The organism is Anabaena azotica FACHB-119 (assembly GCF_014697625.1).
Classification (GTDB): Bacteria; Cyanobacteriota; Cyanobacteriia; order Cyanobacteriales; family Nostocaceae; genus Trichormus; species Trichormus azoticus_A.
Genome location: NZ_JACJSG010000013.1, coordinates 1 through 115,343, shown reverse-complemented (window position 1 = coordinate 115,343; position 115,343 = coordinate 1). Strand labels below are relative to the sequence as shown.

The following is a 115,343-nucleotide window of genomic DNA, read 5'->3' as shown; positions in this document are numbered from 1 at the left end:
CGGGGATGGAAGTTAATCCCTGAAATAGTTGTTGGCGTGCAGATGGTAGCCATTGCCAAGTTTGGGCTTGAAATTCTTCATCTTGGAGGGCTGCTATCGCCGCAGCTGCTGCTAAGGTGTTGACAGGCCAGGGATCACGCCACAACTGCCATTTGTGTAATCGGTCAGGATGTGCGATCGCATATCCTAATCTCAGTCCGGGGAGACTGTAAAATTTTGTTAGCGATCGCAACACTACTAAGTTGGGATATTCTTGCACCACCGGAATCAGGCTTTGTTCTTCATCTGGCGGCACAAAATCCATAAATGCTTCATCCACCACCACTAAAGCAAACTGAGATAACAAGGGCAAAATTGCCTCACGTGTAAATAGCTTTCCTGTTGGGTTGTGGGGATTGTTCAATAATAAAGCGTAATCAGTGCTGGGTGCTGTTAGCGGTAGCGGCGCGTTTAGCGCGTGCTGAGGAGCCACTGCGTTGGGCGGCTTTGCCGACTGAAAGCAAGTGGCGTTGCTGAGTAAATTTTGTATCCCACTCAGCACTCCTGACTCAGCACTAAGAAGGGGAAACTCCAGTACTCTTGCGTTGTACGCCGTCAAAGTTCGGTAGTAATCGCCAAATGCTGGAGTGATTAAAATTGTTGCGGCTTGAGCTAATTCCCTACCTGCCAGGGTAAGTAATTCTGCTGAACCATTGCCCGGCAGAATCCACTCTATGGGCAATTGATGGAAATTACCTAGAGCCAATCTCAGTTCACTGTAATCTGGGTCTGGATAGTGCCTAAGATTACTAATCTGTGAACTAATAGCAGCGATCGCACTTTGAGGCGGCCCCAACGGGCTGATGCTAGCAGAAAAATCCACAATCGCATCCGCAGAACAGCCAGCCACTGCTGCTGCCCAAGCTAAATTACCCCCGTGAGATGGTTGCCGCATCAAATTCCGCTTCCTAACAGTAGAACCTATGCTTTTGGGGGTGCTACTCTTTCGCGGAACAACTTACCTGCGGAGAAAGCTGGAACCTTTGTCGCTGGAATTTCCATCTTTTCGTTTGTTTTGGGGTTACGACCTTCACGGGCTTTGCGTTCCCGTGATTCAAATGAGCCAAATCCTACTAGCGTTACTTTATCGCCAGAGGAAACAGCTTCAATAATCGTTTCCAACGCTGCTGTTAAAACAGCATCAGCTTGTTTTTTAGTCACACTAGCTTTTTCAGCTACGGCATCAACTAATTCACCTTTGTTCATTTGGAACTCCTTTCATGTTGACTGGATATTCAGTACAAATGCACTTGTCGCATCTTTACTGAAATCTTTGTTTGCACGGATACAAAAGTCAGCCTTTGGGAGTATTTATACTCAAAATGGCTGTACATCCCATCGGCTCTACTTTTCAATGAATCATTCTAAGGTGTTCAAGCCAGAAGTGAACAGATGAAACCATTAATTTATATGGATTTCGGGTTTTTTTTTATTTTTGAGGTCATTGTCGCACTCAAAACCAGGGCAAAAGTAGGAAAAAATACCTAGTAATTACCCTTATAGCTAGGGTAACTTGATCAATTCAAAATTCAAAATTCAAAATTCAAAATTAACTGATATAAATCCTTAAAACCTTTACTGGTTATAGGTTTCAGTTTTAAATTAATTGCCTCATTTTCCCGCCTCAGAGTCACATTTTAGGGTACTCAATTAGTGAATATTAAGTTATGTGAAGAAAGTTAACTTTGGTGTACAGAGCAAGAGCTAGAAGGCGATCGCTTTGCCGAGTTGTAACGGAATGTTAAGTAGGGACGGTTGACAGTTGACAGTTGACAGTTGTTCTCCTCTGCTCCCCTGCTCCTCTGCTCCTCTGCTCCTCATCTCCCCCATCTCCCCCTCACAACACTGCACTGCTGAATAAACCGCCGGGGAATTTCTAGACTCGCTCCCCAGTGAAGATGAATGTAGGAGGCGTGGATATTTTTAGGTAAACCCCATCCTTCACAACCCATATTTTCAGGACAATCGTAGCGGTAAGTGTCAAATAAGGGCTGAGTGGGCGCTGCAATCAATCGTGAGCGGTGAAACTCATGACCGTAAATGTTTGTACCTGCATCTACTAACAGACTATCTTGCAAAGCCACAGCGCGACGATAGCCCAAAGTTAAACGTCCACCCATAGCCGCAGATGAGGGTAACAAGCCTACCATCTGCCAAGACTTACCCTCAAAATCAACGATTTGCTCACATAGATACATCAATCCCCCACACTCAGCAATTGTGGGCATTCCTGCTAGGATAGCTTGTTTGACAGCATGACGAGCGCTGCTGTTTTGGGCGAGTTGCTGGGCAAAAACTTCGGGGAAACCGCCACCAAAATACATTCCCTGTACACCTGATGGTAGTTTTTCCTCCGTTAATGGACTCCAAAACACCAGTTCTGCACCTAAGTTTTGCAGCAAATCAAGATTGTCTTGGTAGTAAAAATTAAAAGCGCGATCGCGGGCTACAGCAATTTTGGGGGAAGAGTTGACAATTGACAGTTGTTCTCCCCTGCTCCCCTGCTCCTTTCCCCTCCTGGGAGGGGTTAGGGGTGGGTTGCTCCCCTGCTCCCCTGCTCCTTTCCCCTCCTGGGAGGGGTTAGGGGTGGGTTGCTCCCCTGCTCCTCTTCTAGCCTCTAAAAGAGGTAATAAACTGTGCCAATCGAAACAAGTATCCCCTAAATCAGCGAGGCGATTAATTACGGCATCTAATTGTGGTAACTCGGCGGTGGGGATTAAACCTAGATGGCGGTCGGGAATTGTGATGTCATCTTGACGACGTAGGACACCGAGTATAGGTAATTGTAAGGGCTTAAGGGAATCTTTGAGGAGCGAGAGATGGCGATCGCTTCCCACACGATTTAAGACTACCCCAGCCATTTTAATCCGGGGATCTAAAGAACGATAACCGTGAGCGATCGCAGCCACAGAACCAGACAAGCGGCTACAATCAATTACCAAAACCACAGGCAAATCTAACAACCGCGCCACATGAGCCGTACTAGCAAAGTCAGTGCTGAGTAATGAGTCTGTCTCCTCTCCTCTGCTTTCCCAGTCCCCAGTCCCAACTCCATCAAACAACCCCATCACCCCCTCAACCAAAGCATATTCACTTTCTTGGCTATGACGAGTGAAGCATTGTTGAACATAAGCTTCTGAAGTTAGCACTGGGTCTAAATTGCGGCAAGCACGACCAGTTACATAACTATGAAACATGGGGTCTATATAGTCTGGGCCGACTTTGAAGGACTGGACGCTGGTGCTGCGCCGACATAAAGATGCTAAAAGAGTGAGCGTAACTGTTGTTTTGCCCACTCCGCTACGTTCCCCAGCAATAACTAAAGCCATACAAGGATAGGAGGTGTTGATTAATTGAACAGAAAATGTTGTAGTATTGATACACGGTGGACAGATATCGCCACATCCATGTGTATTCTGCCTTGTTCATCGTAATTTAAATCAACACTTTTTTGATAGCATCTAGACGTTTTGAGTCACCTACTTTGATGGCTTTAAATTCACAACTTGCTGTAAACAAATCTTTTAAATTCTGTTATGCCACGCATGAGAGATGATTTATAAAGTAAACCTTAAATTGTAGTGGCGTGGCAAGACTAAAATGTGGTGATAGATTTGGAAAGATTGAACGCAGATAAACGCAGATAAACGCAGATAAACTCTTACGAGGGAGTTTTCAACCCAAATTTTCGATAAACTGCATTGCTCACTTGGGTTTGTCTATGCTGAGGGTGATGACTATTTTTTCCTTGGTATTGTCACAAAACCATCTGGTGAAATTATTAGAGAATGTGAGGTCTTTGTATCTACAGGTGCATTAATGAAAAAATTTCCTTCATCATCAATTCCGATATCAAAGAAAGATGGCCCATTAAAAGGTGCAACATTACGTGAATTAGCTCCAGTTATCCTTATTAATCTTCCCCAAGTATTTTCTTGAGATGTAGCTGTGCCAGAGACAATTAATGGCTGAGTTGAACCTACAATATCTTTTCCAGTAACTATAGTTGAGTTGGGGTTAGTGGTATTAATTGTCGCTAATGCAGAAGGGCAAAAGATACCAACTGATACAATTGTCAATAAGGCTAATACAATTCCAATCAGTTTTGTTGTTTGCTTGGCTAAAAACTTATTCATAGTCAACCTCTTGAAAATTCTCTAGATTAGGTCTGTGTGCAAATTTCAAGTAGGCGTAGACATAACGTAGCTGATATCTACGCCATTTCATGGTCAAATTTTAGCTTAAACAAAAAGAAGCCTCTCACCTACCCGAAGGGAGGTGATGAGATGAATTTTTGGCTGACGACGAATTGACCCACAACCAATTTAATCCGCAGGATTAACAGGGCAGGGGGTCGATGAGGAGTCAGCATTTTTTATGTTTGGTAACGTGTCAATAAGCTCATCTATCACCTGAGTCATAGTTTTGTCTGTAAGTTCTGCATATTGTTTAAGCTTATTGAATCGTCTTTCTGACATTCTTAATCTTAATTGCTTGTTTTTCATTTTGGTTACACAATGGTTACACTATATGTTATAGTGCTATCAGGTCGAAAAACAAGGATAAGTTATGAAAACCTCATGCCAATACAAAATCAAGCCAACTAAAGAGCAAGCAGAAAAAATAGACAAGACATTAGAAATGCTGCGTTGTCAATACAATTATTTACTTGCTCAAAGGTTTGACTGGTATGAGCAAAATCGCTGTCCTATTGATAGATGCCCGTTAATTTGTCACTTACCTGAGTTAAAAGAACAACCCAATTACTACAACCAAAAAGCCTCTCTAGTTCAACTGAAAGTTGACAGACCTTGGTACAAAGAAATTCATTCGCAAGTATTACAGGAAGTTCCTAAAAAAGTTGAATTAGCTTTTGATAGATGGTTAAAAGGAGATAACAATGGCAAGAAATCTGGTAAACCTAGATTTAAAGGTAAAGGGCAGTACAAAACTTTCACTTATACTCAATTCAAGCAACATCACTTTGTTAACAACAAAATTACACTATCAAAGATTGGAGATGTTAAAGTAATTGTCCATCGCCCAATACCAGATGGATTTGATATTAAAACTGTATCTGTTACCAAGAAAGCAGATGGTTACTATATAACATTGAGTCTGGATGACAAAACAGTACCAACTGTTAAGCGTGATTTTAATCCTGATAATATTGTTGGTATTGATGTCGGTTTAATTGATTTTTACGTAGCTTCTGATGGCTCTCGAATTGCCGCACCTAAGCATCTACGCAAAGCTGAACGTAAATTAAAATCAGCACAGCGTAGAGTTTCAAGACGCAAGAAAGGTTCTAATCGCCGTAAAAAAGCTATTCAGAAACTAGGTAAACAGCACAAAAAAGTCGCTGATACTCGCAAAGATTTTCATTTTAAAACAGCTAAATCACTACTTGATAAGTATGATGTTGTTGCTGTTGAAAAATTAAATATCAAAGGGCTAGTTAAAACAAAACTGGCTAAAAGTATTCATGATGCTGGATGGGGGCAGTTCATAACAATACTTTCGCTCCAAAGCCGAAAATGCTGGTTTGATGGTAATAGCTGTTAAGCCAAATGGTACTAGCCAAGAATGCTCTAGCTGTAGTCACATAGTTAAAAAGCCGCTATCCCAGAGAATACACAATTGCCCTGTTTGTCATACAAGTATTTGCAGGGACTTGAACGCGGCTATAAACATAAAGAACCGTGGGACGCACGGTCTTAAAGCTCAATTAATGTCCGGATTAGGAGTCGTTGAGAAGCCCACACTCACCCTGAAAGGGGAGTGTGTGGAGTACGTCACGAACTAACATCAGTAAAAACATTGCTAGTCCATTTTGAGAAATAAGTTAACTGATACGTTGGTAGAGATGATACAGTTCTCGGCTAAATAGCTTTATCAAGTCATTTGATATATTTGTGCTTGACTTGGCTATATCGAGAGAATAATATAGTTACAAATATGTGAATGTAAGTGATTATAATCACAGCATTGATGTGATTATAATTACCAAATTTTAAAGATTTTTTCAATCTAGCTCTGTATTTTTGCTGGCCTCATCCTTCAGAGGCAGTGGGAGGCGCAGAAGGTGAGGCAGTAGTAGTTCAAAATAATTTTCCTGGCTGACTAGTAGTATACCGTCCGAGTATGGTGAGTTGGCACTACTTAGCTATGAGTTACGTCAAGTTGGTATTGAGGACTAAAGTCCTTACTACAAGCACCTTAAAGCAAATGTTCTCCGTTAAGGATTAATTTTGAGTCAGTAATGTCAATTGAATTTCCGCACCAAATTCGAGTTAACGCTTGGTTAACTAGGTTATTATCTATACCCAAATTGCTTTTTGTACGGTTGGTTAGGCGATCGCCTACGGCGGGGCGCAGGCGATCGCTTCCAGTTCTGTTTGCCCTATCATTTGCTACAGTACTGCTATTACAAAACCTCACTCCAGTAACTGCACAAATACCCCAACCACGTCAAGAAATTCGCGGGGTTTGGCTAACAAATAATGATTTTGATATCCTCAGAGATCCCGCTAAAGTTCAGGACGCTCTGACTCAATTGCGGCGCTTGAATTTCAACACTGTTTATCCTGTGGTTTGGAATGATGGTTATACCAAATATCCCAGCACCGTCACCCAACGTATGGGTATTCCTTATTTCTTCAAAGGTACGGAAGGACAAGACGTAATTGCAGACATCATTAGTCAAGCTCGTAGTCAAGGTTTACTGGCTATACCCTGGTTTGAGTTTGGGTTTATGGCTCCCTTAACTTCCGAACTAGCATCACAAAATCCTCATTGGCTGACGCAAAAGCAGGATGGAACCCAAACTTCAATTAGTGCTGCGGGTGAGGTAGCATGGCTAAATCCCTTCCACCCAGAAGTGCAGAAGTTTATCACCGACCTTGTGGTAGAAATCATCACCAAATACAACGCTGATGGGATTCAATTTGATGACCATATGAGTTTACCTGTTGATTTTGGCTATGACAAATACACCATCAACTTGTACACTCAAGAAACTGGAAACCCGCCACCGTCTAATCCTCAAGCTCAAGCTTGGGTAAGATGGCGTGCTGATAAAATCACAGCTTTTATGGTGCAACTCAACCAAGCTGTGAAACTCAGAAAACCTAATGCGATTTTTGCGCTTTCACCCAATTACTATGACTTTGCCTATAAACTTCAATTACAAGATTGGATAAATTGGGTGCGTTTGGGTGTTGTAGACGAGCTTGCAGTTCAGGTTTACCGCAATGATTTACAAAGTTTCGTTAATACAATTAGTACCCCAGAAATTATAGAAGCACAGCAAGTAATACCTACTGGCATAGGTATTATGACAGGTTTGCGAAATCGCCCCACTTCGATGCAGCTAATTCAAGCTAAAGTACAGGCGGCGAGAGAACGGGGTTTAGGTGCGGTTTTCTTCTATTACGAAAGTCTTTGGGAGTTTGGCCCAGAACCCACACCACAGCGCCAAGCTGGGTTTCAAGCATTGTTTCCTAATTCTGTTACCCGTGATACTTCCCAATTTCGACCGAGAACGCCTAGTTTTAATACTGTGTCGTTTCCCTTATATACTAGAGGTGCTTCTGCTCAAACAAATCGCGGTTATTTTCTCGATGTAATAGTAGCCAACGGTCGCTCAAGACCTGTACTTTTAGATACAGGCTCGGCAGGGTTGCGAGTTCCTAGAGAGTTTTTAGGTAATGCACCTGTGAAGAGAACAGGTCAAGTAGTTAGGCAAGTATTACGTGATGGCACTATTTTAGAAGGAGAAATAGTTTACACTAATGTCCGGTTTGGTTTGATTTCCACTGAAGAACCTGTGCCGGTGCAAGTTGTTACTAGTCGCCGATGTGTTGCTAACAAACCTAATTGTTCTGCCAAAAGTGGCAGACCGTTTTCTGGTATCATGGGTGTCAATTATTCGGAAAGGTCGCTGCCTTATAACCCGTTAAGAAAACTACCTGGAAATTTAAGTAGTGGATTTATCATTACAGGTAAGCGTGGGAATAGTAACGGGAATATAATTTTCGGTTTAACACCACAGAATAGAAGCGGTTTCAACCTAACTTCTATGACTGCACAGCCTGCAATGACTGGTGTTCCTGGTAACAGATGGGACTCTAGAGTGAATGGAGTTTGTGTGGCGATCGCTCAAACTACCATGAACAATAATTGTAATGGTAGAATGGCGGTAGATACAGGGATAAATACCAGTTTTATTGAGTTTAAATCTGCTTCCCAAATGGGTAAACTCAAACCCGGAAGACTCAGCCCACAAAATACTGTTAAGTTAGCAATTCCGCATATTTTTGAATACAGCATAGTCCCCGGAAATCGCAACGGGTTTAATTTGTGGAATGCCAATGTTTCGCCACAACTAGACCAGTCTATGGTGGTGCATAGTGGGATTGCATTTATTGATGAGTACGATGTACTTTATGACTCAGTAAATGGGCAAATTGGTTTGCGCGATCGCAATTAAATAAACGTGAGTTCGATGAACCTCTCCCTCCCAACCTCCCTCTCCTAAAAAGCGTGGGATGAGAAACGAAAAAATAACCCTCTTACTCCCCTCTCCTCGTAGGAGAGGGGTTGGGGGTGAGGTCAAAACCGCACTGGTCGAACTCACGTTAAATAAGATAATAGGTAAGTGCATGAGGTTAATGCCATAATGCACCTACCTATCTACTATAGGACTTACGCAACTGGCAGATTTTTTCTGTAGGGTGTGTGACTGGCGAAAATATTTGAACGTAGTCATGAGACTTGTAGCGTCACGCACCAACCACCAATTGTGACACTTGCGTAAGTCCTGAATTAAAGCCTCTCTCCTTGTAGGGGAGAGGTTTGGAGAGGGGTTTTTAATATCCTTTGCTCTTTTCCAAAATCCTCTAAAAACTGCGTATTTCCATCCAGAGTATTAATAATTATCGAAAGAATAATACAGCGATAATATAAATTTTCTTATAGTTTTTTATCAAATTATACCAATTGGAAAAAAAGGATAAAACCTATACCAATGTAGGGACGCACATCTGTACGCCCCTACGATAATGGATGTTTTGCAAAGATTTTTTGAGTTGGTATTACAAATAGAACACTAGTAATTTAAGAGTAAATTTTGACATTGTTATGCTCAGAGTTCAAAGCATAACAATGACACTAAATAACGATGAATGCCTTACCCTGCTTGAACAAATTCGCTGGGGTGGAAAGCCAAAGTGTCCGTATTGTGAATCAACTAAAGCAACAGCATACAAGAAAGAACGCAGATATCATTGTAACGAATGTTTTACATCGTACAGTGTAACGGTAGGTACTCTTTTTCATAAAACTCATGTAGACTTACATAAGTGGTTTGTAGCGATTCGACTTGTACTGGATTCACCAGGAGGTGTCAGTGTGCGTCAGCTTGCCAGAGAGATTGGGGTTAATAAAAATACTGCCTGTTATATGCTTGAGCGTATTCGTGAAGCGGCTACAAAAGAAGAGCTATTTTTACAATCACTACTGTTTAATCTGGACTCTAAGGAGAGATGATAATGGGATGGGATGGGCCAGTTAGTGCAATAGCTACTGTAGGAAGTACATTGCTCACTTTTATCCAGTGGAGAGAAGCAAAAAATGCAAAAGATAAAAATAAAGAACTAGAAACAGAATTAAAAGACATTAAGCTAGCATTGGAGAACAATAAGACACGTCTGCAAGAGCAAGACCTCAAGTCAGAAAGCTTTTCTAATAAAGTAAAAGAAATATTGAAATCATTAAAGAAAGAGGTTAAAGTCCTGAAAGAATCTTCTGTAGATTCACCAATTTTGAAAGAATTAGCTGAACAGCTTGAAAAAAATATAGTTTCTTTTGATAGAGATATAAAAGAGCTTAAGAATCAAGTTAACCATTGTAAGGAGGCAGGAATTTGGTTGGAAGAGCATAAGAAATTTTTATCACAAGAGGCAGGGGCTAAAGCATTAGAAGGGTTTCCTCAAGTGCGTGAGCCTGGAGGGAAAGCTGATACACAAGAAGAATTAAATAGATTTTACAGAACCATAGAAGTTTACTTGCATTGGACTGCGAACAATCTTAAAGAAGGTCAATATCTTCCTTTAGATAAATCTATTCCTTTGTTTTTGCATCGTCATGTATATATAGCAGCCTTCAGATATATAAGAGACCATATTCAAGAACTTAAACTTAATGTTCCTGACTACATTTCTAATGAAGCATTAGTAGAGTTGAGGAAGAGTCTTGATGACTTAATTAAAGAAATCTCATAATTAAGCATTGCTACAACAGTTTTATAATTATAATTTATTAGTTTCCATTAGTAAAAATGTCTTTATATTCATTTAGCAAATTTTGATTAAAAAGCTGAGATTTCTGTTCCTTATTTTTAATTAATAGTTGGTTTGCATAGGATAAATAAGTGATAGCATTGTCTAAATCACGGACTTGTTCTGTGTCTTTGGCTTCTTTTTTTATGGCATTTAAAATGTAGATTATTTGCTTCAAATTATAAGCTATACGGTCTATAGGGTACATATATATTTGATTATTTCTATTTAATAGAATAGTATTGATTTAATTTTATGAAGTCACTACCTTTAAATAGGACACTAAAATTTATCTACTTTATTCATCTTTATAAAGGTTAAAGTAAGTACGATCTAAACTAATAAGGTTTCTGCACGATCGCACTTTCCCCCCCCAACCCACATCTCAAGCTGACAAAACCCCGGCTTATCTGCATAAACCGGGGTTTGCTGAATTAGCACAACTTGCAATTAAAGATATGCAGGACTTAACTCTTCGCGCCTAACCGCAACACTTGGGCGACAACTGCCAGGCTTGCTTCAAAAAGTGACTCACGTCCCCAGCGTAGCACCTGTTGACTGAGCAAGGCTTCCGCTTTTTGTTCCGACAAGGAACTCACTTGTTGGAATAAACCCGCAGCTTGAGCGCCACCGTGGGTTTCCATCCGCATACAACCGCCGGTTTCTGAGCAGATAACTGTGCCACAGTTGGCTTTGGGGTTGGTGGAACTGAGACGCAAGGCTGTTAAATCACCAACAATATCACCGGCTTTCGCTACAGGAACCCCGGCTAACTCGGCTTCTACTTGCTTTTGGTCTTGGTTGACAAATTGAATGCGGGTGATGTCATAGTCGCCACTTTCCTTTTTATAGGACACTGGTTGCCATTGTAAGCGACTCGCCAGCCAACCCAAAAATAGTAATGCTTGGGCGGAATTGCCTTTTTCGTAATCGATGGTTACGCGGTCAATTTCACCCAAGGCGGCGCGACGGTGTGGGGGATCGTAGGCTTCGGCTGTCAACTCTTGCCATGCAGCCAGTCTCCGCCAGTTTAAGTCAGCTAAAGGTACGCCATTTTCTACCAACTCTTGCAGACTACGTAAATCGCTTTCCGACTCGTTGAAGTCGCAAGAATCGACAATGACGTTATTACAAACGGCTGCCAATCTCTTAAATAAGCTGTTGTTGGGGTCTGGTGTCGCCTTCCACCACAGGAACTTAGGTAAACCACCTATCAACAAAGCCGGGATCATGCCGCCAATTCTTTCCAAAGCCGCAGGTGTACCACTGAGGGTAATATACTCGCAGCAAATCAGGGTGCTGGATGATTGTTTTTGGATGGGGCAGTAAGCGGAAACTTGCGCTTTTACCCCTTCATCTTCACCCACAATGGGAAATAGGGCAATAATTCGGCAAGGGTTGCGGAGGGCGATTTCGTCAGCAATCCGGGGACTAGTACTATAACTATAGGAAGTATTGCCATTAGGGCTGTTGCCTGTACCGTTAGCGCCTTGACGCTTGCTGTATTCTTCCCGCAGTTTAGCTATGGTTTCGGGTGTGGCTGTACCAGTTTCGGGTAGTGCGTATTTGATTTGTACTTGTCGTAGTGCAGCGTCTGTTTGCGGCCCTAAGATGCCATCAATTGGGCCATGATAAAATCCGAGAGTAGCTAGCAGATATTGGGTTTCTTCTGGTTCGTACACTACCAAAGTAAATGTAGTTGCACGAGTAGCAGGCGGTAATGCACCATCTTCACCAGTGAGGCCGTAGCTTTGCCAAATTTTATTCAGTTCCGCTTCAATTTCGTTTAGCGAAATATCCTTTGGGGCTTGAAGTGAGTATATAGTGGGAGCTTGGGAAATCATAGCCAATATTGTTAGTTGTTAGTTGACAGTTGACAGTTGACAGTTATCAGTTATCAGTTATCAGTTATCAGTTATCAGTTATCAGTTATCAGTTATCAGTTATCAGTTATCAGTTGCTGTTGACTATGAACTAATTACCAATTACCAATTACCAATTACCAATTACCAATTACCAATTAGAGCCTGCGCCAGCGACGACCGTCTTCGTTAATCAAATCTTCTGCTTTTTGTGGTTCCCAAGTACCTGCTTCATACTTGGGAATGGTGTTGGGGTCGGCTGGTATGTCCCAAACTGAAAGCGCGGGGGTGACTACCTGCCAAGCTGCTTCTACTTCGTCGGCTCTGGTGAATAATGTTTGGTCGCCCATCATACAATCAAGGAATAGGCGATCGTAAGCGTCGGAAGTAGCTTCAATCCCAAAGGAACCATAGCTAAAATCCATATCTACGGAACGAGTGCGAAATTCTGCCCCTGGCATTTTCACGTCAAACCGCAAGGAAATACCTTCATTCGGCTGTATCCGCATTGCCAAAATGTTGGCGTTTCTTTGCTGCGCGGCGGATGGAAACATCCGTGAAGGTACATCGCGGAAGTGGATGGAAATTTCACTGACTTTTTTCGGCATCCGTTTACCTGTACGTAGGTAAAAGGGGACACCTTGCCAACGCCAGTTATCTACCAAAAACTTCATGGCTACGTAGGTAGGAGTGGAGGAATTAGGGTCAACTCCTGGTTCTTCGTGATACCCCGGTACTTGTTGACCTTTCATCCAACCAGCGCTGTATTGTCCGCGTACTGCTGAACGTGACAAGTTATGCACATCGGCTAGGCGGGTGGCTTGTAATACTTTAACTTTTTCTGTACGGATACTATCGGCATCCATTGAGTTGGGGGCTTCCATTGCTGTGAGGCAATAAAGCTGCATGAGGTGGTTCTGTAACATATCCCGCAGTGCGCCGGCTTTTTCGTAGTAACCTGCCCGGTCTTCTACGCCTACGGTTTCTGCTACGGTAATTTGTACGTGGTCAACAAAGTGACGGTTCCACAGTGGTTCAAAAATGGCATTGGCAAAGCGGAATACCAGTAAGTTTTGAACTGTTTCTTTACCCAAGTAATGGTCAATGCGGTAGACTTGGTTTTCTTTACAATATTTCTGCACGACTTTGTTGAGGCTTTGGGCTGATGCCAAGTCTCTACCAAAGGGTTTTTCAATTACTAGACGATGTTTATACTCATCATCTAGCATTCCTCCTCCCCCTAGTTGCCTGATAGCTTCAGGGAAGAAGTTAGGGGCGACGGAGAGGTAAAACATCCGGTTTCCCCTTGTACCTCTTTTCTCGTCTAATTCGCTTAATAAATGTTTCAGTTTTTGGTAGCTTTCAGGGTTGTCTATGTCCCCAGGACAGTAGAACAGACCTTGAGAGAAATCTTGCCACAGTTCTCCAAGTTCGACGTTGCTATGAGCCTCTTCCATGCCTTTTTGCATTTGTTCACGGAAGTATTCATGACTCCATTCGCGACGCGCTACGCCAACAATGGTAGTTTCTGGGGGAATGCGTCGTTCCCGCCGCAATTTGAAAAGTGCGGGGACGAGTTTGCGCCAGGTAAGATCACCAGAAGCGCCAAAGATGACTATAATTTGGGGTTCGGGCATCCCTTGCTGTTGCAGACCAACGCGCAAAGGATTTTCTAGGAGACTAACCATAACAGTTTGTGGATTTTGAGATGGAGGTTTGGGGTATTGGGTGCTGGGGATTGGGTATTGGGTATTGGGGATTGGGTATTGGGTATCGAGGATTGGGTATCGGGGATTGGGTATCGGGGATTGGGTATTGGGAAAATTCTTTCCTAATTCCCAGTCCCCAGTCCCTAGTCCCCAGTCCCCAGTCCCTAGTTCCCAGTCCCTAGTCCCTAGTCCCCAGTCCCCAGCCCCCAGTCCCTATACTGGTGACAATAGCTTGACTTTGCCCTCTAAAGAGTTCATGAGGGACTGGAATGGCTGAACGAATTTGTTAAGGCCATCAGTTAATAATTCATCCATGACGACATCAATATTTATGCTGATGTCTGGGTCTTTGAGGCTTTCAATCAATTGGTAAGCTTCTGCAACTCCTGTGTCTACTCGGTTAGCGACTTCGCAATGGTCAGCACAAGCGGTAATTGTCGCTGGCGGTAAGGTGTTAACGGTGTCGGGGCCAATTAACTCATCGACGTACATGACATCGCTGTAGTGGGGGTCTTTGGTGCTGGTGCTGGCCCATAATAATCTTTGCACTTTTGCACCTTTGGCTGCTAGGGCTTGCCAATTCTCGCTCTCAATAATTTTTTTGTACTCTTGATAAGCAATCTTGGCATTAGCGATCGCTACTTTACCTTTAACAGCCCGCAATTTTGCTTCCAAATTAATATCATCAACGCCACGCGCTAATTTGGCATCAATTTTACCGTCAATGTTGATATCAATCCGACTGAGGAAGAAGCTAGCAACGGAAGCAATTTGGCTGATATCCTCACCTTGGGCTGACCGTTTTTCTAAGCCCCGAATATATGCCCAAGCTGTGTTGATATAGCTTTGCACAGAAAATAGCAGGGTGACGTTAACGTTAATCCCATCGGCTATTACCTGTTCTACAGCTGGCAACCCGGCTTCAGTACCGGGAATTTTAATCATCACATTTTCCCGCCCAATTTCTTGATAGTAGCGGTGGGCTTCGTTAATTGTTGCTTGTGTATCATGGGCGATGGTCGGTGGGACTTCGATACTCACATAACCATCCAATTTATTCGAGGCATCATATACAGGACGCAAGATATCGCAAGCACTACGGATATCTGCAAACACTAGGGATTCATAAATTTCCTGCGTGGGTTTACCTGCACGCACACCAGCTTCAATATCAGCATCATAAATGACATTGTTGGCGATCGCTTTTTCAAAAATCGCCGGATTAGAAGTAATGCCACATATACCCTGATTTTCCACCAGATTTTTGAGTTCCCCCGATTGGATAATGTCACGGCTCAAGTTATCCATCCAGATACTTTGGCCGTACTCTTTAATTTCCAATAAATGATTAGTAGCCATAACTAAAGTTCGTTCCACTCCGTAAAAGATGTTCTAAGTGAATTTGACAAAACACATCAAAGTATTGACGGTGACTTTTGCATTTTTGCTTTGTCCATCACTTATTACATCGGCCGGCTGAGATAATCTCTAGTACATTTAGCCCAGAAGATGCTGAGTTGTCAGTTGTCAGTTGTCAGTTGTCAGTTAACAGTTAACAGTTATCAGTTATCAGTTGTCAAAAGTTACTCTCCTCTGCTCTCCTGCCTTCTGCCTCCTGCCTTCTGCCTCCTACCCCTAATGACCATTCTGAATAAAAGACTCCACCTTTGCTACATCCTCTTTGCTACCAATAATTAAAGGTGTGCGTTGGTGTAGCTTCTTCGGTACAACTTCTAAGATATCGACTAAGCCTGTAGTTGCTCGACCACCGGCTTGTTCAATTACAAAGGCGAGGGGAGCAGATTCATATAACAAGCGCAATTTGCCTTCGGGTTTCTGAATTGTCCCAGGGTAGAGAAATACACCGCCTTGTACCAAAATTCTGTGGATATCGCTCACCATTGCGCCACTGTAACGTGCGGTGTAACCTTCTGTACGGTGAACGTAGCGGATATATTCCCGCATAGATTCTTCCCATTGCCAAAAGTTACCTTCATTGACGCTATAAACAGAGCCGTGGTTGGGAATGCGGATATTCTCTTCGCTGAGGATAAATTCTCCTAAGCTGGGGTCAAGGGTAAATGAATGAACGCCTTTACCTATAGTATAAACTAGCATCGTGCTGGGGCCATAGAGGATATAACCTGCGGCAATTTGCTTACGTCCGTTACTGAGGAGGTCTTTAGCTTGGCGATCGTTATCGTCTCCTTGCTGTTGACGGATCGAAAAAATAGAACCCAAGCTGAGATTTGTATCTGTGTTTGAGGAACCATCTATGGGGTCATACAGTAAGGTATAACGACCTATGGGGCAGTTTTCGGGAATATAGTATGGTTCATCCATTTCTTCCGAAGCAAGGCGACAGACTAAGCCGCTTTGCTTAAATACCGAGATAAATACATCATTGGCGTAGACATCCATCTTTTTGACGGACTCACCTTGTACGTTCACCTCTCCAGTAAATCCGAGAACCCCTTCCATTAAACCGGCACGGCTGAGGCGACGAGCAATTAGTTTGCCAGCTAAGGCAATACGATTCATCAATGCACTCAAATCTTGTGCATCCGCCGAAAAACTCTGGAGTTGCTGGAGGACGTGACGAGATAAGGTTGTACAATCGCGATCGAGAGCTTTGTCTGTAGCGTTATTGACAGAAAAATCCAAAGATTCTGAAGCTTGAGCCATTTATATGTACTCCCTAGTGACTGGCTGGTTGTTGGGTCAGGTTGTGCATTGTGAGGCACAGTTACTGCCTCTATCTTAGAAAGCTAATTTGATAACCTGGATGTGATTTTAGATAAACTAAAGAAAGTGAAAGAAATTAGGGATTGGGGACTGGGAACTGGGAACTGGAATATCAAACCTTCTGCCCTTTAGCTTCGTACTTGTTTCGATACATGAATACTTGGCTTGTTAAAACATAGGGTTACGTCCACCAAGGGGTATATTTTATAACTTACGCCTGAAAACAAAAAATCAAGGGTTTTGGTAAGAGTGTAGCTTTTATAAACCCTTACACCCTTACACCCTTACACCCCTACACCCTTAAACAAAGTAAAGTAATGAAAATCCGACTAGTTAGGATAATTTCTTGACAAATAATAACTAGCCGGATTTACTATTTAATTTCTATTAAATTGTTGAAATATTTCTAGCAAATATCAGCCATTAGTGTATTGATAAGTAGAATACAATTTGCTAGAATTGAGAACCATTATTAATTAGTATTCTTGTTTTTTCCCCCAGCTACCTCGTCGGTCATCTTCTCGCGGTTTCGCTTTGTTGACTCTCAATTGACGACCCATCCATTCTGCGCCATCTAATTCGGTGATAGCTGCATCTTCTTGGGCATCTTCATTCATTTCAACAAAGGCAAAACCACGCATCCGACCAGTTTCACGGTCAGTAGGTAAAACAACTCTTTTAACTTCGCCGTAGTCTGCAAATACGGCTCTTAAGTCTGCTTCGGTGGCACGGTAGGAGAGATTTCCAACGTAGATAGTCATGTGGGATCACGTAATTCTTAACAAAGAGCGGCTAGTCCAGTTGTCAAGGAGTTCTAGGCGATATTCGCCTAGTCTGTTCTGGTCACAGATGGTCTATGTTGTAGAACAGCAAGGATGGTTGCTAGCATTCATTCCAACTAAACCTACTATGCGACTGAACTGAGGCATACGCTCATATGATAACTGATCATGATAATTTTCAAAGTGAGAGATTTTACAATATTTTTCAATATGAAATCAGCAAGTCTTATAGATTTGATTGATGGAAAAGAAATGTAAAAGTTACCAATTAGTACAAATGCTTTACCTGTGGTGATTAATAATTAATCCGCTACCTAGCGTCTTAATCAAAGTAATTTATCGTGAATCAACGTGAGTTAGACAAATCATTTTTTACCTCACCGCTAACGCTGCTGATAATTTAGGACAGGGAAGTGCAAACTCAATTTTTGCTAATTTTTTTAAAGCTAGTGCATCCCCTACCTGTTTTAAATACTCATACCAAGTTGCAGTCAAAGATAGTGACTTATGCAGGGAGTAGGGATATGTCTGATGATGATTTTTCCTCTCCCTCCATATTCTTGTTGAAAGCAACTTAGTATCAGTACTAGTACTTAGTGTCTATTCAATCGATATTGATTGGGGGCCACTGGATCTGCCATTACTTAAGTCAGTTACGGGAGAGGGATAACTGTTAGCGCCTAATTGCTTATCCAGCCAGCTTTTTACAGGATCATCAGCCAAGTTGAGTCTCAGCACACCAGAAACAAATCCACCTAAGAAGGATGTTGGATGTTGAACAAACTGTTTGAATATTGGTGACAATTCACTAATGAACATTTAAAAAACTCCTGAGACTGTTGCAAAAAATATTACTTCTTAATTAATTTTAACTTGCAAACTTAATGTCAATAGTCAATAGTCAATAGTCAATAGTCCATAGTCAATAGTCCATAGTCAATAGTCCATAGTCCATAGTCCACAGTCCACAGTCCATACATTCCCCTCCAGGGAGGGGCTAGGGGTGGGTTACTCCCTCATCTCCCCCCACTCCCTCATCTCCCTCATCTCCCTCATCTCCCTCATCTCCCTCATCTCCCCCAGTCCCCAGCTAATGCGATCGCCATTTCTAAAGAAAACCTAAAACTAGCCTCATAGGTTTGTTTCCTAGCCAGATAATGCAGTGATGTGATTTACAATTCAAAAATAACCAGTAATCATGGCAAATACACCCAAAATACTGGCCTTTGCTGGAAGCACACGCATAGATTCCTATAACAAAAGGTTAGTGAAAATTGCCGCAGCAGGTGCAAAAGCAGCAGGCGCAGAGGTGACTTACATTGATCTACGGAATTTACCTTTACCTTTGTATGATGAGGATTTGGAAGCGCGAGATGGTTTACCAGCTAATGCTAGAACGCTAAAAGACCTGATGATTTCTCATCAAGGATTGTTGATTGCTTCTCCAGAATACAACAGTTCGTTGACGGCAGTGTTAAAAAATGCGATTGATTGGGCTTCTCGTCCAGCGCCAAATGAGCCACCCTTGGCTGCATTTGCGGGAAAAGTGGCGGCTATCATGAGTACTTCTCCAGGTGGGCTGGGGGGATTGCGAGGTTTGGTACATTTACGGTCTATTCTGGGAAATATTAAAGTATTGGTACTTCCTGATCAGGTGGCTGTTCCTAACGCTGATCAGGTATTTAATGCTGATGGTTCGTTGAAAGACCCCAGACAGCAAGAATCTGTGGGAAACTTGGGGAGAACTGTAGCGGATATTCTATTTAAGCTCAATTGAGGTCAAGCGTAGGCGTAGCCCGCCGCAGGTATCGCCTGATTTATGTGCTGTGCTGGTGGTGCTGGGGGTGCTTGGGGTGCGATCGCTTCTCATCCGCAGTAAAATCTAGCTGTTATCCTATTGACCTGATTTTGACACTCCTCGATCTAAAGATACGAGGATTCTTGCTTCATCCGTCCTCTCTAGAAACTTGAATACGAGTATTCAAGTTTCCCCGTTTGGATACGTCCACAAACATACACGGACTGCCCGACCGCGTTTGAAAAGGTTTTTAATTTCTGACTTTACTCCCACATTTGTACAAGATTTAGGATTTATACTACCAGGGTTCCGGAGCAGGAGTCGTCCGCTTGACCTACTTCGTCTTTTTTATGTGCGCTTTACCGCTATCCGCTATACTATCACAAAAGCCGCCCTTCTAGGGCAGGGCTTTAAACCCAGTTTTTTGGTAAATTAATCCCCAAAGCTACAATTTGCTGATTCATCCAAGCTGTTGCTGTAGTTTCGTCAGTTTCTATTGCTTTTTCTACTCCTGTTTTAGCAATTTCTAGCAATTGCTGAGACTGTTCCTGAGCTTGTCGAGATGTTCTCACTTTTTGTGTAATTTCCTGACGAATACTCTCATTGGGTAATGTTACTGGAATATTCAATAAATCTTCTGTTGAAATTGTCGGATACATACTCGCTGTTGTATGTAGGTCAAGAATCTCACACACAACGGGTAATCGTAGATAAACTAGCAATACTTCAGGTTCTACCTCGATAGGTTTTAAAACAGCGAAACCAGAAGAACAGACATAATTATTTTGTGCTTTTTCAATTAATGCTGAAAGTCTTCTAATAGGTCGGACTGTTGAAGTAATCACATCATTAATTTTAACAATCCATTGAGCGCGGCTTGGTGCATCTGTCATCTCAACAACATCACTACTCGCAAATCCCTCTCCATTTAAATTTCTAATTTCAATATAGTTAAATGTCCCCTGTTTACTAGGTTGAAACTTTCTTTTAGCAAGGCTAGCAATATCTCGAATACGCAGCCCTGAGCTACGCATTATAGACATTATTTGTTGCTGTTTAGGTTGATAATATTCGGCATCTAAGCGACCAGAGGCTAGAAATGAAGCTGAAAAACTTTTCTCAGCAATGTTATCTTCAGTCAGTTGCCAATCTTGTAAGTTAAGTTTTGAAAGTAGTAAATCTTCGGCTTGTTGATAAATAATTACTGATTGATCACGAAAATTTTTAGCAATATTTATTAATGAGTTAATAAATTGTTGAAATTGCTGATTAGCTAAAAAAACCACCGTTGTCTTCAGGTCATCTAAATTTAGACCTGTTTGGATAGCACCTCTGCTCTTTCTTAGCAGTAGCTTCTTTCCATAATCACTGTTTAGGTATGCTAATAAATATTTAGAAAATATCTCATCACCATAGCGAATCACAGTATTCTTACAGCTAAAGATTGCTGGTAAAATCTCATCAGTGACAATTGAGCTATTTCCTAAAGTACCAACTACCGAAATCAGAATATCATTTTTGCATAGCTGATATTTTATTAATCTTTTGTAGTCTGGTTCCGGTATGTAAACATTGTCATCATTCTTCATAAAGAATGGCTTAACATCTCTTCCTCTGACATATCTATAAGGTGATTCCTTTTCATAGTTTTCTACGATAAATTGAGAACCAAAAGGGCCAATTAAAAAGCTAACTTTATCACCAAGTAAACAGTGTTCCTTGCTAAAAATCTTTGCCTCAAGTCGCAGAAAATCAGGACGATAGTGTTCTGAGTCAATTCTTCCAGAAAACTCTAAATTACTGAACTTAACCTCTGCTGCTTCTAGCCCATCCATTAACCGCCGATACTTCTCCTCATCAAACGGTGTAACAGATGGGCTTGGTTCAAAAAAACTTAACTTCTCCTTTTTTGCAAACTCAATAAACGCCTCAGCAATACCATCCTCCGTCACTCCCTCATGATTAAACAAATCATGGTCAACAAGCAAATGACCATGTTCATCTTGCAAAAATATCTTCTCCTTATCTTGTGACGATAACTCCTCTTCTGACTTCGACAAAACCCGTCGCCAAATTTTCTCACCAGAATTATCTTTTCCCGACTTCCGCATCGTCGCAAAAAAGATATTATAATCTTCAACTCTAGGACACAAAGCCCCCACCTTGGGGTCATCATTCCATTTCTGGACAAATAATACTGATGTCTTCGTTCCTGTATGGGGTTTAAAAGTATTTCCATGCAGCCCCACAACAGCTAAAATGCGACAGCGTTCAGCAATAAAATCTCGAATATCTTTATCTGATGAATTGTTAAACCGTCCTTGGGGTAAAACAATAGCCATTCTTCCCCCAGGCTTCAAAAAATCCAAGTTACGCTCAATAAATAAGATATCTCTGCCTACCTTCGATTGCCAAGCACCATTGGGCTTTTTTGCTAAATCATATCTATGAATAATCTGTGGTTCTTTAATATCTCCAGCAAACGGCGGGTTGGCCATCAAGATATCAAACTGAAACTCTTTATAACTATCCTTATTGCTGCGTAACTTCTTTAACCTTTTAAAACCTTCAAAATAGATATTTTGCCAATCTTCATTGCGCGTTACTTCATCCCAACTAGCGAAATCTAAAGTGTTGAGATGTAACACATTAGTTTGTCCATCACCAGCAATTAAATTTAAGGTTCTGGCTACACGTACCGCCTTTTCATCAAAATCAATAGCAAATACCCTTTCTTGAACATATTTTTCACAGCGATAAGGCTTCTCTTCCAAAGAAAATAAATTGCTGACTTTTATCCCTTCATCTTCTATTATTTGTTGCCAAACATGAAAAATAGTATGTACTGGAAAACCAGAAGAACCCGCCGCCGTATCAATCATATACTCATCCTCTTGGGGATTGAGCATTTTCACACACATATCAATTACATACCGGGGTGTAAAATATTGTCCCTTTTCACCTTTGCTACTCTGATTAATCAAATACTCGAATGCTTCATCGACTATATCTAAATTCGAGTTAAATAATTTCACATTTTCCAAGGACGATACACAAATCGAGAGGTGAGAAACAGTCAAAGCAATTTTACTATCTTCACTAAATACCCCTTCCCATTGCTTTTTAGCCCTATCAAATAAATTTTGAATCTTATTTTTAAGGGCGGTGTCGGTTTGTCCTGTATTTCTAAACTCTAATAATCGAGTATGGCGGTTATTTCCCCTTCCCGATAACCATTCATCATATAATTTGGTAAAAATGAGTTTAAATACTTCCTCAAACACATCAACTCCTGCATTAGCCAAGACTTCATCTTCCATTTCCTCAATCAAGGCTTTCAGAGATTTATTTTCGTTGACGAGTTTATCTTTTTTAATTAAGTCTGCTAAAGTAAATCTAACATTAAGAATATCTGCTAAGGTTTGGTTAGCATTGGGAATATCTGTAATATCTTCAAAGTAATTGGGATTTTTACGCTGATAGAAAGAAATTTGATCACCATTTGTCCAAATGCCAATTGGTGCGCCTGTGGCATTACAATAAGAGCGTAATTGTTCCTTACCATCTTTTAATTTGGGCTTTTTTAGTTCTACAATAATGTAGGGAAAATTCGGTCTATCTTTATCAGCAATAGCAATATCAGCTTTTTTCTTTTCTCGCCCAAATGTGACCACATACTCAACTGTAATTCTGTTGATGGGATAAAGATATCGCTGCATCAATACTTGTAAATAAAGCTGTCTCACTGCTTCTTCTGGTGTGAGTTTTATTTCTTTATTTCGCACCAAACATCTCACATAAGGTACATCCCCAGTTTTCGTTTGCTTGATAATGATAGAATTTTCTAAGTTATCAATTTCTGGGGTTGTGAATTGAGACAGTTTATAGTTAGAGTCTTTAAAAATAGCAGCAAGATTCATTAGGCTTGTGATTTTACTTTGACTAACTACCAGGAGCATTTCAGTGTCACTATTTCCTCCTGAACTGGGTCAAGAATATCAATTGAAATTGATATTCTTGAATACTTAATCTGGGGAGTCTGCGACTAAAGAAATCATTATATTTTCTTGTAGGGTGGGCATTGCCCACCAAAATCATGATACGGTGGGCAGTGCATCGGCCTACTCAATACAATACTCATATGTAAGATTAAGCTTAACTAAACACTTCAACTTCCTCAACTGCATTGATTTGGTCAAGTATTCCCCAAACTTGTTGTAATAATGGCTCTAACCCGGTACGAGTTACCGCAGAAATTAAGAAAACTGGAGCGTGAGACAGGTGATTTAATTGGGTAGCTAGTGCTTCTAAATCTACATTTTCTCTGTCAACTGCATCAATTTTATTTAAGGCTAAAATTTGCATTCGCTCTGTTAAACCGCGTCCGTAAGCTTGCAATTCCTGCTGAATTGTATTGTAGTCTCTGATGATATCATCACTAGTAGCATCAATTAGGTGTAGCAATACCCGCGTGCGTTCGATGTGGCGTAAGAAATCATGTCCTAAACCTGCACCTTCGGCTGCACCCTCAATTAGTCCGGGGATGTCGGCAAATACTGTACCATCACCTGTAGGCTTTCTCACTACACCTAAGTTTGGTATCAGGGTTGTAAATGGGTAGTCAGCAATTTTGGGACGCGCTGCGGATAAAGATGAAATTAATGTTGATTTACCTGCATTTGGTAAACCAATAATTCCTACTTCTGCTAACAGTTTCAACTCTAAACGTAGCAGTTTTCTTTCACCTGGTAATCCTGGGAGGGCGTATTCTGGGGCGCGGTTACGGTTACTTAAAAAGTGTTGATTTCCTAATCCTCCTTTACCACCTTGTGCAATGACTAGCCTTTGGTTAGGTTGAGTTAAATCACCTAATAAATCGTCTGTTTCCGCATCATAAATTACTGTGCCACAAGGAACTTCGATAATTAAATCTTTCCCGGAAGCACCAGTGCAGTTGTTGGGGCCGCCACGACCGCCATTTTCGGCTTTAAATATATGGTTATAGCGAAAGTCCAACAGGGTTTGTAGACTTTCTACAGCTACGAAAATCACGGAACCACCCCTTCCGCCATTACCACCGGAAGGGCCGCCGGCTGGTACATACTTTTCTCGCCGGAAGGCGACAATACCATCGCCACCTTTACCAGCTTCTACTTCGATTTTTGCTTGGTCGATAAATTGCATAGTTAGTCATTAGTCATTGGTCATCTGACTTTTCACGGGATCTGGAAGACCTCACTTCCATTCCTCTCTCCTACAAGGAGAGAGGCTTTGATTTCTCCCCCTTCCCTACAAGGGAAGGGGGTTGGGGGGTTAGGTCTGACGTTAGCTTTTCCACATAACGTGAAAAGTCAGATTGGTCATCAGTCATTGGTCAATGGTCAATGGTTCTTCATCACTCATGCTTGGGAGTTTGACCCATTGATAATAACGGTGCGTTACGTTATGACGATCAGCTAGGCTGGGCGCTTGCGCCATCGCACTCGCAAAAACAGATGCTTTTTTAATTGCTCTACATAACAGGTTACGTCTATATAGTCTTCTTTACCAGTGTTGAGTACCGTCTTGTGAGTAGGTAGCAGGGCAAAAAACTGATGACTATGGACTAATGACTCATGACCAATGACTAATAACTAAATATAAGCGGAAATATCCTCCTTACATTCATCCGCCAAGTAGGAGAGGGCGCGGAAGCGTAAACTTACAAGTTGTTCATATAGTGGATTGAGTTTACACAACGGCGGAATATGAACTATTTTATGTCCAAATATGGTGACATCTCTCTCGAAGGGACATTGGGCGGGAATCATTTTACACAAAAATCTGGCTACTCTGGGGTCTTGAATTTCTAACCCATCTAACCAGTCTCGCAGGGGATGTAATACGTCGTGTGAACTGACCTGACACGGGGTGAGCGGAGGAGAGTCTAATTGTTCTTTAACTGTTAAAGTTTGCCGTAGGGCTGGGAGTATGTCTTCGGGTTCACCTAATGCTTGACATAATTGGTGTAATAGTTCATCCTCTTGAGGTGAATATGTACCATCTGCGATCGCTACTATCACAGCTGTACGCAAAAAATTCTCTGCATCTGGTGTATGTTTCCCCAAAACAGCCGCTAGTTCTTCTGGTGTAATTACTGGGAGCGAATCCCATTCTATACTAGGGGCTAATTCTTCTTTGGTAATCGTGAAAATTGACTCTTTCTCCTGTTCGTCAAAATTACCATCAGCCCAAGCTATTGTTAGCAGTCCCCGCAACCAAGCGGCAATTTGTTCGCTACTGTGGGGAGATTCAACTACACTTGTCATAAACTCACACTCACTGATTCTTAACTAAAATTAAGTTAGTTTTATTACTCTACAATTGTAACAATTTGTATTTTCTAGCCGTTAAGATTTGTTTAGCATTTCTCAATTGGTAGCTTGAGGTTGTGCAAAAGTTACATCTTCATATATCCTAGCGATCGCACACCGAAAATCTACACTAGCCAAATGTATCTCATCCCCTTGTGTGTAAGGATAATTATCTATATAGCTGTCCCCACATAGGGCGCGGACATTGATGAATCATCAAATCTTGACTGCAAGGGCTTTCTCTTGCCTGTCCCCTGCTAGAAAATTCAAAATAAAAAATGGCGAGGGGTATAAGGATTTGAACCGCTTACACTCCTGCACCCTTGAACCAAAACTTTGGTTTTTAATTACTAATGGGACTGTCCTAAAAAATGCTAAATCTAAAAAACGAGTATTTTTTTAGTCATGGATTTTGCATATTTAGTTTAAAGTTTTAAAAACTCCTGGTTCCTGCTGCATGGGCAAGACAGTTAAAATATCGGTTTGAGAACAATATTTTAGGTCTTCATCACATTCAAGGCGTAACAAACGTTTGCCGTGACTGGCATGATGGAATAATCCTAATAAATTGTTTTGCCATTGTGAGTAAAGAGCGATCGCACTAATTACTTCATCATTACCAGCTAATTCTTCAGGTGGTAATTGGGATTTTTCCACAACAGCATGAGCGATCGCACCGGCACAGGCTGTATCTTCTAGGGAAAAACTACCTTCCCAACCTGAACCAACTATCCAGACTGTCTCTGGTTGCTTTTCCAGAAGATACTGCACTACGGCGGCGCGGTTAATAAAAGCGGCTGTGAGTACAGTGGCAGAGTGTTGTACCCGTTTTAAAGCACGAGTACCATTAGTAGTACTAATGAACAAACGCCGTCCCTCCACTAATTCTGGTGTGCAGTCAAGGGGAGAGTTACCCAATTCAAAACCAGAGACTTTCCCACCGCCACGCTCGCCAGCTCGGAGCCGTTTTTGGGAAGGCCATGTTTCACTAACTGCAATTAGTTCGTCTAAATCGCTGAAGACCTGTACAGCTTCACCACCAGCCGAAAGAACGGTGGCGATGGTGCTAGTGGCTCGTAAGACATCGACCGCGATCGCGCAGTCAGGAGCCTGATCTTTAGGGGTTAATTCCGGAGTATGGTATACAAATAGCTTCACGCGCGGGAAACACCTGCTTCAAATACTACTGTCGAGATTACATTCTAATGGGTGTTCTTCTCTATAATTACACCTGAGTTGAGCTTTATTTTTTATGGTTTGGCAAGAGTAATTCTTATTATGCGATCGCCCCAGGGGAAATGGCGGTAATCTGGAGGGAGATGAGGGAGATGAGGGAGATGAGGGAGATGAGGGTCAACTGATAACTGTCAACTGTCAACTGATAACTGTCAACTGTCAACTGATAACTGATAACTGATATGGCTCCTTTACCTGAATATCGTCCTAAACAAATGTCTGTAGGCCCTTTGGAGGCAGAAATTTTAAATATTGTCTGGGAATTGGGTTCAGCTACAGTCAAAGATGTTCACGATCGCATTCTGGCTGACCCTAACCGGGAGTTAGCTTATACTTCTGTGACGACGGTGTTGCGTCGCCTTACGGATAAAGGTTGGTTAGCTTGTGATAAAAAAGGGCGGGCTTTTTACTGGCGACCATTACTATCAAAGCAGCAAGCAGAGGTCATTAAAGCCCATGAACAACTACATCGCTTTTTGGCGGTGGGCAACCCTGATGTAGTGGCAGCTTTTGCTGATAGTCTGGATGAAGCAGCCAGTGAACAAATAGAAGCGATCGCTAAACGGATTCAAGCTGCACGCCAAGCCAGGGAGGGACAATAATGCACTTGCTGATGATTTTAACTGCTTTGACAGTTTCTTGGATTGTCAGAGGTTCTTGGATTAAATCCCCTGGTAATTGGGCAGCGCGGTGGCAAAGAACGTTATTTTTCTTTCTATTTCCACCATTGTTTATTTTGATGACTGCGATCGCTCTTTTGTGTATGGGGCCTCAAGGTAAAATGGGAGGTGTATACACAGGTTGGTTCAGCTACGTACTGGCCTTAACCTTTCTAGGGTATTTCTCTTTTTTGTGCGTCAAGTTGGCTATTAGTGGCTGGCGATCGCTACAATCTGCCCGTTACTGTCCTTTAATTAATGTTGAGGGTAAACAAGTCCGGCTACTCGACACAGAAGCGCTATTTGCTGGTCAAATTGGTTTTTGGCAACCTGAACTAGTAGTTAGCCAAGGATTACTACAAACATTATCCCCAAGCCATGTAGAAAGCGTTTTAGCCCACGAGCAAGGACATTTCCAATATAGGGATACATTTTGGTTTTTCTGGCTGGGTTGGGTGCGTTCTTGCACTGCTTGGCTACCAAATACAGAGGCTTTATGGTACGAACTGTTAGTGCTGCGCGAACTCCGCGCCGACAGTTACGCTGCATCCCAAGTAGATCCCTTATTGCTAGCAGAATCACTGTTATTAGTAGTTAGTAACGGTTCTGCGTTATCACAATCGGAAATATGCTGTGCAGCCTTGGGTGCAGATGCAGGCGATCGCTTGGAACAGAGAATAGAAGCCTTATTAACACCGCCAAACTATAATCAAGACAATCGGTTACAGTCTTGGCATGGTTTCATTTTGGCACTGCTGCCATTGGTGACTGTAATATTTCACACTTGATTAAAACAGGGAATAGGGTACAGGTGACAGGTTACAGATGATTTAGAAAATCTTGGCAACACATTGATTATCTGTAGGGGCGCACAGATGTGCGCCCCTCATCTACGTTTATCTGCGTTTATCTGCCTTCAATTTTTTATTATCGGCTTGTATCGGCGGTTAATATTATCATCTCATGCCACATTTTCGCCTTGACAGGCCACTAGTAATACAATCTTGTTGTTAGATAAATACAAGATATTATGCGGGTTTTTACATACGATCGCCGTTTTTTGGTTCTGATTCTTTGTATCATTGCCGTTTTAGCTGCCTGCGTGCCAGCGTTTTTAAGAAAAAGTAGTCAGCAAGCAACGCCTCACAATGTGGTGATTTTTGTGGCTGATGGATTGCGACCAGCTACGGTAAATGCCAATGATACACCGACATTGTACGAGATTCAACAGCAGGGAGTGAAGCTTGTGAATACTCACTCATTGTTTCCTACATTTACCACAGCCAATGCTTCGGCGATCGCAACTGGGCATTATCTGGGCGACACGGGCGATTTTAGCAATGTCATCAAGAGCCTGATTTGAATGTTTTGGCTTACTATACGCTTTCTGCATACACTGTTGATATTACAGCCTTAGATCAAGCTTTGGCGAGACGTTTGCCTCGTTATCCTCAATTACCTGCTACGCTTTTGGGTCGTCTTGCTGTTGATAATAAACAAAAAGGTAGGCGATTTGTGACCTAATGTTAATAGATGCTCTCAAAAAGGCGCTGAATGTTTCTACACAAGTTGCATCTCTAGCTGTGATAGTTGAAGCTTTGGATGAGGTAGCGCTCAATTTTTATTTAAAGTACAGTTTTCAACAATTTAGACAAGATTCTCTAAAGTTATATTTACCCATGAAATCTGTTCAAGAGCTTTGTCAAACTCTTGACCTATAAATCTACTTGGTTTGCTACATAAATGATGTGCTTAATTATAATTAGTTTGATATGTAGGGAATGACTTTCTAAATAATAAAGATACCATTAATAACCAGTAAAAACGAATACAATAAAACCGTATTATTTTTATGATGATATTAATTAAATTGCTTCAAAAATGTTGAATTAAAAGGAAAAATTCTTATATTAAGAATTTTATAAATAGATTTACTTTATGCTATTTAAAATTTTTGTTATTTATACGAAAATCAGATACGCTAGTATATTGACTCGTTGTTGCTGTGAATAGATATAGGGAGTGAATGATTACTAGTATCTCTGTCGTAGAACTCTTTTGTGGTGCTGGAGGGCTAACTCATGGTTTTGAGAGGGCAGGTCTTCCAGTTATCGCCGGCTATGACACTGATCCAGCTTGCAAATTCCCCTATGAACAAAATAATAAATCAAAATTTATATTAAAAGGTGTAGAAGAGGTTGATGGTTTTGAATTAGCTCGTCATTTCTTAGAATGTAGTACAAAAGTTCTGGTTGGCTGCGCTCCTTGTCAACCCTTTTCCAGCTATTCAAGACGTTATGACGATAAAGAGTCAAAGTGGAAACTGCTCCAAGATTTCGCTAGGTTGATATACGAGTGCAACCCAGAGATTGTTTCTATGGAGAATGTACTTCAATTAAAACACCATTCGGTATTTAAAGAGTTTCTTCAGACTTTAGAAAGTTTAAATTACTACGTTGAAGTTTATGAAGTTAACTGTTTAGATTATGGTATTCCCCAAGCTCGTCGAAGATTGGTATTACTTGCTTCAAAATTTCACAAGATTGAATTAATTGCATCAACCCATACTCCCAAAAATTACAAAACAGTACGGGACGCTATTTGTCATCTTGAGCCTCTTGTTAATGGGCAAGCATCAACGATAGATAGACTTCATAAATGTAGTAGACTTTCTGAGCTTAATCTTCGTCGTATTCGCTCATCAAAACCTGGAGGTACATGGCGAGATTGGTCTGAAGAGCTAGTTGCTAAATGTCATGTCAAAACTACTGGCAAAACTTATCCGGCAGTTTATGGTCGGATGGAGTGGGATAAGCCTAGCCCAACAATTACTACACAATCTTTTGGGTTTGGTAACGGTCGTTTTGGACATCCTGAACAAGATAGAGCCATTTCTTTGCGTGAAGCAGCTTTATTACAAACTTTTCCAGAAAATTATGAATTTGTAGCGCCTAATGAGCCTGTAATATTTAAACACGTAGGTCGCTTAATTGGCAATGCGGTTCCTGTAATATTAGGAGAAATCATTGCCCAAAGTATTTTGAGACATCTGGAACACATTAACTAAAGCTAACTACCAGAGGAAGAGTTGTTACTACCAACATCAAGATATTCTTCATCAGTTAAGTATTGAGTAATGTTACGCAAAATTTGCCTTAAATATCTCACCACTTTATTCTTAATTTCTACAAGTTCATCTGCACTTTTGTCTCGCCCGACTTCTGCAAATGACTTAAAGCCATGTGCAAGAAGATTTCTGTTCGTTTTAACAGTTAATAAATCTTGTCCGTCCCCAGTTTTCATATAATCAGTTAGATAAGAAAAACCGTATTCACTAGCAGTTTTTCTGATTAATCTCCCGTCTATATTTCCTGAGAATAAATCTTGCCTATCGAAACAAACAGTAATAATGTCTAAAGATATAAGTGTTATGCTTGAAAAAATCTCATCAGGATTGCGCTTCTTCAAATTTTTGAGAACAATTTTTTTCAGTTCAGGTCTCATCTGATCATAAGATACTCCTTTAGAGCGCAACTCGTCAAATATCGCTTCTATAGCATTTCTCATCGTGGCTTCTACTAAGTTATAAAGTAAAAGAAATCCACTTGCTTTTAATGTTTTTAGCAATTCAGAATCAACCATTCTGATTCTTAAATTTCCGTTTAAATCTTTCATGCTTAGTTGGGTAGATCCCTGCTCTAAACTTTTTAAGAATATAAAATATTTACTTACCTCTTTAGAGCGTTCATTAAAGTCTTCAAAGAGGGAATTAGTCATGATTTGCCAAGAAGCTGGTCGCGCACATATTCAATACGTCTAATGACTTTAGGTCTAGAATTGCTAGCATCTGAAGTAGTGTATTCTTTAAATTCTTTGGAGTCAAGCCACTTCATTGAACTTGGCTCAAGCTCACTGTTTTCTCTTAAAGCAAGTGCAACACCCACAGAAATTGCTTCAAACCGGATTCTGGGCGTTTTAACATGACCTTTTGCTTTAGTAAATCCATTAGGAAAATATCTCTCGACAAAATCCAACATTCTATGAAACTCACGCCTCATTTCGTCAAAATTGTCAGATTTCGCATTATTATGTTCTTCCAAGTAGGCGTTTAAAAAAACGTTCACGTGCTTGCCAAAATTTTCATAATTATTCAAGTAAGCAAAGAAACGTAGTACAAACTCTTCTGCTTCACGCCTGCGTTTAAGGGCATCAGAAAGAGGACATAGCTCATCAAATTTTGGTTCTTTTGCTAGTTCCTCCAGAAGATCAACAAAAGGCCCTGGAGATATACCTCTACGCTTCTCCATTTCATTCAGTTCAACACTACCTGTATTAATACGTTCAAACATATCTCTTCGCGTTTCTTCATCAGCTTTTTCTGTTAGCACAATCATCCGAAGAGAAGAACGATTAAAGCGCCTTTGCCTAGCTAGTGGTAAATCACTATATTTAAAATTGTTTAGTTTCTCTAACTTTTTTAACCCACGTAATGTTAATTCATTATTAAGAAACCTATCTAAAGTACGAATACGTTGAGTTCCATCAACTATCTCTAACCGACCTAAATCATCTTCTTCTGGTCGTAAATCTGCAACAAAAATATATGGAATAGGTAAACCGAGTAGAATAGATTCAATGAACTTTGATTGCCGAACGTCATCCCAGGCCATCTCTCTTTGATAATCTGGTACATACAACTCATTAATGTCTTCCTCTAGCCCTTCTCTATATTTTTGGACAAGGACTTCTACTGGATACTCATTTGTGTTGTAATCGACTATCTTCTGTTTTTCCCTGATTTCTGCTTCTGCTTCATCCTTTGCCTCATCATTAATTTCTGGCTCAGGTGGTAGATTTGAAGATTTTGGCATTTTTAAATATAATTTAAGATTTAATATGATGAACTAGGTTTACCTAATTATATAATTATAACTGTTGTTTAATAGACTGTGAAGCTATCTGAGTGTATTAAACTCTTCAGCAATTAAAAACAGGACTTAAACTATAGGGTAAGTCCTGTTGTCATACTAATTCACAGGAGTTAAAAAGTGCGATCGCCTACACCTTGTCGTAGTTGGTTCATCACCTACGACCTGCTTGCAGATGCAACTTTAGCTTCTACTTTTACCCCCTTCACTCCTTTGACTTCTTTGACTAATTTTTCAGCTTTTTCTATTTCTCCCTGAGAACTAGCTACACCTTTCAGGGTAATTTCACCTTGTTTATTTTCTACTACAAATTTGTTACCGGGAATGCCAGCTTGTAATTTATTGCTAACTGCGGCTTTTAAATCTCTCTCAGCTTTTGTAGTTAATATTTTCTGTTTTTCTGTCTTATCTTTAACGTTTTTTCCAGATACTGGTGTGGTGGTTTCTTTGATAGTAGATTTGATAGTTCTACCTTCAGCAGCTTCTTTTGCTGGTGCTTGAGTAGCTCCAGTATTGCTGTTAGGAGCTTCTTGACAGCCAAAACTACCAACTATCAAAAAGCCAGTCACTAATAGGGAAAATAATTTTTTCATGTTCGTCTCCGAATGCAATACTTGAGGCGATAAATTGACCTGTGTGTTAGACTGAGTAGCAAAGTGCAAAATGGTTGATGCAGGCACAAGGTAAAACTATGACATCTGACTGTTAACGCCAAATGTCAACAGCCAATACGAAAAGATGTGCAAGTTAGATGCGTGACAGCTTAACAACTTAAACTACTTGAGAAGATTCAAATCCGCAAAGTTTTTCTCAAAAGTCTCAAGTTAGTTTTAGCCACAATTATCAACTAGCAATAATTGGCATATAGCAATCGTTAGATGTTATTGAATTCTACGATATAAATCCTGATTTTAAATTAATTTTTATTAAATCAATTGCTTTTTATTTAGATAAAAAAGACGTAAATTTAGTTGTATTGCAAACTACATTAGTGCTTGTATAAAATTTCATGAAAAGATTTTTATTTAAGAGTATATTTGCATCTGTGGATACATCATTTTCAAGTAATTTTTAAATGTTGTTTTGAATTTTCACTGTTAAAAGTAAGCATTAAACAGTATCTAGCAGATTATTTGAAAATCAAATATTATACTTATAGTAAAATATGCAGTAATCAAAAAATACACGCAGACGAGAACGATTTGAGTAGGGTGTCATGGCAGATTGTTTATTTATTACCTCCCAGCAGTTTACAAAAACTTTAAACTTTAGGGGGTTGACTTTAAACATTCCAGGGGAAATTGCGCCTATCTTGTTCGGTTATACGACTGTTATTAGGGCATAAATGACTATACCCTCATAAGTAGTAGAGAAATTTTTTGTTTCCCAAGCTGCTAGTCGCTCTCGAAATAAAGGGGTGAAATTTTGTGTACGAATGGATATTGCCAAGTCTGAGTGAAGTTTTAGCCGACAGTCAAGCAACTGTGGCTGAATGCTCACCAACAAAAGCCGAGCAACAGTGGCGGATGAGTCTCGCTGCAACAGAACATCTGCTGATTAATAGTTTAGTTGCTGTTGGGTCTGAGGCGCTTCAAGGATTGGTGTTAGCCGCACCCGCACCCCTATTTAGTCAACCTATCTTAACTCAAAGCTTACAGACGATTACTTTTACAGCCAAGCCTTTTAATCCTTTGGCGTTGATGCCGTTCCAAATGCCTGGTGCGATCGCTTTCACCCAACCAGAAGCTACCCCCTGTGAGTCGGTACTGCCGTTACTACCTGCCGATCCTTTGGCATCTGAGCAATTTTGTTTAGTATTTACAGATAAATTTAGATTAGTTTTAGTTCTCGCCACACACAAAGACGGTACAAAAGCGTTTTCATTTTCCTTTGAACCAGAGATAGTTGAGCAAGCTTGGCGATCGCTTGGTGCGCGGGTAATGCTAACTAATCCTGATTTGTTCTCAGAGTTGGATGGCTTAGTACAAAAATATCCCGTCGTTGCACCTGATTACCGCACAGTAATTCAGTTTAGCCAATTTTTACTTCAAGAATTACCGGAACTGGGGACTGGGGACTGGGGACTGGGGAAAAGCAGAGGGGAAGAAATACTCAATCCTCAATGTCCAATACCTAATCCTCAATGCCAAATACTCAATCCTCCATCAGTTAAACCCGATGTAGAATTGTTGCAGGCTTTTGCTCACGAAGTCCGCACGCCTTTAACTACTATTCGCACTATGACTCGCCTGTTACTCAAGCGGCGTGATTTACCTGCGAATGTGATCAACCGCTTAGAAATTATCGATCATGAGTGTACTGAGCAAATCGATCGCATGGAGTTGTTATTTAAAGCCGCAGAATTAGAGACTTCCGCCTCTGGAAAATCTGCCCATACTCATCTAACAGCGATGGCTTTAGATCAGGTGTTACAGCAGAGTATACCACGATGGCAGCAAGCAGCAGAGCGGCGTAACTTGACTTTGGATGTAGTTTTACCCCAACAATTACCAACTGTGGTGAGCAATCCTAATATGTTGGATCGGGTACTCACTGGGTTAATGGAGAATTTTACCCGCAGTTTACCAGCCGGGAGTCATATTCAAGTACAGGTAATTCCCGCCGGGGATCAACTAAAATTACAATTATCTCCGCAAACTCTCTGCCCACATACGAATAAAACAACTGCACCAGCCACACCACCAATTCGCAAAGCTTTGGGACAATTACTCATGTTCCAGCCAGAAACAGGAACGATTAGTTTAAATATTGCGGCTACCAAACATCTATTTCAAGCGATCGGCGGTAAGCTAATTGTCCGTCAACGTCCCCAATACGGCGAAGTCTTAACTATTTTCTTACCTTTAGAAGTAAGTAATAAGCAGAATTTGAGCTTAAGGAAATGAGGGGACTGGGGGAGCAGAGGAGCAGAGGGAGATAATGATGCGGGCAGGGGGCAGGGAGCAGGGGGAGAAAGACTTTTCACCTTTTTGCACAGATGCACCGAATTACAACTAATTAGGCGGACATGATATTAGGACATAGGTAAGTCATAAAACCCTTATAATAACAAGCTTTTAAGGCTGTCACCCTCCGGGTTCGCCAGTTCCCTACGGCGGGAAACCCGCCTACAGGACTGGACTCACCTGTCCCCTGTCCCCTATCCCCTGGGATAGAATCCCTCGAAGAACTTCTCGCTCTCGACTATACGACAATACGGTTCAGATAAGAATAATTAACCGCCGATTAACGCCGATTAACGCCGATAAATCAAGATGTTTAAACAGTATTGTCACCGAATCTAGCCTTAACTGAACTGTATTGGACTATACGAGGTCAAAGCGATCAAGATTCATCACTTTGTCCCACGCTGCCACAAAGTCATGCACAAATTTTGGCTGCGAGTCCTCCGATCCGTAAACTTCAGCGATGGCTCGTAGCTGAGAGTTCGAGCCGAAAATGAGATCGACACGAGTGCCTGTCCACTTGAGTGAGCCTGTTTTGCGATCGCGACCCTCGAACACATCTTCCGCCTCTGAAATCGCCTTCCAAGCCGTGTTCAGATCGAGCAGGTTCACAAAGAAATCATTGGTCAACGTCTGTGTCCGAGCAGTGAATACGCCGTGTTTGGACGCGCCAAAGTTCGCACCCAAGACGCGCAAGCCACCTACAAGAACTGTCATCTGAGGCACTGACAAGGTTAGCAATTGTGAGCGATCAACCAGCAACTCCTCTGGCGATTCGCTGTGTTTGCCGCTAAAGAAGTTGCGGAACCCATCTGCCTTTGGCTCAAGTGGAGCAAAGGATGCTACATCCGTTTGCTCCGGCAACGCATCTGTACGTCCTGGCTGGAAGGGAACCTTGACATCGTATCCGGCGTTCTTTGCCGCTTGTTCAACACCTGCACATCCGCCCAGAACGATCAAGTCAGCGAGCGAAACCTGCTTTCCACTAGACTGCGAACTGTTAAACTCCTCTTGAATCGCCTCTAAGCTTTGCAGCACTGTTGCTAATTGAGCAGGCTGGTTGACTTCCCAATCCTTCTGAGGCGCAAGACGGATGCGCGCCCCGTTCGCTCCACCACGCATATCGGAGCCACGGAAGGTCACTGCCGATGCCCAGGCTGTCGAAACGAGTTGGGAAACAGACAGCCCCGAAGCAAGGATTTTGCCTTTGAGAGATGAGATGTCCTGCTCATCAATTAATTCATGGGTGACTGGGGGGATGGGGTCTTGCCATAAGAACTCTTCCTCTGGAACCTCTGAGCCGAGATAGCGCGATCGCGGGCCCATGTCGCGATGCGTCAGCTTGAACCAGGCACGGGCGAATGCTTCTGCGAACTCCTCCGGGTTCTGTTGGTAACGCCGCGAAATCGGCTCATAGATGGAATCCATCCTCATGGCCATGTCCGCCGTGGTCATCATGGGGGCGTGCCGTTTCGACGGATCGTGCGCGTCGGGTACTGTATCCACGCCTGCGCCGTTCTTAGGCTTCCATTGCCAAGCGCCAGCATGACTCTTCGTCAGCTCCCAGTCATATTTGAACAGGGTGTCGAGATAGCTGTTGTCCCACTGTGTCGGAGTAGGAGTCCATGCACCTTCGATACCACTGGTGATCGCATCAACGCCGACACCCGTGTTGAAACTGCTCTTCCATCCGAGTCCCTGCTCTACGATGGTAGCACCAGCAGGCTCATGACCTACGTGCGATGATTCACCCGCACCATGACATTTGCCAAAGGTATGTCCGCCGGCAACGAGCGCGACCGTTTCTTCATCGTTCATCGCCATCCGACCAAAGGTTTCACGGATATCGCGCCCTGAGCCGACCGGATCGGGCTGGCCGTTTGGCCCTTCCGGGTTGACGTAAATCAGACCCATCTGAACGGCGGCGAGGGGATTCAGCAGCAAGCGATCGTCGCTGTAACGCTCATCACCGAGCCAGGTTTTTTCAGAACCCCAGTAGATATCTTCTTCTGGCTCCCAGACATCCTCGCGCCCGCCGGCAAAACCGATCGTCTTGAAGCCCATCGACTCCAGGGCGCAGTTGCCTGCAAAGATCATGAGGTCGGCCCAGGAGATTTTCTTGCCGTATTTCTGCTTGATTGGCCAAAGCAACATCCGCGCTTTGTCGAGGTTGGCATTGTCGGGCCAACTATTGAGTGGTTCAAACCTCTGGCTACCCGATCCCGCACCGCCGCGACCGTCGCCAATACGATACGTGCCTGCACTGTGCCAAGCCATGCGGATGAAAAGCGGCCCATAATGACCGTAGTCAGCTGGCCACCAGTCCTGAGAGGTGGTCATCAGGTCGAAGATATCTTTCCTTACGGCATCTAAGTCGAGACTCTTGAACTCAAGAGCATAGTTGAACGCCTCACCCATAGGATTGGACTGGGGTGAGTGCTGGTGGAGTATGCTCAAATTCAAATAATTCGGCCACCAGTCTCGGTTTGATGTCACATGACGAGCCTTAAGTTTCTGACCTCCGCCAGTAAACGGACATCCACTTTCGCTGCTCATAATATTTCCTGCCAAATGTTGTGATGTGGATTTTTTGATGTATTGCAGGTACTCTAAACAAATAGTACATGGGCAGTTATTGGGATAATCGATGAGAAATATAATCTAAGAGAAATATAAATAACATTATGATTTGAAACAATTGGTTATATCAGTAGCCAAGCTTTGGGTATTGTTTCTACCAGATGAGTAAATGCGAAAGAATCCATCAAATTCACTGATGCTCAGAAATAAAAGTAGAGACAGCATGGACTTGGAAATGGGAACGATTGCTGAAATCTGCTAATCATTCCACTGCAACCAATCCCTACTGTGGAAACTTGATCAATAGCTTCAGGGGACTTGAGTCCTTTCCAAGTCTGCGGTGCTTCCTTCAACTATGCGATCGCTCATCTCTTTGCACCTCCAGATATGCAAACATAGCAATCACAATCCTGTTTTTCTTTGCTCACTCGAACCAAGCGATCGCCTACGGCGGGCGCTAAACTGTATTTTACACTGCTATTTTTTAGCGATCGCAAAACTTTTGTTCAATACTTAGCTAAGTAACCAGTATTTTGTATGGGATAAAAACCAGATAAACAATCACAGTATTGATATATAAACTGGTATATCATATGTAAAAAATGCCTGAGAAATTTGCAAATTTAACTAAAATAGCCCCAATGGGGGCTATTTTTTATTTCTAATTTGTCGCCAACACAATCTTTTATTTGAATAAAAAAGTTTGGCAATCAGAGCATATTTGTAAATTTATTAAACCTATTGCACGAATAGTTAGTAAATCAATAGTTTCATTTCTAAACATATTGATTCAGTACTGAATTTATCTCCTTTTCCCGTACCTTCTTGACTAGCGAAGATGAAACTGCACTTCTGTTTCTAAAATCTTGATGTCGTAGTTGCGGAAGAAATCATGACCTAGTAAACCGAACTGTGCTTTTGGTGCGATCGCTACTTCGATGTTCTTGGCTATAGCTCCACCTGCTGCTATTGATGTTATCTTACTAGTTGAAAATTCCACTTGTGTACCATCGGCAATTTGCGCCTGCATGATACCTGTGGGTTGGAGTTGGAGAGCGATCGCTAATTTCAAGGGTATGAGCGTATTATTAGCGCCTGTATCAACAATCATTTCAAAAGTTTTCTTGTTATTGAATGTGACATCAATCACCGGGGTTCTACCCAACCTGCGCTTAATAGGAACCCGAAAAACCCTTTCTTCACTCTCTTGAATTGCCTTTTTCCCACCACACATTTTTCTCAAGGAAATAGTTCTCCCTGAGCTTGTTACCATAAAACATTCACCTGGATCTTCTGCATTTACAGGGTAGGCAGCTGTTAAAGACAGTAGCATCGGTATTAACGTTATTAAGCATAACTTCAAGTTCCTATTTCTATCCCTCCCAGCGTTCTTCATAATTACCTTGTTTTTAATATTGTTCACAATAAATTTTATAGTCAAACAAACTAGATATTTTTACAAAAATCTACGATAAATTTGCCTCATTTATTCCTAATTACTCTCTTCTATAAAAATTAATAAATTCGGCAAAAAATTTTTGACTTTATACTATTTATACATATAAATATTATATATATTTACAGACAAAAAAATTAAAGATTCAATGAAGACTCAGTAAAATCACTGCCATAACAAGTTAGTAGTGGCGTGGCAAGGCTAAAATATTGCAATAGCAATCTATTATCTGCGTACCCTGCGGGTTCGCGGTAGCGTTGCGTAGCAAAGGCTGCGCCAACATCTGCGTCCATCTGCGTTCGATTTTTTCCAAATCTATTGCCGAATTTTAGCCTTGCCACGCCAGTAGGGTGCGTCAGTTTAAATATTTTTTTGCTGTAGCTAGGGTTTCTCGTAAGTAGCGCACCCCAGATTTTCGATTTTACTGAGTAATAAAATTACATCATTTTTTCTTGGTGCAAGATGTGAATTACCCCAATACCGCCTGACTGTACGCTCTCATCTCTCCATTAAGCCGAAACTGCGGGGTACAAGGAATCTCCCGTAACTGCTGCAATACGTCCTGTACTTCCTGTTGGCTCGGATGTACTGATTTTTCTTGTGGCTCGGTGTAATCATCATCACTAGAGTCTCCTGACTGAAAATTTAATGCAGCAGGGATAAAAGTTAGTGCTGGTTATGTTACGAATATTTAGCAGATTATTGCTTGCTTATATATAGGTAGTGTATGGTTCTTATGGTGATAACAGATTATTGTTACATCAAAATCTAGTTAACACTCTTCCCGCATTTCATATGAAGACACATCTGTAAACTATCAACAGATAAGGCTTTTAGGACTCTAGCCGCGTTCAATTCTATGTATAAAATCCGATATCCGACTTCTGCAAGAAATCGGAGAAATACAACTTGCAAGTCAAATATATGACACTTGCATCAGTCCTAAAAGCAATGTTAAAAGCCGTTACTAAATTTCCCAAATCTCTGGTAATTAAGTATCACTAAATCCCCAAAAGTGATATTAATTTTTACCAACAAAATCATCAGACATTTAGAATTAAATGGCGGAAATTTGGCATGGCAACAGAAAATTTGGAGTTGATATTTCATTTCGATTCAGATTATTAAGGAAAGAAAATGGCTAAAAAAATAGTACCTGTTTTAACTTCAGATTACTCCGGTGAAGGATTGGATAAGCTAAAACAAGCTGTACAAAAATTGCTGAGTGAGCGAAAAAAATATCAATTGAGGCGGGGCGATCGCGTAACTTATGAAGGCATAGAAGAATTACTCGGTGGTGATAGCGAAGCCAAACGGCAGGTAGAAGCTTGGTTTTTAGGGCCGAGAGGGGAAAATGAGGATCTTTTTTCCTCACTAATTGTAGAAGCCCTAGAAGACCACGTTCGTTGGCGGCAGGACTTCCACCCCGAAGATCCCGCAGCGATTACCGACAGCGACAAACAAGACGCGGGCTATATAGAAGCTGTCAATACCATACGTACCGAGTTTGATAAGCTTCTAGGCGATCTCAAAAAATCAGCCCCCTTCTTTAGTATGCGTTACCAAGGACACATGACTTGGGATCAAACGCTACCGGGAATGGCGGGTTACTTCGCCGCTATGCTCTACAATCAAAACAACGTAGCTCTGGAGGCTTCGCCCATCACCACAGTGCTGGAAGTGGAAGCCTGTGATGACATCTGCTGGATGTTAGGCTACAGAAAAACAAACCTCAGCGAAACAGATCCAGCCCCTTGGGGTCATCTAACCTGTGGTGGCTCGACGGCAAATATTGAGGCGCTTTGGGGGGCGCGAAATCTGAAGTTTTATCCTCTTTGTTTGCGTCAAGCCTTGAGAGACTTCAAGCCGGAAGTTGCTCTTGACATAGAGGTGACATTACCCTCTGGGACGAAAGCCAAGCTAAATGATTTGGATACTTGGCAAGTATTAAACCTGCCAGTGGATGAAGTGCTTGGTCTTTTCAACCGCCTACAAGACGAGTACCAAATTGACCCCGACGAACTCAATGCAAAGGTTTCCGAGTACTCACTGCAAAATCTCGGCTTCATCAAATTTGCCAATCTATTCTTAAAAGATAGCGATGTCAACGAACCTGTGATTTTCGTTCCTGGCTCGAAACACTACTCGCTTCCCAAAGGTGCAGCCATCCTGGGTATCGGTGCTAACAATATGCAAAGTATTCCCCTGGATATCTATGGGCGGCTGGATATAGCTAAACTAGAAGCCGCGATTGATGCTGCTATAGAAGCCAAACAGCCGATTCTCGCCGTGGTTGCAGTCATTGGTAGTACCGAGGAAGGAAACGTTGATGCGCTAAAGGAAATTTTGGATCTGCGCGATGGCAAATATCACTCCCAAGACATCGAGTTCGCCGTTCATGCTGATGCAGCTTGGGGAGGTTACTTTGCCTCACTCATCAGAGAGGCATCAGAAGATCCGGGTCTGCGGACATTGAGTGCGCCAGCTCCAGTTCTACCTATGAGTGACTTCGTTACCGCACAGTATGAAAACCTGTACCGAGCCGATACAATTACAGTTGACCCCCACAAAACAGGTTACTTACCCTATCCAGCAGGTGCGCTTTGCTATCGTAACATTGCCATGCGGAGCTTGATTGCTTTTGAGGCTCCCTACATCAACTCAGATCCCGATGCGAAACCTGAATTAATTCTTGGTACTTACGGTATCGAAGGCTCCAAACCAGGAGCCGCAGCTGCGGGTGTATACATGAGCCATGCGGCAATTCGTCCCACTAAGGAAGGATACGGTAAAATCTTGGGACGTAGCATTTATAACTGCAAAATGCTGCACTTGCGACTGTTGCAGGTGAATGAGCAGGAGGAAGACTTTATGGTTGAACCTGCGCCAATAATTCCCTATGAAGGCCCATTTGCAGAATGCAAGAGTCAAGCAGAAGCGATCGCCTTGCTGCGTCAAAAAGTTGCTAACCAAGGTCATAAAGCCATTCTCCAAGATAGCGACCCTGAGTTTTTAGAACTGTTGCGGCAAACAGGCTCAGACCTGAACATTCTCACCTACGCCTTCAACTACAAAGTTAACGGTCAATGGAACCAAAACCTAAAGGAAGTTAATGCTTTCAATAAGCTGATTTACGATCGCGTTGGTATTAAAGCGGATGTTGCGGATATCAGCGTGTATACAGTGATTGTCAGTACAACCGATTTCATTAAAAAGACATACGGGGAAGTATTCTTTGACGACTATAAACAGCGCTTGCTGCGTTTGGAAAGCCCAGTGAGCGATCCTGAAGATCAGGCGATTACGGTGTTGCGATCAGTAGTTATGGATCCGTGGATTACTGAAGATTTGAATGGTCAGCCATTTGTGAACACAGTTGTCGAGGAATTATGCAAGGTCGTCCGTGAAGTTGTGCAACAGGTACAGGAAGATCCCAGCTTAGTACAATCTCAGCCATAGTCACCTTTGTAGGACTTACGCAACTGGCAGATTTTTTCTGTAGGGTGTGTGACGCGGCGATAATATTTGAACGTAGTCATGAGACTTGTAGCGTCACGCACCAACCACCAATTGTGAAACTTGCGTAAGTCCTGCTTTGGTCTTACTGCGATAGCAGAAGTGTTGGTACTTCACGTAAGCTTACTCCGCCCTAAAAGTGCGGAGCTTTAGCCACAGATTTGAGATATCGGGAACAGAGTGAGTCATTATATTTTTTTAGCGATGTGAAAGGCTGACAAATATGAAACTTGAACAGTGCTACCGCAATATCTTTCTAAGGTTGCTTGCAAACCAGTAAACAAAGAAGTTCTCTGCTGTGAATCTAAAGCTATATACGGCGATAAAGTGCTTAACAGCGTTAAATAATCATCAATACTATAAGTGACTTCACAAGGTAGCTGTTCAGAAGCTAAATCTTGAAAGCGACCTGAATCAATAACAGCTTGTCCAAACCTTTTTACTTGTTTTTCTTGAGTTTCCCTCTGTTCATAGCGTCCCAAAGCTGGAGCCTGAGTCTGATAGACTTCATGCAACACTTGATAAACCTCATACTCTGGCTGGGGTGTCATATTCCACAGCAAAATCATATAGCGATGATCTTTTAAAGCATCAGCAGCTTTGGCGTAGCCAACCTCTGGGGAAACCCAATGAAAGGAAGTCGCTGCTAAAACAGCGTCAAATCTGCTAGGTTCTAGCGGCCATTCTTCAAATGAGCTATTGATAATCTCTACTTTTGGATAAGGTAGACAGTTTTGTTGCGCTAGCTGACTACTTTTTTGACTTGGTTCTAAACAAACCATAGAGAAGCCTAACTCTGCAAAGGCGGTAGTTGCTGTCCCAGGGCCGCATCCTACCTCTAAAATTACCGCCTCTTTTGGCAATTGCGCTAACTCTACAGCACGACTGATGAGTTGTTGAGGATAGCGCGGTCTAGTCCTGTTGTAAGCATCAGCTACATCGTTATACCAATTTTTTCTTTGTTGCGAAGTGTATTGTGTCGCTACTTCGCTATACCAGCTTTTTCTTTGTTCTAAATCTTTCATGATCTGTTTAAAAGCTAGCTTGACTACTTCTACCCCACAAAAAGCTACCTTTAATACGTAGAAATATATTTGTGGTGTATGGTTTTATCTTGCAATATTGCGCTAGAGTTTGCACTCAATTTCACTAATTTCTTTTATGATTAACTCACCTGAAGTCAGTAGTAAGGACTTTAGTCCTAAAAGAAGGTCTATATCTTGTAACAGTGTTACTATTAGAGTAGTAGCTGTTGGTAAATGCCAACTCTGTCGTAAAAATAAGAGGGGTAAAGTGGCGAACAGTCTACCAACAGTTTGGGGAATCTTTTTAGGTGACTAACTTAAGTCGCTAGTTATAGCAGTTTCCAGATAGATTAGGGCATGAAGTAATCAGAAAACTGCGATCGCCAACAGCCTTTAAAGCTGTCCCCTATCACCTGTTATCTGCTGTATCAATTCAAACAATAGTTATGGGTTATTGGTTATGGGTAATAGTTAAGAATTTTTTGTCACTTAACAATTACCAATCACCAATTACCACCAAAGGGTGTCACTATATAACTAGCAATTTAAGTTAAATATAATACATGGGACTCTGCTGGGCGCGTACTTCTCTTTCTTGGCACAAGTCTTGGAGTGTGTAACTTCTCAGAACCTCTATAGAGGCGGCGTTGGCTTTATCCCAGACTTCAAGTACTAGACTCCTTTCCAGAGTAGGAGGGGCCGAGGTTTCTTTCTCTTTACGCTCACCTTCAACTAAAGTGACAATCTCTAGTAAAGTGATTTGCCAAGGTTCACGAACTAAAACAAAGCCTCCTTTAGAGCCGCGTTGACTCTGTACCACACCTGCACGTCGCAAGTTAGTCAAGATTTGTTCTAGATAGCGTTCTGGAATGGGTTGTTTGGCAGTAATTTCACTCATAGTTAAAGGAACTTTTTTGCCGTGGTGGCTTGCCAATTCCAAGAGTGCTAATAATGCGTATTCCACTTTGGAGGAAAGATCCAAGAGGGCGTAGTTTTGGCTGTTCAACTTTATACTCTTTATACTACGGTTTAACGATTGACTTATCGCCATTTTATGTCAAGTTGGTTTTTTTTAATGCTGGAATGTGCTAACATCCAACTTATTCCGTGAATGTTCACAAGTCTATCGACTTACCGTAGATTATCCTATAAAAATCTCCAGAATTAGTCTATTTTTTTTAGAGATATGGGTCTATGGCTTGGGGAGTGAGGGGAAGGGAAGGGGGAAGGGGGAAGGGGGAAGGGGGAAAGGGGACTATGGACTATGGACTATGGACTATGGACTATGGACTGTTGACTATGGACTTTTGACAACTGACAACTGACAAAATATGCTACTTACTGATTTGCAAACTATTTATGAACGCGACCCAGCAGCGCGGAACTGGTTAGAAGTTTTGTTCTGCTATCCTGGGTTACAAGCGTTATTGTTTCATCGTTTGGCGCACTGGCTATATCAGCAGAAACTACCTTTTATACCTCGGTTTATTTCTCATATTAGTCGATTTTTGACGGGAATTGAGATTCATCCAGGTGCAGTTATTGGTACAGGAGTGTTTATTGACCACGGGATGGGGGTAGTAATTGGGGAAACTGCGATCGTCGGTGATCATGCTTTAATTTATCAAGGTGTGACTTTGGGCGGTACTGGTAAGGAAATTGGTAAGCGCCATCCGACGCTGGGTAGTCATGTGATTGTCGGGGCTGGTGCTAAGGTGCTGGGGAATATTACAATTGGCGATCGCGTCCGTATTGGTGCAGGTTCAGTAGTGCTAAGAGATGTCCCCAGTGACACTACAGTAGTGGGTATACCTGGACGGGTAATTCGAGATAACAACTCAACTACAAATGCTCTAGCTCATGGTAAAATACGTGACGTGGAAGCCGAAGTCATCCGTGCTTTATTTGAACGGGTCAAAGCGTTGGAAAAACAATTAGAGAAACTAGAAAATCCCTCCCATCATGTGTTACCGTCCTCAGATTGTGACGAGCTAACTTATAACGATAATGGCAATAACTCTGATGCTGTGATTGAAGAGTTTCTTGATGGTGCGGGAATTTGATCTATTGGTAATTGGTAATTGGTAATTGGTAATTGGTAATTGGTAATTGGTAATTGGTCAATAGTCCATAGTTATTCTCCCTCATCTCCCCCCACTCCCCCCACTCCCTCATCTCCCCCCACCCCCTCATCTCCCCCCACTCCCTCATCTCCCCCCACTCCCTCATCTCCCCAGTCCCCAGTCCCCATATATCAGCAATTGTTAACTAGAATCTCCACAAGTTCTGAGAACCTGATATAAATATACTACGGTTAGTTTATCAAGAAAGAGTATTATATATAATGGTAACTTTATACTCAAGCATCGCTACTTCTCACAGTAAAAATACTAAGCAGTATTTTACGCGAAGGGCTTTTTTACCAGAGCAACACAATAGCTTATGGAAGATTGAAGCTGGATTTGTTAGGACTTACACCTATTTAGAAAATGGGACAACTGTTGCTTTGGGACTGTGGGGGCCTGGAGATATTGTTGGGAGGAGTTTGTCAAAATTAGAACCATATCAGATGGAGTGTCTGACAAAAGTAGAAGCGACAGTCTTACCTATTAACGAATGGAATAACGCTACAGAGACTCTGCTGGCGCACATTCAACAAGCAGAGGAATTAATGGTTATTCGTAGCTACAAAAAAGTAGATACCATGCTAATTAAACTATTAGCATGGTTGTCTAAAAGGTTCGGTTCAGAAGTAGAAAAAGGACGCTTAATAGATATGCGGTTGACTCACGAAGACTTGGCTGAAATGTTAGGTTCCACAAGGGTCACAATTACTCGTATTTTGGGACAATTTGAGCAGGAGGGTTTGATTGATAGACTCTCACTACATCGCATAGTCCTGAAAGAAGAGGACATTTGGTATTATGAGATTTAAATACAGGACTTACGCAACTGGCACTTGGGGTAGGGTGCGTCAAATATGGAAAATCCTTGAATTTGTAGGAAATTATTGGGGCTGACGCACCCTACAGTTAGTTTGATTATGACAATTACGTAAGTCCTAAAATTAATAATGCCAACTATCGCCTTCTACGTTCGCCTTACCCTCAATTTTAATATCTAGGGCTTCTAGGTAAGCCAGCCCGCTAGATATTTGTTTGATTGTTCCCTGGAGGGTAAGGTCAAAATATCCTTCTCCACCTGTGTTTTCTCCTAATAAGGCTTGGGTAATGTTAACAACTAAGCCGTACATAGATATGAGTTGGGAAATTACAGGTTCTTTAAGGTAGTTTTTGGGAATATGTATTCGCACACGAATTTGGGTAATTTGATTTTTTTCATGTACTGAAGGCACAAGAGAGAACTTTGGCGGAAAGTTGTGGTTAAATTTATTTAATGCAGTCATTGGTAAATTCACAGATTTAAGATAGTAATTGTTTTTTAAATTATTTCAGCCAGATTGGTAGACCAAGTTTTTCTAAATAGGTCAAGCTGGAGTAGATTTGTTTGGTTTTTCCCCATAAATCTAGGTCAAACCAGCCATCATTTTTTTGATTTGGTTGCAGTGTGGCACTGATAATATTTACAGTGAGATGATAACGAGAAACTAGCTGAGAAATAATAGGTTTTTCGTAGTAGTTTTGTAAAATACATAGTTGCAGGCTTAGTCGTTGGGTTTCTTGTTGAGAAGTCTGTTGAGGGAATTTTTCTTGCCAATGAGTAGATTCTAGAGGTATGTTTTCGTTACTAGTGTTGGGAAAGGGGTGAGAGTTTTGGTTTAATTGGATATGGTTGGCGATCGCAACTTGCACCATCACCCCTAACCCTTGCAAATACGATAAGCCATTAGTTACTTGTTGGGGTTTTCCCAAAAGATCCAAATCAAACCAGCCTTCACCATCGCTTCCCGATACTAAAGAAGCAGCTTTGATGTTCACCGTTAACCCATAACGCGAAACCAAACGGGAAATTACAGGTTGTCTGTGATACAACTGTGGTACAAGAATACGGCTATGGACTGGCGCAGGTTTAACTGACTGTCTAGAGGACATAGCGTTAAATCATTCAAGGTTGGCAATTCACAAATCAAGCGTATGAAGCAATCTCATTGGATACAGCTAATTAGCCCAAATTGATTGACATATCACCAGGGTATCTTAGTTTTAATAAACTACGAATTACCTATCGACTTACTGTATTTACTCCTATGTAAAGGAGATTGCCATAAAAAAGCTGAAAAAACAACAGGTAAATTCACTTAAATAATAAATATATAGTGAATTTTATACATACACCCATAGATTTAGGGAGTAAAGGGTAGAGCATAGCGGAAAGATATGCTGATCCTGTATTGTAAATAGCAGTTCATAGATGACTGTTTTTTAAGTGCAAAAGATGATTTAATAAAACACTTGTAAATACATTTATAACTACATACAAATGAAAAAAACTTTTACGTATACCACAGCATTATTATCTACTTGCACTTTGCTACTGACCGCTTGTGGCGGTGCAAATAACACCACAACAAATCCCACAAATAACGCTCAAAATAGCACAAATACTACAACTGTTGCGACAACGGGTAATAATAACTCTATTCCCATTGGTATCGCTGTAGCGCAAACTAGTAATGTCGCCTTATTGGGACAAGAACAAGTAGCTGGGGCTAAAATTGCTGAAAAGTATTTTAACGATAAAGGTGGAGTTAACGGGACTCCTATTAAGTTAGTTTTTCAAGATACGGCTGGTGATGAAGCTGGAACGATTAACGCTTTTCAAACTCTCATAAATAAAGATAGAGTTGTAGGTATTGTGGGGCCTACTTTATCTCAGCAAGCCTTTAGCGCCGATCCAATTGCTGAAAGGGCGAAAGTACCAGTAGTAGGGCCATCAAATACAGCCAAAGGTATTCCAGAGATTGGTGATTATATAGCGCGTGTTTCCGCACCTGTTTCTGTGGTTGCACCTAACTCAGTCAAAGCTGCACTTAAGCAAAATCCTAATATTAAAAATGTGGCAGTTTTCTTTGCTCAAAATGATGCTTTTAGTAAATCAGAAACGGAAATATTTCAACAAACAGTGAAGGAACAAGGGCTAAATTTAGTAACAGTACAAAAGTTTCAAACTACTGATACTGACTTTCAATCTCAAGCTACTAATGCGATTAATTTAAAACCTGATTTAGTAATTATTTCTGGGTTGGCAGCCGATGGGGGAAATTTAGTCAGACAGTTGCGAGAATTGGGTTATAAGGGTTTAATAATTGGTGGAAATGGGCTAAATACATCAAATTTATTTCCAGTTTGTAAAGCATTTTGTGATGGCGTATTAATAGCGCAAGCTTACAGTCCAGAATATCCGGGTGAAATTAACAAGGCATTTCGTCAAGCCTATGTTGACCAGTATAAGAAAGAACCACCCCAATTTAGCGCCCAAGCGTTTGCGGCTGTACAAGTTTATGTGGAAGCCCTGAAAGCTTTAGATAGTAAAAACAAAGTTAATAAGGTACAGTTACCAGAGTTACGCACTCAATTGAACCAACAGTTGTTAACAGGTAAATATAATACTCCACTGGGAGAAATTAGTTTTACACCTGTAGGTGAAATTGTCCAACAAAACTTCTATGTAGCGCAAATTAAAATGGAAAAGGATGGTAGTCAGGGTAAGTTTACGTTTTTGAAGTAGGAACTGTTAACAGTTATCAGTTATCAGTTGTCAGGTTATGTTCACTTTTGACTGTTGACTGTTGACTGTTGACTATGGACTAATGACTAATGACTATTGACTATTGACTAATTAAATGGAGCTATTTTTACAACAATTATTGAATGGGTTGTCTATTGGCAGCGTTTATGCCATTTTTGCGTTAGGTTACACTTTGATTTATTCCATTTTGGGAATTATTAACTTAGCGCATGGGGCAATTTTTACGGTGGGGGCATATTTTACTTATGCACTCATGGGTGGTACTTTTGGCTTTAATGGTTTGTTGGCTAATGCTAGTCTACCGATTAAATTACCATTTGCTGTTGCTCTAATTTTTGGCAGTGGTTTAGCGGGTTTGCTGGGAGTTGCAATGGAAAGAATTGCTTTTCAACCTTTGCGTCAAAAAGGTTCAGATCCCTTGCTAACTGTGGTTTCTAGCTTAGGGGTAGCAGTGGTAATTGTGAACCTAATTCAATATTTAGTAGGTGCAGAAAGTTACACGTTTCCTGCTAATACTTTTGGTAATTTACCACCTGCAATTAACTTTGGCACACCGGAAAGACCAATTCCTATTCGGAGTGTGCAGGTAGTGATTTTTACTGTATCAGTGGTAATTGTAGCTATTCTGACTTATTTTATTAATCGCACTAAATACGGTAAGGCAATACAGGCGATCGCAGAAGATGCAGCCACTGCTAGTTTATTAGGTATCAATAGCGATCGCTTTATTGTTTTAACTTTCTTCATCAGCAGCTTCCTCGCTGGCTTGGCGGGTACTTTAGTCGCCTCTAGCGTCAGTATTGCTGGCCCCTATTTCGGTATTGGCTTCGGTTTGCGGGGTTTAGCTGTCATTGTTTTGGGTGGCTTGGGTAGCATTCCCGGCGCAGTCTTGGGGGGTTTACTCATCGGTATAGTCGAGGCGCTGGTTCCCTCCGACTATTCTGGGTACAAAGATGCTGTAGCTTTTGGTATTTTGTTTATCATGCTATTAGTTAGACCCCAAGGTTTACTCGGTCGTCGGTTTATTCAAAAAGTGTAGGCTATCAAACCATGACAGCAATGACAAAACCAAAATTAACCTTTAATCAGTTTCTGGAACAATGTCCAGAAGAAGGTTTTTATGAGTTAGTAAATGGGGAAATTGTTGAATTGATTTCAACCAGAAATCATGAAGATGTCGCTGACTCTATACTGTTTGCTTTTAAATCTGAAATAAGACGAATAAATCTAAACTATGTAGTAAAAAATACCCCAGTTATTAAAACTAAAACTGCTGATGGTATTGAACAAGGACGCAAACCTGATGTGAGTGTCATAGATAGGGATGTATGGCTTGCTGATCGTTCAGCTTATGCGGCGCTTGCAGAACCAATTCAGTTAGCTGTAGAAGTGACATCAACTAATTGGGAAGATGATTACATCGATAAGTTGGATGAGTACGAAAGATTAGGTATTCCTGAATATTGGATTGTTGATTACTTAGGAATTGGCGATAGAAAATATTTAGGCACAACGGAAGAACCAATTGTATTTATCCATTTACTAAATAACAATGGTAAATATGAACGCACATCTTTTCAAGGTTCTGATCGCATTATATCCAGAACTTTCCTGGAACTAACGCTGACAGCAGAGCAGGTGTTAACAGCTTAAAAATTTCTAAGCAATTAAATATGTCTGAATTTTTCTCTACTTATGGTTCACTAATCGTCTCTATGGTACTAGGGGCGTTATTAGGACTGTCGCTTTACTTACCGTTAATGGCTGGGCAATTGTCTTTAGCTAGCCCCGGATTTTATGCTTTAGGTGGTTATATTGGGGCGATTTTATCAACTAAAGTTTTTACATCAAGCAGTAATTTATTTCCGATTCATTTATTAATATTGGAGATGTTAATTGCTGCAATACTATCCGGTTTGTTGGGGGTGGCTGTAGGGATTCCGGCTTTACGGTTGCGGGGAATATATTTAGCGATCGCCACTATCGCTTTTGTCGAAGTCCTACGGGTTCTCTCCCTCAATTTAGATATTACAGGCGGTGCTGTGGGAATTTTTGGTATTCCTCAACCCTTCGCCACACCAATTGAATATTTATGGATTGCTTTACCATTGCTATTAATTAGTATGGTGCTATTTTATCGGTTAGAACGGGTAAGAGTTGGTAGGGCGTTTACTGCCATCCGCGAAGATGAATTAGCTGCTGGGGCGATGGGAATTAACCCCACTTACTACAAGGTTTTAGCATTTACTTTAGGGGCAATTCTAGCTGGGATTGTGGGAGTAATTAGCGCCCACTTTCTTAATACTTGGAATGCAAGACAAGGTACATTTGATGCGAGTATTATCTACCTAACTTTTGTGTTAATTGGTGGTTCTAGAACTTTCTTAGGTTCCGTTGTTGGTGGTATGGTATTTACAGCTTTACCAGAAATTTTACGCGGACTGGCTGATACAGGTGGTTTACCAGCTTGGTTGGCGCAATTTCTGCGAGATGGCAGGTTAATTATTTTTGGGTTGTTGATAGTAATAGGTACTATTTTCTTCCCGCAAGGGTTGGTGACTCCAGATATTTTTAAATTAGGTAAGTCTAAAAATAAATGATACCAATTCTGAAAAGTCAGCGAAGTACCAAAAACAAAAAATCGTTGAAAGCCTAAATTATTTGAATTTTGAATTTTGAATTTTGAATTGGTATGATTCTAGATAAAAGTAAAGTTATTTTAGAAGCAAAGTCACTCACTCGCCGCTTTGGTGGTTTGGTAGCGGTGAATAATGTATCTTTTAGCGTTAATCAACATGAAATTTTTGGGCTGATAGGGCCGAATGGTGCGGGGAAAACCACACTGTTTAATTTAATTACAGCTTTGATTCCGCCTTCTAGTGGCGAGTTAATATATCAAGGTCAGGCGATCGCTCAACTACGTCCCCATCAAATTGCTAGTTTGGGGATTGCCCGGACATTTCAAAATATTCGTCTGTTTGGGGAATTATCGGCACTGGAAAATGTGATAATTGCCCGTCATTTACATACTAAAAGTACCTTAGTTACTGGTGTGTTAGGATTACCACCAGCACCTCAAGAAGAATCTCAAAGTAGACAGAAAGCTTTAGAATTATTGGAGATGGTGGGATTAAGCGATCGCGCCGAAGAGAAATCCCGAAATTTTGCCTATGGTGATCAGCGTCGCTTAGAAATTGCCCGTGCTTTAGCGCTACAACCACGTATATTACTACTAGATGAACCTGCGGCGGGGATGAATCCTAATGAGAAGCAGCAATTGAGTGAGTTTATTCGTGATTTGCGCGATCGCTTCAATTTAACCATCATTTTAATTGAGCATCACGTCCCCTTAGTTATGGGTTTATGTGACAGGATTGCAGTTTTAGATTTTGGGCAATTAATCGCCTTGGGTGAACCTTCTGTGGTAAGGAATAACCCGGCTGTGATTGAAGCTTATTTAGGCAATGAGTGATTAATTATAAGATTGTAGGAACTCGTCTAATGAGTTGACAGCGATCGCATTATCCATTAGGTTTTCTAATTTCTCAACACTCTCACCCTCAAGCCTTGCTACTAACTCTTGAGGAATTTCCCCAAAGCGCCTTTGTAACAGCCTGATCAATTGGCGTTGCATACCCTGCTGTAGTCCTTGCTGTAGTCCTTGCTGTAGTCCTTGCTGTAGTCCCTCGTGTAGCCCAATCTTCGCACCTTCAGCCAGGATTTCTTGATACCAAGGCGATTCTCGCAATACTGCCATATCCCACCTCATAATTTGCTGTACTAGACGACTCTCTAACACAAAGCTAGCAAAAAATGCCAGCAATGATTCTAACTGGTTTAATTGTGGATCTGCTCGTAGTAGTTGTAATGCACGTTGGACAAGTGCTGTTTCACCGCCTCCTCGTAAAATAGGGACAAACGGGAGTAAAGACGGGAGTGGTTGCTGGAATACTATCTCCGCGTCTACTTCCCACAAATTGATAACCCGGTAATCTTGAATAGCACGCAAGCCCAAAAATTCCTGTTCGTAACTATTGACAACAGTTACAGTTGATGGTGGTGGTAAAATGTTGATGAGGACAGGGTAAGTTGGGAACTTATACCGTTCTTGCGCTAAGGCTGCATAGGCTCTCATGCGTAACGGCATATCTACTGTTTGACACTCCCCTGCCTAACCAAGTTTCGCTTTCGCTCACTTGCTTAAAAAGGCAGGGGATTCTTGGTTCAATGAGTCCACTTAGCGCCCGATTCCTTGCGGTATCTTGTGCCAGAGGTGGTTCTCTCCCCAAGCGTTAACTTTTGGTCTGCCCGACCATAGTTGCACAGTGTGCAATATTTGTTTGGTAGAGAAGCGATTAATCGCTTCTGTACAATGCTGTTCGTCTAGTACCTGTAAATCTTTTACCTACTTCCAGGTGATACTAGAACTACGAAGTAGAACCAGCAAGATTCATTTGTCAAGGTTCAGCTTCTGCGTATTAGGCAGCAATAGGGTTTTTTCAGTGGTTGATTACCCTTCCACAACCATATTCTACCAAAAGCCGTCCTATAAGGACGGGGTTTTCAACCCAAATTTTCGATAACGTAACTGTAATTCGTTGAGTACGAGAAAATCGCCGAGGGTGGGGCTGTATGCTTTGACGAGAACATCTGTTTCCCGGCTTATCCATTGGAACTCAGAACCGAGAATTTCCTTGGCTATGACTTCAGGACGTTGTGTCACCCATTGCACCCATTCATTAGGCGCTAGGCTGATTAGTCGTTTGCTACCGCTATCTGCTGCTTTTGCCACAAGACATTTAATACCAATTCTCGTAATTAATCATACATCAGGACTTACGCATCAAAATTGTCTTTTGAGGCAGGGTGTAAGGGTATTAAAACAAAAATATTCACCCCTACACCCCTACACCCCTACACCCTTGCCCTTTGTCATAAGTCTTTGGGATTGAGGTATGTTAGATGTTTGAGTATTAAGATTTATGGATTTAAACCGCCGATGAACGCCGATGAACGCCGATATGAGGATGGACAGGATTTTACAATTTTAGATGTTCAGGAGCTTGATGTTAATTATGGTGGTATTCAAGCTCTGAAGAAGATTAATTTAATTATTAAAAGGGGTGAGGTTGTTACTTTAATCGGTGCTAATGGTGCGGGGAAGAGTACGACACTCAGGGCTATATCTAAGTTAGTTAATCCTAAAAATGGGCAGATTATTTATAGTGGAAGGAATATTACTCGCCGTTTACCCCATGAAGTGGTGCAGCTTGGTATCGCCCATTGTCCAGAAGGGCGGCGGGTATTGGCAAGGCAAACTGTTTTAGATAATTTACTTTTGGGTGCTTATATTCGCTCGAATCAAGCAGAGATTAAAGCTGATATTCAACAACAGTTTGAGTTATTTCCTAGATTGGCACAAAGGCAAAATCAACTAGCAGGAACTCTCAGTGGTGGTGAACAACAAATGTTGGCGATCGCTCGTGCTTTAATGAGTAGACCACAGCTATTATTATTGGATGAGCCTAGTTTGGGTTTAGCCCCGGCAATTGTCAGGGAAATCTTCGCAATTATTGAAAATCTCCGCGCTACTGGTGTAACTATTTTATTAGTTGAACAAAACGCTAATTTAGCTCTACAAATTGCTGATAGAGGATATGTTTTAGAAGCCGGTTCTATTACTTTATCGGGTGCAGCATCAAATTTAATTAATGATGAACGGGTGAAAAAAGCTTATTTGGGTTAATCATTTTATTATTGGAAATAATCAGTTAAAAAACATCCACTTTGCACATTTAAATTAAACTTAACTCTTGTGAGGTGGGCATCTTGCCCGCCCTAGTTACCCAAATTAAATTTTGAATAGCTTATGGCATTACCTACCACACCTCGGACATGGTGGGCAGTGCAGGGAGCCACCTACTTATTGAGAAGGTGCAAGATATGAATTAAAAAACTTGAAATCAACAAGCAAGAAATCTCTAGCTTTTGAGTTCTGTCGGAGATTTGATTACTAACAAATGTATAAGTTTTTATGAATAAAATATTTTGCAGTTTAATAATTATTGCAACTTAAATTCATCAAACTTAACCACATCAGCATCTGGCTTACGAGTGTCAAAGAAATAACTGCTAACCTGACCTGTGCCTGTATCAAAAATACTAAAAACCGTAATATCATTACTGGCAATGTAGGGTGCTGGCTTGCCATCTTCTCCTAACAAAGGACTAATTGTGGGTACAACTGGTTCTAAGCCATTCGGGTCGCCAAGGGCTGTATATTCTTCTCGATAACCTGTTGGTACTTCTCGCTTTCTCTCACCCCAAGCAGCGCCATAGGAATTACCAACATTAGAGGTTTCGAGAAAGTGCATCCCTCTGGAACTAACAAAACGATTCCATAAATGGGAATGACCATAAAATACCAGTTGTACTTTAGCAGCTTCTAATAAAGGCATGACATCACGAATAATATAGTCTGCATCTTTGGGATATTCGTAACGCAAGGCTTGAATATTGCCAGCATCATCACGTTCAATTATTTGTACAGGATCGGTGTAAGCAGGGACAATATTATCACCCAAGGTATGAGGCGGGTGATGAAACATGACAACCTTATATTTAGCTTGTTGGAATTCTGAGCTATTCAGTTCTTTTTCTAACCAGTTGTATTGTGTACTACCTTTAGCAATTGGCTCATAAATTAACTGACCATAACCCCAATTTTCGGGATTATTCAAGTCTTTTGCTGCTTCTTGATATCTGCCTTGATACTCGTTAGATATGTTGGGTTTACGCCACATATTAGTAATGTACAATACTACTAACCGCACATCCCCAAAACTGACCGCATAATATTTCTTTCCCCCTGGTTGGCTTTGGGGTAAGGTGAAAATTTCTTCGTAAGTAATTGTATTAAATGAGTTATCTATTAAAGATTTACCGCTATATAATCTTTGAGCAGCAGCACGAGGGAAAGTATCATTAAATTCATCATCTAAACTTCCTGTCCTCGCGTACCTTCCCATCACTTCATGATTACCAATACAGGTAAACATTGGCGCGTGTTGAATAATTTCCCCACCCTTATAGGTTACTTTCACACCATTATGTTCCATTTGGTAGTTAGCGCGACCTTGTAACCCTGGAAAAAATGCACCACCCCGATTATCATCAAACCATTCTGAGGCACGGTCAGGAACATTAGCTAAATCACCAGCAAACCAAACTGCGTCCACCCTTCCCACAGTTTCCACCACCTTTTGCAGATTTGCGGATGTCATTGGTTTTAATTGATGGTCGGAAGTGAGGAGAATTTTTTGTGCTGTCCCTGGTTTGGGAGTGGGTGCAAGGGTGAAAATATTGCTACTAATACTCTCGCCATCTTCCCGCACACTCGTCACTCGATAATTAACCCGCACCCCAGGAGTTAACCCCGTTACCTCCGCTTCATGTCGCCAGATAGGTCGCTGTACTGGTTGTTGATAGACTTGTCCGTTTTTGGTTTGATTTCCTACCCTGGAATTTTGGTCTTCTCTAGTGCGCCTGAGTTTAGTAGTGCTTGCAGATACAGTTTGCTGTAAATCTTCGCCATAGGTAACGCTATGTTTTGTACCAGCAAACTCAGTAAACCAAACTACTCGCACAGAGTTTTGGCTTGGTAGCTGCAAAAATGGGTCGGTCAACAGTTGGGGTACGGATGTCATTGTGGTTTGTCCAAATGAACGCACACTTATCAGAGTAAGGCATAGGGAAAACAGAATGACATATATAAGCAAGCGGTTTCTGGGTGGAAACATAATGCTGTTGGTGAAGACACAGATATTTTATCGTGAGGCGATCGCACATCCTTGTCTTATATCTTGCACCGTTACCTTCCACTTAAAAATGAAAGATTTCGTAGGGTGGACAGTGCATCGGCACCTGCTTATTGATAAGGTGCAAGATGTCAGTTATATAATCTCATCCATACCAGTATTGAAAATCCTGGTGTCCTCTGCTATGATTTCTCAAAATATAGTAAAAAATATTACATAATGGATAACGAAGATTCACTAATTGACGAACCCGTAATTATTGTAGAGTTCGCGCCTGCTGCGGGGATGAGAGGTGTGAGTGTGACTCCTACAGATATAGCCGAAGCATCAGCGAAAGCCTTGGATAAAGCCATGCTAACTATCCGACAAATGGCAAAAAAGACAATGGACACAATCGATACATTATCTAACAAGCCCTCAGAAGTGGAATTAGAATTTGGTATCAAGTTAAATACCGAAGCAGGAGCGATAATTGCCAAAACGGCGGGAGAAGCCAGCCTCAAGGTAAAGTTACTCTGGGAGCGTAAAGATTCCAATAATGGCTCAGATTCAAACTCTGCCTAAATTTACTGTACAGATTCGTAACGCCGATAACGTAATCGTTGGCACAGGTTTCGTAGTTTCCCATACAGGAGAGATTGTCACCTGTTATCATGTGGTACGGGATGCAGGCGGACAAGTCGCTGAGGGAGTGGAAGTGAACGTCTACTTCCCAAAAGCGAGAAAGCAGGAACAGAAAACACACACAGCTACAGTTAAAGCTTGTTTTTTAGAACATGATGATGATGTGGTTGTGCTGCAACTGGACACGACTAGATTACCAGATGGGATAGAACCGGCTATTTTGGGGATAGCTGAAAGTTCTGCGGGTCATAAATTTAAGAGCTTTGGCTATCGACGATTGCAAAATTACCAAGGACTTCCGGCGGAAGGTAAGATAGTAGACTTTGCCGAGTCTCCAGGCGATCGCATTTTGCATAGCGATCCTGTAATGTTGAGTAGCCAGCATATCGATAGTGGAATGAGTGGTTCCGCCGTTCTGGATATCGAGCGTAACTTAGTAGTCGGTGTAATTGCCGAAACTTGGGACTCTGGCGGAAGTGAAAAAGACCGAGACACCAGTTTTGCCGTTGATTGTCGAGTCCTGACTTTTGACCCCATGTGTTTACAATTAGCAGATGCAGCACCTACACCCCAGCCTACAATCAACTCAAACCCTACAGGAGAACTACCAGTGTCTCAACCGGGGATAGTCCTGAACCTGAATAATGCACCAGCACCGCTAGAAGAATGGGTAGGTAGAGTAGATTTTCTCCAAACACTCAATCAGGACTGGGTTGATCCGAACTGTTCAATTGTGGGACTCATCGGTTTTGGAGGCGAAGGTAAAAGTTCCCTCACCCGTCGCTGGCTGGAAAATTTGCTGCAAGATTCATCACTACCACAACCTACTGGTGTGTTTTGGTGGGGTTTTTATGAAAAGGCTAGTGTAGACGAATTTTTTGAGGCGGCGCTAAGGTTTCTCAATGACAAAATTGACCCTCGCCTATTGACCTCAACTACTATTAAAGTCCAAGTCATCTTAGCAATGCTCAATAGTGGACGCTATCTCTTTATCTTGGATGGGTTGGAAGTGCTGCAACAGCAAGAGGGAGATGATTACGGCGAGTTAAAAAGCGTCGATTTGCGGGAGTTTCTGCGCGAGTTTGCGGCTAGGAGACATGAATCATTTTGTTTAATTAACAGCCGTGCGCCACTGCTAGATTTGATTGACTTCACCACTCACACCCATCGAGATGTAGAACAGTTAACAGTCGATGAGGGAAGAGAATTATTGAAAAAATTAGGAGTTAAGGGTACAGATGCTCAGTTAAACCGAGTTGTGCAGCAGTGGGATGGTTACGCTTTAGTTTTGAGTCTGTTGGGGTCTTATCTGGTAGATAATTACGGTGGCGAGATTGAACATATCGCCGAAATTCCAGCACCAACGGCTGAGGAACCACGATATGAGCGAGTGCGGCGCGTGTTGCGGCGCTATGACGAAAACCTCACAGCAGCAGAACAGGAGTTAATGCGGGGGTTGAGTGCTTTTCGTCTACCAATACCAGAGTTAGCATTACAGCAGGTATTTCCACAGTTTGAGGCTGCTGTGTCAACTTCCGCTCCATCAGAACAGACACAGCCATTAAATAGCGACTCCTTGCTGATGATGGTGCAGCGATTGGTAAACTATCGGATTTTGCGGCACAATCAGCAAGAAAATTATTACATTATTCATCCTCTAATCCGCGCTCACTATTTGGAGATACTGCACCATGAGCGTGAGGAAGCAGAGGTAGTTCATCAGCGAATTGCAGATTATTATATTGATAAGGCTGGGGAGACATTAGAAAATCCAACCTTGGATGATTTAGCACCATTTATTGAAGCTGTGCATCACCTGTGCCAAGCGGGGAATTATGATCAGGCGGCTCTGATCTGTAAAAAGCATATTTACCAGGACGCTCATCGTGTACTTATCAATAAACTTGGAGCTTGGGAAAACGACCTAACCCTCATGCTGGGATTTTTCCCTAATGGTGACACATCTCAAGAACCACAGGTAAGCAATTCTAATAGTAAAAGTTTTATCCTCAATGAAGTTGGTTTGTGCTTAACATATTTGGGGCGTATGGAGGAAGCACCTACTTTCTACGAACGTCATAATACGATCACTCTTAGCAGGGAAGACTGGGAAAACGCCAGCATCGGCTACCGAAACCTAGCAGAGCTATACGCCTATCTCGGCAAGCTTACAGCTAGTGCTGATGCTGCTAGGGAAGCATTGAATCTTGCTCATCGCGCTGAAAGTAAGATAGATAAGTGCAATTCATTGCCCTATGTGGGATGGGCTACCTACCTGCAAGGTGATGGTGAGACAGCAAGTGCAGCCTTTCAACAGGCAGAGGCATTGGAACGGGAAATTGACTCGGCAAAGCTTTATTTATACAGCTTACGGGGTATCATGCACGCTGATTACCTGCGGCGACTAGGAAGTGGAGACTATGCAAGGCAGGTGACAGAGGCAAACTTAGAGATTTGTCAACGCAATAACTGGCTCAGTAGTATCAGCAGTTGTCACCGTGTGTTAGGCGACTTAGATGCGGATGTCGGGCAACACGAAAATGCCCGCAAACATTATAACGAAGCCCTCAAAATTGCCTGTAAGATTTCTAAGCGACCCGTCCTAATTCAAGCACTACTATCACGGGGACGTTGGGCGGCGCGACGGGGTGAAGTTGCGGCGGCGCGTAGTGATTTAGAAGAAGCGCTGAATTATGCCTGTGCTGGTGGTTATCGCATCTATGAAGCTGATATCCGCGTCGCCTTGGCTTGGATGCAGCTAGCAAACCACAATTACCCAGCAGCAAAAGCAGAGGCAGAAAAAGCACTCTTTATGAGTGAGGAAACGGGTTATCATTGGGGTCGCGTTGATGCGGGTGAATTTTTGCAAACTTTAGAGCAAAACTTATAGAATTTGTGCTGTTGTTCAATATAGTTAGCTAACAACACAATAATAGCGTGGCAAGCTTAAAATGTTGCATTAATTAACCACAAAGGCACAGAGACACAGAGGTTAGAGAGGAAACTTATTGCACTATTTTAGCCTTGCCACGCTAATAATGACTTGTCTAGACTAAAATGTGGCAATAGATTGGGATAAAATCGAACGCAGATAAACGCAGATGAACGCAGATGATAGATTGCTAATGCACTATTTTAGCTGTGTCAGTCCAATAACGTCGTAATTCATCCTAAATAGACGTGAGTTCGATGAACCTCTCCCTCCCAACCTCCCTCTCCTCGTAGGAGAGGGAGGAGAAACGAAAAAATCACCGTCTTACTCCCCTCTCCTCGTAGGAGAGGGGTTGGGGGTGAGGTCAAAACCGCACTGGTTGAACTCACGTTAAATACAGAAATTATCACAAAAATAACCTCTGGGCTGGACACCGCAGAGGAGATTAGCAAAGACATCTAATTGTGGACTAGTCTATATACAAATTTATCTCTTTAATCACTTATCTCTCCTCCCTCTGGAGTAGCAGATAAAGTTAAGTTTATTAGTAGTTAGCAGGACAAAGATGGGATTACGGGTGTTAGATTAAGCCAGACGAATCTAGGCGATCGCCTATTTTTTCAATCCTTAAATTATCATTAAAACTAACAAAAATCATCAATCCATGTAGTGCGATTATTGCCTACCGAATTATGGTTTTGCTGGGCAATGCAGCGCCCTACTTAATTTACATTGCCTGCATACAATTACCAATAAAAGTAAATTCATATATAAAGATTACCTTAATGTAAGCCTTTTTCAAGAGAGAGGTACAATAAGGAGAGATGCCAATGGCTAATGCCTTGGTTGACCATGACAGCAAACTATTACCCGCCCAGTTGCTGCACTTTATGGCCAGTTAATGTGCCGTAGTGGTAGAAAATGAGCAGCATATTTATGGGATGAGGGGATATCTCGTAAAACTTTGTCCTGAAAAGAGTTTAATACTCTGAGTCTTTCAACTTTGGACTTTACACAATTAGACCAATTTGAGTGTAGTTCAAGTGACTAAATATCATTTATTGTTTTGCTGATCAATCAGTACAGATGGTCAATTGTCTATTGCCTCAAAAGCTTCGCTAAATTTAAAAATCCAGAGGAATCAATGATCAACCCTAGTTTCACGAAAGGAAAGAATTCATATCACCACCAAGCGGAAGAACCGAATTTATCGGCAAAAATACAAATAAAAAATGGTAACAAAAGTGAAGTTTCTAGGCAGCGAGAACCCAGAAATGATGTATCTATTACCAGTGACTCAAACCGTGGTCGAGTCGCTATTTTTATTGATGGTGGGAACCTATTTAATGCCGCTTTACAACTCGGTATTGAAATCGATTACCTCAAATTACTTTGTCGTTTAACTGCGGGTTCTAGATTATTAAGGGCATTTTTCTACACAGGGGTTGATATATCTCGACCAACTCCTACACGCCAACGCAGTAATGAAAAACAACAAGGTTTTCTGTTTTGGATGCGTCGCAATGGTTATCGTGTTGTTACCAAAGAACTCCAACCTACAGATAACAACAAAAAACCCAATTTAAATGTAGAAATTGCGGTAGATATGATTACTCTAGCGCCTTACTACGACACGGCTGTTTTAGTTAGTGGTGATGGAGATTTAGCTTATGCAGTCAATGCAGTTACCAGCACAGGAGTGCGTGTAGAAGTCGTCAGTCTGCGAACCATGACTAATGACTGTTTAATTGATGTTGCTGACTGTTTTATTGACCTCGATAGCATTAAACAATATATCCAAAAGGATTCTCATTTAGGATATGGCTATCGGACGCTATCTAATTCCAATATGTAGGATTTAAAGGTTGAATATTTAATATAGTTATTAGAGGATACAGCATATTTTGGGTAAATGAAGTACAAGCGTAAAACCCAAAACCATGTAGAGACGTTACATGTAACGTCTCTACAGTATTTCACTAATAGCGAAACTGCTGTATTTCTTAACTATTAAATATTCACCTTATCCTTCCTAATCCTTCTTAAAAAAGGGAGGGAAAGATTTAAATTCCCCTAAAAAATGGCAGGCAAATGTGATTTACTAGTCTTAATTACAACCGATATTTTTTTTCATTCATCCTCTAAAAAACCCATTATCAATAATATTTGAGATGCGCTGACTATGGGTCTTTATATCGGTAAACATCATTCTTGGTAATCCTGCGATTTTTAATTAATATATAGTCATTTTTGTCTTTACTATAAGCGATTATGCCGATAAAATCTCTTGGCAAATCTTCCTGCCATTTCCAAACTTTCCTTAATAAAACGCCTTTTTGATTAAAAAAATACCAGTAACCATTACTATCTATTAAAATAATATCTTCATTTTGTTTAAATAAAAATGCAGGACTACCTGTGCCTGGGTCTCCGTACAAAGTTATTTGTTGTACTTGTTTTTGATGATTTTGAATTATCAGCAATTTCTCATGATCAACCAAAAAAGGGTGTTGATTAATTACATTTATATAAAATGCCAATCCATTTTTTAACTTATAAATTTCGCCAGCATCTACAGTTAACATAGGAAATAAATAAACAAAGGTAAAAATTGATATTTGCCATGCTATTTTGAATAAATTCATACTCTTAATTTGGGTTGTTTACCTTGACAAAATTGCTTTGTTATGAGATTTAATACAATCTAATACGCTTCATTTAAGGCTAAAATGCCAGAGTTGCGGTAATACCTCCATTTAATTTGTTCTGATAATGACTTCGTAAATTCAAATGATGAGTAATGACATAAATTACCTGACCATGCTGAAGAAGATACTCTCCATCAGTCGCTAGCACAAGGGGCTATTATCTTGAAACTTAAAATATATATCTGGTTCACCACAACTACAAAAGTAAGTGTTAAATTAATTCCTATCAGAACTCTTGCTAGTTGCTGTAGTCAACTTTACAACTTAGAACTAAATCTGCGTATCTGACATCGAGATGAATATATTAATTGTTGAAGATGAATCAGAAATTGCTCAGTTAATCCAACATTCTTTAGAGAAAGAGGGATTTTCCTGTCGCATTAGCCGCGATGGTATTACTGCGTTAAAAATGTTTCAGGAACAACCACCAGATTTAATCATCCTAGATTTGATGATTCCTGGGCTGGATGGGTTGGAAGTTTGCGCCCGCATTCGCCAGAAACCAGGCGCAAAAGACCCTTATATATTGATGCTGACGGCTAAGAGTGAGGAAATAGACCGGGTGATAGGCTTGTCTACTGGCGCTGATGACTACATGGCTAAACCCTTTAGTCCTAGAGAGTTAGTAGCGAGAGTGCGGGCGCTACTGCGGCGGAGTCTGCGCCAAGGTGGACAGACTCAAGTAAATCGCACTCAACACTTCATAGTAGACTTAGACCAACGGACAGCTAGTCGTCAAGTAAATTCTCAACCACCAGAAGCTTTAGATTTAACAACTCTTGAATTTAATTTGCTAAGTACTTTTGTGAGTAATCCTGGGCGAGTTTGGAACCGTACCCAGCTAATTGATAAACTTTGGGGAGATAATTTTTTTGGTGATGAACGTGTTGTGGATACTCATGTGGCTAGGCTAAGAAAAAAGATTGAGCCTGATCCTGCTAACCCCACTTTTATTAAAACTGTAGTCGGGGTTGGTTATAAATTTGAAGATTCACCCATAGTATGAGCAAAAATAACAAGGGTTGGCGCTGGACAACATCTTTACCTTTAGCATCCCGCTTGTTTTTTTCTCATTTAGTGGTGATGATTGTTGGGTTGATGAGTCTAGTTATTATTAGTAAAGTCTCTTCTCCCCGCTTCTTTGTCCTGCATTTAGAAAGATTAGAAAGTGAAGGAATAAATTTAATTAATATTCGTGCTGATTTAGTACAAGGATTTGAGACTGCTTGGCGGACTAGCACTATTTGGTCAGTGTTAGTAGGTAGTACGGCGGCGGGAGGTTTGAGTTATTGGGTATCTCAAAGGATTATGCAGCGCTTAACTGAGATGGAACAAATTACTCAACAGTTTGCGGCTGGTCATTTAGAAGCAAGATTACCTATGTCGGATATTCCCGAACTTAATCGCTTGGGTACGAGTTTTAATCGCATGGCTGCTAGTTTGGAAGGTGTGGAAGCAAGGCGACGGGAATTGATAGGAGATATGACTCATGAACTACGCACACCGCTAACAGTGGTACGTGGTTATTTAGAAGAACTCGCCGATGGTGAGATTCAGCCATCGCCGGAAATTTATCGCAGATTAGCGCAAGAAACTAGGCGTTTAGAACGTTTGGTGAACGATTTACAAGAGTTATCTAAAGCGGAAGCTGGTTATTTGCCAATTAGAATTCAACCAGTAAATTTATATCCTTTATTAGAGTCTTTAGTTGAAAGATTTAGTGACCAATTGTTAGAAGATGGGCCAGTATTACTGGCGGAATTTTCCCCGCAGATTCCCCTGGTATTAGCAGATATCGATCGCACAGAACAAATATTAGTCAACCTTATTGGTAACGCCATCCGTTATACTGCCAAGGGTTCAATTAGTATCCGTACATGGCCAGAAAACCGCCAACTCTGGATTGCTGTAATTGATACAGGTATAGGCATTGCTGCGGAGGATTTACCCCATGTGTTTGAGCGCTTTTGGCGGGCAGATCAATCACGCGATCGCAATTCTGGAGGCACAGGTATCGGATTAACTATTACTAAGCACCTAGTAGAATTACAAGGTGGAGAAATTCAGGTAGACAGCGAACTGGGAATTGGTAGTACATTTCGCTTTTGCTTGCCGTTAGCATAATATAGCAGGGGACAGGTAACAGGTGACAGGTAACAGAGTTAAAAATAAAGATGATTGAGAAAATGTTTGGCGGCTCCTCATACATACCTTGCTTTGCTGAAGGTAGGGACTTTCGCGTTACGTTAAAAAACAACATTTTGAGATAGTTGGTAATGGGAAAACAGCCGATAACCCATTACCAACCAAACCAACTTGAGATTACAGTTTGACTTGCTGTAGGTGATTCCGAGGATTGTAACTGCGAATAGCCCTGATTTTCTCATAGTATTCTCGCTCTTGTTGGCTCATATCTTTGGGTGGAACAATAGCCACCTTCACCAACTGATCACCCCGTCCACCCTTGGCAGGCCAGCCTTTACCGCGTAAACGGAGAGATTGACCAGAACGCACTCCCGCAGGGAGTTTGACATTAACTGAACCATCGGGTGTAGGTACATCGATTGAAGCGCCCAAGGCTGCCTCATCTGGAGTAATAGGAACTTCGCAAACTAGATTATCACCTTCAATTTGGAAGAACGAGTGCGGCTGAAATTCTACTTTTAAATATAGGTCGCCGCGTTGTTGAGTCATAGGGTTAAATTGACCTTTACCCCTTACCCGTAAGCGATTACCTGGTTTCGCGCCAGCCGGAATCCGCACATCAATAGTTTCATTGCCTAAACTAAAACGCTTTTGCACACCTGCAAAAGCCTCAGCAAAAGTTAAGCTGATAGACGCTTCTGTGTCTTGGCTACCACCTGCTGTCCCTACATCTTGAAACCCGAAGTCATTAAAGCCGCCAAAGCCGCCCCCTGGTCTACCGCCGGAAGTGCGGTAAGAGTAACTTTGCCGCCCACCACGAGGCGCACCACCACCAAAGCGTCCTAGCAACTCATTGATGAACTCATCAAAGTTGCCGTATTGGCTGAAGTCAACGCCACCCATATCGACACCAACGCCACCCCCTGGGAAGCCTTCGCCAACTTGTCGCCAATATTGCCCATATTGGTCATATTTCTTGCGTTTGTCGGCATCTGATAAAACTTCGTAAGCTTCGTTTACTTCTTTAAAACTTGCTTCCGCCTGCTTATTACCCGGATTTACATCAGGGTGATATTTGCGGGCTAGCTTACGAAAGGCTTGTTTAATTTCCTCTGGAGTGGCAGTCTTACTAACTCCTAAAATTGCGTAATAGTCTTTGAAGTCGGTTGCAGCCATCTACCAGCCTCCTGTAAAAATTTCTTTAAGTTTTTGTCTAATATTGAAGTTGAAAATTTGCCAGGTATGTTGCCCTGACTTTTCACGGGATCTGGAAGACCTCTCTCCAAACCTCTCTCCTACAAGGAGAGAGGCTTTGATTTCTCCCCCTTCCCTTGTAGGGAAGGGGGCTGGGGGGTTAGGTCTAGCGTTAGCTTTTCCACATGACGTGAAAAGTCAGGTATGTTGCCAAGCAATAAATATTCTGACTTTAAATTAACAAATAATGAAGAAAATCAAGTATGGTTCCCGCTCATTGGGCCGGGGAAATTTCCGTACTTGGGGACTGGGGACTGGGGAGTGGGGGGAGATGAGGGAGTGGGGGGAGAGATTATGTATCTGTGTTCCCACTTTGTCTCAAGCTAAAGCTACTTCTCCCTCATCCCCCTCATCCCCCTCATTCCCCTCATCCTCCTCATCCCCTACAATCAACTATCTGATCTAACCCATCTTCCAAACCGGGGGGTTCGTCGCGCAGTTGGCGGTGCATTCGTAGGATTACTTCTTCGGGGACTTGGCGTGGGCGTTTTTTGTTACGTGCTAGGCACAACCAGACGGGTGTTCTGACCCAAATTCCTATGATGTGGGTGAAGCCTAAGTTACGGGCTAGGGTGATGAGTTCGCGGCGATGCTGGCGTTGGGCGTTGGTGGCATCAAAAAGAACTATTTTTTCAGTAATAATACTTTGCTGGAATTGTCGTTCTATTTCTTGCCAAATCAGCAGCCATGACCCTTGAATGGCTTCTGAGCCAAATAATTGCCCCCTGATGGCATCTGTAGAAACCAGCTGCATCTGGGGGCATTGTGATACTAATTGTTTTGCTAAAGTTGACTTACCACTACCAGGAAGGCCAATTAGCAAAATTAGTTTAGTCATTGGTCATTAGTCCTTAGTCATTAGTCCAAATTTGAAAACCTGTTGACTGTTGACTGTTGACTGTTGACTAAATAATTGTTCCATCTGGGATGACTGCGTTTTTGAGGACTACAACAATGCCACTGCGGATATAAAATCCTTGGCTTTCGCGGTCGGCTTCTTGCACGTTGTCTTTGTTGATGATTTTGACATCGTGACCGATGCGGGCATTTTTATCTATGATCGCACGGCGGATGATTGTGTCTGGGCCGATGCCTACGGGGACTTCTCCTTTTTCTATGCCGCCTTGACGTTCTACGGAAGCTTGGTAGAAGTCAGCGCCCATGAGTAGGGATTCTTCGATGATGCTGCCGCTTTCAATCCGCGATCGCACTCCTAACACTGAGTGTTGAATGCGACAATTTTTGAGTATGCAGCCTTCACCAATAATTGACTCTGTGACTTGGCAATCTAATAGTTTTGTCGGTGGTAGGTAACGTGCGCGGGTATAAATTGGCGCTTCTTCATCATAGAAGCTAAAGGGCGGTAAGGGCTGCTGAGTCAAAGCTAAATTGGCGTTGTAAAAAGCTTCGATTGTCCCGATATCTTCCCAGTAGTCATCAAATAAATAAGCTTGAACGTTGTGATCCTTTGCGGCATCAGGAATAATTTCTTTGCCGAAATCTGTACGTTCTACAGCTTCTTTCAAGAGTTTGAACAAAACATCTTTTTTAAAGACGTAAATGCCCATTGAGGCGATGTAAGGCTGTGTTGCTGCCTGTTCTGGAGTTAAGCCTAAAATGGTGGTGTCTACACGCATTTGGGCTAGGGCTTCGCCTTTGGGTTTTTCGCTGAAATCAATCACTCGCCCAGAGCTATCGATTTTCATTAAACCAAAATCTGAGGCGCGGCGATCGTCGATGGGAATTACGGAAAGTGTAATATCCGCATTGGTTTCGCGATGGCGCTGGATAAATAGGCGATAATCCATCCGGTAGAGGTGATCACCGGATAGAATTAAAATATCCTCAACGTCCCACTCTTGCAGCATCCACAAATACTGACGCACAGCATCGGCTGTACCTTGGAACCAGTTGGGGTTTTCTGGTGTTTGCTGGGCGGCCAGCACTTCTACAAACCCCTCGCTGAAACCACTGAAGTTGTAGGTACGGGCAATGTGGCGATTGAGAGAAGCTGAGTTAAACTGTGTTAAAACGTAGATTTTAAAAATTTCCGAGTTTATGCAGTTACTGACAGGAATATCTATTAGACGGTACTTCCCTGCCACTGGTACTGCGGGTTTAGCACGGAGTTTGGTGAGTGGGTAAAGGCGAGTACCCGCACCACCACCAAGAATAATTGCTAAGACTTTTTTCACAAGATTTCTCCCGACTGCCTTTCGACTCCCACCTACAGTTTAGGACTGTCTGTAGCAGCTGTTGACACTCCCCGAAATAGAATTTCGGGGATTCTTGCCTCACAGGGAGATCCAAAATGCCCCAAGGAATAATCCAGAAAGCAACATCTCAGATTACTTTACCCTCCGCAAGCATACACCGGCTGCCCGACGGCGAAAAATACTTTGCCACCCATTTCGAGACAGGTTCCTCCCTTTCGGCGAGACTCTGCCTGTGTTGTGGACAATTCGATTATACCACCATCACGGCCGAATAAATTCGGTGAGGCCGTGCTAACAATCGCGCTTGCGTCGGAAAGCAACTGTCTCACCCAAAGGGTCATTCGCGCTTTACCCCCACCTCAAGGGCTGATGAGACACAAAACTTATTGGTTTTGTGCCTCATACTTGGGGGCTTTACGCATCACGACTCGTAAGGGGGGGCAATGAGAATCTTGGATGAATTTTCAAGAACCTTACCGACGATGTATAGTGCAGCCATTGATATAAGCACAATTTATACAGTGTCGATTTTAGACATTAGATATATTAATAAAAATAGTCTTAAGTACGGAAAAATCGGTGTTACTGATTATTTAGAATGCGTAATTTTTGCGATCGCCTGAACAAATTCATCTAAGCTTGTGTCCGTAATTTGTAGTTCGTAGTAAGGACTTTAGTCCTGATAGTTCTCAGCACTAATTAGCACTAAAGTGCTTACTACAAACCCATTTAGGGTGAAATTTACCCGTAGGTTTACTCTGCTAAAGATTTACCAGTCTTAGATAGCAGCTTACCTAATCTTTGCAGAGGGCCTTTAAAACCTCTCTTGGCTTCTTGTCCTACCGCAGTTGTTTGTTCACCTAGTTTTTCTAGGATATGGCTAATGTCGGACGCTTTAGCTGTTTTGCGGTTTAAAACCTGCTTCAATTCCTTCAGTCCGTTAGCAATTTCCTGTAGATTTTCCGCATCTGAATTGTGCAGCAACTTATACCATTTATCGATAGAGCCTACTGCTACACCTGTATCAAGTTGCTCTAAATCTTCTTCCAGGGTTTCTATAACAGCATCGATTTCTTCAATCTCTTGATGCTCTTCCGCTTTACCTAAAGAGTTGCCAACTTTTGTTAATTGTTTACCTAATTTCCTCACAGGCGTTCTGATGTCTTTCTCAGCATCAGATGCAAAGTTAGCTGTTTGCTCACCAATTTCTATTAGGACTTCGCTAATTTCATGTCCTGTAGCTTTGTTGCTTTTTAGGTGTTGTTTGAGTTGCTTTAATTGATTAGCAATCTCTTTGATTTCTGGCTCTTTAGCCTTATGCAGCAAGTTGTACCATTCATCAATTAAGCCATTAGCATCTTCACTAGATAGGGTAGATAAATCCCCATTAAGTGCAGATTGTAATGTTTCTAGTTTTTGACTCCAATCATCATTACCTTTTGCATCTGCACCATTTTTTTGAGATGCTTTTGTGCTGGTCTTTTCTTGATTCCCTGCACTACGCTTGCTTTGATCTTCTGCTCTGGTTGCCATAAATGAGATTAGCTTCATAAAAGTATACGTATCAGTGTAAAAAGCTAATTCTGTAATTCCCTCGTTCTTAAGTACAGGATCAGACACTAGATATTTGAATCATTTGACAGAGGAATTTATGGGTAGTGGGGAGTAAGTGTTTCAGTGAACAGTTATCAGTGGACAGTGAAAATAACCTGATAACTGATCAGGACTTACGCACCAAGGTTATCTGTTGAGACAGGGTGTAGGGGGGTAAGGGTGTAAGGGTGTAAGGGTTTTAAAGATTTACACCCCTATACCCCTATACCCCTATACCCTTGCCCAAACCCTTGATTTTTCGTTTTTATGCGTAAGTCCTACTGATAACTGATAACTGATAACTGTCAAGTTGAATACTTGCCGTTAATTTCTATATAACCTTCTGTCAAGTCGCAACCCCAGACGGTGGCGATCGCTTCACCGATGTTGAGGCTAACATGAATATTGACTTTCTCTTGGGACATGATCTGTTTTAGCTTTTGCAAATCTTCGGTTTGGAAGGTATTGGGATATACTTGCACGTCATCAAATCTAATTACTACCTGGTCTTGATTAATGTCGCGCTCATCTTCACATTTTCCTATGGCCATTGCTACTCTTCCCCAGTTGGGGTCTGCACCATAGACCGCAGTTTTCACTAATGGGGAGTTGACGATCGCTTTCGCAACTCGTTTAGCTTGGGTATAATTGGCGGCTGAGTCTACTGTCACCTCAATTACTTTCGTAGCACCTTCGCCGTCACGGGCAATTTTTAATACTAAATCATGGGCTATTTCTGCTAATGCACGGGCGAATTCGGCTTCGGGGACTTCACCGGCTAAACCATTCGCTAAAATTACGGCACTGTCACTCGTAGAAGTGTCGCTATCTATACTTAAACAGTTGAATGTTTTATCTATGGTAGACCGAAAAACTTTCCGCAATGTATTTGCCGGAATTGCCGCATCGGTAAAGAAAAAGGCTAGCATGGTCGCCATATTCGGTTCAATCATACCGACACCTTTAGCAATACCTACCACCTTGGCATTACCAACTTGTCTGGCTGCGATTTTAGCTACGGTGTCTGTAGTCATGATACCACGTGCCGCTAAGTCGAAATCGGCAGGGGTCAATTTTTTCCCCATCCCTATTAAGCCAGCGCGGATTTTTTCCATTGGGTAACGTCTACCGATAACTCCAGTGGAGGCGATCGCCAAATTTGCGGCGGCAATCCCAGTTTCTTGTGCGACTAGTTGTATAATCTCTTGAGCATCAGCCAGACCAACAGCACCATTGGCAACGTTGGCATTTTTGGAAATGACGATAATGCCTTGTGCTTGACCATCTTGTAAATTTTGGCGGCTAATTGTCACGCTAGGGCCAGCGAACAAGCTTTGAGTGAATACGCCATCAGCAACGCAAGGGACTTGCGATCGCAAAAATACGAAATCCTCGGTAGCATCGCGGATACCTAAATTAGTAATAAATGTACTAAACCCTTGAGGCGTGGAAGATGCAGTTAGTGACATTTTTATTTATGAAAACTAGGGACGAGTGAGTAAATAATACCAGTCCCATCCCCAATGCTTTATTTTTTAAGCAAAATAAAATTTCTGAGAGAGGCTCAAGCCCTTATGAGATATAATATACTGCACTTTTATTAGCTCAAAAGACTGATGAGCCGTGTTTAGAATGAATGAAATAGCAAGCAGCTGATTCTACACACAGAGCTACAGAGGAACGCAATGCTGATTTTTGAGGAGCATTTTCAAAATAATCACTGTAGCTGGGTAACACGGGATAGTGCCGAGTGCAGCCTTTGCATGGAAGTGAGTCATTATGTATTTGACCATAAACGTGCGGGTGATACATATTGGCTATCGTGGAACTCAGCCGAGTTCTTTTATGAGAGAACTAACTTTCATATTCATGTGGTGCTGGAAAAAGCTGCTGGTGTGGAGGATCACGGTTTTGGTTTTGTGTGGGGACTGTCAGATGTTAGCAATTTCTTTGAGTTCGTAATTGCTGGAAATGGTCACTATCGTATTGCGGAAGTTAAAGCAGGTAATTTTATTAATTACACAGATTGGAAACGGTGCGATCGCATTCATCGCAGTGACGGAGTTAATCTATTAGAAATTACCCGTGTGGGAGATACTGTTGAGTTCTATATTAATAGCAATTTGGTAGACAAGTTTCCCGCCGACAAGGTAATGGATGTACCAGGGAAAAATTTTGGTTTCGTCATTCATGACAAAATTAAAATGAGAGTCCACAGCTTGATGATCAGCGCTCCTGATACAGAAACAGAACCTGTTGATATTCATCATGATACTCGTGATGCTAAACCGGAAATTAGAGCTGCTTTTGTTGAGCATGACCCCCCAGAAAAAGATACCTTGGAGGCAGTATTTGCTGATTTAAAGGCATTAGTTGGGCATGAACAAACCAAACGTCAACTGTTCTCATTGGCAAATTACTTAAAAGTGCAAACCGAACGGCGAGTGCGAAAGCTCAAAACAGTAGATACTTCACTTCACCTGATGCTGTACGGCCCTCCAGGTACAGGTAAGACAACCATCGCCCGTTTAGTGGGACGTTTGTATAAACAATTGGGATTTTTTCCACGGGGACACGTTGTGGAAACCGATCGCGCCGGCATTATTGGCGGTTATATTGGACAAACTGCCCTGCGTGTGGAAAGTGCTGTACAGCAAGCGTTGGGTGGTGTATTGTTCATTGATGAAGCCCACGCCTTAGCGCCGGAAGATACACCCAACGACTTTGGCAAAGAAGCATTGCAGATATTAATTAAGCGGATGGAAGATTACCGCGATCGCCTGGCTGTAGTTGTCGCCGGTTACACTGATGAGATGGATCGCTTATTAGAGTTAAACCCAGGGTTAAAATCACGTTTAAATCGCTTATTTTATCTCGACCACTATACCCCCAATGAATTGTTAGCGATTTTCAAGAAATTCTGTCATGACAACGGTTATATTTTAGACCCCTCCGCCATTATTGTATTGCAAGCCACCTTTGAAGTTGCCTACGCCAAACGTGACAAGAGTTTTGGTAATGGACGTTTTGCCAGGGCGCTGTTTGAGCGTAGCATTGAACAACAAGCTAACCGTATTGTCAACCATCTACGAGAGTTGGATGATTATCAGATTAACTTAATTATTGCGGAGGATTTGTCTTTTATGTAGGGGCTGGGAAGATGGTATAATAGCTATCATTACCAATGTTCTATAACCAATCCATCCACATAACTAAAATCTGAATCATCGGTCACAAGCACCCAACCATGCTCCAGACAATGGGCTGCAATCCAAACATCATTCATCGGAATTGGTCGTCCTTTGCTCTTTAAAGCCGAACGGGTCTGAGCATAGATAAGTGCTGTTTTCTTTTCCACAGGCACAACCGTACAAACTTCGATAAACTCTAAATATCGAGGAAGGTTTTTCAACGGTCGAGTCGAGTTTTCAGCCCCAAACAATAACTCTCCCACTACTACCACCGACAAAAATATGTCTGGTAACGCTAACACCCTGGAAACAACATCAGGATCACCATTCAAAAAACGGATGGCGACAGAAGTATCTAATGCAATCTCACCACTCATTTAAATCAACTTGACGACAATCAGCTTGAATTGCTTGCTGTAAATCAGCCGCCTCATCATCACTCAAGATACCAGCAAATTTCGCTAGAGGATGATGACTATGTGTTTTCTTTACCCGATGCAAAAAATCTAACATTACTTCAACTAACTCATCTGGAACCTCTGCAAGTTCTTGGATAAGCTGCTCGCGGCTAGTCATACATTTGCCCTCTTCAGCAAAGTTTATCCTCTCAAATATTATAACGACTTACGCAAGTGTCATAATCAAACTAACTGTAGGGTGCGTCTGACTTTTCACGGGATCTGGAAGACCTCTCTCCTACAAGGAGAGAGGCTTTGATTTCTCCCCCTTCCCTTGTAGGGAAGGGGGCTGGGGGGTTAGGTCTGACACACCTTACCCCTGAAGATTTGGCAGCAGCTTTTTAGCTTTTAGCAACGAGCTGCTTATATAAAAATGATGTATCACCTAATGAACCATCGGGAAAATAAGCATAGTTGGGAATTTTACCCACCAAAACATAGCCAAGAGAAAGATACAGCCGCTCGGCAATACTATCTGTCATAGTATCCAGTGTGAGTAATGTCCTACCTTGCCTAAGAGCAACTTCTTCTAGGCGTTGCATCAGGCTTCGTGCAATTCCCTGTCCCCTAGCTTGGCGATGTACAAGTAGTTTAGCAACATCAGCTCGGTGTGATTGATTTGGTGGTGTAGTCAGACTCAGTTGAACTGTCCCGACTGCTCGACCTTCGACAAGTGCCACTAGGAGAATTTTATCTCCTTGGGCGACAGCAGAAAGAATAGTTTGCCAATATGCGATCGCTTCTGTCACAGTAAAAGGCATCATAAAGCTAACGGATGACCCACTGGTAACAGCATCAACCAAAATCTCACTGAGTTCTGATATACGAGATGTAGCTTCAACTGCATCGATTTCGACAATCTGATAGTTGGATGCCATATCTAACCCAAAAATAACTGATATGCTGGATTTTGACTTTCATCCCAATAACGATAACCAAGGGTATCAAGAAATGCTTGCCATTCTTCCATCTCTTGGGGTGGAACCTGCATTCCGACAACAATACGCCCGTAGTCTGAACCGTTGTTGCGGTAGTGGAACATACTAATATTCCAGTTGGGACTCATGGAGGCGACGAATTTCATCAACGCACCTGGACGTTCGGGGAACTCAAACCGATATAGTAATTCATTGTGGGCTAGGGGAGAATGTCCACCTACCATGTGCCGTAAGTGTAGTTTTGTGAGTTCATCATCGGTTAAATCTAGGGTTTCAAAACCGCAGTCTTCAAAAGTCTGCACCATTTTAACTCTATCGGCACGGTTTTGAATCTGCATACCAATGAAAATATGGGCGATCTTTTCATCGGCGATGCGATAGTTAAACTCTGTTAAGTTGCGTCTACCAATACATTCGCAAAACTGCCGCAGACTACCGGGAGTTTCAGGAATTGTGACTGCAAAGATGGCTTCACGCTGTTCACCAAATTCTGCTCGTTCGGCGACAAAGCGCAGACGGTCAAAGTTCATGTTAGCACCGCAGGCTACAGCAATTAGGGTTTGTCCTGCGATTTGCTCACGTTCTGCATAGGCTTTAGCGCCAGCGATCGCCAACGCCCCCGCCGGTTCTAAAATAGAACGGGTATCCTCAAACACATCCTTAATCGCCGCACAGGTATCATCTGTATCCACCAATATAATTTCGTCTACATATTCTTGACACAAGCGGAAAGTTTCTTCTCCCACTTCCCGCACTGCTACGCCATCGGCAAATAATCCTACCTGTGATAAGCGTACTCGATACCCAGCCTTCAACGATTGGTGCATGGCATCAGCATCAACAGGCTCAACCCCAATAATTTTAATCTCTGGTCGTAAGCGTTTGACATAAGCGGCAATTCCGGCAATCAAACCCCCGCCACCAATAGCAACGAAAATTGCATGGATAGGTTGCTGACATTGGCGGAGAATTTCCATCCCAATAGTTCCCTGTCCCGCAATGACATAAGGATCATCAAAGGGGTGGATAAATGTTAAGCCTTTTTCCGCCTCTAATTGCCGCGCATAGGCATAGGCATCATCATAGGTATCCCCATGCAGTACTACCTCCCCACCTCTGGCTTTAACAGCATTTACCTTCACTTGGGGAGTGGTAACAGGCATGACAATAATTGCCCTAGTTCCTAGCTGCTTTGCACCTAGCGCCACACCTTGGGCATGGTTCCCCGCAGATGCAGCAATTACACCCTGTGCAAGTAAATCTGGCGGTAGGTTTGCCATCTTGTTATAAGCACCCCGTAGTTTAAAGGAAAACACAGACTGCATATCTTCACGTTTCAGCAGCAGTTTGTTATTCAGCCTGTGAGAAAGGTTGGGGGCATACTCCAGAGGCGATTCCTGGGCAACATCATATACACGAGCAGTCAGGATTTGTACTAGGTAGTCGCAAAGCATGGGTAGATGGAATGTGCAAGGGCTGGATCATGATTAATTTTACGTTAAGTTTGTCCCGATACTTTGGCTGTTTTCGCGATCGCTCCCATACTTTTGAGAATTTACACAACTGGCACAATTGTAGGGTGCGTCAGATGTGGAAAATCCTTGAATATGTACGAAATTATTGGGGCTGACGCACCTACTGGTTCCAATACTTGTTTATTCGCCCTACTGGCGTGACCGGACTAAAATGTGGCAATAGGTTTAAATAAAAAACCGCCGATGAACGCCGATGAACGCCGATGAAACGGATTTTTTATTACACTATTTTAACCTAGACACGCCACTACTGGCTTGTCTAGGCTAAAATGTGGCAATAGATTTGAAAAAATTGAACGCAGATAAACGCAGATGCACGCAGATGATAGATTTTTGGCTAATGCACTATTTTAGTTTAGACAAGCTACTAGCGTGTCAAGAATAAATTTGTGCATTAGCAAACTCTTGTGGGATGGGCATCTTGCCCGTCCAGTGCAGGCAAGATGCCTACACCACAAGAAAATTTTTGCAACCTTTTAGCCTAGACAAGCTACTACAATGGTAAACGAAACAGAGGGCGCAATTTCACACCAGTTGCCGTTCCTAACAAAGCACAAATAATCCAAACCCAACCATGCAGGCTAGTGGAAGCTATACCACTGAAAAAGGCACTGACATTACAGCCAAAAGCGGTAAAAGCGCCATAACCCATGATTAATCCACCAATCACTGTGGCAATAACTTTGGCTGGGGTAATATGAGTTTGTGGTGTCAGTTTCCCAGCTAGGGCGGCTGCTAATAATGCACCTAAGATAATGCCCAGATTCATCACGGAAGTGACATCGGCAAACACACTATTTGCTAATGCTGTATCCCCATCCCAAAACTGACTTGTGGCGGGATTCCACCCCAAAAATGTAGCAATTTTAGCTGTCCACAGCGCAAACCCCCAGGTAATTCGCCAAGGTTCTCCAGAAATTAGCAGGGTTAACCAATTGAGTACAGCTAGGGCTATAGCGCCTGTAAATAATGACCAAGGCCCAAGGAAAAATCTAGAGTAAGTTGATGAGGGAAGTGCTGTTGCTGGGTGATTTTTTTGACTCCACAACCAAAGCAACCCCGCTAACAATAAAAATATTCCTAACTGTAAAACTACTGCACCTGTCCAACCTAGAGTTTCACCTAAGACTATAGGTTCAGTGGTTGGTAAACCAGCCCAAAGATGTCTGGTTAAACTAGCCCAAAATGCACCCAAACAGAATGTAACAAGGGTGATGAGCATGGTGTAACTACCACCACCAATAGTGTAGAGTGTACCGCAACCACAAGCTCCGCCTAATTGCATTCCGATGCCAAAGATAAATGCGCCGATCGCTCCTGATATTCCCACAGGTGCGATTGCTCCTGCAACTTCTTGACCGAAAACCTTACCAGCAGCTAACACTGGCGCAAATAATACAGTAGCGATCGCCAACATCACCAACTGAGCATATATCCCTTGCACATCTCTATTCACTACCAGCTTACGGTAAGCAGAAGCAAAGCCAAAACTAGAATGATAAAGGCTCACACCCAACAAACCGCCGATGATAAATAATATACTTTGTTTCCAGCTATATTCACTTAATAATACTACTCCGGTGGCAAAAATAGCTAATGCGATCGCCACCACTAATTTTTGTGGGCGGGGCGGTAACAAGCGAGATTCAGACGGATATATATTCTCAACGCCACTATTCATAAAACAATTCAAAATTAGTTTGGCCGGATATAAGTAGCACCGACTAAATAAGTCAAGGTTTGTAGTAAGGACTTTAGTCCGCAAAAAAGGACTAAATTCCACCAACGTATTTAAGTACGGGCGGGTTTAACGAACATATCTGTTTTTAACATGAATTACTCAATGAACCCGCCCCTAAAACTGATAACTGATAACTGATAACTGTTAAGCTCTAGAACGGTCTTTATCTTGCTCTGCTGGTTGACCGTCTTTACTACGTCTACAAGCCACTAAATTGTCCTGATTTGTATTTGCAGCCTGACTAGCTTGGATTGTATCTACTACACCGAAACTAGTTAGTAAAACAGCAAAAAATAGCATTGCGAATTTCATCATCTTCATCCTCTAGATTGAAAAGAACACTTCCAAATATATACAGCCAAATAAATTATTCTGGACTTTAATATCAATTTCGGCTAATTACTTATAATATGGTTGTTTTGGTCGGTAATGGGTAATAGTTAATAGGTAATTGTTTTGAGCCATTACCGATTACCGATTACCCATTACCAGCCCCCAATATATGATAAGTATTTAAGCGAACTTGATATAAGCTCTCATTGAAAAGTATTTCGCACTCTTATCGCTTCCCCATACTGATTTTCATTGCCACCTAGCTTACCTGTTCTGGGCCAGTAGCAACAGGTAAATCTGAGTGACTACTGTATTCTGTCCAAGAACCTTCATAAACCCGAACTTTGGGATAGCCTAGCAGATGCTTTAAGACTACATATTGCAGAGTTGCTTCTCTTCCTGTGCTGCAAGTAACAATAATGTCATCAGCCGGAGTAATTTTTTTAGCAGCTAAAATTTGCTTGATTTCCTCTAAAGATTTAAGTTTGTGAGGATTTTGAGCATCTGTAAAAGTAGGCCAGGGAATATTTCTTGCACCAGGAATATGTCCATTCCGTACCCAAAGATTTTCCTTTCCTTGGAATAAATCTGCGGGTCTAGGGTCGATAAATGTCACGCCTTTTTTACCAATCAGTTTTCTGACTTCATTTAATGAGACACGCACAGCAGGATTATCTCTAACTGTAAACCTACTTATTTTGTACTTGGGAAACTCCTTAGTTACCTTTTGGGATGCAGCTTCATAACCTTTATAGCCACCATCCAATACAGCTATGTCCTTCACTCCAGAACGTTCTAGCAAATAAGCTACCATTGTTGCCCCTAAAACATCTCTGCCATCGGAGTAAACAAGAACACGGCTATTATTTGTGACTCCTGAATTAGCAAATATTTGTCCTAATTTTTGATTTTCCCAATACTGTACAGGTAAACCTTCCCTGGGGCCACGAAAGGCCGTATCAGCAATATTGACTGCTCCAGGTAGGTGTCCATCTATATAGTCGAGAGGTAAATTTCGGACATCTAAAATCCTCAGATTTGCATCTTTGGCATTCTCTGCTACCCAATTAGGCGATACAAATTGAATCTTACTATTAGATGCAGATCCCCAAGTTGGCAAATGTAGCCAGGGAGTAATTAACAAATAAGCAAAAATTGCTACTCCTAAAGCAAATAGTTTATTTTTTTTAAACTTTGCCCAGAGAAATTTCCTCGTTTTCATCATTGTTTTAGTTGTCCACATATTCCTACTGCAACTTGCCAAATTTAAGTTACATCAAATTTACTGTAAATTGAGCGGTAAACAGTATTTTGTATTTATGTATATAAGCATTCCATATACACAAACCGATGACAAGTGCTACAAATGCGAATTTTATAAGTATCTTATATTTTATATATAGATATATAAAAGAATTACTTATGTAAATAGCAAGACTTTCTTTTACCGGAAAGTGACGAAGAGGGGTATAGCAGGAAGCAGAAGGTAAAGTTTCATATTACTATTCCTACTATTCAGGCTTTGAAAATGTCCTAATACCAATTTGAAAAAACAATACGACAGATACTAGGGTAAGGGCGCACAGCTAGCTGTGCGCCCCTAAAGTTCAGTGTTGCAAAGATTTTAGGACTTACGCATGAAAACGAAAAATCAAGGGTTTGGACAAGGGTATAGGGGTATAGGGGTGTAGGGGGGTAAGCCTTCAAAACCTACACCCTTACACCCTTACACCCTTACACCCAGTCTTAACAGATAACATTGGTGCGTAAGTCCTGGATTTTTTGAGTTGGTGTCACCTATGTGGCGACGGCTATATACCAACCGAAAACAAAAGCGCGACAGCTATCTAACTATACGCGCACTGCATACTAAAAATATTTACAAGTTCGGAAGCAAAAAGCCCATCGGCTTTTAGCCGTGGGAGTGTCAAGTGGTTGATTTATCTATTGCGTCTACTTGCTGTGTTCTGTGCAAATGAGTGTAAACTTTAACTAACAATTCCTCAATATCAAAGGGTTTGCAGACAAAATCATCAGCACCAACTTCTACATAATTATCGCTGAGTTTTTCTTTCGTCGCTAGTAATATTATGGGTACGTTGTGTGCATGACTCCGTAAATTGTGGCAAATTTCCCAATGCGACAAAGTAGGCATCATCCAATCTAAAATTATCAAGTCTAGCCGCAATTTCTGCGTTGCTATCATTGCAGTCAGTTCATCGTAGGCGACGCTAACCTCATACCCTTGATAGTTGAGTTCCAATTCTAAAAATCGGGCTAATTTGACTTCATCTTCAATCACCAAGATGTGCGTCATGATAGAACAAAAGTAATAGGGTAGAAGTAACCATTATGACATAGTGCTACTGCAAGCATTGAGACTGCCTACAGTGGGTATAAGTCTGTTATTATTCAACTGTAATATAAATGCGGTTAATTAATTCTAGGTTAACTGATGATACTTTTGCTTCAGCAACATCTGTAAATTATGTCAATAATTAATTTTGAGTCCTAAGTACTGCTAGGGTGGCGGAGGTAGAAGTCTGTGATGAGTCAACTATCTTTATCGCTAATTTCTAACTTTCAGTCTCAAGCCTACTGATATTTAGCAATAAGCTGTCACATCTTCGCCGCATTCATCAGCAAGATAGCACAGTGCTTTGAAACGTAAGCCAACTACTTCTTCGTAGAAGGGGTTTAATTTGCACATTGGGGGGATATGAAACAATATGCGACCAAATAGTTTAACATCTCTTTCAAAAGGACATTGAGCAGGGATGGCTTTACATAATAAGTGAGCTTGTTGAGGGCTATGGATTTCGATTCCTTCTAACCATCTGCGAATGGGATAGAGTAAGTCTTTGTGAGAGTGAACTTGAGTTATAGTTATCATAATCAATCACCTTGTTTTGAGTCTTTGAGCCTCTATAAGTACATACGGTGGCACTATCGGTTTTTATGCAGGAATTATTTGTGATTCCAGTTCGTTTTCAGCTAACTGATATATCTAATAACACTGTTACCTACAAAGGCCAATGCGGGGATTACGGAATGTGCGATCGCACATTTTCATCGTTATCCCCGTGCTTTCCGCTTGTACTCGAATCTCGGTTCGTGACCGCAACTTTTACACTCCCCTACCCTCTGGGTTGCTTAAAGGCGCGTCAGATGATTATGACTGTATGAGCAAATTTTTTGTCTGCTTAGTTCTTCTGAAAGCTTCCAAAAGACTGCTCATCAATTTGGGTGACATTATCCCAGTTAATAGAATTTTAATTAGTAATTTATAAGTTTCTATATCTTTTAACGTGTCTGGCTTGTAACGAATAGAATTCCACCAATTGCCCAGGACATATTTAATATCAACTTTAGGATTAAGATTAAGACTGTCTAGATATAACTGTACATTATATCTGTATATGTTTGATAAACTATGGTTTTTCAGGTGTTGTAATTCTAATGGTGCTAGTTTTATTGCTCTATCTAAAACAGTAATAGAACATTCTCTAATTATTTTTAATTTAAAAGACTTTGATGTTGCAGAACGGCGATAAAAAATTTGGTGCTTCGGTACTACGACAAAATGCCATTTATAAGCCAAGCGCAACCAATAATCCCAATCGTCACCTGATTTCAATGTCACATCAAACCCTCCTACAGATTCTATCGCTTCTCTTCTGATTAAGGGATTAGAGCCGCAAGTAACGAAACTCTTTAATAACATCTCACCGTAAACTTTATCTTCATAATTATGTTCAATAGTTCTTAGTAGCTCTCCTTCTCCATTGATGACGTAAGTCCAACTATAGGCAACACCAGCTTCTGGATGCGCTTGCAAAGCCGCCAATTGTAGTTCTAGTTTGTCAGGTGTCCACAAATCGTCAGCATCTAGAAAGCTGATATAATCTCCTGTAGCATAAGCAATTCCCCGATTACGAGCGCTAGAAGCTCCACCGTTTTCATAGGAAAAGATTTTCAGGCGATCGTCCTTAATATTTTGCAAAATCTCTAATGTTTTATCAGTTGAACCATCATTAACTACTATGATTTCAAAATCTGAAAAGGTTTGTTTTATAACTGAATTGATAGTTTCTAGAATTGTTTTTTCAGCATTATAAGCTGGAATAATTACAGATATACTAGGCATATTTATTTTTGACCTCCAAAAGATACCTTAATATTTTTCATTTAAATCTAATCACTAGCTAATTGATAACTTTTTATCCATAGAAAGATAATTTCACTAAAGATTTATCCAGCAATAATCAGGGTTGCATTATTACTGAACTTGTAGATTGTTTAGATGACTTTCTTTTTCTGATATACTTCAATAACTGGTTCATCAATTTTGGAGAAATGATGATTGTGAGTAAAATTTTAATAATTAACTTATATGTATATATATTTTTCAAAACTTGGGGTCTGTTTTTAATAAAGTTCCACAAGTTATCTATTACAAAACGAATATCAACCTGGTAATTTTGATTTAAGCTACCTATATACAACTCCACCATATATTTATATATATTAGATAAACTTTCATTTTTCAGATATTGTAATTCTGGTGGAGCTAATTTCATTGCCTTATCTAAAGCGTCCAAAGTAGTTTTTCTCATCTTTTGCAGTTTGAAAGAATTAGATGATGTAGAACGACGATAGAGAATTTGATATTTTGGTACTACAACAAACTGCCATTTGTTTGCTAAACGCAACCAATAATCCCAATCTTCACTGCCTGTCAGGTTTTTATCAAAATCTCCCACAGAATTTATGGCTGCTCTCTTAATTAGAGGATTTGAGCCGCTTGTTAAAAAATTTGCTTTTAACAAATCAGCATAAACATTACCTGCATACACAGGAGCAAAAGGTTCTAATGGTTCTCCTGTTTCATTGATTGAATAAGTCCAACTATAGGCAACACCAGCCTCTGGATGAGCTTGCAAAGCAGATAATTGTAATTCTAGTTTGTCAGATGTCCACAAGTCATCGGCATCAAGAAAGCTAATAAACTCCCCAGTTGCATGGGTAATTCCGCGATTGCGAGCGCCAGAAACTCCACTATTTTCATAAGAAAATACTTTTAGACGATTGTCTTTAATAGTTTGCAAAACCTCTAGTGTTTTGTCTTCTGAGCCATCATTAATAACTATGATTTCCCAGTTAGAAAATGTTTGCAAAATAACTGAATTGATTGTTTCTAAAATTGTCTTTTCAGCATTATATGCAGGAATGACGACAGATATTGTAGTCATATTTTTATTAGCTCCTGACAGATTGGTATGAATTTAATTAACTGTAATGACTATTCTGTTGTGCTATAATCTCTACGGTTAAATAAAATACCTAAATTTTACTTAATAAGCTATTATGCTTAGAAAAAACATATCGGTAACTCCAGAAAACAGACAAAGGTACATAGATTATATGAACTACTAAAATACCAGCAGCCACCCCAATTATACCCCACTGTACTGTTAATAAGACTGTGGCAGCAAACAATACAGTGAATATGACATTAAGATATAAGTTAATATCTGTTTTATCTACAGCAGTTAGTAAAAGAGAATTAGCCCAACCGAAGACTCTGAGTATTACTGATAAACAGATAATAATTAGAATCGGTACAGCAGAAGTCCATTTTTGACCGAAAATAATCGGAACGTATATTGGGGCTAATATAGACTGAATCAATATCAGTGGAATCACAAATGAAATCACTTTTCTGATACTATTGATATATCTTTTCTTAAATTCTAGCCAATCTTCTCTAACAGCACATATATAAGGATACAAAGCAGACATAAATGTATTAATTACATTCATGCTAATACCAGAACCTCCATTGAAAGCAAAAAAGTAAATACCTAACTGTTCTGCACCAAGAAATTTTCCAACAATTAAATAATCTAAATTATTTCTTAACTTATTAAGAAATTCTACTAAAAGCATATTTCTACCAAAGTTGAAAACTTCCCGCCAGTTATCAAGGGAAAATTTCGTCGGAGGTCGCCAAGGATTATTCATCCAGGTGATAATTACCCAGACTGGAGTTGACAAAATTATAGGTAAAACTACAGCCCAAACTCCCATACCTAAAAGAGCGAAAACAACTGTAATAACATTGCCTACAAATGCTTGCACAGCATTACATATTGCTGTGATTTTCAGGTGATTATTTCGTTCAATCAGGGCGGAGTTGACCATAAAAACAGGGTATATCAGATATACACCTGCTAAAACACATATAGGTAAAACTAGCTGTGGATTACCATAAAATTGGGCAACGGGCAAAGCTATAATACATTGAAAAAAGAAAACAGAAACGCACAAAATCAAATTGATCCAAAAAGAGGTGTTACATATTGTTTCCACATCTTTTTCATCTGCTTGAATAATCTTTGCGCCAATACCACCTCTGAGGGTAAAAACATTAGCAAATTCAAAGATGGTATATATAAGAGCCATTGCTCCATAATCTTGGGAGCTAAACATTCGAGCTAGCGTTACTGTTGTTCCTAAGCGGAAAATGCGATTTACTAGCTCTGCTGTGCCTAACCAACCAACATTGCGAATAAATTGACCCGATAACAGTTGTTTGACTCTTTTAATTAGCATTAGCACAGAGTTTAGATGATGAGATGAAACAATTAGATAAACAACAGTTATTAGCTAGATTAAGCACCACTTAAAATCAATTTACGCAAGTTGCGTACTAGCGATCGCAAGTTATCATAGCCATGAGAACCCAACAACTGCATCATCAAAATTGCTACACTCAAGCGTAAAAAATAATCGGTAAAAACAAGTTGTGGATAATGTAGAAGAGCTTGGCGACGATATTTTATGGCTTCTTTGTAATCTTTCTCATCCATACAAGTCCAAGCTGTATAAAGATTTATCCAGCCGTAGCTACGATTTCGCAAGTATAATAATTCTGTTGGTACAGACTCGAAAGTTTTCTCAAAAACGCGGCGGATATTTTTCAGCATTTTGGGGCGATTTTTACTCATACTTTGCGAGTGTCGGCGGTAAAGTGTGAGTGGTTCTTTGACAACCGCAAAGTGATAATGCGCTGCTAATCTAATCCACATATCGCGGTCTTCTGAACTGGTTAATTCTGTGTCAAATAAACCTACTTTGTCAAAACAAATCCGGCGCACCATCGCTGAACTACCGTTAGATATTTTGTCATTAACAACCATTTGTTCCCAGACATAGCCTTCGACATCAGAAGCTACTATGACACCTGTAGGTTTACCAGTTTCATCAGTCCAAGCTGTCCATGTATAAACTAAACCAGCTTGGGGATTATTATCTAAACATTTGACTTGCTTTTCTAGTTTACTTGGCAGCCATAAATCATCAGCATCGATAAAGGCTATATATTCTCCCGATGAGTTATTGATACCAGTGTTACGCGCTCCTGATAGTCCCTTATTTTCTTGAGAAATTACTCGCACTCTTGGGTCGGTAATTTGTGTAGTCCATTCAAGAATATTGTCTGAACTGCCATCATTAATTATTAATACTTCAAAGTCGGTAAATGTTTGTTGCAAGACGCTCTCCACGGTGGCGGGGAGATATTTCATGGCGTTGTAGGAGGGGATGACCACTGATACTTTTGGCATAGGTTTTTGGTGTTTTTTAAACGCAGAGGAACCTGGAGGTTTTAAGGGATGAAAGCGAGAATATTTCTGCGTAGGGTGCGGCTAATGTTTCTCACTCCATCTAAGGCGGAGGAGCCGAAGAAGCGGGTAACAAGGATGGCGAATTGTTGGGAGAGTCCTGATTTGGAATAGATAACTTTGGGGTCGTTGATGTAAGCTTGTTGGCGATAGTAAATGGCTTGTTCGTAGTTGCTGTTATCTAGGGATCTCCAGGCTAAGTATAAGTAGACTAAGGCGTAGGCGCGTTGTTTGAGGTTTTGTAATTCTGGGGGAACTGATTTGAAGGTTTTTTCGATGACGGCTTGGTTTTCTCGAAATACGCGATCGCAGTTTTTCGACATACTGCTACGATGTTGACGATACAGAGTCAACGGTTCTTTAATTAAGGCAAAATTGTATCGAGATGCAATGCGCGTCCACATATCCCAATCGGAGGAACCACCCATTTCTGGATCAAACAAACCTAATTCTTGAAAACAAATTTTGCGGACTAGAGGCGAACTACCACAAACAACAGTAGGACATTGAATAATTTGTTGCCAAACGTTACCCTCGGCGTTGGTTTTGATAACTGTTCCTGTAGATACTCCATCCTCATCAATTAACATTACCCAAGTATCTACTAAGCCGACTTCGGGATTTTTATCTAAGCAACTTACTTGTTTTTCTAATTTGCTTGGTTCCCATAGGTCATCAGCATCTAAGAAGGCAATATATTCACCTTGTGCTTGAATCACACCTGTATTGTGTGCGCCAGTTAAACCTTGATTTTCTTGTGTAATCAGGCGGATTCTATTATCTGTGAGATGGGAAACCCAATCAACAATATTATCAGAACTGCCATCATTAATTATTAACACTTCAAAGTCGGTAAATGTTTGTTGGTAAACGGTTTCCAGCGTAGTTGGTAGATAAGCCATTGCATTATAAGCTGGAATCACTATGGAAACTTTTGGCATAAGGTTTGTGTTGAATTTAATTAAGGATGTTTTTGACGACTGTAAATAGTTTCTAAAATCAAATCACGATAGCTTAAGGCGATATTTTCCCAACTGAAACGTAAAGCATTTTCCCTAGCGCGAACTTGCCAATCTTGAGTTAAAATCTCTCCTAAAGCAGCAGCATAAATATCTGGATTAGTCACATCACAAAGTCTGCCAGCATCACCCACAATTTGCCGACGCATTGCATCATCGGTAGCAACTACGGGTAAACCGCTAGCCATTGCTTCTACATAAGCCAGTCCAAAAGGCTCATCGATTGAAGGTAAGGTAAATACATCAGCACTGCGGTAAACTTCAGGCATTTGTTCATAAGGTAAACTTTGAATTTGAAAACGTTGCTTCCCTAGTAACTCATCACCCTTAGCTTGAAAGTAATCACGGTCAATACCATCGCCGCATAATAGTAAACTAGCTTGGGGTAAACGTGCTACTGCCTGCATAGCCAATTCAATGCGTTTATGACTATTCCGCTTGAGCGAAGCGACACAAAGAACAATGGGTTTTGGTAAACCGAAATCGAGGCGATTTCCTAACGGGGTAAATTTATTTGTATCTACACCATTAGGAATGATGGTCACTTGTTGTTTAGGTTGGAAATTGCGAACAAATTCTACTGTTTCTTCTGAAAAAACTACTAGTTGATCAGGATGAAACCGCAGGTTACGTCTTAATGATTTACCTCCCCCCATTAATCCAATGTGTTCAGTATAAAGTATGGGTGTACCTTTGATAGCTCTCACAAAAGCCGCCATTGCTAACCCACCATAATCATTACAGGGAAATATCAAATCGGCAGGTTTAGCTAATAGATGAATAGCACAAGGTAAAAAATTTGTGAGGTGTTCAATTACTATTTCTGGATGACTAGCAAACTTATGCACTAGTCCAGATAAAAGCGGATGACGGACAATGTTAAAAGCGTGAGTACGTGAGATACCACCAGACAAGGAGGAGAAAGAACCACAGTCAGCACCACTCAAAAGTTCTACATCAAAGTAGGAATTGAGATATCTGGCTAATTCTATGGCAAATATTTCTGAACCACCGCTCCAATTTACTCCCGCACTAGGATGTACCAACACAACTCGATAACGCTTATGAGTTGATGATGCTAAATAGTTGTTAGTATCAATTACTTGCTGTATCATTGTTTAATTTCAATAGGCTTTATTGACTAATTAAAGTATCGGCAGCTACCCTAGAAGATGTTTTAAATGTCATTGATTGTGGCTGGAAACACTGAGAAATTTCTCCTGATATTCTTTAGCAGGTAAAACTTTTCTAGGTTCTACTGCAAAAAGTTAATTTCGAGAGGTTTCTGATTATTCAATACATTAATCATGACTTTTAAAACATCATTTAGTCTTGACAATTACATTTCCTCTTTCAATCTCAGGGAAAAATTTAACTGTATAATCCTGAACACAGAGAACCAATAAGTTATTTTGCTGCACCTATGGAGTAAAGAAATAGTTTACTGCGAGTTTTAAATGTGTTGTAAATCAGTAGTGGAAATAAAATCCCCGCTAAAGAGACAATTAAAAAGTATAAAATCGGATTCGGTAAGTTAGCCGTCCTCAATAATAGAACTTTTGTGATACCTGTAAAGTAACCATGAAATAAATATATAGCCATACTAGCTGTACCACAATATTGCAAATATTCGGTGATTTTCTGCCATAATTCACCTTTTTCACTGCTACTTCTGTCTACATAGTTAATTAACTGAATAGACAGCAAATATAAAAACATAAATCCTACTGTGCCATTGATTAATCTTAAATAATCAACGCTGGCATCTTTAGGTAAAAGAGATTCACAAGCTATTAATATAGATAGAAATAAGCATTGTGTCAGAACTTGATTTACAATATGAGAATTTTTACAAAATATAGTTTCTATTTTCCATAAATATCTATTTATAAAAATACCAAAAGCATAGAATATATTCCAAAAGAAATAATCTTGAATGCTTTTATTATTTGCCAAAACACTAATAATAAATAAAGCTACTGATAAAATTAAATAAGATTCTACTGAACGCCAATTTTTGAAATATATAAAACTCAGTAGAGTTGAAAATATTAAAACGTGTAAAAACCAAAATATTTCGTAGGGATAAATTACGGAATTAATTATATCAAAGATAGAAAATGTCCTTGATTTAGCTAAAGATTGAAAGATAAAATATAGGGGACACCAAACAAGTAGGGGTACAAGTAACTTCTGAAATTTAGATGTAAAGAATTTTTGATAAGTAAGATTTTTATTGCTAAAAGCAGCAAAAGCAATTCCAGAGGCAATAAAAAAAGTAGGCATATGGAATGTATTTATTAAATCACATATCCAACCGAGCAAGGAAAGATTAGAATTATATATTTGACGCATTCCATAGCTGATATTGTATCCAATCACATGACCAACAACTACAAGGATAATTGCTATACCTCTGATCAAGTATAAGTATTTTGACAATTGCTTTTTAAAATACTGATGATTGTCAATAGTATGTTCTGTCATATTACCTCCTTTGGTGATAGGAAAATCATTATTATTTGTATTAAGCGCTAAAAAGATTTTTAGATATAACTTTTATTTTCATCAGTCTTGCGACTATAAGCCAGCTAGTCAAGAAGCCAACAGCAGATATGAGTAACATAGTTATTACTGGAGGTAACATCTTGATATTGGGTATGATTTTTACCAAAAGATTAATGTAGATTAAGAGAATTAAATAATGTATGAGATATATGCCAAAAGAAGATATGCCTAAATTCTCTATGTAAGGTGATTTTGGTATTTTATTGGATAGAGCAATTCCACATATCAGGAGAGAGAATGCTGTACCTAATTCGTATAGGGATTGGGGAAAATAAGTAATTTGGTATAAATTTAATAGCCATAATGCCGTTATGATTAAGGCTAGGCTCAATAAGGATATTGCATGATTTATATTTAGATGTTTCGTGAGTTTTTTGATGCGTGGATGATTGATAACCATAGCTAGTAATGTATAAGGTAGACATTTAATTAGCCAGGCGATCGCTACAAACAATAATCGCCAAATTTGATGATCATAGTTGGGAAATATGGGGTTTTCTATACTTTTAAAAGCTATAGAGCAAGCATTTGTAACTGCTAAACAATTTACGCCAAAGTCAGTATAGAATTTAAAATCATTTCCCGAATATATCTGCAATTCGTAGAAAACAATACTAATTATGGATAAAACAAGGAGCGTTTTTAATTTAATCTGGCGACTCACTAATATTTCTGCCAAGATGATTAAAAAGCTACCTGTAAATAGCATTGGTAAGAAATATAAATGAATAGAAGCGCCACCAAGAAACAGCAGCAGAACTGGGTCTTGAAATAAATCCTTGAGATTTCCCGACTCACTCAAAGTTTTGAGTATACGTAGGCATAAATAAATCAAGCTCCATAAAAAATACGGAATTAATAATCTTTGTGACCTTGATTTAAATAAACTAACTACAGAAGTCTTTTGCTCTGTTGTATATAATTTTTGCGTCATTAAATAAAATGACGAAGCCAAAAAGAAAGGTACAGCAAATCGACTGATTTCGATAACTGCATTTGTCAAATTATTTGTAGGTAATCCAGAATAAATCATGAGAGTACCAACATGAATTAAAACGACAGCATAAGCTGATATACCTCTAAACAAGTCAATTCCTACTAGCCTTTGCTTATTCTGTCGTTGATTTAAAGATTGCAGCATTTCTCAAGAATCCTTATAGCTACCGACCCAATTTTGATTGATACTAAGCTGATGTTTTCGCTAAATTTGGGTTCCAGTATTCATCACCCCAGCCTGCGATCGCCACTAGAGTCCACCAATAGAAAAAGAATGTAGTAGCATCAACAATATTACTAGCCAGCATACTCACAGCGTTAGCCACATATAAGGCTACCAACAGCAAACACAAATTACGCCGAGCGTAGTTGAACTGAGAATTTCTCAGTAAACTGACTAGATGCCATAATTGCACAAATAAAAAACACAGAAACCCTATCAACCCTACAATTCCTTGCTCTACAAGAAAGCGGAGATAATCGTTGTGGGCTTCATAGCCACCCCCTGTTTCTAAGTCGCGTATACCCAGAAAGCGACTTGTATCTAGACCGTAACCCAATATCGGAAATTGATTCCAAGCATTGATTAAATAAGTCCAGTGAGCAATCCGCCAATTAAAGCTATTACCATCTCCATAGGACAAAATAATTGACCTAGATACGTCAATGTTGGGGTTCAATAAAGGCGTGTCATAAATTTCTGTGAGTCGTTGTTGTCCAAATTCTGTACTCCCAAACATCCACAAAAATGCACAACAAAACAGTGCTACGCCAATCACTCTCACTGGGGTAATTTTTGCCGAGTTGATAAACAATATCAGCAAGAAAACTGCTATTACTCCTGTAAAGTAACCAGTTCTCACAAATACAAAGGACACCAACCCTAATAAAAGCAACCAAGGTAAACGTTTGCTGGAAATACTTAACTTCCACCAAACTAAAGCGATAAACATCGTTAGGAAGATACCTAACCCGTTGGGAAAACCTAAAGTTCCTGAAACACTACTCCCAGCTTTCCCCTGGGCTGTTAACAAAGGCGGTAACATTGATTCTGGTATAAATATTTGCAGCAGTGCAATACTAATGGGAGCCACCAAAGACAACAGCAACAGAGAAATTATCTTTTCCGGTGGTACACTGTCTTTGAGCTGCATTACCAACAGGTAGACCATCAACCAAGAAAAGTAACGCATCCATACCCGCACACCATTCATCAAGAAAGAAGCATCCATCCCCAAACCACCCAAGGGTAAAAGAATTATCCATAGGCTTTGGAAGATGACCCACACCGCGAAAAACCACCAAAATTTATCTGTTTTGACAGCTTTACCCGTGAGTAGCGCCACCAATACATAAAGTATTGTTAAACCATTGAGAGCGATCGCAAATGCGGCTGGTATTTGTAGAGAGGAAAACAGGTCTAAAGAGCTACGCAGGATTAATAAACCAATAACTGCTTGCTCAAAACTGGCAAAAAACCATATCAGTCCAGCTACCGCTACTATAGCCACGAATAGCAACACCGGACTGACACCAACCGCAAACCCAGCTAAAATACCAACTGCTAGACCAACTAAGCCTAGCCACAAGTTGAGATGAAAAGACCTACTGGCGGTTTTGTTTAGCATCTTTCTTAGTTCGACCTCGAATTATCAGTCGAATTTCTTCTACCACTTCCCAACGCGGTTAAACGGCGCAGAGTTTTCGGTAATAGGGAGGGATATTCCTCTGAGGGGTAGCGGTAGTATTTTTCCGTCCCGCTTGTCATACCATTGACGACTACACCTAAAATCGGGATGCGGTTTTGGTTAAGTTCTGATACCGCACGTTGTAATACCTCCTTGAGGGTGAAACCAGGTCTTGTAGTCAGGATGACACCATCACTCATTTGACTCAAAGTGGAGGCATCAGCACAAGCGCTGAGGGGAGGTGTGTCAATAATTACTAAATCGTAATATTCTGCTGCTTGCGCCACCAAGGCTTTCATGGCTGGGGATTCTAATATTTGCGATGGTCTTCCCCGTAATTCACCGCAAGTCAAAACCGAGAGATTTTCCACGGCTGTTGACTGCACCGCACTTAATAAAGGTCTTGTACCATCAATTACGTCGGTAATTCCTGGTTTAGGAGCTAGATTAAATAGCGTGTGTTGTGAAGGTTTACGCAAATCAGCATCAATAATTAACGTCCGCCGAGATAACATAGCGGAAACTGCTGCTAAATGGGAAACAATGACTGACTTCCCTTCCCCAGAAAGCGGACTGCTGACAACTATAACTTGCAAATTGTCAACATTGCGGAACTCTAAATTCTTCAACAGCATTCGGTAAGGTTCAACCAAACCTAAATCATCAAGAAACTGTTCCGCCGGCTCTAAACTCAGTTTGGTAGCGGGGAGACGTGGTAAAACTCCCAACAATGGTAGTTGTAGTAACTCCTCGGCTTCGGAAGCATCGCGCAGAGTGTTGTCCATCAGTTCTAGTACTAACACCAAGCCTACAGCTAAGATGCTGCCAAAGAACCCAGCTAGGACAAGCACAACGATACGCTTAGGCGATGAAGGTAACTCTGGTGCGACAGCCGTTTCCAGAATGCGGATATTACTAACTTTCTGCGCTTCAGCAATCTGTGCTTCTTCCAGTTTACTTTGGAGAAACTTGACTGATTCGGCGGCTTCTTCCCGTTGGCGGGTGAGGACAGTTAAGGGTTGCTGTTGAATGGGGATGAGTGCCAAACGTCGCTGGATATTAGCTCTCATTTGGCGGATAGCATTCAGCCTGTTTTCTACGGCTAAACGTGTGATGTCATTGGTGATTAATTCAGAGATCAGGTTTTGGCTGATTTGGTCATTAGCTAAATTCTGAAAATTAGCCGTTTGATTGTTAGAAGATACCCTAGCCATTTGCTGGGCATACAAAGCTCTGATTTCATCTCTTTGCTGCACTAGATCGAGAACGGTGGGATGTTCTTCTCGAAATTTAGTCCGCGCTTCGATGAGCTTGGTTTCTATATCAGTTAGCTTGTTGCGTAGGACTTTGAGTTGTTCGTCTTGACCTTCTCTGACAGAGGCATACGCTGTGGTGATGTTTTTCGCATCTGTCACTTGGCGTAAAGATGCGTCACGCGATCGCGCTTCTTGCAGTTGTGCGGCTAAGGTACGCTCTTGATTCTCCAAGTCTGCCAAACTAGTTACTAAGCTTCTGGTCTGGTCATCCGCCGCTACCACACCACTTTGCTGTCTGTATCTGGTTTCTGCTAATTCGGCTTGTTGGAGACGTTGACGTGCTTGGGGGACTTTTTGGGCTAAAAACTCTCTGACCTTAGTCGCCTCGGAACTAATGGTTTTGATACTCTCCTCAACCATTGCCTCAGAGAGAGCATTTACAACCTCAGCCGCTTGTTGTGGATCTTCACTTTGATATCGCAACTCTAGGATATTAGTCGCTGGAACAATCACCACCTTCAACTTTGATTTAATATCCGCAGGTGTTAATTCCTTTTCGGTTGAATTACCTTTTTGGGGCTTGAGTTTACTAATTGCCTGTTGCAATACTGTTTGTGACTTCAACAATTCCGCTTGGTCTGCCAAAGGGTTGCGTCCCACACCTGAAGAATTTATCTGAGTTAAGTCACGACCTAACTCAGATACACTAGCCTTTTTATCATCCAACATCAATCTTGCTGATGTTTCATACAACTGTGGTGTCACCTTCAAATAGGCGAATGACGCTCCTATAACAGCAGCAAAGACAGTAATAGCTGGAAAGCCTCTGCGTCCCAAGACTGCTAGTAAGGTTGAAATGCCTTTTCCCATTACACGTATCCTAGTTTCTTCCAGAAACAATAGTCATTGGTTATTAGTTCATAGTCCAGTAGGGGCGGGTTCAGCCAGAAATTCATGGGGAAAATAAATATGTCAATTAAACCCGCCCCTACAACAGTCAACAGCCCATAGTCATGAGTTTTTCTCCTTCACGCCACACTCCGCACCCATCTATTTTTTGCTTCCCGCCCTAGCTAAACTAATCTCTTCAGGCTGCAATGTCCCTAGCGGTTGAGGCGAGGTCAACAGGGTTTGATACAGCTTTAAGTTTTCCGCAGTGATATGTTCCCAACTGTAATTTACTTGAATATTTCTTTGGGCATTCTTTGCCATGCTTGCTATTTGTTGGGGGTGATGAATTGCCCAATCTAAGGAACTAACTAAGGAGTCTACATCACCAGATGTAAATAATGTTCCCATACCGCCATTAATCAACTGTTGGTGTGGCAGAATATCACTGGCTACCACTGGTACACCTTCCTGCATTGCCTCCAACATTGCTAATGGCAAACCTTCTAAATCAGAGGGTAAAACAAACATTCCTGCGCCGCGCACAATTTCCCACAGACGCGGGCCACGTAGTTCACCAGCAAAAATAATATTGGGGTTATTTGCGACCTTTTCTAATAATTGAGCGGTGTATGATTGAGTATCACTAACACCGCCAGCCAAAACTAATTTCCATCCAGATGGTTGTAATTTGGAGAAGGCTTCAATGAGTAAATCGGGACGTTTTTCGGGAACGATCCGCCCGACGAATACCATATAACGTCCCTGTTCTAAACCCAGTGTTTTACCATATGTAAATTTGGGGTCTGATTCACCGTAGCTAGCGGGAGCATTGGGAATATAAACTGTCTCCCGTCCATAAGTTTGGGCAAAGTAGCTTTTGAGTGCATCAGAGACAACTACTATACCGTGGGCAAACCGGACTGCGGCTTTTTCACCAGTTTGAATCAGGCGAGTGGAAAAGCTACCCCATTTAGCACGTTGCCAATCTAATCCCTGACAAGTGACAACAATTTTAGCTGAGTTGGCAATTCTGGGTAAGAAGGTGAATAGCGAGGGGCCAAGAGCATGAAAGTGGACGATATCATATCTTTCTGCTGTGGCGGCGATCGCACCTAATGCAGAGGTGACGAAGGCATCTGCACCTTTGACATCCATCCCAGGTAAGGAAATTACTCGCACCCCTTGAAAATCATCATTCCCCAGCCAACGAGTATCCGTATATGAAGACCTGGCATATAAGTCTACACTGTGACCTTGTGCAACTATCCTGGGATAGACTTCTGCACAGTAATGCTCGATGCCACCTTGTTTAGGGGGAAGACCTTTAGCTCCAATTACAGCAATTTTCATAGTCATGTTGTTGGTTGTTTTACAAGGAAACACACTATCCGTAGCAGTTGGATCAGCCTCTGCTACTTCGTCAGCCAATGACTGAGAACTCTTTTAAAGCCCAGCGACTTAACATATCACCGTAAACATCTCTCACGACAGTACGCGCCGCAAAGGGTTGTGCAGTGCGTACACAGGCTTCACTGGGATAATCTTGTGGGTGCAATAGTATCCGACGTAAAGCATCAGCTATACATTCGGGTGTCCTTTCCTCACATACAATACCACTATCAGGATTAAGTAATTTGGGAGTTTCACCACATTTGGTTGTGACTACTGGCGTACCACTAGCCAGTGCTTCTAGTACCACCAGAGGTAAACCTTCATAAGCACTGCTGAGAACAAAGGCACTACTCAACCGATGTAACCTAGCCAATTCTTGTTGTTTTAATGCTCCTAGCATTGTCACCCGACTGGACAATCCTAATTGTTCAATTTCCAGGCGTACTGGTGTCGCTAATTCTCCATCACCTGCTATCAAAAGGTGTGTGTGGGGTTGGTTTAAAGCAGCAAAAGCACGTATCAATAATACCGGGTCTTTTTGGGGATGTAGTCTGCCCGCAAAGAGAATAAAACTTGTTTCTTCCTCCAGTCCCATCTGCACAGCCAGTTCGCGCCGGTTAGCTTCCCGTTGTGACTGACTCCCAGAGTAGAAGACCTCATTATCAAAAGAGTTTTTAATAAATGCTACACGGTCTTGCAATTGGGGGTAACGTTGCCGATAAAACTGTGCAGCATCACTATTGCAAGATAGAATCTGACTAAACTGACGTATCAATATGTTCTCTAACGCAAAGTAAGCAGCCGGAAATCTACGCCACAATATTGCCTTACGGTCAGCCACAGTTGCCATCTGTGTGTGAATATCATTATGGATAAAGATGGTCTTTTCTCCCTGCCAGTTCATCGCTGCCAAACTAGGCTCAAGTCGATGAAAGTGAAGAAAATCTGAAGACAGGGAACGTCCTAACAACGCTGCCGTATATTTAACTGTAGTAGGGATTAAACCTCGCACATTATCGTCTTCTATCTTCAGAATTGGTAAAAAACTTATCTCCCTACCTGCAAATTCTGCTTCTTGCCATTTACCAAGAGTCTGACTAGAATCACTGGCTGTTCCCACAAGCCGCACTTCAAATTCACCGGGAGCATACTTAATAAATGTATTGATTAATGTCTGAATTCCTCCAATAGAAGTGTGCCAGGGATTGTACTGATAGAAAATCGTTAGAACTGGTTTACGCATTACTCACACCCTAAGCGAATCTATAGACACGCAAATTTGAGTTAAGTCAATTAGGGAAACTACTGTAAAATAGTTATTAAAAATTTATACTATTTTACTTAGAAACACACAGGTATATGGTAGTATCTCTAGGTTTAAAAGTCACTTAATCAATCATCACTTTACAAAAGTTTTACATTTTTGAGAGTATATAGAGTTATTAAGAACTTATATCCGGTTAGGTTAAAAACTTATCATCAAGACCCCAAGGGAAACCCCCCCAAGGAAGGCAAGGAATGAGTAGGAAAGAGGGTTTGCCAACTTTTGCACCGATGTCCTTATAATTACTAATTAACGAGACTTGATATTAGACAAGACACAATTCTCATTCATTAACTTAAATCAACTTCATCATAACTTTATCAAACTTTATGTATTGGCTTGGACATGGGGGGAAGGGGGAAGGGGGAAAGGGGAAGGGGGAAAGGGGAAAGGGGGAAAGGGTCAACTGTCAACTGTCAACTGTCAACTGACAACTGACAACTGTCACCTATCACCTATCACCTGTCAACTGACTAATTCCCCATCGCCACCCCAGCCAAATAGCCTGTTGTCCAGGCGCTTTGGAAGTTAAATCCACCTGTAACGCCGTCAATATCTAAAATCTCTCCGGCAAAATAGAGGTTGGGGACTAGTTTACTTTCCATCGTTTTGAAGTCAATTTCTTTGAGATTGACACCGCCACAGGTAACAAATTCTTCTTTAAAAACTCCTTTACCATTTATTAAATATTTTCCCTGTGTGAGTTCTTGAACTAGCAAATTTAAAGTTTTATTCGATAATCCTGCCCAACGGTCATCTGTGGTAATACCGACACGGGCAATGATATATTGCCAAAGACGATGTGGTAAATCAACGCCGCGATGTAATGCGATCGCCCGCTTTGCCCATTCATTTTTTACTGCTAAAATATTTTCTCGTACTTGTTCTTGGGTAAAATCGGGCAACCAATTAACTAATAAAGTTGCTTGATAATGACTGTCATACAGCAATCTTGCACCCCAAGCGGAAAGTTTGAGAACAGCCGGGCCACTCATTCCCCAATGGGTAATTAACAATGGCCCTAGTTGTTCCAGTGGCGGTTTATCGCCAACGCATAACCGTAAGCGCACAGGGTTAACGCTAATACCAGCTAACCCCCGCAACTTGGCTTCAGGAATATTAAAAGTAAATAATGATGGGACTGGCGCTTCGATATGATGTCCTAATTCCTGGGCTAGTTGATAGCCGATGCGACTGCTACCTGTAGCTAATAATAGGCGATCGCACTTTATTATCTCTCCCGACTTGCAGAAAATCTCAAACTGATTGCCTGTATGCTTAATTGAGACAACAGCCGTTCCCGTTTGTATTTCCACGCCCTCAGCTTTGGCTGCATTCATCAAACAGTTGACGATGGTTTCGGAACTATCTGTGATGGGAAACATCCGCCCATCAGCTTCCTTTTTCAACGGCACACCTTGAGCTGCAAACCAAGATACAGTATCCTTAGCTTGGAAGCGAGCAAAAGCACCCCTCAGTGCTTTCCCACCTCTAGGATAATAGCGGACTAACTCATTAGCGTCAAAACAGGCATGAGTTACATTACAACGTCCACCACCTGAAATACTCACTTTCGCCAGAGTTTGACGACTAGCTTCAATTAACGTGACTGCTGCTTGTGAGTTGACTCTAGCACAAGCGATCGCCCCAAAAAAACCCGCGGCCCCGCCGCCAACAACTACAATTTTCGCAGGTAGCAATTTTCTAACTTTCTTTTCTAGATCACTTACTTTCTAGGCTAGCAGTCAAATGGGGCTTAGGGGTTAGAGTGTGTTTTCCAGCTACTTAAATTTTGTAACTATAAATCAAGGTTTGTAGTCAGGACTTTAGTCCTTTTTGGAGGACTAAAGTCCTCACTACGAACTCATTTGATTTATTTTCAACGGCTTACTTAAGAATCTGCTGGTTCAAATAAATCTTTTGTCGCACCGCAGACGGGACATACCCAATCCTCTGGAATATCTTCAAAAGGTGTACCCGCAGGTATATCATTATCTGGGTCGCCTACTTCTGGATCATATTCGTAGCCGCATACTGTACATATATGAGTCGCCATAGTTGTCACCCCGGATGATTGCTGGCATGGTTTTAGTATAGGACTTACGCATAAAAACGAAAAATCAAGGGGTTAGGCAAGGGTGTAGGGGTATAGGGGTATAGGGGTGTAAATCTTTAAAACCCTTACACCCTTACACCCTTACCCCCCTACACCCTGTCTCAACAGATAACCTTGGTGCGTAAGTCCTGTAGTATATGGCAGGCTAGGGATTAGGAGCTAGCCTGTCAATTAGTGTCAACTTATACTATTTTAAATTTTTTTAGCCGTTATACTCATTTTTAGGTTCTACCTGGGAAATCTGAAGTGGCAAAGCCACTTCTTTTTATGGGTGCAAGTTGCCTAACGGAGAAAAGTAAAAAGTAATTTGAGGACGCTTTTTACTTTTTATCTTTCTTTAGTCGTTGGTCAATTCGTCTCTCCATTTAGTCTGATTTTCCTTGATTTCTGTATCAGGCGATCGCGCTAATAGCCAAGTCTTCCAAGTTAAAGGTTTTTGTCGCTCCACATGATTAATCAACTGCATAATTGATTGATCAACTTTGATAGGAGTTTTTAAATTAAACTGCATATTCTGCAAAACTTTTACATCTTTATTTAGCAATTCCTGCATCACCGAATTACTCAGCCACAACATAAAACGGGTAGATAACCAACCAGAGAAACCTTTGCGTTTTTTGGTCAAGAAAATAGTTTGGATTTCTACTTGTTCCTTTTCGTTGAGACGTGCAGCAAACATAAAATAGCAACGTCGTAAATCTGTTCCTACAGTTAATGTGAATGTACTCCCATACCAATAGCAAAGGCTATAAATAGGGTTCTTATATAAAGGACGAAATATTTTTTTAATTAGTAAATCATGGTTCTGTCGCCTATACTTACTAAAAATAATGGCATTGGGATTTAATTCTTGCTTCTCAAAGCCAATATCTAAAGCTGGAACTCTTTGGAAATACTGAGTATCAATAGCACTGAGCATCATGATATGAGGATGACAATTCATCACTAATTGAGAACCTAGAAAACTTTCATATTCCTGAAATTCTAACTCTGGGACAAAGGGTAGAGGTTGCTGTGGAGTTTCGCCAGTCCAAATCCAAATTAGTCCATACTTCTCCACCGTCGGCCAGGTTTTTAACTTCAAAGGCAGGGGTTGTTCTAAACAGGGAATTTCTACACATACACCAATAGCATTAAATTTCCAGTGATGCAAAGCACAGCGCAATTCATTACCTTCAACTGTACCTTCCCCAAGATGAGCGCCCATATGTGGACAGTAAGCATCACAAATCACTACCTGTTTATCTTGTCCACGATAAATTACTAATTTTCTCCCTAAAAGCGTGATAGGTTTGACTTCACCTATTCCTAAATCATTACATGGTATCACCCAATACCAACCCTCAATAAAACTTTTACAATTATTAAAAATTTTCGGTTTATGAGGAACTTTATTATCTTGAAAGCCTGCATCCATTTTATATATTTATCGCTATGAAGCATTTGCTTTACAAATAACATAAGCCAGTGATGAAAACAGTTATTTTAGGTACTAGCAATAGCAATTGGCAATAATCTGTGGATAGGCTTATACTAATTCTCTGTGAAGATGCACCGAATCAATAATGTAGAGAGGTTGCATATAACGTCTCTATTGATATCTTGCATCTGCGAGTGGAAGAGGGTGGCGATGCACTCCCCACCCTACGTAATTTGTAATTAATATATACTGTAAAAATATTGAGGTAGCAATTCCCAAGATTTAAATTTGTGGCTCAAACAATAATACCTATTCTCCTTAGATATTATGTGCTTGTTATTGAGAGATAATTCTCTAATTTTATATAAAAATGCAGGTAAAGTGGGCATTAAGTAGGTGTACACAATTATTTATAAGACGCATTTCGACTACGCTCAATGCTCGTTAACTGTATGAGAAGAGGGTTGAGCGCAGTCGAAACCCGGCGATCTCAAGTTAGGTTTAATTTAGTCCTTCTACTTAACCACCCTAGAAATACTTGATGGTCAGGTTTTGGGTAAATGAGACTATCTTCCCATCGCTTTTAACCAAAGAATTTATCTGATAGTATTAGTTCCAACTGATTGATAAAATATCTAAGTAAAATTTATCGTGGGAAAAAATTAGGATTTAACAGGAAAAGGTAAGCATTTACCGGGGTTTGCTATAATAAAAATGGAGAAGACGTAAAATATCTCCAATTTTTTCGATTATCCTAGCTACGGCATTCTTCTGCAACTTGATTATGTCTAAGGATAATAAAGTCATCTACAATTAGTAAGGTGACAATGTAAAGTTATTGTTGTAAGAGAAGGTAAGTTTGACCAAACCACAAGGTATAGTATCAGCCATGCCCGACGACAAGCGAATCCGGTTTTTTTTCGTAATGCTAATGTGATTGATTTAATAGGAATCCCTTATGGAACCAGGGTTAAGATTATTAATTCAGCTAGTCCTAGAATTTGCTCCTGTATTTGTACATATAATCAACAAGAGAGGTGAAGCAGCTTTAACTGCCACAAAAGAGCAATTACCCACTTTAATCGAAGGATTCCTTGAAACTGTCAATACTTTTAATGAACAAAACTCTGAAAAAATCAATGAACAAGAAAGATGGCAACAGCAATTGGCCGCATATCAACGGGAAACCCAAACGCAAATAGCTAACCAACAGAGGGATACAGCGTTAAAGTTACCAGAAGTTAATAAAATACTCGATAGTTGGCCGTTAAGACTATATCCGTCACAAATTCTAGAATCCCATCATAGTTATGCACGTAAACCCCTGAAGGTTTTCATCGCCCCCCCAAAAATTCAGTTTGATCAGTTCGATAATAAATTAGAATCTGCTGCTGACATTGAGTTAATGCTGGCAGAAGGTTTACGGAATTTTATTAATAAAAATTACTCTCTTCATAGCTTGACTAGACCTGTAGAATTTTTGGCTGGTGCTTGGGATAGTAAGAGATTTCATAGTGAATCGAGTATTAAGGCTTTGTTTGGAATGTTAAAAACAGAGCCAATATTAATTTTAGAGTCGGAAAATGATGGAGATTATCTAAATTTTCGCATTGCTTATTGGGGTCTGGGACAGGGAACATACTATTATAAAACAATATCTCGCTTATCTTATAAAGAGATTATTCAGAACTCAGCTAAGAAGCGGGCTTTAGATTGGAAGCAAATTAGAGATGAATTGCAACAAATAGGTGTAGATGCAGCAGAAATTAATCAGTTGGGTCAAGATAATGTTTATAATTTGGCAATTTTAGAGAAAGCGGAAAAGTGGCAAGCCCAAGGTATTGATATTACAAAATTAGCTTTACAGTATCGAGTTAATCAGCATGATATTGAACAACTATGCCAAGTATTAACTACTTGTCATTGTTTAGTTGCGGCTTGGGTAGCGGATATTTACCATTTAGTTCATCATGATGTATCACCGCTACTACCAGAGTTACTGCCAAGTTTGCTCAAAGATGCTATTGATGTACAATCACTAAAAGCAATTACCACGAGTTATAAGCAAGTTTATGCAGCTTTAGAAAAAGAGCGACTTCACTGGATACCAGAGTTGTCTGTGCAGTTAGCCCAGAGTTTATCTCACCTACCGGACAGTTCTTGGGCGCAAACGGAGGTTGACTACTCTATCAGCACATGGTTAGAACTGCGTCAGGTTTCACTACAGCAGTTCACCCATCCTTTAGAGGCGATGCAGTCAGCCATCAAGATAGAGGATGAAGAATATATTCAAAAACTCAGGCAATATTTTACGGTAATTAACGATCGCCACAGTTTACAATTACTAGACAAAATAGTTGATGCGATCGCCACCCTCAAATACAAACGTAGTTTAGAATCTCCCAACTTAACCAAAACCATCACCGGACATTCCGGGAAAGTTACCTCCATCGCCATCAGTCCCGATGGTGAAGTTTTAGTTAGTGGCTGTACCGAACAAGCCGTGAATATTTGGAATTTTCCTACAGGTAAACTCATCCGCACCCTGACAGGAAATTTAGGAGAAGTTTCATCCGTCGCCATCAGTCCCGACGGTAATTTTTTAGCTGTGGGTAGCGGCGTACATCCCAGAAGTAACGTCAAAGTTTGGCACTTAAAAACAGGTAAACTCCTGCATACCCTCTTAGGACATCAAAAACCAGTCAACGTAGTAGTGATCAGCCCAGATGGACAACTTCTTGCCAGTGGAAGTAATAAAATTAAAATCTGGAACTTGCAAAAAGGCGATCGCATTTGCACACTTTGGCATTCCTCAGCCGTTCACGCCGTAGCCATCAGCCCCGATGGTACAATCCTTGCCAGTGGTAGTTCCGACAACAAAATCAGACTATGGAACCCCCTGACAGGCGACCCATTACGCACCCTCAACAGACATGATGGAGAAGTAAAAGCGATCGCCATCAGCCCAGATGGACAATTTTTATTCAGTGGTAGTGCTGATACTACCATTAAAATTTGGCATTTAATCACAGGTCAAATTCTGCATACATTAACTGGACACACAGCCGATGTCACATCCCTAGCGACCAGTCCCAACGGACAAATTTTATTCAGTGGTAGCGCCGACACCACCATCAAAATTTGGCGCATTTCCACAGGCGAACTACTACACACCCTCACAGGACATACAGCCACAGTCAATTCCGTAGCCGTCAGCCCAGATAATAATTTTCTCGCCAGTGGTAGCGCTGATCAAACTATTAAAATTTGGGGGATAGATAAGATTTAGGGGACTGGGGACTGGGGACAGAGGAAGTAGAGGAGAAAAACTGATAACTGATAACTGATAACTGATAACTGAAAATCCCTCCCTTCCTCCCTCAGACATCAACTATAAGGATGAAGCTTTTACTCTCATGCTCCGCTTCAATGGAACTGCATTGAGTAAAACCATCCTATGAAAACAGATCCAGGTATTACTATAAATACTAATCCGCCCAAAAGTGAACCACAAAAAAATAGATGGCGCACCATGGGCATCTTTTTATTTTTAATCTTTATAATTAGTTTCTTTGCCTACAGATTAGAAATTGTTTTAGGCAAAACCCCCAGCTTAGACAAAACATTTACACCTGTAACCCAAGCCGCACCACAAGAAATTGGTTCCTATGATATCTTGGGTTACGCCATTAATAAAGCAGAAGCAACAAAATTACTGCAAACTGAAGAGGGACGCAAACAACTATCACCAGAAAATGGTGCATTTGCTGTTACTCAAGAAACATTAAAATTAGGGCGAGATGCTTTCTACTCAGACACATTTGGGAATGAAATCTTCCAAACTGATGTAGTAGGGGCGCTGAATGGGCCGATTAATTTGCTCACTGTGGGAGCGGCGATCGCAAAATTAGGTGGTAAGCACACAACCAATTTGCAAATCCCCCTCAACGAAGACGTGACAATAGGCGATCGCACATTCAAAGCCGGCTTTACTACGCAAGAACAAACAGACCTAATTAACTTCCTCCTCAGCTTAGATGATCAGCCAGAGGTTTTACCCAATGTAGGGGACAGGTGACAGGTGACAGGTGACAGGTGACAGTTGACAGTTATCAGTTGTTATTCTTCCCCATCTCCCCCATCTCCCTATTCCCCTCCAGGGAGGGGTTAGGGGTGGGTTACTCCCTCATCTCCCCCCAGTTCCCAGTCCCCAGTCCCCAGCCCCTACTTCAACATGGAAAGAGAAATTCAAGACTCAGATGGCATTACATGGACTTGTCTGCAAGCATTTTCCGGTCTTTCTGATATTGCAGAAGCGCAAGAAGCAGCCCAAGTTAAAGGCGAAGACAATACTTATTGGGTTGTATGTACTCCCAGTGGCGGCGCACAGTCTGTACGGCTAAAGCTAAAAGGCGAATGGTACAAAGAATACTCTGACGAAGAGTTATTACAAGAAATCAAAACACAACAGTAGTAATACCAGACAAAAATGTTTTTTTGCAACTGACAACTGACAACTAAGCATTATGACAAACACAGTAATTATCACTGGCGCATCACAAGGAATTGGTAGAGCTACAGCATTATTATTTGCTCGTCACCAGTATGAAGTGGTGTTGGCAGCGCGTCAAGCTGACCGTTTAGAAGCGACAGCCGCCGAAATTAGGGAACTGGGACAAGAAGCGATCGCCATTCCCACCGATGTGACAGATCCGCTACAAGTTCAGGATATGATCCAAAAGGCGATCGCACATTTTGGTCGCGTAGATGTTTTAATTAATAATGCCGGCATCTTTTGCTTAGGCCCTGTAGAAGCCTTCAGTTTAGATGATTGGCATAAAATCATCGATACCAATTTATGGGGTTACATCCATACAATTAACGCTATTCTCCCCTATTTTTTAGAACGTGGTCAAGGAACCATTGTTAACGTTAGTTCCATCGGTGGAATAGAACCCATTCCTTACCATGTCCCCTACACAGCTAGCAAATACGCCGTCACTGGCTTAACCAGATCCCTCCACGCAGAGTTAGCACCAAAAAACATTCACGTGGGCGGTGTTTATCCCAGCTTCATCAGTACCCAACTTATGGAAAGAGCAATTTTTCGCGGTGGAAGTGAGGAAACAGCCCAAGCGCGGACAGAATTAGTAGGTAAAGCCATTCAAACGCCTGTATTGGAAAAACCCGAAGATGTAGCCAAATCAATTTGGACTGTAGTTAAAGATAAACGTCCTGATGTAGTTGTTGGTTCAGCCAACTTTTGGAAAGCCGCTTATCAATTAACTCCTAGCTTGATGCAGACACTCGTCCGTCGTGTTTTTGGACTGGAAGAACGCAGCAAATAATGTCAGGACTTACGCACCAAGGTTATCTGTTGAGACAGGGTGTAGGGGGGTAAGGGTGTAGGGGGGTAAGGGTTTTAAAGATTTACACCCCTATACCCCTCTCTTACAAAGTTCTGATCGGAGGAAGCCTCCGCTCAGACTTTGCGCTATACCCCTACACCCTTGCCCAAACCCTTGATTTTTCGTTTTTATGCGTAAGTCCTAAAAATATAGCAGTTGAGACAGAGATGAGGACATAGAGTAATTAAGGGTTTAATCGCTGTTCGCTGTTCCCTGTCCCCTGCTATACCTTAAGATACTTCTACTGGTGTTGGGAAATTAGCGGTAGGATGATTACGAGCGATCGCTGCCTGCATGAAGCCTGTAAATAAAGGATGGGGTGTGCTAGGACGCGATTGAAATTCTGGGTGGAATTGGCAAGAGATGAAGAATGGATGATGGGGATATTCCACAATTTCCACTAAGCGTCCATCGGGTGATGTGCCACTAATCACATAGCCAGAATCTAGCAACAACTGGCGATAATTGTTGTTAAACTCATACCGATGGCGATGTCGTTCTTCCACAACTTCTGCTTGGTAAAGTTTGGCCGCTAAGGTATTGGGTAGAATGTGGCATGGATATACGCCTAAGCGCATCGTTCCACCTAAATCTACAACATCTTGTTGGTCAGGTAACAGGTTAATAACTGGATACTGGGTAGATGGATCAAATTCGGCACTATTAGCACCTGTTAACCCACCGACGTTTCTCGCCCATTCAATGACGGAACATTGCATTCCTAAGCATAAACCCAAGAAGGGAATTTGGCGATCGCGGGCGTATTTAATCGCCGCAATTTTGCCATCCACCCCACGAGTCCCAAAACCTCCAGGTACAACTATGCCATCTACACCCGCCAGATAATTTTCTGCTGGTTGGTTTTCTAAATCTTCGGAGTTTACCCAGCGTAAGCTTAAATTACCCTGAGTAGTAATTGCCGCATGACGTAACGCCTCAACTACCGATAAATACGCATCACTCAATCTGACGTATTTCCCAACAATAGCGATTTCTACGTTATGCTTAGGACTGTACAACCCTTGCACCATAGCTTGCCATTTGGCTAGATTTGGTTGGCGTTGTTCCATTTGCAACAAATCTAGTGCTTGTTCTGCGAGTCCTTCCTTTTCTAGAATTAAGGGGACTTCGTAGATACTTCTAGCATCTTGGGCGGTGATCACACATTCTACAGGGACATCGCAAAATTCCGACAATTTTTGCTTTAGTCCTCTAGGGATGGGGCGATCGCTCCGACATACTAAAATATCTGGTTGAATGCCAATGGATCTAAGTTCCTTCACTGAATGTTGTGTCGGCTTAGTTTTCATTTCCCCCGCCGAGGCAATATGCGGCAGAAGCGTAACGTGCATATACAGCACATTCTGCCGTCCCACCTCTTTGCGTAGCTGGCGTATAGCTTCCAAAAATGGCAGGGATTCAATATCGCCCACCGTACCACCAATTTCTGTAATAACTACAGAAGGATTTGTCTTTTTAGCTACTGACAAAATCCGTTCTTTAATTTCATTGGTAATATGGGGAATTACCTGTACTGTGCCGCCATTGTAGTCACCACGACGTTCACGCATGATTACAGCTTGGTAAATAGAACCAGTAGTAACGCTGTTGAGTCGTGACATCGAAGTATCGGTGAAGCGTTCGTAATGTCCCAAGTCTAAATCGGTTTCTGCACCATCCTCGGTCACAAACACTTCGCCGTGCTGAAAGGGACTCATTGTACCCGGATCGATATTAATATAAGGGTCGAGTTTGAGAATCGACACCGAATAATCTCGTGATTTGAGTAAACGGCCCAGACTTGCTGCTACAATGCCTTTGCCAATACTGGAAACGACACCTCCAGTTACAAAGATAAACTTAGTCATAGTAGTTTGTATTTTTATCAACTGCTAACAATACCTTTCAAAAGACATCCCGTCATTGTGCCACAGTCACATAGTCAATACGCTTCTGTGATAAACCTGTGAAAAAGTTCCTCGTACCAGTAATCTTAAATTTCCTCGTCACCTCCTCCGTTGCTTTGGCTTCCTCACCTCTCAAAGTTGTTTATCCCCCGACAAACCACCAGACTAGTGCAGAAAAAATCTTTTTTATTGGCACAGCACCACCAAATGGGCAAGTTCTCATTAATGGTAAGCCAATTAATCGTAGTCGCTCAGGTCATTTTGCACCCAGTTTTCCCCTACAGTTAGGAGAGAACATTTTTACTATCACTCACCAAGGTCAAAAGCTGGAAATTAAGGTGACAAGGGTGAGTAATCAACCGGAGATACCCCAGGGTTTAGCTTTTGCTAAAGGTTCTCTGACACCAGCAGCCGACATCGCCAGACTACCAGGAGAACTAGTTTGTTTTAGTGCGGTTGCATCCCCTAACGCTAGTGTATCTGTGAAACTGGCTAATCAAACTGTCGCACTCTTACCCCAACCACAACAAGCACAACTACCAACTAATTTGGCAGCCTTGACAGGGCAGAATCAACCCACTACCCAGTCTAGCGTGGGAACTTACCAAGGTTGCACTACATTGTTACAGCCTGGCTCTTCCGTAAATGGGCTAGTTGTCTCAGATGCAGGTAAGGAGATAGAGTTGGGGCAACCTCAGTTTCAACTGACAATCAATGGTAAGACAATAACTCAACCAGGAACTGGCAAAATTACAATTCTCTCACCCGCGCAGTTACCAGTTGCTGAGGTGGTAGCAGACGCAGGCGTTGCACGAACTGGCCCTAGTACCGATTTCTCTCGACTTACACCATTACCCAAAGGAACACGCGCCACTGTCACAGGTAAAGAGGGTGAATGGTTCCGTCTAGATTATGGTGCTTGGATTAATAGTCAGGAAACTCGCATTCTCCCAGGATCTGTTCCGCCACGGACATTTATTCGCAGTGTCGGATATCGAAGAGTCCCAGGTGCAACCGAGATGCGTTTCCCACTACAAACCCCTGTACCTGTGAGTGTGGAACAAGGGGAAAAAACTTTCACCCTCACACTCTACAACACCAATGCCCAAACAGATATTATTCGCCTGGATGATGACCCTTTAATTTCTCGTCTAGATTGGCAGCAGACAGCTTCAGGAGAGGTAAAATACACCTTCAACCTCAAAAAAGCTCAACAGTGGGGATATAAGCTGAGATACGATGGTACGACCCTGGTGTTAGCTTTACGCCATGCGCCTGATATCAAGCAAAATCGGCGAAAGCCCTTATCTGGTATCAAGATTCTACTCGATCCTGGTCACGGTGGCAAAGAATCTGGTGCATCTGGGCCGAATGGATATTTGGAAAAGGACGTAAATCTGGCGGTTTCTCGGTTATTGCGTGAGGAATTGCTGAAGTTGGGGGCAAATGTGGTGATGACGAGGGAGGATGATAGGGATGTCTCCTTACCTGAGCGTCAAGCAATTATCAATCGAGAAGAACCAGCAATTTCCATTTCCATCCATTACAATTCTCTACCAGATAACGGTGATGCGGAAAACACTAAGGGAGTTGGTACATTTTGGTACAATACCCAAGCTCATAGCCTCGCCGTCTTCATGCACAATTATCTGGTAGGTAAACTCGGTAGACCTTCCTACGGTGTCTTTTGGAATAACCTAGCTTTGACACGTCCAGCCACCGCCCCCTCGGTATTATTAGAGTTGGGTTTTATGAGTAATCCTAATGAGTTTGAGTGGGTGACAGATACCCAGGAGCAGAAGAAGTTAGCTAAGGCTTTAGGTGAAGGGATAACTCAGTGGTTTAAATCTGTTAAGTAAAAGCACGAAGGAGGACAAAGGTGAGCAGGAGAAAGGAATCACTAAACTCATAACAAATGATTCTGACTCCTCACTTTGAATCCTTACGTAATTAATACTCAAACTTTGTGTTGAAGGTAAATGCGATCGCAATTTCCGCTCAATCTTTAATAAATGTACTTTTTTATACAATAATTATTTGAGAAAACATTACTAATATTTTATTTTTTCCTCTCAATGAAGTTTAAATATACTGCTTTTTTAAAAGTTAATAGTATTTACATAAGATGTGGTTCACTATACACTTATATAAAGTTAAAAAACCCTCAGTAAAATTAATTAAGTGTGTCTGACTGAACAGTTAACTATAAAAAACAGCAACCTAGCCTTGAAAATAAAGTTAATAAATGTCTTTTAAATTTTAACCCTGTAATTAAAAGCGGAACACAACATGAGCCAAAACGCCAGTAGTCAAAACAAAAAGAAGTTTAATTTTACTAAATGGGGTTTTATGATAGGAACTCCAATTGCTATTGCTGGAACTATCGCTACTGTTGTAACAGTTCCAGAATTTAGATGTTCTGTAGGTCTCAAATCAGAAGCTTGTGTAGTTCCAAAAGCAATAGTAGAACTCATTACACAAAAAGAAACAGGTGAAGCTTTAGATGGAGTTAAAATTCAGTTTATTTCTCAAGGAGCGCCTGAAGTCCAATATACTGATAATAATGGTTATGCTAAAGTTATACTTCCTAGTAAGGGGGATGTTTATGTCAACTTGAGTAAACAAAATTATCCACCTCAGAACTTCACTATTAACTTAGAAAACGAACAAACCAGAACTAGAATTATAAAATTTCAACAATCAGGCAAACCTGATGTCCAACCAATTTCTTCAACTCCTTCTAGTGCTGCAACTCTCTCTGTTTCAAAACCACCGCAGGCTACTTCTACGCCTTTAGTTTCTGCAAATAATATTAATGGTTCGCCCGAGGAAGCAAATAAAAATCTGGAAACTTTAGTCAAAACTAAGAAATGCTCAAATTGTTATCTAGTTGGTGTTGATTTAGGTTTTGCAAACCTAGAACGGGCTGATTTAACAGGCGCAAATCTCAGAGGCGCTCGTGGTTGTCCTCGTCTCAATGGTGCAAATCTCAGTGGTGCAGACCTGCGTGGTTTTAGTATTTGTGGAGCTAACCAGTTAGACTTACAGGGAGCTAACTTACGTAATGTAAACCTGAAAGGCGCGAATTTATACGCTGCTAACCTGCGTGGTGCTGATTTGAGTGGTACTAACTTATCTGATGTTAACTTGGACAAAGCAGACTTGGCTGGGGCTATTTTGCCAGATGATGCTAAACCTTCTAATTAACGTGAGTTCGACGCAACCTAACGCCAACCCTTCCCTTGTAAGGAAGGGGCTAAAAATCTACAGCTTAGTCTAAAAATAAGGTTTTTATTGGCTCAAGCCCTCACTACGAACTTATATTTATTAAGTCCTTCTACTTAGTTCAAGAAAAATTTGCTTGTGATGGGGTCTTGTTTGAGGGATTGAAAGAAATCTTTCAAAGTCATGAACTTGCCATTTAAGGTGAACTTAGGAGTGCCATTTTGAGAAACAATTCTCACTTCACCGTCTTGGATCTGAATCTTATTCTTAATGCTTTCCCATAAAGTATCGAAGCTTTCATCATCTCGGCAACCATTAACTTCAAGGAAATTTTGACGCACTTCAGTTTTAAGCGATCGCGCTTCTGCTGCTTGTATGCGCGTCTCAAAATGCTTAACCACATCTTGATAACTACTCTCTCTCAAGATTTTGTTTTCCAGCCGAACTTGCTCTAACTCAGTTTTTATGGCTTGCAGTTGTGAAATTAAAGCTGCTGATCTCTGATATTCAAGTTTTAAAGCTTCCTTGGCAGCAGCTAATAAGGCTTGATAATCTAGTGGCTTTTCAGTTTGATTTTTTTCAGATTCCATATTTATCTCGTGATTGTACTCACCAGTCGGCAGTGGACTCATCCGCGTCTGTGATTGCCCAGCGTCCCTTGTCTTTTGTAGACTGCTAGTTTCTTCCTACTTGCTTCACTCTTGATTTTTTATTTTCCCAACCGTAAATTCTTACAGAAATAAGGCAATGAATTGGGCATCGTTGCAATATCTAAAGCAACATAATTTATAAGCGAGTATGTCTTTCTATAATAACTGTCACTACTGTTAATAACTTCTACTAAAAGAAAGGGTTTTATATTAAATCTGTCTTTTATCAGATCAAAAAAATACTTAGTATTAAAATATTTGAAATAAAAGCAAAATTTAAGTATTTGCTCATCCTAAATAGATAGTTATCCTTAAATAAAAAAATTAGTAAAAAATAACTGCTATGATATGAATACACAACGGCAATAACGATACACATCATCAGAAACATATCTGGGATTTTCTAGCAGTTATTTGGCTATCTGTGCAAAGTTAAATTAAGCTTAGAATAGCTGATTTTAGAGGAATCAGCCATAATAATTTTCTCATCTAAATTGTAGTTTATCTAAGTGTGCTATTTAATTTACCTTTAGCATTCTCATAGGGTAAGCCGAAAATATTTGCTTTTTTTAGGAGTATATTAATGAGCTTGATCATAAAGTCGATTCTTGGTGCAGATAGCGAAGCTCGCTATTTCACCCCTGGAGAACTTGAGCCAATTAAAAACTTTATTAAGAGTGGCGATCGCCGTCTACGCCTTGTTCAGGTTTTAAATGAAAACCGGGAGCGTATTGTTAAACAATCTGCAAACCAACTGTTTCAAAAACGCCCAGATATTGTCTCCCCTGGGGGCAATGCTTACGGGCAGGAAATGACTGCAACTTGCCTACGAGATATGGATTACTATCTACGGTTGATTACTTACAGTATTGTAGCTGGTGATTCTACTCCTCTTCAGGAGATTGGAATTATTGGCGCTCGTGAAATGTACAGGTCTCTTGGCACTCCGATCGCAGCTGTTTCTGAAAGTGTCCGTGCAATGAAGAATGTTGCTATATCTATGATATCAGTAGAAGATACTAACGAATTAAGCGGTTACTTTGACTATTTAATTGCTGGACTTCAGTAGGGTAATAACCATACTTGACCGCTTAAGGCGAAGCTATCCGCAGTGTTTGACATCTACGAAATATTGAACAAGGTAGAACTACATCACAGTATAACAATGTTTATTACTACAATGGAGATTGCTAATGTCTAAGGAAAAAAACGGCAACCGAGAAGTCAAAAAACCAAAGAAAGATCCTAAAAAAAAGAAGGAGAAGAAAGACCCTAATAGATATGATGGGTCAACTTAGTATCTTCAGCAATTTTAAATTTTTCCTTATGGAAATCCTATAAGGAAATTTTCTAAAAGAATCAATTTCAATTTAAATAGAGTGTATTTTTTTCTATCAAGGAGCTAATAAATATAAATGGATAAACCAATCCTAGAAAAAGATGGAACTAAATCTGATTTTGAAAATACTATACAGTGGTATGTGGCAGTACATTCTCACCCTTTAAATAAAAGGAATTATTCTTACGCGATCGCTATCGATAACGTATTAGAGCGCAACCCATTTCCTATTGCTGACTTTGATTCATGCTTGTTTGGTTGTTATGAATCAGCGCATCAAGCACTGAATGCCGCAGTTGAGGAAGCAAATAAGAAAGTTGTACCGCCAAAAATATTACATAACAGGTGATTGACTTAACCCCAGGCTGTATGAAATTCTGAAACATTTGATGGACTAATAAAACTTTTAACCTCCACCGCTATTTTTCTACCTTCTTGTTCTGCGGCTAACAGTTGTTCTGCTGCTAAATCAATTTCAAAATCTACATCATCTACATTAATTTCATAAGGATCAGCCGTAATCTTCCAGCCGTCTTTCTCTAAAGCCTTCCTGACTATATTATCCTAAAAATTAGGCTATCTAATACTAAAAAATTGATGCGCCACTACTGGCTATAGCTATGAGACTACAGCAAAATCTGTGTACTGTCTCATTTTAGGCTCATGGAAGGCTAAAACAATGTCTTCTTTGGGAACACCAGCACGAACCAAATCAGTTGCAATACCGTCTTCAGTCCAATCTTCTTCGATCCAGAACTTATTATCACGAATCCGCACATAGACAGTTATACCAGAAATGCGATCGCCATTTTGCCAACCAAGATTCATCCAAATGTAATGAGCCTTGGACTCGTCTACAATTAAAAACGTCTCAATACCTGAATTGGGATTAACCTTGCACAGTTCTACATACTCAGTCAAAATCTGCTTAATTATTTTAGGATACTCAGTTAATTTATCCATTGTGTAATCTCCTCTGCCTCTATATCTACAACAATAATGGGAAGTTGATGTTTCCTGAGAATGAGTTGAATTACATCCTGAGTGAAAAAGTTATTATAGGCAACTTTGCTGACAGAAATATACAACTTACGGTCTGGTGCTGTTTCTTCTAAAAGATAACGGTAAATGTCATATTGACCGATAATCCATGCAGCGCAAGCCCCTGGCTTTTAGACATGGGGTAAGCGATGGCGCGATTTTAATCGCCGTCAAGTATTCTTTTGGTTTTGAATATACTCCTTAACTGCCTCTAGTGGCGCGCCTCCCAC

Annotated in this window: 97 protein-coding genes and 4 pseudogenes (1 of these 101 running past the window's edge); 38 read left to right on the top strand and 63 right to left on the bottom strand. The window is 41.2% G+C overall.

Annotated elements, in window-relative coordinates; genetic code table 11:
* From cobD to H6G83_RS11725, 4 genes are all read right to left on the bottom strand, one after another.
* On the bottom strand, positions 1 to 934 hold the 5' portion of the coding sequence (gene cobD, locus H6G83_RS11740) for a threonine-phosphate decarboxylase CobD (RefSeq protein ID WP_190471688.1). 221 nt of this gene lie to the left of the window's left edge; 934 of the gene's 1,155 nt are visible here — the first part of the coding sequence; it begins with the start codon at positions 932 to 934; the stop codon falls past the left edge of the window.
* Between the two features lie 26 nt (positions 935 to 960).
* Positions 961 to 1,245 carry an HU family DNA-binding protein gene (locus H6G83_RS11735; RefSeq protein ID WP_066378166.1) on the bottom strand — a complete coding sequence of 95 codons (285 nt, stop codon included), beginning with the start codon at positions 1,243 to 1,245 and terminating at the stop codon, positions 961 to 963.
* A gap of 611 nt (positions 1,246 to 1,856) precedes the next feature.
* Complete coding sequence (locus tag H6G83_RS11730; protein ID WP_190471686.1) at positions 1,857 to 3,368, bottom strand: cobyrinate a,c-diamide synthase; 1,512 nt, start codon at positions 3,366 to 3,368, stop codon at positions 1,857 to 1,859.
* A 408-nt stretch (positions 3,369 to 3,776) separates the two neighbouring features.
* Entirely contained in the window at positions 3,777 to 4,175 is a 399-nt protein-coding gene (locus H6G83_RS11725; RefSeq protein ID WP_190471683.1) for a hypothetical protein, read from the bottom strand.
* Positions 4,176 to 4,608: 433 nt separating this feature from the next.
* Between H6G83_RS11725 and H6G83_RS11715 the strand changes: the two are divergent.
* From H6G83_RS11715 to H6G83_RS11700, 4 genes and pseudogenes are all read left to right on the top strand, one after another.
* Positions 4,609 to 5,845: pseudogene (locus tag H6G83_RS11715) on the top strand (RNA-guided endonuclease InsQ/TnpB family protein).
* Between the two features lie 456 nt (positions 5,846 to 6,301).
* Positions 6,302 to 8,530, top strand: coding sequence for a glycoside hydrolase family 10 protein (locus H6G83_RS11710; RefSeq protein WP_190471677.1), 2,229 nt, complete (start codon positions 6,302 to 6,304; stop codon positions 8,528 to 8,530).
* A 674-nt stretch (positions 8,531 to 9,204) separates the two neighbouring features.
* Positions 9,205 to 9,588 carry a transposase gene (locus H6G83_RS11705; protein WP_190471673.1) on the top strand — a complete coding sequence of 128 codons (384 nt, stop codon included), beginning with the start codon at positions 9,205 to 9,207 and terminating at the stop codon, positions 9,586 to 9,588.
* A gap of 2 nt (positions 9,589 to 9,590) precedes the next feature.
* Positions 9,591 to 10,322, top strand: a complete 732-nt coding sequence (locus H6G83_RS11700; protein WP_190471670.1) for a globin family protein — start codon at positions 9,591 to 9,593, stop codon at positions 10,320 to 10,322.
* A gap of 37 nt (positions 10,323 to 10,359) precedes the next feature.
* Here the strand turns inward: H6G83_RS11700 and H6G83_RS11695 are convergent, their stop codons facing one another.
* The 7 genes from H6G83_RS11695 to H6G83_RS11665 all read right to left on the bottom strand — a co-directional run bounded on the left by H6G83_RS11695 (position 10,360) and on the right by H6G83_RS11665 (position 18,296).
* Positions 10,360 to 10,587 carry a hypothetical protein gene (locus H6G83_RS11695; protein ID WP_190471667.1) on the bottom strand — a complete coding sequence of 76 codons (228 nt, stop codon included), beginning with the start codon at positions 10,585 to 10,587 and terminating at the stop codon, positions 10,360 to 10,362.
* A gap of 259 nt (positions 10,588 to 10,846) precedes the next feature.
* Positions 10,847 to 12,223, bottom strand: coding sequence for a glucose-6-phosphate dehydrogenase assembly protein OpcA (gene opcA, locus H6G83_RS11690; RefSeq protein WP_190471665.1), 1,377 nt, complete (start codon positions 12,221 to 12,223; stop codon positions 10,847 to 10,849).
* Positions 12,224 to 12,399: 176 nt separating this feature from the next.
* The gene (zwf, locus tag H6G83_RS11685) at positions 12,400 to 13,929 is read right to left on the bottom strand and encodes a glucose-6-phosphate dehydrogenase (RefSeq protein WP_190471662.1); all 1,530 of its coding nucleotides are present in this window, start codon (positions 13,927 to 13,929) and stop codon (positions 12,400 to 12,402) included.
* A 234-nt stretch (positions 13,930 to 14,163) separates the two neighbouring features.
* Positions 14,164 to 15,309 carry a transaldolase gene (gene tal, locus H6G83_RS11680; protein WP_190471660.1) on the bottom strand — a complete coding sequence of 382 codons (1,146 nt, stop codon included), beginning with the start codon at positions 15,307 to 15,309 and terminating at the stop codon, positions 14,164 to 14,166.
* 276 nt (positions 15,310 to 15,585) lie between these two features.
* The gene (gene fbp / locus H6G83_RS11675; protein ID WP_190471657.1) at positions 15,586 to 16,635 is read right to left on the bottom strand and encodes a class 1 fructose-bisphosphatase; all 1,050 of its coding nucleotides are present in this window, start codon (positions 16,633 to 16,635) and stop codon (positions 15,586 to 15,588) included.
* 536 nt (positions 16,636 to 17,171) lie between these two features.
* Positions 17,172 to 17,456 carry an RNA recognition motif domain-containing protein gene (locus H6G83_RS11670; protein WP_190471654.1) on the bottom strand — a complete coding sequence of 95 codons (285 nt, stop codon included), beginning with the start codon at positions 17,454 to 17,456 and terminating at the stop codon, positions 17,172 to 17,174.
* 621 nt (positions 17,457 to 18,077) lie between these two features.
* Positions 18,078 to 18,296 carry a hypothetical protein gene (locus tag H6G83_RS11665; RefSeq protein WP_190471651.1) on the bottom strand — a complete coding sequence of 73 codons (219 nt, stop codon included), beginning with the start codon at positions 18,294 to 18,296 and terminating at the stop codon, positions 18,078 to 18,080.
* Between the two features lie 379 nt (positions 18,297 to 18,675).
* Here H6G83_RS11665 and H6G83_RS11660 point away from each other — a divergent pair, with 379 nt between their 5' ends.
* Positions 18,676 to 19,254: an NADPH-dependent FMN reductase gene (locus H6G83_RS11660; protein WP_190471648.1), complete on the top strand. Its 579-nt coding sequence runs from the start codon at positions 18,676 to 18,678 to the stop codon at positions 19,252 to 19,254.
* Between the two features lie 431 nt (positions 19,255 to 19,685).
* Here H6G83_RS11660 and H6G83_RS11655 read toward each other — a convergent pair whose 3' ends face one another.
* From H6G83_RS11655 to H6G83_RS11640, 4 genes are all read right to left on the bottom strand, one after another.
* A complete protein-coding gene (locus H6G83_RS11655) occupies positions 19,686 to 23,195 on the bottom strand; it encodes an N-6 DNA methylase (RefSeq protein WP_190471645.1) in 3,510 nt (1,169 codons plus the stop codon).
* A 235-nt stretch (positions 23,196 to 23,430) separates the two neighbouring features.
* Positions 23,431 to 24,459 carry a GTPase ObgE gene (gene obgE, locus H6G83_RS11650; protein WP_190471642.1) on the bottom strand — a complete coding sequence of 343 codons (1,029 nt, stop codon included), beginning with the start codon at positions 24,457 to 24,459 and terminating at the stop codon, positions 23,431 to 23,433.
* Between the two features lie 449 nt (positions 24,460 to 24,908).
* Positions 24,909 to 25,583 (bottom strand): Mo-dependent nitrogenase C-terminal domain-containing protein, encoded by a 675-nt coding sequence (locus H6G83_RS11645; protein ID WP_190471637.1) that lies wholly within the window; start codon positions 25,581 to 25,583, stop codon positions 24,909 to 24,911.
* 465 nt (positions 25,584 to 26,048) lie between these two features.
* On the bottom strand, positions 26,049 to 26,786 hold the full coding sequence (locus H6G83_RS11640; RefSeq protein WP_190471632.1) for a 2-phosphosulfolactate phosphatase family protein: 738 nt from the start codon (positions 26,784 to 26,786) through the stop codon (positions 26,049 to 26,051).
* Between the two features lie 260 nt (positions 26,787 to 27,046).
* Here H6G83_RS11640 and H6G83_RS11635 point away from each other — a divergent pair, with 260 nt between their 5' ends.
* The 6 genes from H6G83_RS11635 (at position 27,047) to H6G83_RS11610 (ending at position 30,590) form a co-directional block, all read left to right on the top strand.
* Complete coding sequence (locus H6G83_RS11635) at positions 27,047 to 27,466, top strand: BlaI/MecI/CopY family transcriptional regulator (RefSeq protein WP_190471629.1); 420 nt, start codon at positions 27,047 to 27,049, stop codon at positions 27,464 to 27,466.
* Complete coding sequence (locus H6G83_RS11630; RefSeq protein ID WP_190471626.1) at positions 27,466 to 28,311, top strand: M56 family metallopeptidase; 846 nt, start codon at positions 27,466 to 27,468, stop codon at positions 28,309 to 28,311. Before H6G83_RS11635 ends, H6G83_RS11630 begins: the two co-directional genes overlap by 1 nt.
* A gap of 242 nt (positions 28,312 to 28,553) precedes the next feature.
* On the top strand, positions 28,554 to 28,886 hold the full coding sequence (locus H6G83_RS11625) for an alkaline phosphatase family protein (RefSeq protein WP_242044544.1): 333 nt from the start codon (positions 28,554 to 28,556) through the stop codon (positions 28,884 to 28,886).
* 5 nt (positions 28,887 to 28,891) lie between these two features.
* The gene (locus tag H6G83_RS11620) at positions 28,892 to 29,047 is read left to right on the top strand and encodes a hypothetical protein (RefSeq protein ID WP_190471625.1); all 156 of its coding nucleotides are present in this window, start codon (positions 28,892 to 28,894) and stop codon (positions 29,045 to 29,047) included.
* The gene (locus H6G83_RS11615) at positions 29,047 to 29,244 is read left to right on the top strand and encodes a hypothetical protein (protein ID WP_190471622.1); all 198 of its coding nucleotides are present in this window, start codon (positions 29,047 to 29,049) and stop codon (positions 29,242 to 29,244) included. Before H6G83_RS11620 ends, H6G83_RS11615 begins: the two co-directional genes overlap by 1 nt.
* A gap of 305 nt (positions 29,245 to 29,549) precedes the next feature.
* A complete protein-coding gene (locus H6G83_RS11610; protein WP_190471619.1) occupies positions 29,550 to 30,590 on the top strand; it encodes a DNA cytosine methyltransferase in 1,041 nt (346 codons plus the stop codon).
* A gap of 2 nt (positions 30,591 to 30,592) precedes the next feature.
* On the opposite strand, the gene H6G83_RS11605 is transcribed toward H6G83_RS11610, so the two are convergent.
* The 3 genes from H6G83_RS11605 to H6G83_RS11595 all read right to left on the bottom strand — a co-directional run bounded on the left by H6G83_RS11605 (position 30,593) and on the right by H6G83_RS11595 (position 33,044).
* Positions 30,593 to 31,300 (bottom strand): MAE_28990/MAE_18760 family HEPN-like nuclease, encoded by a 708-nt coding sequence (locus H6G83_RS11605; RefSeq protein WP_190471617.1) that lies wholly within the window; start codon positions 31,298 to 31,300, stop codon positions 30,593 to 30,595.
* Complete coding sequence (locus H6G83_RS11600) at positions 31,297 to 32,394, bottom strand: DUF262 domain-containing protein (RefSeq protein WP_190471614.1); 1,098 nt, start codon at positions 32,392 to 32,394, stop codon at positions 31,297 to 31,299. Before H6G83_RS11600 ends, H6G83_RS11605 begins: the two co-directional genes overlap by 4 nt.
* 215 nt (positions 32,395 to 32,609) lie before the next feature.
* Complete coding sequence (locus tag H6G83_RS11595) at positions 32,610 to 33,044, bottom strand: BON domain-containing protein (protein WP_190471611.1); 435 nt, start codon at positions 33,042 to 33,044, stop codon at positions 32,610 to 32,612.
* Between the two features lie 834 nt (positions 33,045 to 33,878).
* Between H6G83_RS11595 and H6G83_RS11590 the strand changes: the two genes are divergently transcribed.
* Positions 33,879 to 35,357, top strand: coding sequence for a sensor histidine kinase (locus tag H6G83_RS11590; protein WP_190471608.1), 1,479 nt, complete (start codon positions 33,879 to 33,881; stop codon positions 35,355 to 35,357).
* A 420-nt stretch (positions 35,358 to 35,777) separates the two neighbouring features.
* On the opposite strand, the gene katG is transcribed toward H6G83_RS11590, so the two are convergent.
* Positions 35,778 to 37,973 (bottom strand): catalase/peroxidase HPI, encoded by a 2,196-nt coding sequence (gene katG / locus H6G83_RS11585; RefSeq protein WP_190471605.1) that lies wholly within the window; start codon positions 37,971 to 37,973, stop codon positions 35,778 to 35,780.
* Between the two features lie 364 nt (positions 37,974 to 38,337).
* On the opposite strand from katG, the gene H6G83_RS11580 reads away from it, so the two are divergent.
* Positions 38,338 to 38,514 carry a hypothetical protein gene (locus H6G83_RS11580; RefSeq protein ID WP_190471602.1) on the top strand — a complete coding sequence of 59 codons (177 nt, stop codon included), beginning with the start codon at positions 38,338 to 38,340 and terminating at the stop codon, positions 38,512 to 38,514.
* Positions 38,515 to 38,826: 312 nt separating this feature from the next.
* Here the strand turns inward: H6G83_RS11580 and H6G83_RS11575 are convergent, their stop codons facing one another.
* Together H6G83_RS11575 and H6G83_RS11570 are read right to left on the bottom strand one after the other, a co-directional pair.
* On the bottom strand, positions 38,827 to 39,393 hold the full coding sequence (locus tag H6G83_RS11575; protein ID WP_190471599.1) for a retropepsin-like aspartic protease family protein: 567 nt from the start codon (positions 39,391 to 39,393) through the stop codon (positions 38,827 to 38,829).
* A gap of 197 nt (positions 39,394 to 39,590) precedes the next feature.
* Positions 39,591 to 39,746, bottom strand: coding sequence for a hypothetical protein (locus H6G83_RS11570; RefSeq protein WP_190471596.1), 156 nt, complete (start codon positions 39,744 to 39,746; stop codon positions 39,591 to 39,593).
* 844 nt (positions 39,747 to 40,590) lie between these two features.
* On the opposite strand from H6G83_RS11570, the gene H6G83_RS11565 reads away from it, so the two are divergent.
* A complete protein-coding gene (locus H6G83_RS11565) occupies positions 40,591 to 42,912 on the top strand; it encodes a pyridoxal phosphate-dependent decarboxylase family protein (protein WP_190471593.1) in 2,322 nt (773 codons plus the stop codon).
* 245 nt (positions 42,913 to 43,157) lie between these two features.
* On the opposite strand, the gene H6G83_RS11560 is transcribed toward H6G83_RS11565, so the two are convergent.
* Complete coding sequence (locus tag H6G83_RS11560; protein WP_190471590.1) at positions 43,158 to 43,994, bottom strand: class I SAM-dependent methyltransferase; 837 nt, start codon at positions 43,992 to 43,994, stop codon at positions 43,158 to 43,160.
* A 550-nt stretch (positions 43,995 to 44,544) separates the two neighbouring features.
* Entirely contained in the window at positions 44,545 to 45,045 is a 501-nt protein-coding gene (locus H6G83_RS11555) for an RrF2 family transcriptional regulator (RefSeq protein ID WP_190471585.1), read from the bottom strand.
* A gap of 280 nt (positions 45,046 to 45,325) precedes the next feature.
* Between H6G83_RS11555 and cysE the strand changes: the two genes are divergently transcribed.
* Positions 45,326 to 46,057: a serine O-acetyltransferase gene (gene cysE / locus H6G83_RS11550; protein ID WP_190471582.1), complete on the top strand. Its 732-nt coding sequence runs from the start codon at positions 45,326 to 45,328 to the stop codon at positions 46,055 to 46,057.
* Positions 46,058 to 46,338: 281 nt separating this feature from the next.
* Entirely contained in the window at positions 46,339 to 46,929 is a 591-nt protein-coding gene (locus H6G83_RS11545; RefSeq protein ID WP_190471580.1) for a Crp/Fnr family transcriptional regulator, read from the top strand.
* 132 nt (positions 46,930 to 47,061) lie between these two features.
* Here the strand turns inward: H6G83_RS11545 and H6G83_RS11540 are convergent, their stop codons facing one another.
* Entirely contained in the window at positions 47,062 to 47,400 is a 339-nt protein-coding gene (locus H6G83_RS11540) for an NIL domain-containing protein (protein WP_190471577.1), read from the bottom strand.
* Between the two features lie 40 nt (positions 47,401 to 47,440).
* On the bottom strand, positions 47,441 to 48,046 hold the full coding sequence (locus H6G83_RS11535) for an NIL domain-containing protein (RefSeq protein WP_190471574.1): 606 nt from the start codon (positions 48,044 to 48,046) through the stop codon (positions 47,441 to 47,443).
* A gap of 388 nt (positions 48,047 to 48,434) precedes the next feature.
* On the opposite strand from H6G83_RS11535, the gene H6G83_RS11530 reads away from it, so the two are divergent.
* The 5 genes from H6G83_RS11530 (at position 48,435) to H6G83_RS11510 (ending at position 53,175) form a co-directional block, all read left to right on the top strand.
* Positions 48,435 to 49,682, top strand: coding sequence for an ABC transporter substrate-binding protein (locus H6G83_RS11530; protein ID WP_190471570.1), 1,248 nt, complete (start codon positions 48,435 to 48,437; stop codon positions 49,680 to 49,682).
* Positions 49,683 to 49,797: 115 nt separating this feature from the next.
* Entirely contained in the window at positions 49,798 to 50,742 is a 945-nt protein-coding gene (locus tag H6G83_RS11525; RefSeq protein WP_190471567.1) for a branched-chain amino acid ABC transporter permease, read from the top strand.
* A gap of 11 nt (positions 50,743 to 50,753) precedes the next feature.
* On the top strand, positions 50,754 to 51,356 hold the full coding sequence (locus H6G83_RS11520) for a Uma2 family endonuclease (RefSeq protein ID WP_190471562.1): 603 nt from the start codon (positions 50,754 to 50,756) through the stop codon (positions 51,354 to 51,356).
* Positions 51,357 to 51,376: 20 nt separating this feature from the next.
* The gene (locus H6G83_RS11515; protein WP_190471558.1) at positions 51,377 to 52,303 is read left to right on the top strand and encodes a branched-chain amino acid ABC transporter permease; all 927 of its coding nucleotides are present in this window, start codon (positions 51,377 to 51,379) and stop codon (positions 52,301 to 52,303) included.
* 92 nt (positions 52,304 to 52,395) lie between these two features.
* The gene (locus tag H6G83_RS11510) at positions 52,396 to 53,175 is read left to right on the top strand and encodes an ABC transporter ATP-binding protein (protein ID WP_190471556.1); all 780 of its coding nucleotides are present in this window, start codon (positions 52,396 to 52,398) and stop codon (positions 53,173 to 53,175) included.
* On the opposite strand, the pseudogene H6G83_RS11505 reads toward H6G83_RS11510, so the two are convergent.
* Positions 53,176 to 53,853, bottom strand: a pseudogene (locus H6G83_RS11505) (Rpn family recombination-promoting nuclease/putative transposase); the annotation flags it as partial.
* A gap of 426 nt (positions 53,854 to 54,279) precedes the next feature.
* Positions 54,280 to 54,495: pseudogene (locus H6G83_RS11500) on the bottom strand (DUF4351 domain-containing protein); the annotation flags it as partial.
* A gap of 207 nt (positions 54,496 to 54,702) precedes the next feature.
* Here H6G83_RS11500 and H6G83_RS11495 point away from each other — a divergent pair.
* Entirely contained in the window at positions 54,703 to 55,449 is a 747-nt protein-coding gene (locus tag H6G83_RS11495; RefSeq protein ID WP_190471553.1) for an ABC transporter ATP-binding protein, read from the top strand.
* A gap of 316 nt (positions 55,450 to 55,765) precedes the next feature.
* On the opposite strand, the gene H6G83_RS11490 is transcribed toward H6G83_RS11495, so the two are convergent.
* Entirely contained in the window at positions 55,766 to 57,409 is a 1,644-nt protein-coding gene (locus tag H6G83_RS11490; RefSeq protein ID WP_242044543.1) for a purple acid phosphatase family protein, read from the bottom strand.
* A gap of 55 nt (positions 57,410 to 57,464) precedes the next feature.
* On the opposite strand from H6G83_RS11490, the gene H6G83_RS11485 reads away from it, so the two are divergent.
* The 4 genes from H6G83_RS11485 to H6G83_RS11470 all read left to right on the top strand — a co-directional run bounded on the left by H6G83_RS11485 (position 57,465) and on the right by H6G83_RS11470 (position 62,931).
* On the top strand, positions 57,465 to 57,740 hold the full coding sequence (locus H6G83_RS11485) for a hypothetical protein (RefSeq protein ID WP_190471873.1): 276 nt from the start codon (positions 57,465 to 57,467) through the stop codon (positions 57,738 to 57,740).
* Complete coding sequence (locus H6G83_RS11480) at positions 57,740 to 58,084, top strand: CU044_2847 family protein (RefSeq protein ID WP_190471546.1); 345 nt, start codon at positions 57,740 to 57,742, stop codon at positions 58,082 to 58,084. Before H6G83_RS11485 ends, H6G83_RS11480 begins: the two co-directional genes overlap by 1 nt.
* Positions 58,059 to 61,034: a trypsin-like peptidase domain-containing protein gene (locus H6G83_RS11475; RefSeq protein WP_190471543.1), complete on the top strand. Its 2,976-nt coding sequence runs from the start codon at positions 58,059 to 58,061 to the stop codon at positions 61,032 to 61,034. Before H6G83_RS11480 ends, H6G83_RS11475 begins: the two co-directional genes overlap by 26 nt.
* Positions 61,035 to 62,220: 1,186 nt before the next feature.
* The gene (locus H6G83_RS11470; protein WP_190471540.1) at positions 62,221 to 62,931 is read left to right on the top strand and encodes a LabA-like NYN domain-containing protein; all 711 of its coding nucleotides are present in this window, start codon (positions 62,221 to 62,223) and stop codon (positions 62,929 to 62,931) included.
* 325 nt (positions 62,932 to 63,256) lie between these two features.
* Here the strand turns inward: H6G83_RS11470 and H6G83_RS11465 are convergent, their stop codons facing one another.
* Entirely contained in the window at positions 63,257 to 63,721 is a 465-nt protein-coding gene (locus tag H6G83_RS11465) for a hypothetical protein (protein ID WP_190471536.1), read from the bottom strand.
* Positions 63,722 to 64,079: 358 nt separating this feature from the next.
* On the opposite strand from H6G83_RS11465, the gene H6G83_RS11460 reads away from it, so the two are divergent.
* Both H6G83_RS11460 and H6G83_RS11455 read left to right on the top strand, forming a co-directional pair.
* Positions 64,080 to 64,790, top strand: coding sequence for a response regulator transcription factor (locus tag H6G83_RS11460; protein WP_190471534.1), 711 nt, complete (start codon positions 64,080 to 64,082; stop codon positions 64,788 to 64,790).
* Positions 64,787 to 65,908 (top strand): sensor histidine kinase, encoded by a 1,122-nt coding sequence (locus H6G83_RS11455; RefSeq protein WP_190471531.1) that lies wholly within the window; start codon positions 64,787 to 64,789, stop codon positions 65,906 to 65,908. Before H6G83_RS11460 ends, H6G83_RS11455 begins: the two co-directional genes overlap by 4 nt.
* 198 nt (positions 65,909 to 66,106) lie before the next feature.
* Here H6G83_RS11455 and H6G83_RS11450 read toward each other — a convergent pair whose 3' ends face one another.
* The 3 genes from H6G83_RS11450 to H6G83_RS11440 all read right to left on the bottom strand — a co-directional run bounded on the left by H6G83_RS11450 (position 66,107) and on the right by H6G83_RS11440 (position 69,378).
* Entirely contained in the window at positions 66,107 to 67,105 is a 999-nt protein-coding gene (locus H6G83_RS11450) for a DnaJ C-terminal domain-containing protein (protein WP_190471528.1), read from the bottom strand.
* Between the two features lie 454 nt (positions 67,106 to 67,559).
* Entirely contained in the window at positions 67,560 to 68,021 is a 462-nt protein-coding gene (locus H6G83_RS11445) for an AAA family ATPase (protein ID WP_190471525.1), read from the bottom strand.
* 67 nt (positions 68,022 to 68,088) lie between these two features.
* On the bottom strand, positions 68,089 to 69,378 hold the full coding sequence (locus H6G83_RS11440; protein WP_190471520.1) for a glucose-1-phosphate adenylyltransferase: 1,290 nt from the start codon (positions 69,376 to 69,378) through the stop codon (positions 68,089 to 68,091).
* Between the two features lie 464 nt (positions 69,379 to 69,842).
* Between H6G83_RS11440 and H6G83_RS11435 the strand changes: the two genes are divergently transcribed.
* A complete protein-coding gene (locus tag H6G83_RS11435) occupies positions 69,843 to 70,022 on the top strand; it encodes a hypothetical protein (RefSeq protein ID WP_190471517.1) in 180 nt (59 codons plus the stop codon).
* 130 nt (positions 70,023 to 70,152) lie between these two features.
* Here H6G83_RS11435 and H6G83_RS11430 read toward each other — a convergent pair whose 3' ends face one another.
* Positions 70,153 to 70,950 (bottom strand): hypothetical protein, encoded by a 798-nt coding sequence (locus H6G83_RS11430; RefSeq protein WP_206758987.1) that lies wholly within the window; start codon positions 70,948 to 70,950, stop codon positions 70,153 to 70,155.
* A 347-nt stretch (positions 70,951 to 71,297) separates the two neighbouring features.
* Positions 71,298 to 72,461 (bottom strand): bifunctional glutamate N-acetyltransferase/amino-acid acetyltransferase ArgJ, encoded by a 1,164-nt coding sequence (argJ, locus tag H6G83_RS11425; RefSeq protein ID WP_190471511.1) that lies wholly within the window; start codon positions 72,459 to 72,461, stop codon positions 71,298 to 71,300.
* A gap of 216 nt (positions 72,462 to 72,677) precedes the next feature.
* Here argJ and H6G83_RS11420 point away from each other — a divergent pair, with 216 nt between their 5' ends.
* Entirely contained in the window at positions 72,678 to 74,141 is a 1,464-nt protein-coding gene (locus H6G83_RS11420; RefSeq protein WP_190471506.1) for an AAA family ATPase, read from the top strand.
* 29 nt (positions 74,142 to 74,170) lie between these two features.
* Here the strand turns inward: H6G83_RS11420 and H6G83_RS11415 are convergent, their stop codons facing one another.
* The 24 genes from H6G83_RS11415 to H6G83_RS11300 form a co-directional block, all read right to left on the bottom strand.
* Positions 74,171 to 74,560, bottom strand: a complete 390-nt coding sequence (locus H6G83_RS11415) for a type II toxin-antitoxin system VapC family toxin (RefSeq protein ID WP_190471503.1) — start codon at positions 74,558 to 74,560, stop codon at positions 74,171 to 74,173.
* Positions 74,550 to 74,759, bottom strand: a complete 210-nt coding sequence (locus H6G83_RS11410; RefSeq protein ID WP_190471499.1) for a hypothetical protein — start codon at positions 74,757 to 74,759, stop codon at positions 74,550 to 74,552. Before H6G83_RS11410 ends, H6G83_RS11415 begins: the two co-directional genes overlap by 11 nt.
* 223 nt (positions 74,760 to 74,982) lie before the next feature.
* Positions 74,983 to 75,519: a GNAT family N-acetyltransferase gene (locus H6G83_RS11405; protein ID WP_190471496.1), complete on the bottom strand. Its 537-nt coding sequence runs from the start codon at positions 75,517 to 75,519 to the stop codon at positions 74,983 to 74,985.
* Between the two features lie 2 nt (positions 75,520 to 75,521).
* Positions 75,522 to 77,033, bottom strand: coding sequence for a threonine ammonia-lyase, biosynthetic (ilvA, locus tag H6G83_RS11400; RefSeq protein WP_190471493.1), 1,512 nt, complete (start codon positions 77,031 to 77,033; stop codon positions 75,522 to 75,524).
* A gap of 574 nt (positions 77,034 to 77,607) precedes the next feature.
* The gene (locus tag H6G83_RS11395; RefSeq protein ID WP_190471491.1) at positions 77,608 to 78,795 is read right to left on the bottom strand and encodes a YeeE/YedE family protein; all 1,188 of its coding nucleotides are present in this window, start codon (positions 78,793 to 78,795) and stop codon (positions 77,608 to 77,610) included.
* A 204-nt stretch (positions 78,796 to 78,999) separates the two neighbouring features.
* Positions 79,000 to 79,170 carry a hypothetical protein gene (locus H6G83_RS11390; protein WP_190471871.1) on the bottom strand — a complete coding sequence of 57 codons (171 nt, stop codon included), beginning with the start codon at positions 79,168 to 79,170 and terminating at the stop codon, positions 79,000 to 79,002.
* A gap of 277 nt (positions 79,171 to 79,447) precedes the next feature.
* Positions 79,448 to 80,431 carry a sulfurtransferase gene (locus H6G83_RS11385; RefSeq protein ID WP_242044542.1) on the bottom strand — a complete coding sequence of 328 codons (984 nt, stop codon included), beginning with the start codon at positions 80,429 to 80,431 and terminating at the stop codon, positions 79,448 to 79,450.
* 684 nt (positions 80,432 to 81,115) lie between these two features.
* Positions 81,116 to 81,505, bottom strand: a complete 390-nt coding sequence (locus H6G83_RS11380) for a response regulator transcription factor (protein ID WP_190471488.1) — start codon at positions 81,503 to 81,505, stop codon at positions 81,116 to 81,118.
* A gap of 288 nt (positions 81,506 to 81,793) precedes the next feature.
* Positions 81,794 to 82,081, bottom strand: a complete 288-nt coding sequence (locus H6G83_RS11375) for a Mo-dependent nitrogenase C-terminal domain-containing protein (protein WP_190471485.1) — start codon at positions 82,079 to 82,081, stop codon at positions 81,794 to 81,796.
* Positions 82,082 to 82,360: 279 nt separating this feature from the next.
* Entirely contained in the window at positions 82,361 to 83,335 is a 975-nt protein-coding gene (locus H6G83_RS11370) for a glycosyltransferase family 2 protein (RefSeq protein ID WP_190471482.1), read from the bottom strand.
* A 118-nt stretch (positions 83,336 to 83,453) separates the two neighbouring features.
* Positions 83,454 to 84,440: a glycosyltransferase family 2 protein gene (locus H6G83_RS11365; RefSeq protein WP_190471479.1), complete on the bottom strand. Its 987-nt coding sequence runs from the start codon at positions 84,438 to 84,440 to the stop codon at positions 83,454 to 83,456.
* A gap of 91 nt (positions 84,441 to 84,531) precedes the next feature.
* Positions 84,532 to 85,803, bottom strand: coding sequence for a lipopolysaccharide biosynthesis protein (locus H6G83_RS11360; protein WP_190471476.1), 1,272 nt, complete (start codon positions 85,801 to 85,803; stop codon positions 84,532 to 84,534).
* 59 nt (positions 85,804 to 85,862) lie between these two features.
* The gene (locus tag H6G83_RS11355; RefSeq protein WP_190471473.1) at positions 85,863 to 86,816 is read right to left on the bottom strand and encodes a glycosyltransferase family 2 protein; all 954 of its coding nucleotides are present in this window, start codon (positions 86,814 to 86,816) and stop codon (positions 85,863 to 85,865) included.
* A gap of 41 nt (positions 86,817 to 86,857) precedes the next feature.
* Entirely contained in the window at positions 86,858 to 87,814 is a 957-nt protein-coding gene (locus H6G83_RS11350; RefSeq protein ID WP_190471470.1) for a glycosyltransferase family 2 protein, read from the bottom strand.
* Positions 87,815 to 87,834: 20 nt separating this feature from the next.
* Positions 87,835 to 89,007: a glycosyltransferase gene (locus H6G83_RS11345; protein WP_190471468.1), complete on the bottom strand. Its 1,173-nt coding sequence runs from the start codon at positions 89,005 to 89,007 to the stop codon at positions 87,835 to 87,837.
* Between the two features lie 292 nt (positions 89,008 to 89,299).
* On the bottom strand, positions 89,300 to 90,379 hold the full coding sequence (locus H6G83_RS11340; RefSeq protein WP_190471465.1) for an acyltransferase family protein: 1,080 nt from the start codon (positions 90,377 to 90,379) through the stop codon (positions 89,300 to 89,302).
* Positions 90,380 to 90,419: 40 nt separating this feature from the next.
* Positions 90,420 to 91,601 (bottom strand): acyltransferase, encoded by a 1,182-nt coding sequence (locus tag H6G83_RS11335; protein ID WP_190471461.1) that lies wholly within the window; start codon positions 91,599 to 91,601, stop codon positions 90,420 to 90,422.
* Between the two features lie 43 nt (positions 91,602 to 91,644).
* Positions 91,645 to 93,084, bottom strand: coding sequence for an O-antigen ligase family protein (locus tag H6G83_RS11330; protein ID WP_190471459.1), 1,440 nt, complete (start codon positions 93,082 to 93,084; stop codon positions 91,645 to 91,647).
* Between the two features lie 5 nt (positions 93,085 to 93,089).
* Positions 93,090 to 95,270, bottom strand: a complete 2,181-nt coding sequence (locus H6G83_RS11325) for a GumC family protein (protein WP_190471456.1) — start codon at positions 95,268 to 95,270, stop codon at positions 93,090 to 93,092.
* A gap of 180 nt (positions 95,271 to 95,450) precedes the next feature.
* Positions 95,451 to 96,641, bottom strand: coding sequence for a glycosyltransferase family 4 protein (locus H6G83_RS11320; protein ID WP_190471859.1), 1,191 nt, complete (start codon positions 96,639 to 96,641; stop codon positions 95,451 to 95,453).
* A 70-nt stretch (positions 96,642 to 96,711) separates the two neighbouring features.
* A complete protein-coding gene (locus H6G83_RS11315; protein ID WP_190471453.1) occupies positions 96,712 to 97,926 on the bottom strand; it encodes a glycosyltransferase family 4 protein in 1,215 nt (404 codons plus the stop codon).
* A gap of 554 nt (positions 97,927 to 98,480) precedes the next feature.
* On the bottom strand, positions 98,481 to 99,707 hold the full coding sequence (locus H6G83_RS11310; protein ID WP_190471450.1) for a BaiN/RdsA family NAD(P)/FAD-dependent oxidoreductase: 1,227 nt from the start codon (positions 99,705 to 99,707) through the stop codon (positions 98,481 to 98,483).
* Between the two features lie 191 nt (positions 99,708 to 99,898).
* Entirely contained in the window at positions 99,899 to 100,063 is a 165-nt protein-coding gene (gene rd, locus H6G83_RS11305) for a rubredoxin (protein WP_190471446.1), read from the bottom strand.
* A gap of 397 nt (positions 100,064 to 100,460) precedes the next feature.
* Entirely contained in the window at positions 100,461 to 101,540 is a 1,080-nt protein-coding gene (locus H6G83_RS11300) for an aromatic ring-hydroxylating dioxygenase subunit alpha (RefSeq protein WP_190471443.1), read from the bottom strand.
* A gap of 961 nt (positions 101,541 to 102,501) precedes the next feature.
* Between H6G83_RS11300 and H6G83_RS11295 the strand changes: the two genes are divergently transcribed.
* The 4 genes from H6G83_RS11295 to H6G83_RS11280 all read left to right on the top strand — a co-directional run bounded on the left by H6G83_RS11295 (position 102,502) and on the right by H6G83_RS11280 (position 106,891).
* A complete protein-coding gene (locus tag H6G83_RS11295) occupies positions 102,502 to 104,832 on the top strand; it encodes a WD40 domain-containing protein (RefSeq protein WP_190471440.1) in 2,331 nt (776 codons plus the stop codon).
* Positions 104,833 to 105,000: 168 nt separating this feature from the next.
* Complete coding sequence (locus tag H6G83_RS11290; RefSeq protein WP_190471435.1) at positions 105,001 to 105,621, top strand: hypothetical protein; 621 nt, start codon at positions 105,001 to 105,003, stop codon at positions 105,619 to 105,621.
* 156 nt (positions 105,622 to 105,777) lie between these two features.
* Positions 105,778 to 106,017, top strand: a complete 240-nt coding sequence (locus H6G83_RS11285) for a hypothetical protein (protein WP_190471432.1) — start codon at positions 105,778 to 105,780, stop codon at positions 106,015 to 106,017.
* A 52-nt stretch (positions 106,018 to 106,069) separates the two neighbouring features.
* The gene (locus H6G83_RS11280) at positions 106,070 to 106,891 is read left to right on the top strand and encodes an SDR family NAD(P)-dependent oxidoreductase (RefSeq protein WP_190471429.1); all 822 of its coding nucleotides are present in this window, start codon (positions 106,070 to 106,072) and stop codon (positions 106,889 to 106,891) included.
* Between the two features lie 290 nt (positions 106,892 to 107,181).
* Here H6G83_RS11280 and H6G83_RS11275 read toward each other — a convergent pair whose 3' ends face one another.
* Positions 107,182 to 108,819 (bottom strand): CTP synthase, encoded by a 1,638-nt coding sequence (locus H6G83_RS11275; RefSeq protein ID WP_190471426.1) that lies wholly within the window; start codon positions 108,817 to 108,819, stop codon positions 107,182 to 107,184.
* A gap of 98 nt (positions 108,820 to 108,917) precedes the next feature.
* On the opposite strand from H6G83_RS11275, the gene H6G83_RS11270 reads away from it, so the two are divergent.
* Complete coding sequence (locus H6G83_RS11270; RefSeq protein WP_190471423.1) at positions 108,918 to 110,717, top strand: N-acetylmuramoyl-L-alanine amidase; 1,800 nt, start codon at positions 108,918 to 108,920, stop codon at positions 110,715 to 110,717.
* Positions 110,718 to 111,207: 490 nt separating this feature from the next.
* Positions 111,208 to 112,065, top strand: a complete 858-nt coding sequence (locus tag H6G83_RS11265) for a pentapeptide repeat-containing protein (RefSeq protein WP_190471420.1) — start codon at positions 111,208 to 111,210, stop codon at positions 112,063 to 112,065.
* 134 nt (positions 112,066 to 112,199) lie between these two features.
* Here H6G83_RS11265 and H6G83_RS11260 read toward each other — a convergent pair whose 3' ends face one another.
* Positions 112,200 to 112,673 (bottom strand): hypothetical protein, encoded by a 474-nt coding sequence (locus H6G83_RS11260; RefSeq protein WP_190471418.1) that lies wholly within the window; start codon positions 112,671 to 112,673, stop codon positions 112,200 to 112,202.
* A gap of 643 nt (positions 112,674 to 113,316) precedes the next feature.
* On the opposite strand from H6G83_RS11260, the gene H6G83_RS11255 reads away from it, so the two are divergent.
* Positions 113,317 to 113,802, top strand: a complete 486-nt coding sequence (locus H6G83_RS11255; protein ID WP_190471414.1) for a globin family protein — start codon at positions 113,317 to 113,319, stop codon at positions 113,800 to 113,802.
* 346 nt (positions 113,803 to 114,148) lie between these two features.
* On the top strand, positions 114,149 to 114,421 hold the full coding sequence (locus tag H6G83_RS11250) for a hypothetical protein (RefSeq protein ID WP_190471411.1): 273 nt from the start codon (positions 114,149 to 114,151) through the stop codon (positions 114,419 to 114,421).
* An 8-nt stretch (positions 114,422 to 114,429) separates the two neighbouring features.
* Here the strand turns inward: H6G83_RS11250 and H6G83_RS11245 are convergent.
* From H6G83_RS11245 to H6G83_RS11235, 3 genes and pseudogenes are all read right to left on the bottom strand, one after another.
* Positions 114,430 to 114,630: pseudogene (locus H6G83_RS11245) on the bottom strand (element excision factor XisH family protein); the annotation flags it as partial.
* Positions 114,631 to 114,690: 60 nt separating this feature from the next.
* A complete protein-coding gene (locus H6G83_RS11240; protein ID WP_190471408.1) occupies positions 114,691 to 115,035 on the bottom strand; it encodes a XisI protein in 345 nt (114 codons plus the stop codon).
* Positions 115,023 to 115,217, bottom strand: a complete 195-nt coding sequence (locus H6G83_RS11235; protein ID WP_313935865.1) for an element excision factor XisH family protein — start codon at positions 115,215 to 115,217, stop codon at positions 115,023 to 115,025. Before H6G83_RS11235 ends, H6G83_RS11240 begins: the two co-directional genes overlap by 13 nt.
* Positions 115,218 to 115,343 lie beyond the last annotated feature (126 nt).

Bases quoted from the DNA above. Each gene is read 5' to 3' on its own strand.
- H6G83_RS11735 (WP_066378166.1), bottom strand. From the start codon at position 1,245: ATGAACAAAGGTGAATTAGTTGATGCCGTAGCTGAAAAAGCTAGTGTG.
- H6G83_RS11730 (WP_190471686.1), bottom strand. From the start codon at position 3,368: ATGGCTTTAGTTATTGCTGGGGAACGTAGCGGAGTGGGCAAAACAACA.
- H6G83_RS11725 (WP_190471683.1), bottom strand. From the start codon at position 4,175: ATGAATAAGTTTTTAGCCAAGCAAACAACAAAACTGATTGGAATTGTA.
- H6G83_RS11710 (WP_190471677.1), top strand. From the start codon at position 6,302: ATGTCAATTGAATTTCCGCACCAAATTCGAGTTAACGCTTGGTTAACT.
- H6G83_RS11705 (WP_190471673.1), top strand. From the start codon at position 9,205: ATGACACTAAATAACGATGAATGCCTTACCCTGCTTGAACAAATTCGC.
- H6G83_RS11700 (WP_190471670.1), top strand. From the start codon at position 9,591: ATGGGATGGGATGGGCCAGTTAGTGCAATAGCTACTGTAGGAAGTACA.
- H6G83_RS11695 (WP_190471667.1), bottom strand. From the start codon at position 10,587: ATGTACCCTATAGACCGTATAGCTTATAATTTGAAGCAAATAATCTAC.
- opcA (WP_190471665.1), bottom strand. From the start codon at position 12,223: ATGATTTCCCAAGCTCCCACTATATACTCACTTCAAGCCCCAAAGGAT.
- zwf (WP_190471662.1), bottom strand. From the start codon at position 13,929: ATGGTTAGTCTCCTAGAAAATCCTTTGCGCGTTGGTCTGCAACAGCAA.
- tal (WP_190471660.1), bottom strand. From the start codon at position 15,309: ATGGCTACTAATCATTTATTGGAAATTAAAGAGTACGGCCAAAGTATC.
- fbp (WP_190471657.1), bottom strand. From the start codon at position 16,635: ATGGCTCAAGCTTCAGAATCTTTGGATTTTTCTGTCAATAACGCTACA.
- H6G83_RS11670 (WP_190471654.1), bottom strand. From the start codon at position 17,456: ATGACTATCTACGTTGGAAATCTCTCCTACCGTGCCACCGAAGCAGAC.
- H6G83_RS11665 (WP_190471651.1), bottom strand. From the start codon at position 18,296: ATGTTCATTAGTGAATTGTCACCAATATTCAAACAGTTTGTTCAACAT.
- H6G83_RS11660 (WP_190471648.1), top strand. From the start codon at position 18,676: ATGGCAAATACACCCAAAATACTGGCCTTTGCTGGAAGCACACGCATA.
- H6G83_RS11655 (WP_190471645.1), bottom strand. From the start codon at position 23,195: ATGAATCTTGCTGCTATTTTTAAAGACTCTAACTATAAACTGTCTCAA.
- obgE (WP_190471642.1), bottom strand. From the start codon at position 24,459: ATGCAATTTATCGACCAAGCAAAAATCGAAGTAGAAGCTGGTAAAGGT.
- H6G83_RS11645 (WP_190471637.1), bottom strand. From the start codon at position 25,583: ATGACAAGTGTAGTTGAATCTCCCCACAGTAGCGAACAAATTGCCGCT.
- H6G83_RS11635 (WP_190471629.1), top strand. From the start codon at position 27,047: ATGGCTCCTTTACCTGAATATCGTCCTAAACAAATGTCTGTAGGCCCT.
- H6G83_RS11630 (WP_190471626.1), top strand. From the start codon at position 27,466: ATGCACTTGCTGATGATTTTAACTGCTTTGACAGTTTCTTGGATTGTC.
- H6G83_RS11625 (WP_242044544.1), top strand. From the start codon at position 28,554: ATGCGGGTTTTTACATACGATCGCCGTTTTTTGGTTCTGATTCTTTGT.
- H6G83_RS11615 (WP_190471622.1), top strand. From the start codon at position 29,047: ATGTTAATAGATGCTCTCAAAAAGGCGCTGAATGTTTCTACACAAGTT.
- H6G83_RS11610 (WP_190471619.1), top strand. From the start codon at position 29,550: ATGATTACTAGTATCTCTGTCGTAGAACTCTTTTGTGGTGCTGGAGGG.
- H6G83_RS11605 (WP_190471617.1), bottom strand. From the start codon at position 31,300: ATGACTAATTCCCTCTTTGAAGACTTTAATGAACGCTCTAAAGAGGTA.
- H6G83_RS11600 (WP_190471614.1), bottom strand. From the start codon at position 32,394: ATGCCAAAATCTTCAAATCTACCACCTGAGCCAGAAATTAATGATGAG.
- H6G83_RS11595 (WP_190471611.1), bottom strand. From the start codon at position 33,044: ATGAAAAAATTATTTTCCCTATTAGTGACTGGCTTTTTGATAGTTGGT.
- katG (WP_190471605.1), bottom strand. From the start codon at position 37,973: ATGAGCAGCGAAAGTGGATGTCCGTTTACTGGCGGAGGTCAGAAACTT.
- H6G83_RS11575 (WP_190471599.1), bottom strand. From the start codon at position 39,393: ATGAAGAACGCTGGGAGGGATAGAAATAGGAACTTGAAGTTATGCTTA.
- H6G83_RS11570 (WP_190471596.1), bottom strand. From the start codon at position 39,746: ATGGACGCAGATGTTGGCGCAGCCTTTGCTACGCAACGCTACCGCGAA.
- H6G83_RS11565 (WP_190471593.1), top strand. From the start codon at position 40,591: ATGGCTAAAAAAATAGTACCTGTTTTAACTTCAGATTACTCCGGTGAA.
- H6G83_RS11560 (WP_190471590.1), bottom strand. From the start codon at position 43,994: ATGAAAGATTTAGAACAAAGAAAAAGCTGGTATAGCGAAGTAGCGACA.
- H6G83_RS11555 (WP_190471585.1), bottom strand. From the start codon at position 45,045: ATGGCGATAAGTCAATCGTTAAACCGTAGTATAAAGAGTATAAAGTTG.
- cysE (WP_190471582.1), top strand. From the start codon at position 45,326: ATGCTACTTACTGATTTGCAAACTATTTATGAACGCGACCCAGCAGCG.
- H6G83_RS11545 (WP_190471580.1), top strand. From the start codon at position 46,339: ATGGTAACTTTATACTCAAGCATCGCTACTTCTCACAGTAAAAATACT.
- H6G83_RS11540 (WP_190471577.1), bottom strand. From the start codon at position 47,400: ATGACTGCATTAAATAAATTTAACCACAACTTTCCGCCAAAGTTCTCT.
- H6G83_RS11535 (WP_190471574.1), bottom strand. From the start codon at position 48,046: ATGTCCTCTAGACAGTCAGTTAAACCTGCGCCAGTCCATAGCCGTATT.
- H6G83_RS11530 (WP_190471570.1), top strand. From the start codon at position 48,435: ATGAAAAAAACTTTTACGTATACCACAGCATTATTATCTACTTGCACT.
- H6G83_RS11525 (WP_190471567.1), top strand. From the start codon at position 49,798: ATGGAGCTATTTTTACAACAATTATTGAATGGGTTGTCTATTGGCAGC.
- H6G83_RS11520 (WP_190471562.1), top strand. From the start codon at position 50,754: ATGACAGCAATGACAAAACCAAAATTAACCTTTAATCAGTTTCTGGAA.
- H6G83_RS11515 (WP_190471558.1), top strand. From the start codon at position 51,377: ATGTCTGAATTTTTCTCTACTTATGGTTCACTAATCGTCTCTATGGTA.
- H6G83_RS11510 (WP_190471556.1), top strand. From the start codon at position 52,396: ATGATTCTAGATAAAAGTAAAGTTATTTTAGAAGCAAAGTCACTCACT.
- H6G83_RS11495 (WP_190471553.1), top strand. From the start codon at position 54,703: ATGAACGCCGATGAACGCCGATATGAGGATGGACAGGATTTTACAATT.
- H6G83_RS11490 (WP_242044543.1), bottom strand. From the start codon at position 57,409: ATGACATCCGTACCCCAACTGTTGACCGACCCATTTTTGCAGCTACCA.
- H6G83_RS11485 (WP_190471873.1), top strand. From the start codon at position 57,465: ATGACATATATAAGCAAGCGGTTTCTGGGTGGAAACATAATGCTGTTG.
- H6G83_RS11480 (WP_190471546.1), top strand. From the start codon at position 57,740: ATGGATAACGAAGATTCACTAATTGACGAACCCGTAATTATTGTAGAG.
- H6G83_RS11475 (WP_190471543.1), top strand. From the start codon at position 58,059: ATGGCTCAGATTCAAACTCTGCCTAAATTTACTGTACAGATTCGTAAC.
- H6G83_RS11470 (WP_190471540.1), top strand. From the start codon at position 62,221: ATGATCAACCCTAGTTTCACGAAAGGAAAGAATTCATATCACCACCAA.
- H6G83_RS11465 (WP_190471536.1), bottom strand. From the start codon at position 63,721: ATGAATTTATTCAAAATAGCATGGCAAATATCAATTTTTACCTTTGTT.
- H6G83_RS11460 (WP_190471534.1), top strand. From the start codon at position 64,080: ATGAATATATTAATTGTTGAAGATGAATCAGAAATTGCTCAGTTAATC.
- H6G83_RS11455 (WP_190471531.1), top strand. From the start codon at position 64,787: ATGAGCAAAAATAACAAGGGTTGGCGCTGGACAACATCTTTACCTTTA.
- H6G83_RS11450 (WP_190471528.1), bottom strand. From the start codon at position 67,105: ATGGCTGCAACCGACTTCAAAGACTATTACGCAATTTTAGGAGTTAGT.
- H6G83_RS11445 (WP_190471525.1), bottom strand. From the start codon at position 68,021: ATGACTAAACTAATTTTGCTAATTGGCCTTCCTGGTAGTGGTAAGTCA.
- H6G83_RS11435 (WP_190471517.1), top strand. From the start codon at position 69,843: ATGAGAATCTTGGATGAATTTTCAAGAACCTTACCGACGATGTATAGT.
- H6G83_RS11430 (WP_206758987.1), bottom strand. From the start codon at position 70,950: ATGAAGCTAATCTCATTTATGGCAACCAGAGCAGAAGATCAAAGCAAG.
- argJ (WP_190471511.1), bottom strand. From the start codon at position 72,461: ATGTCACTAACTGCATCTTCCACGCCTCAAGGGTTTAGTACATTTATT.
- H6G83_RS11420 (WP_190471506.1), top strand. From the start codon at position 72,678: ATGCTGATTTTTGAGGAGCATTTTCAAAATAATCACTGTAGCTGGGTA.
- H6G83_RS11415 (WP_190471503.1), bottom strand. From the start codon at position 74,560: ATGAGTGGTGAGATTGCATTAGATACTTCTGTCGCCATCCGTTTTTTG.
- H6G83_RS11410 (WP_190471499.1), bottom strand. From the start codon at position 74,759: ATGACTAGCCGCGAGCAGCTTATCCAAGAACTTGCAGAGGTTCCAGAT.
- H6G83_RS11405 (WP_190471496.1), bottom strand. From the start codon at position 75,519: ATGGCATCCAACTATCAGATTGTCGAAATCGATGCAGTTGAAGCTACA.
- ilvA (WP_190471493.1), bottom strand. From the start codon at position 77,033: ATGCTTTGCGACTACCTAGTACAAATCCTGACTGCTCGTGTATATGAT.
- H6G83_RS11395 (WP_190471491.1), bottom strand. From the start codon at position 78,795: ATGAATAGTGGCGTTGAGAATATATATCCGTCTGAATCTCGCTTGTTA.
- H6G83_RS11390 (WP_190471871.1), bottom strand. From the start codon at position 79,170: ATGATGAAATTCGCAATGCTATTTTTTGCTGTTTTACTAACTAGTTTC.
- H6G83_RS11385 (WP_242044542.1), bottom strand. From the start codon at position 80,431: ATGTGGACAACTAAAACAATGATGAAAACGAGGAAATTTCTCTGGGCA.
- H6G83_RS11380 (WP_190471488.1), bottom strand. From the start codon at position 81,505: ATGACGCACATCTTGGTGATTGAAGATGAAGTCAAATTAGCCCGATTT.
- H6G83_RS11375 (WP_190471485.1), bottom strand. From the start codon at position 82,081: ATGATAACTATAACTCAAGTTCACTCTCACAAAGACTTACTCTATCCC.
- H6G83_RS11370 (WP_190471482.1), bottom strand. From the start codon at position 83,335: ATGCCTAGTATATCTGTAATTATTCCAGCTTATAATGCTGAAAAAACA.
- H6G83_RS11365 (WP_190471479.1), bottom strand. From the start codon at position 84,440: ATGACTACAATATCTGTCGTCATTCCTGCATATAATGCTGAAAAGACA.
- H6G83_RS11360 (WP_190471476.1), bottom strand. From the start codon at position 85,803: ATGCTAATTAAAAGAGTCAAACAACTGTTATCGGGTCAATTTATTCGC.
- H6G83_RS11355 (WP_190471473.1), bottom strand. From the start codon at position 86,816: ATGCCAAAAGTATCAGTGGTCATCCCCTCCTACAACGCCATGAAATAT.
- H6G83_RS11350 (WP_190471470.1), bottom strand. From the start codon at position 87,814: ATGCCAAAAGTTTCCATAGTGATTCCAGCTTATAATGCAATGGCTTAT.
- H6G83_RS11345 (WP_190471468.1), bottom strand. From the start codon at position 89,007: ATGATACAGCAAGTAATTGATACTAACAACTATTTAGCATCATCAACT.
- H6G83_RS11340 (WP_190471465.1), bottom strand. From the start codon at position 90,379: ATGACAGAACATACTATTGACAATCATCAGTATTTTAAAAAGCAATTG.
- H6G83_RS11335 (WP_190471461.1), bottom strand. From the start codon at position 91,601: ATGCTGCAATCTTTAAATCAACGACAGAATAAGCAAAGGCTAGTAGGA.
- H6G83_RS11330 (WP_190471459.1), bottom strand. From the start codon at position 93,084: ATGCTAAACAAAACCGCCAGTAGGTCTTTTCATCTCAACTTGTGGCTA.
- H6G83_RS11325 (WP_190471456.1), bottom strand. From the start codon at position 95,270: ATGGGAAAAGGCATTTCAACCTTACTAGCAGTCTTGGGACGCAGAGGC.
- H6G83_RS11320 (WP_190471859.1), bottom strand. From the start codon at position 96,641: ATGAAAATTGCTGTAATTGGAGCTAAAGGTCTTCCCCCTAAACAAGGT.
- H6G83_RS11315 (WP_190471453.1), bottom strand. From the start codon at position 97,926: ATGCGTAAACCAGTTCTAACGATTTTCTATCAGTACAATCCCTGGCAC.
- rd (WP_190471446.1), bottom strand. From the start codon at position 100,063: ATGGCGACTCATATATGTACAGTATGCGGCTACGAATATGATCCAGAA.
- H6G83_RS11300 (WP_190471443.1), bottom strand. From the start codon at position 101,540: ATGGATGCAGGCTTTCAAGATAATAAAGTTCCTCATAAACCGAAAATT.
- H6G83_RS11295 (WP_190471440.1), top strand. From the start codon at position 102,502: ATGGAACCAGGGTTAAGATTATTAATTCAGCTAGTCCTAGAATTTGCT.
- H6G83_RS11290 (WP_190471435.1), top strand. From the start codon at position 105,001: ATGAAAACAGATCCAGGTATTACTATAAATACTAATCCGCCCAAAAGT.
- H6G83_RS11285 (WP_190471432.1), top strand. From the start codon at position 105,778: ATGGAAAGAGAAATTCAAGACTCAGATGGCATTACATGGACTTGTCTG.
- H6G83_RS11280 (WP_190471429.1), top strand. From the start codon at position 106,070: ATGACAAACACAGTAATTATCACTGGCGCATCACAAGGAATTGGTAGA.
- H6G83_RS11275 (WP_190471426.1), bottom strand. From the start codon at position 108,819: ATGACTAAGTTTATCTTTGTAACTGGAGGTGTCGTTTCCAGTATTGGC.
- H6G83_RS11265 (WP_190471420.1), top strand. From the start codon at position 111,208: ATGATAGGAACTCCAATTGCTATTGCTGGAACTATCGCTACTGTTGTA.
- H6G83_RS11260 (WP_190471418.1), bottom strand. From the start codon at position 112,673: ATGGAATCTGAAAAAAATCAAACTGAAAAGCCACTAGATTATCAAGCC.
- H6G83_RS11255 (WP_190471414.1), top strand. From the start codon at position 113,317: ATGAGCTTGATCATAAAGTCGATTCTTGGTGCAGATAGCGAAGCTCGC.
- H6G83_RS11250 (WP_190471411.1), top strand. From the start codon at position 114,149: ATGGATAAACCAATCCTAGAAAAAGATGGAACTAAATCTGATTTTGAA.
- H6G83_RS11240 (WP_190471408.1), bottom strand. From the start codon at position 115,035: ATGGATAAATTAACTGAGTATCCTAAAATAATTAAGCAGATTTTGACT.